Here is a 110,517-nt window from a genome sequence, read left to right as displayed (position 1 = left end):
TTTTCCTAGGCCATGTGGAGCGTTGCGCGGTGTTGTTGCACCTGATCGACGGTACATCCGAGACTGTTGCCGAAGATTATCATACGATCATCGGCGAGCTGGAGGCCTATGGCGGCGATTTGGCAGAGAAACCGCGGGTCACAGTGCTTAACAAGGTTGATGCATTGGATGAAGATGAGCGTGCAACACGTTTGAAAGAATTGCAAAAAGCCTGCGGTGGCGATGTTATGATGATGTCAGGCGTGGCCGGTGAGGGCGTCATTGAGGTGCTTCGCACCCTGCGCCAGAATATCGACGATGACCGCCTGCGTTTCCGCATCTCCGAGGAAGAAGAGACTTGGCAACCCTAAGCTCCGCCCGCCGTGTCGTGATCAAGATCGGTTCCGCCCTTTTGGTGGACCGCGACAGCGGCGCATTGCGTCGCGATTGGCTTGTCGGACTGGCGCAAGATGTATTGTGGCTCAAGGGCTTGGGCTGCGATGTTGTGCTGGTGTCGTCAGGCTCCATTGCGCTTGGCCGCGGCGTTCTGGGGTTGCCGCCGACCGTCTTGGCATTGGAACAGGCTCAAGCAGCCGCTGCAGTTGGACAAATTCGACTTGCCCGCGCGTACGAAGAGGTGCTGGCCCCGCATGAGATTACGACTGCGCAGGTCTTGGTCACCTTGGAAGACAGCGCTAACCGCCGCCGCTATCTAAACAGCCGCGCAACACTGGAGCAGTTGCTTTCGTTTGGGGTGGTGCCGATCGTGAACGAGAATGACACAGTCGCGACCGACGAAATTCGCTTTGGTGACAACGACCGGCTCGCCGCTCAGATCGCTGTGACGGTGGGGGCGGATCAGTTGATCCTTCTGTCTGATGTAGACGGTTTTTACAGCGCGAATCCAACGCAAAATCCAAGCGCGAAACGCTATGACGTCATCGACAGCATCACGCCTGAGATTGAGGCGATGGCAGGAGATGCCGGGTCGGGCCTGTCTAAAGGGGGCATGAAGACCAAGGTGATGGCAGCCCGGACCGCAACTGCGGCAGGTTGTGCGATGGCGATCACCGATGGTTTTGTCCTCCGCCCGCTTACCGCATTGGAAACGGGCGGGAATGCCACGTGGTTCACTGCCCAAAGCGATCCGCAGGCCGCACGCAAGCGCTGGATTGCTGCGATGAAACCTCGCGGCGGTGTAACGCTCGACGCCGGTGCGGTTGCTGCCTTGGCGCGGGGGACGTCGTTGTTGCCCGCAGGGGTGACGGCAGTCAAAGGGCGCTTTGAGCGCGGTGACAGTATTACAATGTATGACCTTGCGGGGCATGCGGTAGGCTGTGGTCTGAGCCGATATTCCGCAGCAGAGATTGAACAGATCAAAGGCCATAAGAGCGCGGAAATAGAAGCGGTTTTGGGCTATCCGGGACGCGCGGCACTAATCCACAGGGATGATATGGCGCTATAGGCGCGAACAAGATCAAGGCAGGGGCATAAGGCCATGAAAAAGATAGATAATATTTCTGAATTGATGGCCGATATCGGAGCGCGTGCCCGGGCGGCTGCGGCGCAATTGGCGACCGCCAGTGCGGAGCGCAAGCACGCAGCATTGATCGGTGCCGCCGAAGCCGTTTGGAAAGAGCGCGCTGATATTATCGCTGCCAACGCAAAAGATCTCGACTTTGGGCGCGAGAAGGGTCTGACCGACGCGATGATTGACCGTTTGATGCTGGACGAAGGCCGCATCCGCGGCATGGTCGATGGGCTGCGTTCAGTCGCAGAGCAAACTGACCCGGTGGGCGAGGTGATCGCGGAATGGGACCAGCCGACTGGCTTGAACATTCAGCGCATCCGCACGCCCTTGGGGGTGATCGGTGTTATCTATGAATCGCGTCCGAATGTGACGGCCGATGCGGGCGCACTTTGCCTCAAGGCCGGGAACGCGGTGATCTTGCGCGGCGGATCCGAGAGTTTTCATTCCTCCCGTGCCATCCATCGCTGTTTGCAGCAGGGGCTGCGGGATGCGGGGATGCCGGAAGATGCGGTGCAACTGGTGCCGACGCGCGACCGTGCAGCTGTGCGTGAGATGCTCACCATGACCGAAACCATTGATGTGATCGTGCCGCGTGGCGGCAAGCGGCTGGTCGGCTTGGTGCAGCGCGAAGCGCGGGTGCCGGTCTTTGCGCATCTCGAGGGGATTGTGCACATCTACATCGACGCTGAGGCCGATCCGGAAAGAGCGCTTAAGGTTGTGTTGAACGCCAAGACGCGGCGCACTGGGATCTGTGGCGCGGCGGAATGCCTGCTGATCCATCAAGATATTGCAAAATCTATTGGCAATGGTGTGATCCGCGCCCTGATCGACGCAGGTGTCGAAGTGCGCGCAGATGCTGGGCTACAGAGTATTGCTGGCACTGTTCCGGCGACCGATGCGGACTGGGGCCAAGAATATCTTGATATGATTGTCGCCGCGCGGACGGTGCCAGACGCACAGGCTGCCATGGATCATATTCGCCAATATGGGTCGGGGCATACCGATTGCATTTTGACCGAGAATGCTAAAACCGCTGCGGAGTTCTTTAATGGGTTGGATTCCGCGATCTTGATGCACAATGCCTCTACCCAGTTCGCCGATGGCGGAGAGTTTGGCATGGGTGCTGAGATCGGCATCGCGACAGGTAAGTTGCACGCCCGTGGCCCGGTTGGCGCGGCGCAGTTGACCAGCTTTAAGTATCTTGTGCGTGGTGACGGTACGGTCCGCAGCTGAAACCTAGAAAGACAGGCTCAAAACGGTATTCGCGCTGTGTAGGCGGACCTCTTTTCCCTGCGCCTGCGCGAGGATCGGCAGTAACGCAAACTGTACCTGCGCGGGCTGAAGCTGCTTGTCTTGATCTGCTCGCGATAGAAGTGACCAAAGATCATCCTCAAGTGCGATCTTGTCAGCCTCAGCCTGCAGCCGCCATTCGCCCTCCCGCTGGGTGACGGTGATGCGCCCGCCATGGTGCAAAGCCGTCTCAATACACAGCAGTGCAAGGAATGCCATTCGCACATCGTTGCGTGACTGAGATACTGTAATTTGCCAATCAACCTCGATACGTGTGGCAGTGTATAGGTCACGTAGGATCGACGTCACCTCACCCTGACCCATGGTCTGATCACCGGCGACCCCAAAGGCGATGCGGAAAAATCGTATCCGCGCAGAGGCGCTTTCGACGCTTTGGCCGATCAACTCTAGCTCTGGCCCCGAGGCGGCCCCGGTGCCCGCCATATTTAACAATTCAAGTCCGTTGTTGATAGCGCCAATTGGCGATATCAAGTCGTGGCAAATACGGCTGCCGATAAGCGCAGGCAGGTCGAGGTTATACTGGCCCATCATGGCCTCCCTGAATGATTGGAAACATCATGGATGATCTGAATGCGCTGCTTAGCCCGGGCATGTTGGTCATGCATCCGCAACACCCCGACTGGGGTATAGGCCAAGTGCAAAGCAACATCGGGGGCAAGGTAACGGTCAACTTTCGCGACCAAGGTAAGGTGGTCATAGACAGCTCTCGCTTAGAACTAATGCCAGTCTTTGATGAGTGATCACCCTTTCCAAATCCTTAAGAGTGGAAAAAATATTGCATCTTGCAACTTAAAATAGAGTAACGGCTGATGGTTGATCTGGCAAGTGTTGCGCCTTTGGGGCTGATTGCCTATCAGGCGGAGAACTTGTTTTCAGGCACAGGATTGGCCGATGCCGCGGGGCGTTGCAGCAGAATTTCAGGTCAGACTGGCGCAAACGGACGCCGATGTGCAGGCCGCGCAACGGCTGCGCTATGAGGTCTTTGTCCAAGAGTTGGGCGGCGGTGGCGCAATGGTCGACCACGCGGCACGGCTTGAGCGGGACCGGTTTGATCCGTTCTTTGATCATCTTCTGTTGACGGATCTGCGAAACGGCAAGCTAGCTGGCGTCTACCGCGTGATGCGTGGCGATATGGCGGAGCGGGCAGGCGGGTTCTATTCGGAGGCGGAATACGACCTGTCGCCGCTGAAACAATCGGGGCGTAAGCTGTTGGAATTGGGGCGGTCCTGTCTTGATCCGGCTTACCGCGGTGGTGCTGCGATGCATCATCTCTGGGGGGCTTTGGCACGCTATGTGGCAGAGCATGAGATTGAGGTCCTGTTCGGTGTTGCGAGCTTTCATGGCACGGATACGGCGGCTTTGGCAGAGCCTCTCTCACTCTTGCATCATCGGCATCTCGCACCTTCGGAGTTGCGCGTCTGCGCCCGAGAATTTGCGCCGATGGATTTGATCTCAGAGGCCGATCTCGACCGTCGCAAAGCCATGCTCGCGGTGCCGAGCCTGATCAAAGCCTACCTACGTCTTGGCGGTTGTGTGGGGCAGGGCGCTTATATCGACCGCGCATTTAACACCACGGATGTCTGCCTGATCCTTGATACGAACCAGATGAATGCGCGCCAGTCTCGGATTTATAACGGCGGCGCTGTATGACCACGACGTGGGACAGCGATCAGCCGCCGCCAAAGTTGCGCCTGACCCTCACAGGGATGCTGTGTGTGGCTCTGCGCGGGACAACCTTGGCGCTACTGGTCTTTGGCGGTTTGGTTGTTCTACTGACGTTTCGACTGATCGAGCGGCCAATCTTTGGGCTGCACCGGCCCATTACGCCTTATATAACCCAGACCGTGTGCCGCGCGGCGTTCTGGATATTGGGTATGCGGTTTATCAGGCAAGGCACGCCGATGGAGCGGCGCGGTGCGGTGGTGGCCAATCATACGTCTTGGCTGGATATCTTTGCGCTGAACGCGGCCAAGCGGATCTATTTCGTCTCCAAATCCGAGGTCGCAGGCTGGCCCGGCATCGGCTGGTTGGCGCGGGCAACTGGGACAGTCTTCATCCGTCGCGACCGGGCCGAGGCGCGCAGCCAGACAGAGGTCTTCCGGACGCGCTTGTTGGCAGGGCATAAGCTGTTGTTCTTCCCCGAGGGTACCAGCACCGATGGTCTGCAAGTGCTGCCCTTCAAGACAACGCTCTTTGAAGCCTTCTTCGATCCCGAACTGCGGAACGAGATTGCGGTCCAGCCGGTGAGCGTTGTCTACCACGCGCCACAGGGCGAAGATGCGCGGTTCTATGGATGGTGGGGGGATATGTCCTTCGGGGTGCATTTGCTGACGACGCTGGCCGCGCGGCAGCAGGGTGCGGTCGAAGTGGTGTATCATTCGCCGCTGCCCGTGGCGGATTTCACCGGACGCAAGACGCTCGCGCAGTGCTGCGAAGCGATCGTGCGGGCAGGGCACGCAGACCCCCGGTCGGGCCCGCAATAAGCCCCTTGCGCTGCGACGCATGCTGGCATATACGCGCCCCACTTGAACCCGCAGTCGGGGTTGGGCCTTTTGGGGAGAAATCCCAGAACGTCCGCCGGTTGGCAGCATATCGCTGTCATACCCCCGATGAGGCTAAACCGGAAAGGTATAAAGACATGGCTCTTCCTGAGTTCTCCATGCGCCAATTGCTTGAAGCAGGCGTACACTTTGGTCACCAGACACAGCGCTGGAACCCCCGCATGGGCCCGTACATCTACGGCGCACGCAACGGCATCCACATCATGGACCTCACGCAAACCGTTCCCATGCTGGACGATGCGCTGAAAGTGATCCGTGACACCGTCGCCAAAGGCGGCAGCGTTCTCTTCGTCGGCACCAAGCGTCAGGCTGCCCAGCCGATCGCCGAAGCCGCAGAGAAATGCGCACAGTATTACATGAACCACCGTTGGCTCGGCGGTACGCTGACCAACTGGCAGACCGTTTCGCAGTCGATCAACCGTCTGAAGAGCATCGACGAGCAGTCCGAGCGTGGCTTTGAAGGCCTGACCAAGAAAGAGCGTCTTGGCATGGAACGCGACCAGTTCAAACTGGAAGCATCGCTGGGCGGTATCCGCGAAATGGGCGGTCGTCCTGACCTTCTGTTCGTCATCGACGTGAAAAAAGAAGCATTGGCGATTGCCGAAGCCAACAAACTGGGCATCCCAGTTGTGGCCGTGGTTGACACCAACTGCTCGCCCGACGGCATCGACTACATCATTCCCGGCAACGACGACGCGGCCCGCGCCATCTCGCTTTACTGCGATCTGGCAGCCCGTGCGGCACTTGACGGCATGTCCGCTCAGCTGGGTGCGGCAGGCGTTGACCTTGGCGCCATGGAAGAAGCACCCGAAGAAGAAGCCATGACCGCAGGCGAAAGCACCGGCGTCGAAATCGGCAACGCTTCGGAAGAAACTCTGCATGACGATGCCATGGGCAAAGACGCGCCGCTGGACATCGAATCCAAGAAAGAGACCGTCGCAAAAGCCGAAGGCTAAGCGTCACGGACCTGAAACACGGGGCAGGGTAACCTGCCCCGATTTCCACCAGATGCGGGCCTTGGGCCTGCCCCCGATTTCCAAAGGAGAACCAAGAGATGGCAATCACAGCATCCATGGTCAAGGAACTGCGCGACAGCACCGGCGCAGGCATGATGGACGCCAAGAAGGCGTTGACCGAAAGCAATGGCGACATGGAAGCCGCCGTTGACTGGCTGCGCACCAAAGGTCTGGCCAAAGCGGCCAAAAAATCCGGCCGTACAGCAGCCGAAGGTCTTGTGGCCGTTAAAGTTGAAGGCGGTCACGGTGTCGCGGTTGAAGTGAACTCCGAAACCGATTTCGTCGGCAAAAACGCCGAGTTCCAGTCCATGGTCAGCAACATCGCCGATGCAGCGCTGAAAGTTGATGATGTTGAAGCGCTGAAAGCGGCTGAGATCAATGGCAAGACCGTTGAAACCACGCTGACCGACGCGATCGCCAAAATCGGTGAGAACATGTCCCTGCGCCGTATGCAGAGCATTGATGGCGAGACCGTTGTCTCCTACGTGCACAACGCAGCTGCGCCCGGCATGGGCAAGATCGGCGTTCTGGTCGCCATGAACGGTGGTAACGAAGAGTTCGGCAAGCAGGTCGCGATGCACATCGCCGCTGTGAACCCGGCGTCGCTGTCCGAAGCTGACCTTGACCCGGCCGTTGTCGAGAAAGAAAAGCAAGTTCAGATCGACATCGCCCGTGAAAGCGGCAAGCCCGAAGCCGTGATCGAAAAGATGATCGTGGGCCGGATGCAGAAGTATATGTCCGAAGTGACATTGCTGAACCAATCCTTCGTCGTGAATCCTGACCTCTCCGTAGGCAAGGCCGCTGAAGAAGTTGGTGCAACCATCACTGGTTTTGTGCGTCTTGAAGTTGGCGAAGGCATCGAAGTCGTCAAAGAAGACTTCGCCGCCGAGGTGGCCAAAGCAGCAAAAGGCTAAGCCTTTCTGTCATAATGATAAAAAGGCGGCGCATTTCGATGCGCCGCCTTTTTTGTTTTACGACCAATGAAACAACACCAGCCGAACTGGCACGCGATATCGCGGCGCAGGGCAGGGAGCGTTCACGAGGAAAGAGTAAAGAACCCGGCCAGCCAGGTGAAATATACCTGACTGAGACCGGCGGCCCGAAAAGAGCCTTGGTATTACAAGGATTAACGGCCCGTCATACCTCAGGTGCGAACACCCGCGATACTGGCGGACCATGGCGATCTACGACTCTGGGTTCCAGTAAGGTATTCCATACCCTAATATATTAGGGATCCATGACAAACATCTGGTTCGCGAATGCAGCCTTCAAAACCGCCTGTGCTGTTGTCTCCACGGAAAGCGCTTCCCGCGCGAGGCGAAGGTGCTTTTCCACTGTGGCTGAGGTGAGACCCATCAAAAGGGCGATGTCCTGCGTTGTCTTGCCGTCGCCGACCCACTCAAGCACTTCCAACTGACGTCGTGTGAGGCTTCGATTTGGGCTGCTATAGGGCAGGGACAGGATTTTCAGATGTGCGATCTCGTTCATCAGTTGAATATCCGCACCATGCTCCGACCAGATCGCGTCAACATCCCGCTGGGTCATCCCACTTTTGGCCGTAAGGGCAATGGCCCCCTTAGACCGAGCCGAGATAGATCGAAAACTGATTGTATAGCCCGCGATGACATCCATATTGCGGTTGAATTCGATCACGCGGTTTTCTGCGTCCGTCCGGCCATCTCGCACCGAAGTGGTCAATGAATCCCAGCTACAGGCACCTTCGTTGTTAAGCGCCCAACGCACCATCGGGGCATGCAGATAGAGCCCGCTGTGCAGGTAGCCGTTAAGATACTTGGAGCTATGATTGCTGAGGATTACAAAATCCGCCGGATCGCCCAGCGACGTCGGGGTTCGGTAGCGCGTAAAGCCGTAGATAAGCCGATCAAACCCGTAGTCAGCCATCTGCCGCGCATGGGCATCCCAGAGTTCCTCGATCGTCGGGCTATGCGCGACCTGGTGGAGATAGTCGCGCAAATTCATCAGCTTACAACGCGTTGTTGAAGGGCTTGGAGGGCCAGAACATAGCCATGCGCGCCAAAGCCGCAGATTTGTCCCAAGGCAACAGCTGCGATGTAAGACGTATGGCGATAGCTTTCGCGGGCGTGAATATTGCTCAGATGCACTTCTACCACCGGCAGCTCGACCGAGGCGATGGCGTCCATCAGGGCGATTGACGTATGGGTATACGCGCCAGCGTTTAGGACAATGCCATCATGCTTACTGCGCGCCTGATGGATCAGATCGATCAGCGCACCTTCATGATTGGATTGCGCAAAGTGCATTTCCAAACCAAGCCGCGCAGCTTCCGCTGCACAAAGGGCTTCGACATCCGCCAAAGTCGTTCTTCCGTATACCTCGGGCTGCCTTGTGCCTAAAAGGTTCAGGTTCGGGCCGTTCAAAATAAGTACAGAGGCCATAATCACTCGCTAAATACCGTCTAAACAGTGTTAACGGAGCGAAACTGGCGCTGTCCAGCGTCAGCTAGCAATGAGGTGCTACTGTGGCGAGAAGATCGCAACACGGGGCCATATAAAATATGGGATGATACTTATAATCAGTATTATGTAAATAATACCCATAAGCCAATACGCCAAATCGCTTAACCTAAGGCGTATCCCGCGCCACGTACGGTTCTGATCGGATCGCCACCGCCTTCGCGGGTCAATGCTTTGCGTAGCCGTGCGATATGGACATCGACCGTGCGCGTATCAACATAGATATCGCGGCCCCAAACATGATCGAGCAATTGATCGCGGCTGAACACCCGACCGGGTTTTTCCAGCAACGTTGTCAGCAATCGGTACTCAGTCGGTCCCAACTTTAACTCGCTGCCCGCACGGCTCACACGGTGACGTTCTGGATCGAGCTGTATGTCATCAAAGCTGAGAAGCGCGCCTGCGGCCGCTGGCCGGGTTCGGCGTAGTTGCGTCCGTACACGCGCCATGAGTTCACGCAGATTGTATGGCTTGATCACATAATCGTCCGCACCGGTTTCGAGGCCTCGAACGGTGTCCACTTCTTCGGATCGCGCCGAGAGCATGATGACCGGGATATGCCGCGTGCTTTCCCGCGACTTCAACTGGCGGCAGACTTCGATGCCGCTCATCAAGGGCATCATCCAATCGAGGATCACCAGATCGGGCGCGGCTTCTGAAACCAAAAGCATCGCTTCTTCGCCATCTTCGGCTCGGCGCACCTCAAAGCCTTCGGCTTCGAGGTTATAGGCCAAAACTTCACGTTGCGCGGGCTCGTCTTCTACCAGCAAAACCTGTGGCCGTGTTACGTCCATCTTCTCAGTCCTTCGTGGTGATCGAGGTGCGGTCGGCTTTGGGGCGATCTTCCTCGGGCGTTTCACCGGTCACCAGATAGACGACCTGTTCGGCAATGGACGTCACATGATCGCCCATACGCTCAACGTTCTTGGCGATGAAATGCAAGTGCATACAGGCGGTGATGCTGCGCGGGTCTTCCATCATGAAGGTAAGGAATTCGCGGAACAGCGCGTTGTACATCTGGTCGACATCTTCGTCGCGGGTGATCACATCGCGCGCGAGTTCAGCGTCGCGCTGGATATAAGCATCAAGCGCGTCTTTCAGCATCGCCTCAACTGCGCCAGCCATGCGGCGGATTGCGCCGGTGCTGTCGCTGACGGGTTCCATTTGGTTCAAAACGCTAGTGCGCTTGGCCATGTTTTTTGCATAGTCGCCAATACGTTCTAGGTTGGCGCTAATCTTGATAACGCTCAGTGTCAGGCGCAGGTCAATCGCCGTTGGCGCGCGCAAAGCGATGACGCGGGCGGCGCTTTCGTTGATCTGCTCTTCCAGGCCATCGATGGCCTTGTCCCCTGCCCGCACCTCATTGGCGAGCTCTTCGTCGCGGGTTTCAAGCGATTGCGCGCCGCGGCGAATGGCGTCTTCGACCAGCCCGCCCATTTTGAGGATCTGTGCCTGAACGGCTTCCAGATCGCGGTCGAATGCTGATGCAATGTGTTGATCTGACATGATATTATCCAATACGGCCGGTGATGTAGCTTTCGGTGCGCGGGTCTTGGGGGCGCGTGAAGATGTCGTCGGTGTCGCCAAATTCCACAAGGTTGCCGAGGTGGAAGAAGGCAGTCTTCTGGCTCACCCGTGCGGCTTGTTGCATGGAGTGTGTGACGATCACGACGGAGTAGTTTTGGCGCAATTCGTCAATCAATTCCTCAACTTGCGCGGTGGCGATCGGATCAAGGGCTGAGCAAGGTTCGTCCATCAACAGCACTTCCGGCTCCGTCGCCACGGCGCGGGCAATGCACAGACGCTGCTGTTGTCCCCCAGACAGGCCAGTACCCGGTGCGTGCAGACGGTCCTTCACCTCGTTCCAGATCGCCCCACGGCGCAGCGCCTGTTCAACGATGTCGTCAAGATCGGCCTTGTTGCGGGCCAGACCGTGAATGCGCGGGCCGTAAGCCACGTTGTCGTAGATCGATTTGGGGAATGGGTTTGGCTTTTGAAACACCATGCCGACCTTGGCGCGGAGCTGCACCGGATCGACACGTTTGTCATAGATGTCTTCGCCGTCGATACGGATATCTCCGGTCACACGGGCCGCATCAATAGTGTCGTTCATTCTATTGATACAGCGAAGAAAAGTCGACTTGCCGCAGCCTGATGGGCCGATAAAGGCCGTCACGGTTTTGTCGGCGATATCGATGTCCACGTCACGAATGGCGTGGCTGTCACCATAGTAGACCTGCACATTGCGGGCCGCGATCTTGACGGGTTGGATTGTCACGTCACTCTCCGAATATCTGTTGTCTTTCATGGTCCCGTCCCTTGTTTACCAGCGTCGCTCAAAGCGGCGGCGGAGCAGTACGGCGATGGCGTTCATAGAGATCAGGAACACCAGTAGGATGATGATACCGCCCCAGGCACGTTCATAGAAAGCTGGGTCGGCGCGTTTGGCCCATTCGTAAATTTGGGCCGGCATGGCTGAGTTCGGCGACATCAGCCCTTCGGCGATGCTCTCTGGCGGGTTGGAGGCGATGAAGCCGACCATCCCAATCAGCAGCAAGGGTGCCGTTTCCCCAAGCGCTTGGGCCAGCCCGATGATGGTGCCGGTCAGAATGCCGGGCGCGGCGAGGGGCAGCACGTGGTGGAAGACCGATTGCATTTTCGAGGCCCCTACCCCGAGCGCCGCATCACGGATCGACGGCGGCACGGATTTCAGCGAGGCGCGGGTCGAGATGATGATGGTGGGCAGCGTCATGAGCGTCAGCACCAGACCCCCGACCAAGGGTGCGGAGTTTGGCAGGTGCATGTAGTTGATAAAGACCGCAAGGCCCAAGATGCCAAAGACGATCGACGGGACCGCTGCGAGGTTGCTGATGTTAACCTCAATAATGTCGGTGATCCAGTTTTTCGGGGCGAACTCCTCAAGATAGATCGAGGCCGCGACTCCGATGGGCAGCGCCAGCACCAGCACCACCAGCATCATTGCGAATGAACCGATCATTGCCACACCCATGCCCGCCGCTTCGGGCCGTGCGTCAGAGGCGTCGGCGCCAGTGATGAAGTCGAGGTTGAAGCGTTTTTCAATGCTGCCATCTGCGATCAGCGCATCAACCAGATCAAGCTGTTCGGCGCTGATGTTCTTGTCGTTGGCGATGCTGTCACGGCTGACACGGCCCTTGAGATAGCCATCGACGCGGCTGTTGGTGAGAAATTCAAACTCCGCATCGGAACCGATCAACTCAGGGTTGGCAAGCACATGATCACGCAATTGGGCGGCGGCATCTTTTGACAGGATGCCAGCCATAGCCTTGGCTTTCAGGTCACTATCGATGCCTGCAGTTTCGATCTTATTCTCAAAGGCCGCGTTTAGCAGAGGGGAGTAACCGAACGTCGAGACCTTTTTGATGTCTTCCAGGTTACGGTTACCGTTCTTGTCGAGCTTGTCCTCCAGAAGTGGCACTGAGAGCGTCACATAGGTCTGTTGGAACGCGCCAGTGCCGCGCGAGATGATGGTAAAGAGCAGCGTCAGCAGCATCAGCAAGCCGATGGTGATGGCCACGATACCATAGAGTTTGAAACGTCCCTCAGCGGCGTTGCGGCGTTTGGTGCGCCCGTCTTGCTTCAGCAAGGACGCACCGCGCGGGTCTGCAAAAGGGGCTGCGGGGTTGGGGATATCGCTCATTCGTACTGCTCCCGGTATTTGCGCACGATGTAGAGGGCCAGCACGTTCAGGCCCAAGGTCAGGACGAAGAGGGTCAGGCCAAGCGCAAAGGCGACCAACGTCTCAGGGCTGGCGAAATCGCTGTCCCCGGTGAGCTGGCTGACGATGCGGGTGGTGATGGTTGTCATGGCTTCCAGCGGATTGCCCGAGATGCGGGCGATGGCCCCTGCCCCCAGCACGACGATCATCGTCTCACCGATGGCGCGGCTCGCGGCCAGCAAAACGGCCCCGACGATACCCGGCAAAGCGGCGGGGATCACGACTTGACGGATTGTCTCGGACTGTGTGGCACCCAAGCCGAAGGAGCCGTCGCGTAGCGACTGTGGCACCGCGTTGATGATGTCGTCAGACAGGGAGGAGACGAAGGGGATTAGCATGATCCCCATCACCAGGCCTGCGGTCAAAACCGACGTCGCCCCCGACATCCAGTCGACGCCAAGAAGCCCAGCGTCGCCGCGACCGAAGACGTTCACAAGGAACGGCCCTACGGTCAGCAACGCGAACAGACCATAGACGATGGTGGGGATACCGGCCAGGATTTCCAAAAGCGGCTTGGCCGTGGCGCGTACCTTGGGGCCTGCATATTCACTCAGGTAAATCGCGGCGAAAAGCCCGATTGGCACGGCGACCAGCAGCGCGATGAAAGAGATATAGAGCGTCCCCCAGAGCAGCGGCAGGATCGACAGGTCACTGTCACCGCGAAAGTTCGGAGCCCAAGAGGAGCCGAAGAAGAAGTCAGTCCATGGATGCAGGTTGAAGAAGTTGATCGTCTCAAACAGCATCGACAGCACGATGCCTACGGTGGTGAGGATCGCGAGGGAGGCCGCAAGGATCAGCAGCGCCTTGATGCCACCTTCGACCCGGTTGCGGGCGCGGAAGTCTTTATTGGTTTCGCGAAGCACCAACATCAGCGCAACTAGCGCGATCAAGGCCACAAGGATATTGCGCCAGAAATTGCCCGTCGCTGTCATTTCACGGTAAGCCTGTGCGGCCTCAAGCACTTCGGGGCTCACGTCTGCGCCGAGGGCGACCCCGCGTTCAGCAAGCCAAGCGCGTAGGTCGTCCGCAGCGGATAGGCCCGTAGCGTCATCCGCGCTGATCACCCCGGTAGAAACCGCCGCATCCAGCCCATCGGCCAGACGGCGCACATCACTCATGATCAGGTTAACAGAAGACCCTTCTGGCACCGCGCTGGCGGGGATCATGTCGACCACCGAAGATTGCACCAGCATCGGCTGCACCAGCAGCCAAATGCCCAGAACCAAAAGCGCAGGCACGGCCACGCTCATCAGCGCGTTATAACCGTAATAGCTGGGCAGCGAATGCAGATTGCGGCTGTCACCTTTGGCCGATGCCAATGCGCGCTTGCGGGCAAGGAAATAGCCACCCAAGGCCAGCGCTGCGATCAGCACCACCAGCGGCAGTACCGCGCCTGTTGTTAGAATTTGTCCCACATGTCCCCCGGTGGATCAAAAGGCATAAAAACCGGGGGCAGCAGCCCGCCCCCGGTGTCGTCAGATTTGAGTTCAGGAACCGCCGCCCATCACGGTCTCATCGGACACTACGGCTTGAGTCTCGGCCAGCTCGGGATCGGAGACCAGACCGTACTCGGCCAGTGGGCCGTCGGGGCCAGCAACTTCGTCCGCGACGAAGAACTCAGCGTATTCCTTCAGGCCGGGGATCACGCCGATGTGGGCTTTCTTGACGTAGAAGAACAGCGGGCGCGACACGGGGTAGTCACCGGATGCAATGCTTTCGGTGGTTGGCTCGACGTCGCCCATGGTGGCAACCTGAAGCTTGTCTGTGTTGTTTTCATAGAAGGCCAGACCGAAGACGCCGATGCCGTCTTTGTTGCTTTCGATGCGCGCCAGCGTCTCGGTGTAGTCGCCGTCGATGTCGACCGACTTGCCGTCGGTGCGCAGGCTGATGCACTCTTTCTCAGCCGCTTTCTCGTCGCCGCCCGCAGCTTCGGCGAAAACTTCAAGATCACCGGTTTCTTCACAGCCCGCGAGGATCACTTTTTCCTCGAACACTTCGCGCGTGCCGTGTTTGGTGCCAGGGATGAAGGCTTGGATCGGCTGTGCGGGGAAGTCGGGGTTGACCTGATCCCATGTGGTATAGGGGTTCTCGGTCACTTCGCCGTCGACGACAACTTTGGCGCTCAGAGCCTTGTACCAATCGCTCGGGGTGAAGGCGAAAGTCTCACCGTTGATGTCGGAGGCGAAGACGATGCCGTCATAGCCGATGCGCACTTCGATGATGTCGGTCACGCCGTTCTCGGCACAGGCCGCCACTTCGGCGTCTTTGATCTGGCGCGAGGCATTGGCCACGTCGATGGTGTTCTCGCCCACGCCTTCGCAGAAGCGCTTGAGGCCAGCCGAGGAGCCGCCCGATTCCACGACCGGTGTCGGGAAGTCAAAGTTTTCGCCAAAGGCTTCGGCGACGATGGAGGCATAGGGCAGCACGGTCGAAGAACCGGCAACCTGCACTTGGTCACGCGCGGCAGCGGCAGTTGCGGATACGGCGGCAATCGCCAGGGCGGAAGTGGTGAGTTTTGCGAGTGACATGATATCTCCTGTCAGATGCGAATTGGTGACCACCCCATGGTGATCTGCGCCCCGTTTATGAAGGCGATGCTGTGCTTTTGTGACAGCAACGTTACAGTTTCATGACAGTCGGCCTGAATCACCAAATTTCTAAAAAAATCAGGCGGAATTCGTTTTTATCGGCAATATCACGCGGAATTCAGCGCCCTGACCGGGGGTGCTGGTAACTTTGAGCCGCCCGCGGTGGCGATTCATGATGTGCTTTACGATGGCCAGCCCCAGCCCTGTGCCGCCAAGTGCGCGGCTGCGATGGCTATCGATACGGTAGAACCGTTCGGTGAGCCGCGGCAGGTGAATCGCGTCAATGCCGGGGCCGTGGTCCCTGACGCTGATATGTACCGCCGGGCCGCGCATGGCGGGGTCATAAGAGGCGATCTCGGTCGAGATATCGACAGAACTATCGCGACCCCCATATTTGATCGCGTTTTCGATCAGGTTGGTAAAGACCTGCATCAACTGGTCTGCATCACCCAAGACCTGCGCCGGTTCATCGCCGAGCGCGGGGACCAACGTCACATTGCTATCGACAGCAAGCGGCGCGAGGTTGCGCAGGGTGCCGCGCAGCACGTCGCGCACATCCAGCGGCGCTTCGGGGCGTACGCGTTCCTCAGCCTCGACCCGGCTGAGAGACAGCAACTCTCCCACCAGTCGGTTCATCCGTTCGGCCTCTTGCGCCATGATCCCCAGAAACCGCTCGCGCGCCGCCGTGTCGTCGCGTGCCGGGCCTTGCAGTGTTTCGATAAAGCCGATGAGCGCGGTCAGCGGGGTGCGCAGTTCATGGCTTACGTTGGCCACGAAATCGCGGCGCATCTGACCTGCCTGCGCCATCTCCGTCACATCATTGAAACTGAGCAGGACAATCCCGTGATCGCCCAAAGGGCGCAGGCTGACATCATAGGTGGTGCCATGTTCGCCGCCGACGCTGGTGAAACGCGCTTGGCTTGGGCCGTCTCCGGCAAGGCACCGCTCCACCGCTTCAACCAGCCCCGGTTGACGCAGCGCGGTCACGAAATGGCGGTTGACAAGCCCTTTGCCCAGCAGGTCTTCGGCAGGGACATTCAGAACGGTAATCCGCTCCTCGGCGTTGATTGCGACGCTTGGCAGTGGCAAGGCCGCCACGACATCTGTCAAGGTAACGGCAGTGGTCGCCATGTCAGAGCGGTTCAAGATCGCGGCGAAAGCGCGCGGCGTTTTCGGCGTAGTGTTTGGCGCTCGCGGTTAGCCGCTGGATCGCCTGCGCATCGAGCTCCCGTACCACTTTGCCCGGCACACCCATAACGAGCGACCCATCGGGGATCACCTTGTTTTCGGTAATCAACGCCTCTGCCCCAATCAGGCAGTTCTTGCCGATCTTGGCCCCATTGAGCACCGTGGCACCCATGCCGATCAAGGAGTTGTCGCCAATGGTGCAGCCGTGCAGCATGACCTTATGACCGATGGTGCAATCTTCGCCCACGGTCAGTGGATAGCCCATATCGGTGTGAAAGACGCAGTTCTCCTGCACATTGCTGCCGCGCCCCACGGTGATCATCTCATTGTCGCCACGCAGGGTGCTGCCGAACCAGACAGAGGCTTCGGGGCCAAGCGTCACCTTGCCGATGACATTGGCGTCAGGCGCGACCCATGCATCGGGAGAGACATCGGGGCGGGCGTCGGCAAGGGCGTAAAGGGTCATTTCAAATCCTCAAATTCAGATTGCAGACGGCGGACGTGATCCTTGATGGCGGGCTGTTGGCTCAGCCGCAGCCGCGCGGCGGTGATGATGGATTTCAGCCGCGCCTCGGTCTGGTCGAGATCGTCGTTGACCAGCACGAAGTCATAGCCATCCCAGTGGCTGATCTCATCCCAGCTTTTGCCCATGCGCTTGGCAATGGTCTCGGCATCGTCCTGCCCCCGGCTTTCCAAACGGCGCTTCAACTCGGTGATCGAGGGCGGCAGAAGGAAAATCGACAGCGTGTGCGTGTTCAGGTCAGAGTTACGGATCTGCTGGGCGCCCTGCCAGTCGATGTCGAAAAGGATGTCCTGCCCCTGATCAATCGCCGCCTGCACGGGGGCTTTGGGGGAGCCATAGAAGTTGCCGAAGACATGGGCGTGTTCCAGCATTTCGCCCTCAGCCACGGCCTGACGGAAATCCTCTTCGCCGACAAAGCGGTAATCCGTGCCGTCCTCTTCGCCCGGGCGGGGCGCGCGGGTGGTGGCAGAGACCGAGAAGTTGATCGTCGGATCCCATGCGCGCAGGGCGTGGGCCATGGTCGATTTGCCCGCCCCGGAGGGGGAACTGAGGATGATCAGAAGGCCGCGTCGGTTTGGCTTTGTCACGTCTTACTCCACATTTTGCACTTGTTCGCGCATTTGGTCGATCACCGCCTTCAGGGCCAGACCGACAGTCGTTAGTTCCGTGCTCTGCGCCTTCGCACAGAGCGTGTTGGCTTCGCGGTTGAACTCCTGCATCAGGAAATCCAGCTTGCGCCCCACCGGCCCGCCCTGCCCGATCAACGCGCGCGCGGCGGCGACATGGGCAGCAAGGCGGTCGATCTCTTCGGTGACATCGGCTTTGACCGCGATCAAGGCCAGCTCTTGGGCCACCCGGTCGGCATCCGCGCCTTCGCTGTTGTCCATCACCCGCGCGAGGTTGCGGCGCAGGTTGGCGGCGGCGTCTTCTTTTCGCGCATCGGCCAATGCTGCGGCTTTGGCGGCAAGGGTCTCTACTTCGTTCAACTGGTCCTGCATCACGTCCGCCAAGGCAGCACCTTCTTGGCGGCGCATGGCGTTGAAGTCTTCCAAGACCGCAGGGAATTCTGCCAACAAGACCTCGCGCAGCGCATCAATGTCCTGCGCCTGATCGGACTGTTCCAACACGCCGCGCATGGTCAAAATGTCACTGGCCCGCGAGGGTGCGAGCGAGACACCGGCATCCATCGCGCGGGCTTCGATTTCTTGCAGCGCCGCAAGCAACGTGTCGACCTGTGCAGTGTTGACCTGTAGCGTACCGTCATTCTCGGCTGAAGCTATGCGCAGGTTACAGGTGATATTGCCCCGCGCCACTTCTGCCGTCACCTGCTTGCGCAGGGCGACTTCCAGCCCCTCCACCCAATCGGGCACGCGCAGGCGCAGGTCGAGCCCTTTGCCATTGACCGCGCGCAACTCCCACGACCAGCTCCAGCCCTCCAAAGCGCCGGAGGCAGAGGCGAAACCTGTCATGGACCTGATCATCGGTGCGTTCCTTGCAAGGGCGGTCATGTCCTGCCTTACGGCGAAACCCCCGCGCGGGGCAAGCCCCCGGACCGACAGGATGCCCGATCTGCGCCCGATCTGCCTCCCGCGCCGTTAACCATTCCAGCGAAAGCCTGACGCGCTTCCTTTCTGCCTGCAGTATTAATGATTTGGTAATGTCTCTGGCTACATGATGCGCTGTCGTTTCAAGAAAGCGGCAGCTGTACTGGCCAAGTCCTTTAGGTAGAGTTTTATGGGCCATACAGACCACACCGCGCAGAATGTTGTCGCCATGTCAGATCATCGGACGCATGTTGGCTATGGCCCGCTGGCGCAGGTCGAAGCCTATTGGGAATCCTTGCGTGGCAGCAGATTGATGCCGCGACGGTCTGATATTGATCCGCGAGGGATCGAATCCGCGTTGGAGTATGCCTTTATCCTCGAACGCGTTGCGGTTGGCGTGGCGCGATTGCGCATTGCGGGGGGGCATCTACGCGACCTTATGGGGATGGAGGTGCGCGGCATGCCAATCACCGCCTTCTTTGCCACGCAATCGCGCCCCCGGGTCTCCGAGGTGTTAGAGGAAGTCTTTCAGATGCCCGGTCAGACAAACCTGCATCTAATCGCCCCTGCTGCCCATGGCCGCCCCGCCTTGGCCGGGCGGATGTTGCTGCTGCCTTTGGAAAGCGATCTGGGTGATGTAAGCCGCGTGCTTGGCTGTTTGGTGGTGCAAGGTGATATCGGCCAATCGCCACGCCGGTTTGATTTGACTCAAGAGAAGCGGCACAGCGTCTTGGGCGGAGCGACCCGACCTTTGCGATACGCCGCCCCATTTCAACAGCCGTCTTTGCCAAGAGTGACTGGATTTGCTGAGGGGAAAGCTAATTTCACCCCTGCCACGACGGGAGATATTCCGCCCTATCTGCGATTGGTGAAGTCCAAGCAGGAATAGCGCGACAGTCGTCCGGGCGTAAAAACGCCGCCCAACATCAAGCGGGGCGGCGTTTACCATGATATAGTCAGGCTAAGACCGCGTCTGTTATCCAGCCGCGCGCGTCGCCTGCGCCGAGCGGCGGTTCGACAGTTCTTCGGCCACCAAAAACGCCAATTCCAGCGACTGGCTGGCGTTAAGGCGCGGGTCGCAGGCGGTGTGGTAGCGGTCCGACAGGTCTTCGTCGCTGACCGCGCGCACGCCGCCGGTGCATTCAGTCACATCTTGGCCTGTCATCTCGAAATGCACACCACCGGGGACAGAGCCTTCGGCGTTATGCACGGCAAAGAACTCATGCACTTCGCGCAGCACGGAATCGAAGGGCCGTGTCTTGTAGCCGGTCGAGGATTTGATCGTGTTACCGTGCATCGCGTCACAGGTCCAAACGACATTCGCGCCCTCTTCCTGCACGGTTTTGATGAGACGCGGCAGGTGATCGCCCACCTGCCCCGCACCAAAGCGCGAGATCAGCGTCAGACGGCCCTCTTCGTTGTCGGGGTTCAGCTTGGCCATCAATTGCTTGAGGTCATCGCTGGTCATGGAGGGGCCGCATTTCAGGCCGATGGGGTTTTGCACACCGCTGGCGAATTCCACATGCGCGCCGTCCGGCTGCCGCGTGCGGTCACCGATCCAGATCATATGGCCCGAGCCCGCCAGCCATTTGCCGGTCTGGCTGTCCCGACGGCAAAGCGCTTCTTCATACTCCAGCAGCAGGGATTCGTGGCTTGTGTAGAACTCCACCGACTGCAGCGTATGCGCGGTTTCGGCGGTTACGCCAGCGGCGGCCATGAAGTCCAGCGTGTCAGAGATACGATTGGCGATCTCACGGTATTTCTCGGCCTTTTCGTCGTCGGTGAAGCCCAGCGTCCAGCCGTGGACCTGATGCACATCGGCATAGCCCCCGGTCGAGAAGGCGCGCAAAAGGTTCAGCGTGGCGGCGGCCTGTGTGTAGGCGCGCAGCATCTTTTGCGGGTCGGGGATGCGCGACTCGGCGGTGAAGGCCAGATCGTTGATGATGTCGCCGCGGTAGCTGGGCAGTTCCACGCCATCAACCGTCTCGGTCGGGGCCGAACGCGGTTTGGCGAATTGCCCCGCCATACGGCCCAGTTTGATCACCGGCACTTTGGCGCCATGGGTCAACACGATGGCCATCTGCAACATCACTTTGAATGTGTCGCGAATGGCGTCCGAACTGAACTGCTCAAAGCTCTCGGCACAGTCGCCGCCCTGCAAGAGGAAGGCTTCGCCACGGCCAGCGGCGGCCAGATGTTTCTTCAACCGGCGTGCTTCGCCCGCAAAAACGAGGACCGGATAGCGTGCCAGCTGTGCCTCAACCGCTTGCAATGCGGCTTGGTCAGGGTAATCGGGCATCTGGACGCGCGGTTTGCTGCGCCAGCTTGAGGTGCTCCAGTCTGTCATCTTCTTACTCCGCTCCACAGCGCCGAGTGTCGGCGCTTCGTGATCTTTCTCTATACAAAGGCGCGGGGAAAGTGACCAGAACCGAAATGCGCCCTATTGACGTTGCGACAGGGCCGTGGGCAATGTTTTCGGCAAGTTCTGGCGGCCATGGCACATACCGCCCGAGACGACCTGAGTAGAAAGACGCCGAGATGTCCCAATCGCGCCCGGCCACCCGCATGCCCCCCCAGACCGACAAGCCGCGGCGTTTCGTCTTTGTGCTTTTGGAGAATTTTACGTTGCTGAGCTTCGCCTCGGCTGTGGAATGTCTGCGCATCGCGAACCGTATGCTCGACCAAAAGGCCTATGAATGGCAGGTTGTGGGCGAGACGGGTGAAACATGCGTGAGTTCTTCTGGTGCGGTCTTTGCGCTCGATGGCGGGTTAGAGGAATTGGGCCGCGACGACACGATTGTTATTTGTGGTGGCCTCGATGTGCAGGCGGCGACCACGAAGAAGCTGTTAGCGTGGTTGCGCCGTGAGGCCCGCAAAGGGCTGGTTGTTGGCGGGCTATGCACGGCGGCGCATACGCTGGCCAAGGCCGGGCTGCTGGACGGCAAACGCGCCACGATCCACTGGGAAAACCAAGACAGCTTTGGCGAGGAGTTCGAAGAGGTTGTGCTGACGAAATCGGTCTTTGTGGTGGACGGCAACCGGCTGACCACAGCGGGCGGCACCTCTTCGCTGGACTTGATGCTGAAACTCATCGCCGATGATCACGGCGAAGAAACCGCCAATGCGGTGGCGGATCAGCTGATTTATTCCTCGATCCGCACCGACCAAGATACGCAGCGCCTGTCGGTGCCCACCCGAATCGGTGTGCGCCATCCCAAGCTCAGCCAAGTCATTCAACAGATGGAGCGTAATATTGAAGAGCCGATCAGCCCTTCGATCCTTGCGCGGGATGTTGGGATGTCGACCCGCCAGTTGGAGCGGCTGTTCCGCCGTTACCTGAACCGCAGCCCCAAACGCTACTATATGGAACTGCGGCTGCAAAAGGCGCGTAACCTGTTGATGCAGACGGATATGAGCGTGATCAATGTGGCGCTGGCCTGTGGGTTCGCCTCGCCCTCGCATTTCTCCAAATGCTACCGCGCACATTATCAGACCACCCCTTACCGGGAACGGGGCAGCCAATCGTCGCGGCAGCCGGCGTAAGGCCTAGGGCGTGATCCGGTTAACGGTGCCGTTGGTTTCAGAGATGAACCAGATGCCCCCCTCTGGGCCTTCAACCACGTCGCGCACGCGGGCGGTTTCCTCGGTTTTGATCTGCTGCACCTCTTCCAGCGGGTCACCACTCAGCCGGGCGATATAGTCGAACTTGAGCGAGCCTACGAAGATATCACCTTTCCATTCGGGGAATTGCGCGCCGGAGTAGACCATAAGACCCGCGGGCGCGATGGAGGGATCCCAGTAGAATTCGGGCTGCTCCATGCCCTCTTTTTCAGATCCTTCACCGATCTTCGCGCCTGAGTAATGCTCCCCGTAGGAAATCACCGGCCAGCCATAGTTCGCGCCTTTGGTGATGCGGTTCACTTCGTCACCGCCCTTGGCCCCGTGTTCAGACACCCAAAGCCGCCCTTTCAGATCAAGCCCCGCGCCTTGCGGGTTGCGGTGGCCGTAGGACCAGATTTCGGGCAGTACATCGGGCATGTCCAGAAAGGGGTTGTCGTCGGGGATCGAGCCGTCGCGGTTTACCCGGATGATGCTGCCGTTATGGGTGCTGCGGTCTTGTGCGGCGGGTCGGTCGCCGCGCTCGCCAATGGTCACCAGAAGCGTGCCATCCGGTGCCTCAACCACGCGAGAGCCGAAATGCTGCCCGCCGTTGCTGCCGGGTTTCATGGCAAAAAGCTCGGTCAGATCCTCAAGTGTGCTGGCATCTTCCGACAAGCGCGCAGAGGCCAATGCCGTGCCCGCGCCACCGCCTTCTTGAGGTTTGGCATAGGTCAGGAACAAGACCCGACTTTGGTCGAAGTCCTGCGCCAATGTGATGTCGAGCAAACCGCCCTGCCCGACCACCGCAACCTCCGGCAGGCCAGATATTTCATGCCGCGCGCCGTCTTTTTCATGGATCAGCCGCCCGGCCTTTTCGGTAACCAAAAGGCCACCTCCGGGCAACGGTGCGACGCCCCAGGGGGCCTCCAGACCTTCGGCCACCGGCGTGATGGTCAGGCTGTCTTGCGCGTTCACTGCCGCTGCGGCGTGGATACTGCCGAAGCCGATCAAGGTGGCGGTCGTGATATGTATGGCGGATGTCATGGGAAGGCTCCTTTGGGAATGGGGGCTTGAGGTAGGATGTAGACAGCCTGCCACCCATTTCCACTGCTCTGCCCCCCGCACGCGAAAAGCCGCCCGCCAAAAACACTCGATAAATCACCTTTTCTTTTTTGAAACCACAACCTAACGTTCGATCAGAACGAGAGTTCAACTAAGGGAGAGTACCAAATGAAAAAAATATTGATGGCCACAACGGCTGTTGCTTTGCTCGCCACAGGCGCGCAGGCAGAAGACACAAAAATCGGCATTCTGCTGGGCTTCACCGGCCCGCTGGAATCGCTGGCAAATGACATGGCAGCCGGTGCTGAACTGGCGATTGCCGAAGTCAACGAGAGCGGCATGTTCCTCGATGGGGCGACCGTATCGTCCGAGCGTGGCGACACCGGCTGCATCGACGCGGGCCTTGCCGTGGCATCCGCAGAGCGTCTGATCACCTCTGACCGCGTCAGCGGCATCGTTGGCGGCATGTGCTCGGGCGAGACCACCGCTTCGCTGCAAAACGTTGCCATTCCGAACGGCATCGTGATGATCTCGCCTTCCGCGACATCTCCGGCCCTGTCGACTGTCGAAGACAACGGCCTGTTCTTCCGCACCTCGCCATCTGACGCCCGTCAGGGTCAGGTCATGGCCGACATCCTGAACGACCGTGGCATCACCGAAGTCGCAGTGACCTATACCAACAACGACTATGGTAAAGGTTTAGCCGACAGCTTTGAATCCGCTTTCAAAGAATCCGGCGGTACGGTCACAATCAACACCTCGCATGAAGACGGCAAAGCGGATTATTCCGCCGAAGTCGGCGCGCTGGCCTCTGCCGGTGGTGAAGTGCTGATCGTTGCGGGCTACGTCGACCAAGGCGGTGCGGGCATCGTGAACGGTGCGCTTGACGCAGGCGCGTTCGACACATTCATGTTCCCCGACGGCATGGTTTCCGACACGCTGGAAGAGAAATTCGCCGAAAGCGCGGATGGCTCCTTTGGCCAGAACCCAAGTGCCGCTGGCGAAGGCCCGGACAACTACAAAAAGATGGGCGAAGAGGCCGGTTTCGAGCCAACAAACGCCTTCTCTCCTGAATCCTATGACGCTGCGGCTTTGATGTTGCTGGCGATGCAGGCCGCGGGCTCCAACGATCCTGCTGCCTACAAAGAAAAGGTGATGGAAGTCGCCAACGCACCAGGTGAGAAAATTCTGCCGGGTGAGCTTGGCAAAGCTTTGCAGATCATCAAAGACGGCGGCGATGTCGACTATGTCGGTGCCTCTGCTGTTGAGCTGATCGGACCGGGCGAAAGCGCGGGCAGCTACCGCGAGATCGAGATGAAAGACGGCAAGATGGTTACAATTGGCTACCGCTGATTTACCTCTTGTTTGAAACGTCCAAAGGGGCCCGGTCGCATCGCGATCGGGCCTTTTGCATAGTAAATCGCCTTTTCTTCCGCGAAGGCAGGCTCTACAAATCCAATAGCGAGAACGTGGGAAACATGTTCCGACTGGGAGGACAGGATGAATAAGCATTTGATGGCCGTGCCGGTCAGGGCTTCGCGCATGGGAGATGCCGAGGCTAAATTCGGCAGCGGCGCACAAGCTGCCTTTATTGAGGCACAGGGCCGTTTTCTTCGTAGAATGGCCGCACCGGTCCCTTTCAAGAATCGCAGCAGACTGTAAACAAGTAAGGTGGCCCGTCTTTTTGGGGCGGCCAGCCGCGTTACGACCAATAAAAACCAGCCACAAAGGTGGCGGACACGGGGATGGACATATGATCGTCGTAGACGACTTACACAAACATTTCGGCGGATTTCACGCCGTTGACGGGGCCAGCCTGTCGATTGAGAAGGGATCGATCACCGGGTTGATCGGCCCCAATGGCGCGGGCAAGACCACGCTGTTCAACGTCATCGCAGGCGTGCTTCAGCCCACTTCGGGCCGGGTCACCATGGACGGGGAGGACATCACCGGTCTGCCGCCGCATGAGCTTTTCCACAAAGGGCTTTTGCGCACCTTCCAAATCGCGCATGAGTTTTCGTCGATGTCGTGCCGCGAGAATTTGATGATGGTCCCGGGCGACCAATCGGGTGAGACGCTGTGGAACACATGGTTCGGCACCAAACGCATCGCCAATGAAGAACGTGCGCTGCGCGCGAAGGCCGATGAGGTGCTGGAATTCCTGACCATCGAACATCTGGCCGAGCAGAAAGCGGGCCAAATCTCGGGCGGTCAGAAAAAGCTGCTGGAACTGGGCCGCACCATGATGGTGGATGCCAAGATCGTCTTTCTGGATGAGGTCGGCGCGGGCGTGAACCGCACGCTGCTTAACACCATTGGCGACGCCATCATCCGGCTGAATAAAGAACGCAATTACACATTCGTCGTCATTGAGCATGACATGGATTTCATTGGCCGCCTTTGCGATCCGGTGATCTGCATGGCCGAGGGTCACGTGCTGGCCGAAGGCACGCTCGATGAGATCAAGGCGAACGAGCAGGTTATCGAGGCCTATCTCGGCACCGGCCTGAAAAACAAGGACAAGGTAGGCGCATGAGCAATGATCCCTACGGCGACCGCGGCAACAAAGACTGGTCGGTCGGCAACGCAAAAGGCCAAGGCAGCATCATGCCAAAGGCCAGCGGCAAAACACACCCCGCCCCCGGCGGCCCCTTTCTGATCGGCGACAGCATGACCGCTGGATACGGCGCGGGCCCCGACATTCTGCATGACTGCACCATCGCGGTGGACCGCGGCGAGATTGCCGTGATCGTCGGCCCCAATGGTGCGGGCAAATCCACGGGCATGAAGGCGGTCTTTGGCATGCTCGACATGCGCAAGGGCCATGTGCGGCTAGATGGGGAGGATATTACCAACCTCAGCCCGCAAGACCGGGTGGCCAAGGGCATGGGTTTCGTACCGCAGACCTCCAATATCTTCACCTCCATGACGGTCGAAGAGAACCTTGAGATGGGCGCCTTCATCCGCCGCGATGATTTCCGCGATACGATGGCGCAGGTCTATGACCTGTTTCCGATCCTCAAGGAAAAGCGCAATCAGGCGGCGGGCGAGTTGTCGGGCGGTCAACGTCAGCAGGTCGCCGTGGGCCGGGCGCTGATGACCCAGCCTAAAGTCCTGATGCTCGACGAGCCGACCGCAGGCGTGAGCCCGATCGTCATGGACGAATTGTTCGACCGGATCATCGAGGTTGCCCGCACCGGCATCCCGATCCTGATGGTCGAACAAAACGCCCGTCAGGCGCTTGAGATCGCGGACAAAGGCTATGTGCTTGTGCAGGGGGCAAACGCCTTTACCGGCACCGGCAAAGAGCTTCTGGCCGATCCTGAAGTCCGCAAATCGTTTCTGGGGGGCTGAACATGGATCTGCTCAACGCATTTATTGCACTTTCGAACTATGTCCTCATTCCGGGCATTGCTTATGGCTCGCAGCTGGCACTCGGCGCGCTTGGCGTGACTTTGGTCTACGGCATCCTGCGTTTCTCAAACTTCGCACATGGCGACACCATGGCCATGGGGACGATGGCGACGATCCTTGTCACATGGCTGTTCCAGTCCATGGGGCTGAGCCTTGGCTTCTTGCCCACCGCACTGCTCGCCCTGCCCTTCGGCATCGGCTTTGCCATTCTGCTGCTGTTGGGGACCGATAGGGTCGTCTATAAATTCTACCGCGAGCAAAAGGCCAAGCCGGTGATTTTGGTGATCGTCTCCCTCGGCGTGACTTTCATCTACAACGGCATCACGCGGTTCATTATTGGCGCGGACGATCAGAACTTCCTTGATGGGGAGCGGTTCATCATGTCGGCGCGGGACTTTAAGGCGCTGACGGGTTTGAAAGAAGGTCTGGCCTTCAAAACCACCCAAGGCATCACCATCGTCACCGCGATCATCGTTGTCGCGTTGCTGTTTTGGTTCCTCAACAAGACCCGCGCGGGCAAATCCATGCGTGCCTATTCGGACAACGAAGATCTGGCGCTGCTGTCGGGTATCAATCCTGAGCGTGTAGTGATGATCACTTGGATAATCGTCGCCGCGCTGGCGACCATCGCAGGCACGCTTTACGGGCTGGATAAGTCTTTCAAACCATTCACGTACTTCCAGCTTTTGCTGCCGATCTTTGCTGCGGCGATTGTGGGCGGCCTTGGCAGCCCGGTGGGGGCCATTGCGGGTGGTTTCGTCATCGCCTTCAGCGAGGTGACGATTACCTACGCGTGGAAAAAGGTGCTGGGCTACGTCATGCCCGAGGGGCTGGAGCCTGACGGCTTGGTCCAGCTTATGAGCACGGATTACAAATTTGCGGTCAGCTTCGTCATCCTTCTGATCGTTCTGCTGATCAAGCCCACCGGCCTGTTCAAGGGGAAATCGGTATGAACCAGACTGTGAAAAACACCATCCTTTTCGCGATCATCGCTCTGATGATCATCTACACGGGCTTTGCACAAAGCTGGAACTCGGCGCTTTTGATCGTCGCTATGGGTCTGATCTCGTCGATCATGGCGCTTGGGGTGAACCTCCAATGGGGCTTTGCGGGGCTCTTTAACGTCGGCATCATGGGCTTTGTGGCGCTCGGCGGTCTGGCGGCGGTGCTGGTTTCAATGCCCCCGACCGAGGGCGCATGGACCACGGGCGGCTTTGCTATAATCGGTGCGCTTTTGTTAGGAGCGGGCACGGTCGTTGCTGCGGTCATGCTGATGAAGCGTATGGCACCGGGTATCGCCCGTACCCTCGCGGTTATCGCGGTGCTTGTTGTCGGTTTTTTCGTTTTCCGGGCACTGCTTGACCCCGCGGTCCAAGCAGTCGAGGCAATCAACCCTGCGCAAAGCGGCTACCTCGGTGGTTTGGGACTGCCGGTCCTGATTTCTTGGCCCGTGGGTGGCCTATTTGCCGCTGGCGCCGCATGGCTTATCGGCAAGACAGCTCTGGGCTTGCGCTCGGATTATCTGGCGATTGCCACGTTGGGCATTGCCGAGATCATCATCGCGGTACTGAAAAATGAAGATTGGATGAGCCGGGGCGTCAAGAACGTCATTGGCCTGCCGCGCCCGGTGCCCTATGAGATCGACCTCCAAAACAGCGCCTCGTTTGTCGAGCGCGCTGCCGGTTTCGGGTTCGACCCGGTAGAGGCGTCGACGCTTTGGGTGAAACTGCTCTATATCGCTCTTTTTGCCGTGGTTTTGCTAATTCTCCTGTGGATGAGCCAACGTGCGCTCCATTCGCCTTGGGGGCGCATGCTCCGCGCGATCCGTGATAACGAAGTCGCCGCCGAAGCGATGGGCAAAGATGTCACCGCGCGGCATTTGCAGGTCTTCATCCTTGGCTCTGCCATCTGCGGTATTGCTGGTGCGATGATGACAACGATGGACAGCCAGCTCACGCCCGGCACCTACCAGCCGCTGCGCTTTACCTTCCTGATCTGGGTCATGGTGATCGTCGGCGGATCGGGCAACAACTTTGGCGCGATTTTGGGCGGGTTCCTGATTTGGTTCCTTTGGGTGCAGGTTGAACCGATGGGCCTGTGGCTGATGAACCTCATCACGGCTGGCATGTCCGAAGGTTCTGCTCTCAAGGCCCATCTGATTGAGAGTGCTGCTCATATGCGTCTACTGACGATGGGAATTGTGCTGCTGTTGGTGCTGCGCTTCAGCCCGCGTGGGTTGATCCCCGAGCGGTAAACGCGGTGGTTTTTCCAAGCCACAAAAAAGGGGCGCGGTCGCAATACCGCGCCCCATTTATTTTGTCTTCCCTTGCCTTAGCGACCCTTAAACAGCCCGCCCAAAATGCCGCGCACTATCCGGCGGCCTGTGGTGCCCTTTAACTCCTTGATTACGGCGCTGGCGATGGCATCACCGAAACCATCCGATGATTTTCGAGCCGACCTGCTGCTGCTACGCGCGCCGCCATAGCGCCGAGCCTTCTGGAATTCTCGCGCAGCCTCGTCCTCGGCTTCTGCGGCGGCCTCAATCTTTTCCGCTTCCTTGGCGGCCGCCTCGGCACGGGCTTTGAGCATCTCATAGGCCGACTCGCGGTCTTTCAAAGTTTCGTATTTCCCGGCAAGATCAGAGCCCGCCATGACCGCCGCACGCTGAGCCACAGAAATAGGGCCAAGTTGCGATGACGGCGGGCGGATCAGCGTTTGTTCGACCACACCGGGCACGCCTTTGCGTTGCAGCATCGAGGTTATCGCTTCGCCCACGCCAACCTCGCGGATCGCCTCTTCGGTGTCGAAACGCGGGTTCTCGCGGTAGGTCTCGGCGGCTTGACGAAGCTCCTTGCGGTCCCGTGCGGTAAAGGCGCGCAGCGCGTGTTGGATACGGTTGCCAAGCTGGCCCAGAATATCATCAGGCACGTCTGCGGGGTTCTGGGTCACGAAGTAGACGCCGACCCCCTTGGAGCGGATCAGCCGCGCCACCTGTTCCACCTTATCCACCAACGCCTTGGGCGCATCATCAAACAGCAGGTGGGCCTCGTCAAAGAAGAATACCAGCTTGGGTTTGTCGGGGTCGCCCAATTCGGGCAGTTCCTCAAAAAGTTCGGACATCAGCCATAGCAGGAACGTCGCATAGAGCTTCGGCGAGGCCATGAGCTTGTCTGCGGCTAGGATGTTGATCCGTCCGCGCCCATCCGCATCGCAGCGCATCAAATCAGACAGCGCCAATGCCGGTTCGCCGAACAACTGTGCGCCGCCTTGATTTTCCAAGACCAGCAAGCGTCGCTGGATCGTGCCGACCGAAGCGGTTGAGACATTGCCATAGCGCAACGCCAAGTCTTTCGCATTCTCCCCAACCCACACCAGCAGCGCTTGCAGGTCTTTGAGGTCCAAAAGCGGCATGCCCTCTTCATCTGCGACGCGGAAGGCGATGTTCAAAATACCCTCCTGCGCCTCGCTGAGGCTTAGAAGCTGCGCGATCAGCAGCGGTCCCATCTCGGAAACGGTGGTGCGGACTGGGTGGCCCTGCTCTCCGAAGAGATCCCAAAAGGTCACTGGAAACGACTGGTAGATATAATCGTCAAAACCGATCTTGGCGGCGCGTTCGGTGAAGGGTACGTGCAGTTTCGCAGCGTCACTGCCCGCCATGGCAAGGCCCGAGAGGTCACCTTTCACATCCGATAGGAACACCGGCACGCCTGCATTCGCGAACCCTTCAGCAAGGATTTGCAGCGTTACCGTCTTGCCCGTCCCGGTGGCCCCGGCAATCAGTCCGTGGCGGTTTGCATAGCCGAGGTCGAGAAATTGCTTGGTCGCATAGTCGGGACCGCCGCCGCCGATAAAGATGTCACTGCTCACGCTGGGGCCTTTCTGTCAATTTTAGCCATTCGTCCGTTCCACTAGAGCATACAAACTTAACCTTTGCGCGCCATAGTGAAGGCACCCCGCCCGCATGTCCTTCTTTCGGGTGGGTGTACTTCCTCCCTGTTAGACTTGGCCGCGCCCTCGGGTGCGGCCCTTTTTCTACCATAGGCTGTTGCTTCCTCCATGACAGATTGTCGCATTTTTACTGTTGACCGGCATCACGCGCTTGCCTAACGTGGCATTAATAAGTCGGCCCAGTCCGACGGGGAGAAAGTACACGGAAGGGGGCGCGTTGCGTCCCCTTTTGCGTTTACAGCGGCTAAGTCTCTGACATTGCGGAAAATTCGCGGGACATTAGGTCGGCATGAAATTGCCCGATCCATGATTGAAATGCGGCTATGACCACTGACAATCGCGGGGCGGCATGGTAAGGGGCGGTAACGCAACTAATGTGGATATGACATGAGCAAGTTTATGACCGCCCTGCCGCTATGTGCAGCGCTTGCACTGACGGCCCCAATGACCGCTTTCGCCCAGACCGCAACGCCGGACACGGCCGCGGAAGAAAATAGCGCACCGAGCGAAGAGCAGGCACCGCAGGCCGGCACCAGCGGCAATGCCTCTCAGATCGAAGAGCAGCTGAGCCTTGGTGAAGACGCGGACAGAGACCCCGAATTGGGCAAGCCCTACACCAAGAAAGAGATTGGCTCCTGGGAGATGCGCTGCATCAAGACCGAAGAAGAGGTCGACCCTTGTCAGATGTACCAACTGCTTGCCGATGGTGAAGGCGCGCCAGTTGCCGAAGTCTCGCTTTTCCGTCTGCCCGATGGTGGTCAAGCCAAAGCCGGTGCCACGATTGTTGTCCCGCTTGAGACCGCCCTGCCCGCACAGCTGACCCTGTCGGTCGACGGTGGCAAAGCCCGCCGCTATCCCTATGCTTTCTGCAACCCGGTGGGCTGCTATGTGCGGATGGGTCTGACAGATGCCGATATCGGCGCCTTCAAGCGCGGCAAAGAAGCGGTCTTGACCATCGTGCCCGCATTGGCCCCCGATCAAGAGGTCAAGCTGACACTCTCGCTCGACGGTTTCACCGCTGGCTACGACGAAGTGTCGGTGATCGAGCAGTAAGACTTGCCTAGATTTACGAATTTTGATGCCGCTCCCTGCCGGGGCGGCATTTTTCGTTCGGCGTTAGGATCGTTCAGGCTCGACGCAGGGCCAGAACGGCGTTCATCCCACCAAAGGCAAAGGCATTGCTCAGCGCCACATCGACCTGCGCCTCCCGTGCCTCATTCGGCACCACGTCGAGGGCGCACTCCGGGTCGGGTTCCTCATAGCCGATGGTGGGCGCGATCACCCCGTCCCGCAGCGCCATGATGCAGGCCAAAAGCTCAACCGCGCCGGTGCCGCCGATCACATGGCCGTGCATCGATTTGGTGGATGAGATCATTAACTGATCCGCGTGAGTGCCAAACACATCCGCGACCGCCGCACATTCGGTCTTGTCGTTCGCCGCCGTCCCGGTGCCATGAGCGTTGATATAGCCGACCTCTTCGCGATTGATCCCCGCATCGGCCAGCGCCCCCTGCATGGCCCGTGCGGCCCCGGCCTTAGAAGGCATGACGATGTCGCTGGCATCCGAAGTCATGGCGAAACCTGCAACCTCGCAAAGGATTTCGGCCCCCCGTGCCCGCGCGTGGTCATAGTCTTCAAAGACAAAAACCCCCGCGCCCTCGCCCTGCACCATCCCGTTGCGGTTGGCCGAAAACGGGCGGCAGGCGTCGCGGCTCATTACGCGCAGCCCTTCCCACGCTTTCACGCCGCCGAAGCATAGCATCGACTCCGATCCGCCCGTCACCATAACCGGGCTCATGCCAGAGCGGACCATGGCGAAGGCCTGCGCCATGGCGTGATTGGACGACGCGCAGGCGGTAGATACGGTGAAGGACGGGCCGCGTAGGTTCCATTCCATGCTGACATGGCTGGCGGCGGCATTGTTCATCAGCTTGGGCACCACGAAGGGATGCACCCGGTTTTTGCCCTCTTCATAGACGGCGCGGTAGTTGTCGTCCCACGTGGACACACCACCGCCCGCCGTGCCCAGCACCACCCCGGCGCGGGCGGCCAACTCATCGGTAAAGGTCAGCCCCGACTGCTCAATCGCTTCGCGGGCTGCGGCGAGGGTGAATTGGGTAAAACGGTCGTAAAGCGCGATCTGCTGGCGGTTGTAGCGCCCTTCGGCCTCGAACCCGCGCACCTGCCCGCCAATGCGAATAGCCAGCCGCCCCACATCGCGGAACTCAAGCGGGCCGATCCCGCATTTACCTTCACGCATCGCGGCGAGCGTCTCTGGCACCGACAGGCCCAGAGCGTTGATCGTGCCGGCGCCGGTGATGACAACTCTTTTCATGTGCTTAGCTCTGTTCGGCCTTCAGCCGTTCCACCCCGGCGACAACGCTGCGTACTGTCGAGATGTCGAAATCGCTTTCGCTGGGGCTGTTGGCATTGAAGGGCACGTTGATGTCGAATGTTTCTTCTATGGCGAAGATGCATTCGACGACCCCCATGCTATCGATGCCCAGATCTTCCAGCGTGTTGTCGAGCGTGACATCCTCCGGCTCAATCATGGCCTGTTCGGCAAGGATGGTAATGACCTGATCTTGAGTGCTCATGGCTGCGTCCCTCAACAATGTCCGCGGCAGGTTTAGTCAGCCTTGTCGGTTTTGGAAACCACCTTTTGCAAAGCCGCGACATCACGCAGCAGCTTGGGCAAGCGACGCAGTGCCTTGTAGATTTCGGTTTGCTTGCTCATCTGCGTGGCGGGGTAGCCCAGCATGGTGCGCCCCTCGGGCACGTTGGACAACACGATCGTCCCGCCGCCCGCGATCACCCGGTCGCCAATCGTGATGTTATCGGCCAAACCGACCTGCCCGCCCAGCACGACATTGTCGCCCACGCGGGTCGAACCACCGACTCCGGCTTGCCCGCAAAGCAGACAGTTTTTGCCGATCACCGCGTTATGGCCGATGTGGACAAGGTTATCAATTTTCGTGCCATCGCCCACGCGGGTGTCGCGGATGGTGCCGTTGTCGATGGTGGAGCCCATGCCCATCTCAACATCCGCGCCGATCATCACAGCGCCGAGCGAATGAATACGCGTCCAAGGTTGCGGTGCCGCGTCGCCCTGATCGCCCAAGGTTTGCCGCGCGCTTTCCACGGTAGAAAGCTCAGCCGTCACGAAAGAGAAACCGTCGCCGCCCAAGCGCACGCCCGATTGTGCGATGAAGCGTGGACCGATGGTGACGCGCGCGCCGATGCTGACGTGTTCACGAAGGAAAGAGCCCTCGCCCAGTGATGCATCAACGCCGACAAAACACAGCGGTCCGATCACGCTGCCCGCGCCAACCGTAGCCCCGGCAGAGATCACCGCCAGCGGGCCGACCGACACGTTCTCACCCAAAGTGGCATCGGGATCGATCACGGCGGTGGGGTGAATGCCCGGTTTGAACCCCTGCCCCTTGTCGAGCATGCGCGTCACACCGGAAAGTGCATAGCGGGGACGGTTGGGCAAGATCGCGGCCTTCAAGCCCAAGGCCCGCCAATCCGCGCCTTCCCATAGCATCGCCACCTCGGCAGCACCCTCAGAAAGGCTGCTGGCATAGCGCGGGTCCATCGCCAGCGCCATCTCGCCGCGTTGGGCGCTGGCCGGTTCGGCGACGCCGCTGACCTTGAGTTCAATGTCGCCCTCGGCGCTGGCGCCGACGGCTTTGGCGATTTGCTGAACACTATAGGTCATTTCGGGCGGCCCTTACTTGTTGCGCGCCCGAGAGTTACCCCTGAACGCCGCGCAAGGCCACCCCCGCCTTGGCAAGTGCCTTCCAGATCAGCGCATCCCGGCCATAAACGTCATCGCGGTATTCGGTGTGGCCACGGGCGTTGGTTACGGCGGTGCGGTAGATCAGATGCACGGGAACCTGCTCCTCCAGCACGATGCGGGTCTCGCGGCCACTGCGCAGAATGGCTTGGAACTCGCCTTCGGGATCCGCAGACTGCGGAGCCATCAACGCATAGGCAAATTCAAACGGTTCGGCCAAACGGACACAGCCATGGCTGAAGGCGCGAACGTCGCGGTCAAACAGGCTCTTGGCTGGGGTGTCATGCAGGTAGATGTTGTACTTATTCGGGAACATAAATTTCACCAGACCCAAAGCGTTGGTATTGCTGGGCGGCTGGCGCATGGCAAAGGGGAAGGTCCGCGCGGTGTATCTGTTAAAGTTGACCGCGCCTCGGTTTACTTTGCGGCCCCGGCTGTCTGTGATTTCGATATGGCCCACTGCGTAGGGGTTGCGCTTGAGCTGTGGCAGGTATTCCCCAACAATGATTGAGCGCGGCACATACCAACTTGGGTTCACGACCATATGCTCCATCACGTCTGAGAATTCGGGCGTCGGGCGGTCCTCGCGCGCGGCGCCGACGACAGAGCGGGTCTGGAACGTGGTTTTCCCATCGTCGATGATCTTTGCCGAAAAGTCAGGGATGTTGACAAGGACGTGACGTTTGCCTCGATCGGTGTTGAACCAACGTTCCCGTTCCAGCGCGACCATAACCGACTGGAGCCTTTGTTCTACGCCGATGTTGATCTGCTTCATCGTCGCAGCACCGGCCACACCATCGGTGTTCAGCCCATGTGCTTCTTGGAATTGGCGGACGGCATCGGTGAGGCTGGCGTCATAGCCCACGGCATTGGAACGTTTCAGGTAGCCCATCGCGATCAAACGATTGCGCAGTGCAATGACATCGTTGCCTGTATCGCCCGGCTCAAGCTTTCCTGCGGGCACGGCTGGCCCCCAACCACCCTGCGACAACAATTTTTCCATCACAATTTTTTCTTTGAGCAACGCGTTATACTCAAGACTGCGGGGGGGCAGCGCGCGGAAGAAAGCGGCAGGAGAAGCTTTCGGCAGATCTTGCAGATAGGTCTTGCGGTCACGATAGGGAATTTCGCGCACGATCTGGCTGATAATGCGCTTGGGGATCAATACGCCGGTTTGCACGTCCCGGGCATAGCGCAGAAACACACGGCTCAGCTCTACCTCGGCGAAACCACGGTCGCGCGGGGATTGTGCATTGCGCAGCATTTCCAAGATGGCGTCGGGGTTATAGCGGGTGACGGGCAGCCCGTGGTTATCTGCGAGAGAGATCGCGCGCAGCAATTCGGAACGCCGGGCGCGATGTTCGTCGGCCGAACCTGTCCAGATCGCGGTATAATCATTCTCACGGTAAAAGGCTGCGATGTCATCGTCTTGGGCTGCGGCTTCGGCGACCGCTTGTTTAAATGCGGTAACCTGTGCCCCCACGGGTGCCGCCAAAACCAGCGCCGCGATCATTAGGGCCAGCCCCGCAATTAGATTGGGCAATTGCCGTGAAAAGGTCGCGCTGAATGCCATGTTGTTCCCCGTTAGTATACCGCTGCCGCCGAGCGACTTTAATCTCAGTTTGGTTTGCCAATATTAACGCGCGCAAGTCCATTCAAATTTCCGTTCATCGGAAAATCAGGTTCCCGAATGTGCGTATCGCGCATCGCTTTTCCCCGCAAACCTTGGGGATTTTAATCGCTTTGCGCAAAAAGTTGCCTAAATTTGATGCGCTCGGGAACCATTCCGATTCAGGCCTTGGTCAGATTTTCCCGCTATGCAATAACAATGTTGCATCTGGGGATGAGATGAATGGCCCATGTAACATCTTGGGTAACTTAGGCAGACAACGGGACAGAGACACATGACAGGCAAAAGCTCCTCGGGGATGACCCGACGCGCCCTCTTGGGTGCATTCGCAGCAACCACTGTTGCAGCAGCCCCCACCTTCTCCAACGCGGCAGGTTTTTTGCGTGGCGCCGGCGATATCCGACGCATCCGTATGTACTCTGGCCGCACGGGTGAGCGACTGGACATGATCTATTGGATCGAAGGTCACTATATCAAAGACGCTTTTGCCGAGATCAACCACTTCATGCGCGATTGGCGAACAGATGACGTCATGAACATGGACCTGCGCACCGTGGACATCATGGCCGCGTCGCATAACCTGTTGGACGTGAACGAGCCCTATATGCTTTTGTCCGGCTACCGCAGCCCCAAAACGAACGCTATGCTGCGCTCCCGCTCAAGCGGTGTGGCCAAGAATTCGCTGCACCTCAAAGGTCAGGCCGCTGATCTGCGTCTCGCATCGCGTTCTGTGCATCAGGTCGCCCGTGCCGCGATTGCCTGCAGCGGTGGCGGTGTTGGGCGCTACTCCGGTTCCAACTTTACCCATATGGATTGCGGCGCGGTCCGGAGCTGGGGCGGCTGATCGCAGCACCGGCTGCCAGACGACTGATTTAATTAGGGCGCCTTCGGGTGCCTTTTTTGTTGCTCCAGTGGCCTTTCCCCGCCACTGGCCTGTGTTTACGGTCGCGCGGGAATAGAGTGGAAACAGACATGCGTGCAGATGCGACTGCAAGGATTGCCATAATAGGCTTCGGCCCACGCGGACTTGGTGCGTTGGAGGCCCTCTCTCAGCGGTTAGAGGGAACCACTCACCGCATCCAGATCGATATTTATGAGCCCGGCCCCTTCCCCGGCGCAGGACCAAATTTCGCGCCGTCCGAACCAGAGTATTGCCTGCTCAACATACCCTACCGCGACATCGCCATTCGACCGCCGCAGGGATCGCTTGTTGGCAGTTTTGCTGACTGGCAAGGGCATCCGGTCAACCCTGACGAATTTCCGTCCCGGGCCGATATGGGCCGCTATCTGGATGCGCGGCGTGTTGATCTTTTTAGGCAAGGTTTCACAAAAACTGATGCAAAGCTCACGTTGGTCCGCGCCCATGTTAAGCGGCTGACGCAAGAGGAACGCGGCTGGCGCCTTCATGCAGAGAACTGCGCGCCTGCGCTATATGATGAGGTGCTTCTTACCCTCGGCCAACCTTCGGTAGAGCCGGATGACCAATGGGCGAAGTGGCAATGTCATGCCGCAAAGGCGGAGGGCGAACTCGCGCAGGCCTATCCTGCGGCAGAACTGTATAAGCGCGCAGGGGAGTGGTCGGACAAACGGGTGGCCATTCGCGGGCTGGGGCTATCGACCTTTGACGTTTTGCACGGCCTCACCGTTGCGCAAGGCGGTCACTTCGACACGGTGGGGTATCATGCATCGGCCCGGGAGCCTGCCTGCATTCTGCCCTTCTCGTTAAACGGCCAGCCCCCCTTTCCCAAACCGAAAGATGAAACACTCGACGCGCTTTTTGAGCCACTGGGGGGCGAGACCGAAGATTTTGCGCAAGCTGTCTCCGCAGCGGTCACGGCTACCCCGGAGACAGCATCGTCTCTCATCTCCGCCGCCTTGGCACCCGTGGTGACACGAATCCTTGAGGCCCAAGATGTGACCAAAGCTGAGGTTTTGAAATGGCTCGCAACCGAATGGTCGGCCCCTGGCTCTCAGGACCGTCAAACCCCGATGGAGGCTCTCCGCCACGGGATTGAACTGGCCTCTGGTCAAACCGTGCCAACCATCGGTTATGCGCTAGGCCAAGTCTGGCGTAAGTGGCAGGACGAATGGCGCTCCGGGTTCAATCCACGGCAAGTAGCACCCGAGACGGCCAGGGTTCTGGTTGCGTTCGACGAGGGGCTAAAGCGGTATTCCTACGGCCCGCCCCTGTCTTCGGCCCGTGAACTCTTGGCCCTGATCGACGCGGGCCGGGTGGACCTGTCTTTTGCCGCAAACCCAGAGATTGCCGAAACAGCGCGGGGCTGGACCTTGAAAGTGGAGGACGAGGACAGTGAGGTTTCTGTGATCATAGACGCGGTGCTGCCTTCGCCAGATCTGCACAGCATCAACGTGCCACCCCTGCCCGATCTCATGGCGAAGGGTTTGGTCGCTCCGATTTCTGACTATCTGGCTGCGGCGATCGGGGCTGACGGCACTGTGTGCGACCAGAACGGAAGCCCCGTTCCCGGCCTGTGCTTGCTCGGGCGCTTGGCGCTTGGGAGTGTAACGGCGGTGGATTCGCTTCACGATTGCTTTGGTCAATCCGCTGATCGGTGGGCCGAGGGCGTCGTTCAACGGATAATGGAATGACGCGCTGATTGGCGGCAGAAAAGTTACAACAGTTCGTGATCCTTCGCTCTTCTTGGAACGACGCCGCCCGAAGGGGGTTTGTTTCTCAACACGAAATTGAAGAATAGGGGAACGACACAATGAGAAGACGACATTTCATTACCAGCGTGGCCGCAAGCGGCGCAGCGCTTGGCGCAGGCCTTGCGACACCGGCGCTTGCGCAGCCGCCCCAAGAAATGCCGACCTATGATGTGCCGCCAGACATGATGCCGCGCATGGTGCCGATTGCCGCGGGCGCGCCGCCCTATGAAATCCACGTCGATCCTGACAGTTTCGCCCTCTACTGGACGCTTCCTGATAAGATGGCGTGGCGCTATACCGTGGGTATTGGCCGTCCGGGTCTGTACGAGTCCGGTGAGTTTTACGTGGGGGCCAAAAAGGAATGGCCAAGCTGGACACCAACCCCAGACATGATTGACCGCGAGCCCGACAAATACGCGAAGTATTCCGATGGAATGGAAGGCGGCGTGGACAACCCGCTTGGCTCGCGCGGGCTGTATCTCTTTACGGAAGAACGCGGGGATACGTTCCTGCGCATCCACGGCACCAACGACCCCAGCACGCTAGGCAAGCGCGTTTCGAACGGCTGTGCGCGTTTGGTAAACGATCAAATGGCGGAGCTTTATGACCGTGTGCCGATGAATACCCGCGTGGTGCTTTACGAACCACTGGCCTGACGGAGCATCAGGTGAAAACCGAAGCCCGGGATGGAGATTATCCGTCTCGGGCTTTTTCGGCCGAGATCATAGGCTCAGGTTGAAACAATTTACACGCCGAGAAGCGCGGTGTGTGCGGCCAGTTGGGTCACGATGCTGAGACAGAGTTGTAACAAAGGTTGGCGCGCTGGTTCGACGGGATTTTGAGAAGTTCTGTCGGCGCGCGGAGCTTGGTTAATTCTAGTGATATCAATCGACTAACATATCTCCCCGCTTTGTTACGATCCAATCGCGCCCCGTCTCGCTGCGACACAGACCGGTGATCTGAGTTGCTTTGTAACCGGCCATCGCAACGCTTTAATATCATTGTATCGAACGGGCCTCCCGACCTCCCCGCTTCCTCCCAGAGCGCGAAAGCCGATGCCCCTTTCCACAACCTTGAAAGGACCCAAAAATGAAACTCTTTATTGCAACAGCCGCCGCCACCTTGGTTGCAACAGCAAGCTTTGCTGGCCAGTCAACGCGTTACGAAGATCTGCGGCTGGATACCTCTGTGACAGCGGATGTCATCTATGCCGAAGGCGCAGGCGACACCCGCCCCAACAACCGCGCCGCTGACCTGCGGCTCGACACCTTTGGTAACGACAACCACCCGATCGCCACGTTCTCAACCAGCGGCCCTCAGAGCAGCCTGGGCGAAGGCTTTGCTTATGGCGGCTACGGCCTCGGCAACGACTCGCGCTGATAGTTTGGCGTAATACAGGAAAAGCCCGGACCGAAAGGTACCGGGCTTTTTCATGATCTCGACGGCTTGCCGAACTGGGCAGCGTCGTATCTCACCTTAAAAAGGTAAATGGCGGAGCGACAGGGATTCGAACCCTGGAGACGGTCTCCCGCCTACACACTTTCCAGGCGTGCGCCTTCGACCACTCGGCCACCGCTCCGTTGATGCGCGGTTTAGCTTGGGGGGACAGTGAGTTGCAAGAGCGAAATCCCCCCGAAGCCGATAAATTTAATCAGCCACCAAGATGAAGGTAGACGCGGCGGTTCAAACGGCCCTTTTTCTCAATCTTTCCAAGGCGAAGCGCACCGATTTCGCCGGTCCGCGCGACATGGGTGCCGCCACAGGGCTGCAAATCAATGGGCTCTTGCGGCTCACCTATACGGATCAGCCGAATATCCCCGCGCCCCCGGGGCGGCGCGACGGACATTGTTTTGACCAGTTCCGGTGACGCATCAAGTTCGTCTTCGGTAATCCAGTCTTCACTGACCCGTGCATCGAGTGAAACGAAGTGGTTCAACGCCCCTTCCAATTCATCACGGTCTTGCGGTGCGTCGGGCATGTTAAAATCTAATCTTCCATGACTGGCCGAAATCTGCCCACCTGTCACGGCATGTGGGATCACCGCGGACAGCAGATGCAGCGCTGTATGGACGCGCATGTGTTTGTGCCTGCGGTCCCAGTCGAGTTCTTGCGTGACATAGGCCCCCACCGGGGGCAGCGCGCGGGGTTCCGCGGGGACCAACGCGATGCCGCCGCTGTCGCGGTCGCGCACGGTGGTTGCGATTGAAAGCACCTGCTTGTCCCATGTCAGCCAACCGCTGTCGCCAGGCTGACCGCCCCCCGTAGGATAGAAGAGGGATTTATCCAGAATGACTCCGCCTTCCGGTGTATGGGCAGCTATACGGGCTGGCGCATCGCGCAGATAAGCATCCTCGCGGAACAGCTCACCGGTCATTTCATAGACTCCGGTTTCTCGTTGCTCCCATCCGCTTGCGGATCTTCAGCAGCCTCGGGTCTGAACGCCTCGGGGTTGCGCAGCCAAAGATCACGTTGCGCAAAGGGAATTTCGATTCCTTCTTTTTTGAATCGGGCGGCGATGGCGTGATTGATGTCGTTCTTGACTTTCATCATCCAGTTGACGTCACGCAGGTAGCAACGCACCTCGAACTCCAGAGCATCGGCACCGAAGTTCAGGAAAAGCACCGCAGGCGGAGGATTGGTCAGCACGATGGGCTGGGACCTCGCGATTTCCTCTAGGATGCTTTCGATACGCTTGGTGTCGGTGCCGTAGGCGACGCCCACAGGGACGATCAGGCGACCCACGGTGTTGCCCCGCGTGTAGTTGGTGACCGTGCCGCTGATTAGGTCCGCATTTGGAACAATCACATCGGTGCGGTCAAAGGTTTCGATCCGTGTTGAGCGCACAGAGATGTCGCGCACATAGCCCATCTGGCCACCAACCTCGATCCAATCGCCTTCGGAGATCGGGCGTTCGATCAACAAAATGATGCCGGAAACAAAGTTCGACACTACGTTTTGCAGACCGAAACCGATACCAACTGACAATGCACCAGCTACGTAGGCAAGCGCCGAAAGGTCGATCCCTGCGCCGGTGATCGCCAGCAGCGCAGCAAGGAAGATACCGACATAGCCGATGCCCGAAACGATAGCATTCTGTCCGCCAATATCCATCCGGGTTTTGGGTAGAACGTTGCTGCGCAACGCGCCTTGGATCAACCGGGTCGCGCCATAGCCGATGGCGAAAATCACCGCGAAAGACAGGAAATCAGTCGGGCGGACGCGGGTTTCGCCAAAGGCAAACCCGCGGCTGAAAAGCGCCCAAAGCTCGGTCAGGTCGGTAACCCGTGCGCCCCAAGCCAGCGCCATGAAGGGCAAGGACAGCAGCAGCAGGATCAGGCCGAAGAAAACCGGCATCAGCGCATCGCGTGCCTGCACCCCCTGCCCGGTCATCGCGCCGTACACATCCGCCAAGAACCGTTGCAGGGTCATCACCAACCCCAGCAGAACCAACGTGATGACATAGGGCGGCAATAGCGACACGGCAGCGTTGTAGTAGCCGCTGATCAACAACAGCGGCGAAACGATGGCCACAATCATCGCCCCCAAGCCCAATCCGCGCACCACGCGGCTAAGCGTTGAAACGCGAGGTTCCTCAGAGGCTGGCGTTTCGTCGGGCGTCGGGTCGCTGTGACCATGCAGAATTCGGCCAATGCGGAACAGCGCAAAGGCACTGATCAGCAAGAGAGGCAGGCGCAGCACGGCCTCGGTTGTTTCTGCCGGTTGGACCCCGTCAAAGATAGCATCCAAGAGGGCGCCAAAAAGTACAGTGACGGTGATGATACTGACGTAAAAGCGAACGGCCTTACGCTCGGGCCGCGGCAGCAGGATGAGCGCCTCATCTTCGTCGCGGGAAAACACACGTTCGGCCACCCAGCGTACGCCTAACATCGCGCCGCCAATCACGGGGAGCAGTTGCAGTAGCGCCGACCCACGCGGCCCAAGCAAACCAGTCGTCAGTATACCCATGACCAGCAAGACCATACCCACCGTGGGCAGGATAATCCGCAGAAGCGAAACGACAAAGCGCCAAATTCCAAAGCCACGCGCACCAAAGCGCTGCAAACGTCCGACAATCGCTGTCGACCAATGATGGCCACGGAAAATCAGCACCAAACCCAGAACGGTAAGGGCCAGCACGGCGGGCAGCGATGACCGAATGCTACGGCGTGCGGTTTCCGCCTCGTCGGGGGCTTCGGCCGCGATCCCGCCCGCCGCGACGGCCAGATCATTGATTGCCGTTTGCCAATGCATCGGATTCAACGGGGTTGGGACAACCTCCATCAACTGCTCGGTCTGGCGCTCGCGGAGCGCCACGTCGATCTGGCCAATCAGGGCGTCGGCGCGCAGATACGCCGCTTCGGCCCGTTGAACCGGGGTCAGTAGGGTATTGAGCTGACGGTTCAATTCCTCGCGGTTGGCGGCGACTTCGGGGGATTCCGGCTCGGCCCCCTCGCCCTCCGGCGGGGTGCCAAGCGCGGCCAATTGTTCCCGCAGCGCATTGATCCGCGCCGCGTTCAAGTTGCGCGCCGCGTCAAATTCCGTGCGATACTCAACCAGCCGGGCGCGCTGCACCTCTAGCATGGCTTCGGTGGTATCCGTCGCGTCAATCGCTTCTTCAGCGGTTGACGCGACGGTCTCCCATTCGTTGAAATCCGGCAAAGCCGGTTCTTGCGCGACTGCAGCGCCGGTCAGCCAGACCAGCAACGCGGTAAGGCCAAGGGCGAAGCGGAGCATTTGGGTCATGTATCCTCGAAAACACCTGGGATGGATTGCGGCGCGGCATCAAGCCAGCCGGGCGTCGGCAGCCCCTTCTCGCGCAGGAACTCTGGATTGAAGAGCTTGGACTGATAGCGCGTGCCAAAGTCACAAAGCACGGTGACGATCGTATGCCCCGGCCCCATTTCTTTTGCCATGCGCATGGCGCCTGCGACGTTCACGCCAGAAGAAGCGCCAAGGCAGAGCCCTTCGTTTTCCAGCAGATCAAAGACCACCGGCAAGGCTTCTTCGTCAGAGATGTTGTAGGAGTAGTCCGGTTTGAACCCTTCGAGGTTCGCGGTGATCCGCCCCTGCCCGATGCCTTCGGCAATGGAACTGCCCTCGGCTTTCAACTCGCCGTCGGTATAAAAACTGTGCAGCGCCGCGCCATCGGGATCGGCCAGCGCGATCTTCACGCCCTTAGGCTGAAGCGCCATGGCAACGCCGACCAGCGTGCCACCCGAGCCTACGGCGCAGCAGAAACCATCTACCTTGCCGCCGGTCTGTTCCCAGATCTCGGGGCCTGTCGTCTCAATATGCGCCTGACGGTTAGCGGTATTGTCGAACTGGTTGGCCCAGATCACCCCTTCGGGCGTGGTCTTAGCCAGTTCCTTGGCCAAACGCTCGGAATAGCGGACAAAGTTGTTGGGGTTTTTATAAGGGGCTGCGGGCACCTGCACCAATTCGGCACCGGCAAGCCGCAGCATGTCTTTCTTTTCCTGCGACTGTGTCTCAGGAATAACGATAACGGTTTTGAACCCCATCGACGCGCCAACCAGCGCCAGCCCGATGCCGGTGTTGCCTGCCGTGCCCTCGACGATGGTGCCGCCGGGCTTCAACTCGCCCCGTGCGATGGCGTCGCGAATGATAAACAGCGCCGCGCGGTCTTTGACCGACTGACCGGGGTTCATGAATTCTGCTTTGCCCAGAATTTCGCAGCCGGTCTCTTCGCTCGCGCCGCGCAGCCGGATCAGCGGTGTGTTTCCAATGGCCTCGGCCAGATCTTTTGCAACCTGCATGTTTGCCCCCAGTTCATGTTTCGTCCGGTTTAGCTGTCGCGCCCTCGGACCTCAAGCGTTCGCGGTGTCGGGCCAGCCAATAGGCGCTTGCCACCAATGGCGCATTGGCGAGCGCCTGCGCATCAGCCAAGGCCATCAGATCATCGAATGACATGAGATGCGACCGGATATCCTCGCCCTCGGCGGCCAAACCGCCCGTGCCGATGATATGATCCGGCAAATCCGCCAATCCCACGAAAATGTAAAAGAATTCCGTCGCATTGCCGGGAGAGGCATAGACGTTGCCCACCGGTTCCAAGACGCTCAGCGTGATCCCGGCCTCTTCCTGCGCCTCACGCCGCGCGGCGGCCTGCGGTGTCTCACCGGGATCGATATGGCCCGCGATGGGCTCCAACTGCCAGCAGGTGTGATCGCCTCGGGCCAGCGGCCCCATGCGAATTTGTTCGACCAGCAGCACGCGGTCACGCACCGGATCATAGGGCAGTACCAGCGCCGCATCTGCGCTGACAAAAACCGCGCGGTCGATCTGGTCAGACATGCCGCCGTCAAAGGTCTCATGGCGGAGCGAGATTTCATCAAGGGCGAAGAATTTCGCGTAAACGCGGTTGCGATCAGTCACCTCAATATTGCCGGTCAGGGTCAACGGATCATGGGCACCCTGCTCGGCCAGCACCTGCTGATGGGCGCGGCGGCGGATCATCGGGAACATCGCGTCAATCTCGGCCCGGGGACGCTTGCCGATATAGCTCATGACTTCGCGCGCGGCGTGGCACGAGAGCGCGGCCCAATCGGCCTCCCACTGTGCGAGCGACCACGGCCCCTGCGCCGTCCAGCGCCCCGGCTGGGGCAGATAGACTTCAGCCGCCTGCCCCTCTGCCAACGTCACCGGCACCAGATCGTAATCGAACGCGCCTTCATAGAAATCGAGCCGCGCGAAATCATCCGCGCTGAGCCCTTGCACCAGCAAGCCTTCGGCCTGCGCGCCTTCGCAAACTTCTATCGTGGGGAACGGCCCCTCCGCTGCGGCAGAGACGCGGTAGCCGGGCAAACTCGCCTCGCTAAGATCAATCGCCCTAGCGGGGCGGCCCAGTACAAGCTCCAGCAGCGGCAGATGCCGCAAAGTTCCGTAGATAAACAAATGTCGCATGGGGGTTAGGACCACCGATTATAGGCAAATTCGGTCAACAGACCAGAGATCACGGCACCCACTACAAGCGCCACGCCCATGGGTACAGTGGCAATCATCACGCCGAACTCAGCCCCAATCTGGAAAACGGCAACGATGGCCTCAAAGGGATCGTCATAACGGTTGCGCAAGGCCAGACGGACCATCTCATTCGCCGCCTGCAGGAAAATCGCCCAGAGCATCAGGACGAAGACTCCGGCCAGACCGTTGTTGATCGCCGCCGTAGTTCCCCGCCCGGCCCGCCTGCCCATCACACGCCAGCCGACGAGAAGGCCCAGCACCATGTTGAGCGGCAGGAAGTACCCGAAATCTGTGCTTTCCGGCATCAAGGGCACGACCATTCCAGACAGGATAAAGGCCAGCACCGCGAGTGAGATCGCTGCCATAAGTCGTGCACCAGTCGGCATTTTCGGCTCCTAGCGGGGTCGGACCGCAGAGGCGGTCACACAGGTCGCCGTACCGTAATCTGCGTCACGTCGCAATTTCCACTATCAAATGTCGCAGCGCAGGAAGTGAGGTAAAAATTCCACATCCGGCGAAAGCGTTCGTCAAAGCCTAGCGCGGTGATCTGATCCCATTTCGCGTTAAAGGTCTCATGCCAGCGGCGCAGCGTGATGTCATAGCTTTTGCCGAATTCGACCGAGCGGTCGACCACCAGACCGGCGCGTTCGACCTGCTCGCGCAGCACCTTGGGGCTGGGCAACATGCCGCCCGGAAAGATGTATTTCTGAATGAAATCCACGCCGCGCTTGTAAACGTCCCAGCGGGCGTGATCGACGGTGATGATCTGTAGCGTGGCTGCGCGTCCGGGCTTCAGCCGCTGGCGGACGGTGTCGAAATAGATCGGCCAATATTGCTCGCCCACCGCCTCGAACATCTCGATACTGGCGATGCCGTCATAGAGCCCGCGCTCATCGCGGTAGTCCTGCAACTTAAAGGTCACACGGTCTGACAGCCCGGCTTTTTTGATCCGGTCCACAGCGTACTTATATTGCTCGGAGCTGATCGTCAGCGCGGTGACGTGCAAGCCCCGTTCGGCAGCGGCATATTCGGCGAAACCGCCCCAGCCGCAGCCGATCTCCAGCACGTGGTCGCCCGGTTGGACACCCATCTGGTCAACCATGGATTTGTATTTGGCGGTCTGCGCGGCCTCTAGTGACATCTGCGCGCCGTCCTCGAACATGGCCGAGGAATAGGTCATCGTCTCATCCAGCCAAAGCCCGTAGAACTCATTGCCCAGATCATAGTGCTTGCTGATGTTGCGTTTGGCCTGCTTGCGGTTGTTGCGTTGCAGCCAAAAGCGGAACTTCTCAAACCGGCGCAGCAGCCCTTGGCCGGGGAAGCCGTCGTACACCGTCTCATTCCCCGCATGAACCAGATCCATGAAGGCTTGCAGATCCGGCGTCGACCACCATTCGTCCAAATAGGCGTCGCAAAAACCCAGATCGCCCTCGCGGATCAACCGGGCAAAAAGGTCATCGTTGTGGATATGCACTTCTGCCACCGGGCCGGGTTTGGCCCCTTCGGCCCGGAACGCGCGGCCATCGGGCAAGACGAAGTCGACTCGCCCATGCTGCATCGCCTGCGCCATGGCAAAGACCTGTGGGAAATAGCGCGGCAGACCCTTCTGCCCCTCTGTTGTCGTCAGCTTCATACCTCGGTTCCGTTCTTATTCTTGGCGCCTACTGTAACCGCAGGCTGCTGTTTCGCAAAAATTTAAAAATCACGATTGCGGTAGGCGTCCAGTGCCCGTTCGCGCCCTTCCGAAAGATCGACGATCGGTTCAGGGTAGTCATCATTGGGGCTACGGCCCCAGCGGCGCGGAATTGCATCGAAATAGGCCAGCGCATCCTTGCTCGGGCTTGCGCGGCCCTCGGCGATCCACCGGCGGGTATAGTCTCGCCCCTTGTCAAACCGATCAAGCTGGGTTTCAGGATTGAAAATACGGAAGAACGGCGTCGCATCGGGGCCAGAGCCTGCGGCCCATTGCCAGCCCATCGCGTTATTGGCCGGATCCCAATCGATTAGGTGCTCTTCGAACCACTTTTGCCCGATCCGCCAGTGACACATGAGGTGTTTGGTCAGATAGCTCGCCACGATCATGCGGCCCCGGTTGTGCATCCGTCCGGTGACCTGCAATTCGCGCATGGCGGCATCGACGAATGGCACGCCGGTGCGCCCTTGTTTCCACGCCAGCACCTCGGCGCGGCGCTCATCCTCGTTCCACGGGAAGGCCTGCCATTCCTCGCGCCAGTTTTGGTCAAGGATGCGTGGCGTGTGGTACATCAGATGATAAGCAAACTCGCGCCACGCGAGTTCTTTCAGGAAGGTCTCGGCTCCGCGCTTGCCTTCTTGCATCGCCCGCTGACCGGCATGCCAGCACTGCGCCGGGCTGATTTCGCCTAAAGAGAGGTTTTCGGACAGGGCGGAGGTGCCGTCTTCTCCCGGCATGTCGCGGCTTTCATCGTAGCCTTCGACGATATGCGCGATGAAGGAACCCAGCCGCGCCTGCGCTGCGGCCTCGCCCAGACGGACAAAGGGGCGCACGATATCACGCCCGCGCTGCATCGCGGCATCCATCTGCCAATCGTCCAAGGCGTCACTCTCGGGCCAATTTTCGGGCACCGCAATATCGCTCGGGGTCGCCACGGGTGCCGCCACATCGCGGCCTCGGACGGATTTCCAATAAGGGGTGAACACCTTGTAAAAGCCGCCGGTCTTGGTTTCGACCGTCCAAGGCTCAAACATCAGGTGTCCGGCAAAGCTTTGGGCGTCGATGCCATCGTCTTTCAATGTCTCCTTGATGCGGCTGTCGCGGTCTATGGCATCTGGATCGTAAAGACGGCTCCAATTAACCGCGCCTGCCCCGGTGCCTTTGATCACGTCGCGCAGCACCTCCAGTGCATCGCCGCGACGGAGGATCAGGCGACTGCCCTTTTCCTTCAGCGTCTCAGCAAGACAGCCCAAGGCCAACCCCAGCCGGAATTTCGGCGCGGCACCCAAGGCTTCCGACTGATCATCGTGAATGAAAAGCGGGATCACCGGGCGGCCCGTCTTGCAGGCCGCCGCCAATGCAGAATGGTCGCTCAGCCGTAGATCGCGGCGGAACCACATGATAATCGGGGTATTTTCACTCACGTTTGGGGTCTTGCTCCTCGGTTGACCTCGAAACATAGCGCCCCCGCGCCGGGGTCAAGGCTCAGAGCAGATCATCCAGCGCATTCAGCAGTTTATCCATCTCTGCCTTGGTGGTGTAATGGGTAAAGCTAAGGCGCAGAACGCCTTGTTCCTGATCCACACCCATCGCCGAAAGCGCCCGGCCTGCATAAAACGTGCCGCCCCCTGCCATGATGCCGCGTTCTGCCAATGCTTGGGCCATCTCGACACCGCTTCGGTCAAGTGCCAGCGCCACCGTCGGGGCGCGTTCATCCGCGTTTGTGGGGCCGATTACCCGTACCGAGTTACGCGCCGACATCGCGTCAAGTAGCGGTTGCAACAGCGCTGTCTCATGGGCGCGCATGGCGTCATGTACGGCGATCCTGCGCGCCGTGGCCTCCGCCGCACCGCCGATATGATGCGCATGGAATGCATCGATGTAATCCGCCATCCCCGCGCTCGCTGCGATTTGCGCATGATCGGGCCCTGCTGGGGTAAAGCGCTTGTATAGAACATCGCCGTTGAAGCTATGCGCTTGGTTCGGCAGCAATTCCGCCAGCGCGCGGCGGATGACCATGATACCTTGATGTGGCCCATAGGTTTTATAGGCCGAGAAGAGATAGATATCTGGCCCCAGGTCACCGACATTGGCAAACCCGTGCGGTGCATAAGACACGCCATCGACGCAAACGAACGCTCCTGCCGCATGGGCAAGTGCTGTGATCTCCGTCACCGGATTGATCTCTCCCACCACGTTGGAGCAATGCGGGAAGCAGACCAGCCGCACCTTTTCATCAAGCAATTTTTCGAGCGCTCCCGGATCAAGATGCCCAGTCTCTGGATCAACCTGCCACTCACGAATTTCGATGCCCCGTTCGGCCAAGCGCCGCCATGGGCCGGTGTTGGCTTCGTGGTCTTGATTGGTCACGATGATCGCCTCACCGGGCTGCATCATTTGACCAAAAGCCTGCGCCAAGACGTAGGTATTTTGCGTGGTCGAGGGGCCAAAGCTCAGCTCCTCCGGCATAACCCCAAGGATCGCCGCCATGCGGTTACGGGCTTCGTCCATCTCTTCACCGCCCATGCGGCTGGCCGCATAGGCGCCGTAGGGCTGAACCTTCCGCTGGGTGTAGAAACGGTGCAGACGGTCGATAACCTGCTGGCAGGTGTATGACCCTCCGGCGTTCTCGAAAAAAGCCTGACCCTGAAGGCTCGGCTCGGCGAAGGCGGGAAATTGGGCGCGGACCCATTCGGAATCAATATGCATGGCGCGAAGGTCCACCGGAGCGCGGCTAAGGTCAAGCGCTCAAAGAAAAAACGGCGACCCCGAAAGGCCGCCGTTCAAATTTTTCGTCGAGTCGCTAACGGTTAGCGAATTTTGCGCTCATCTTGCAGACCGCGGAAGATGCAGTAGCACATGAACAGCAACAGCAGCGTGAACAGCAATCCAGTGGAGATCACCATGGATTGCAGGGCCGCAAGTCCGCCACCGATCAGCAGCGCGATCGCAACGGCACCTTCAAAGATGCACCAGAACACCCGCTGTGGCACCGGCGCATCGACCTTGCCGCCAGCAGTGATCGTATCGATCACCAGCGAGCCGGAGTCAGACGACGTGACAAAGAACACCACCACCAGCACGATCCCGATGAACGAGGTGATCGAGGCCAGCGGAAGCGCGTCCAGCATCTTGAAGAGCTGCAGCGGCAGCCCCGCATCTTGAGCAGCGGTGTAGCCGTCGTTCAGCACCTGATGGATCGCGGTGCCGCCAAAGATCGACATCCACAGCACGCAGACCAGCGAGGGGATCAACAGCACGCAAACGATGAATTCGCGCACGGTGCGGCCCCGGCTGACGCGAGCGATGAACATGCCGACGAAGGGTGACCAGCTGATCCACCACGCCCAATAGAACGCGGTCCAGCCTTGGGAGAAGTTCACGTCTTCACGGCCAAAAGGATTGGCCAGCGCAGGCAGATACTCAATGTAGGCCACCAGCGAGTCCCAGAAGAACGTCAGAAGGAAGACAGTCGGACCAACGATCAGCGTGAAGAGCGCCAGCAATGCCGCCAGCCCCATGTTGATCTCACTCAGCACTTTGACGCCGCCATCAAGACCGCGCAGCACCGAAATCAGCGCCACGGCGGTGATCAGCGAAATCAGCACGATCTCAGAGGTGGTACCAATCGGGATCCCGAACAGCTCGTTCAAGCCCGCGTTCGCCTGTGTCGCACCCAGACCCAGCGAGGTGGCCAGACCAAAGAGCGTGGCAAAGACCGCAATGATGTCGATGATATGTCCGGGCCAGCCCCAGACACGCTCGCCCAACACCGGATAAAAGGCCGAACGGATCGTCAGCGGCAGGCCTTTGTTATAGGTGAAAAGCGCCAGCGCCAGCGCGACGATGGCGTAGATCGCCCAAGGGTGCAGACCCCAGTGATAGATCGTCGCCGCCATGCCAAGGCGCAGCGACCCGGCTTCGTCGCCCGTTGCGGCTCCCAAAGGCGCCCAGTCGGTGCGAAGGCCGTTTTCAATCGTGGTCTCGCCCATTGATGTTGAGAAATGGGTCAGCGGCTCCGACACACCGTAGAACATCAGCCCGATGCCCATGCCCGCGGCGAACAGCATCGCGAACCAGCCCAGATAGGTGTAGTCAGCCACCGCTTCGTTGCCGCCAAGGCGAACATTGCCAAAGGGCGTCACAATCAGCAGCAGCGCAAAGATCACCACCAAATCGGCCGCGCCGATCAAGAACCAGTCAAAGTTCTTGGTGGTGAAGTTGAACATCGCCGAGAAAACGCCGGCGGCCTGCTCTGGCAAAGCAATCGTGTAGAAGACGAAGATCACGACAGCGATCCCCGAAATTAGAAAAACCGGGTTGTGAATGTCCAATCCGAACGGCCCGATCTGCCGTTCAATATTGTCTTGACCGATCTCATAATCGGTATCGATCACATCCGCCTTGCCCTCAGGCTCGGGGATGCCGTGCGAACTCGTATCGCTCATTATCTGTTCCCTCTTTGATGACAGATCACCATGCGAAAACATGGCCTCTGTTTTTTTCATCCGTGCGCAACAGGATAGAGGCTTGCGACCATTGGGCAAGCTCTTGAGGCCAAGTCCCCTTAGGAACTTAGCTAAAACGACCTAATCGTGGCCTGCTGCGACGTAAGTTTGAGGGGGTTAACCTGCCCCGAGCGCGGCTGCAATGGCATCGGCCTGTTCGCGGATCCGATTCATGTCTCCTTGGACGCCCGGCGGGCGCAGCTTGTCACCCTCGTGGCGCGGCAGAATATGGTAATGCAGGTGGAACACCTCCTGCCCGCCCGCCGCTTCGTTAAATTGCTGCACGGTGATACCATCAGCACCAAAGGCTCGCAAACAGGCACGGCTGACTTTTTGCACAGTTGCCAGACAAACGGCCAACTGCGCAGGACTCGCGTCTAGCATGTTGCGGCAAGGTGATTTGGGGATCACCAAACAATGCCCCTCAGCCCGCGGCATGATGTCCATGAAACAATAGGTCTTGTCGTCCTCATAGACCTTAAAGCTGGGGATTTCTTTGCGCAGGATTTTGGCAAAGATATTGTCGTCTTCATAGTCAGCCATCATGCTCTCCTTTTGGCAGCCGGGCAGCGCAGTTCATTAACCACACCGCCCCGCGCCTAGGCAATATCAGGCGTTTACGTCAACGACCACACGACCTTTGACCTGACCTTTCAGGATGTCCGCGCCGAGTTTGGGCAGATCGCTGAGGGTCGCGGGGTGGATCATCGCGTCAAGCTTCTCCATCGGCAAGTCTTTGGCCACCCGCTCCCATGCACGCAGACGGTTGTCATAGGGCTGCATTACGCTGTCGATGCCCAAAAGGTTCACGCCACGCAGCAGGAATGGGATCACTGTGGCAGGCAACGCCGCACCACCGGCAAGGCCCACGGCTGCGACGCTCGCGCCATATTCCATCTGCCCCAGCACACGGGCCAGCATCGCGCCGCCCACGGCATCAACGCAACCGCCCCAAGTTCCGCCTTCCAGCGGGCGTTTCACCGTCTCATTGATCTCATCCCGGGCAACGATCTTGGTGGCCCCGAGGCTTTTGAGGTAGTCCTCGGTCTCGGGCCGTCCGGTCACTGCGGCGACGTCATAGCCGAGATTGGCAAGGATCGCCGTGGCGACCGACCCCACGCCGCCAGCCGCGCCTGTGACCAGAACCGGCCCCTTTTTGATGCCGTGGTCTTCAAGCGCCATCACAGCCAGCATTGCGGTAAAGCCCGCCGTGCCCACTGCCATCGCTTTGCGTGTGTCCAGCCCTTCGGGAAGCGGTACCAGCCAATCGGCCTTGACCCGCGCCTTTTGGGAATAACCGCCCCAATGCGCCTCGCCCACGCGCCAGCCGGTCAGCACGACCTTGTCACCGGGCTTGTAGCGGTCATCATCAGAGCTTTCTACGGTACCGGCAAAATCGATCCCCGGCACATGCGGATAGTTCCGGACCAAACCGCCGCCCGGCCCGATGCAAAGACCGTCTTTGTAGTTCACGGTGGAGTATTCTACGGCAACCGTTACCTCACCAGCCGGCAACTGATCTTCGGTGATCTGTGCTACCTCGGCGTGGGTTTTGCCATTGTCATCTTTGTTCACGATCAATGCATTAAAGCTCATTCTTCATCCCTTTCTCAGGTTTCAGCTCACCGGACCCTAGGCCCAGAATTTCTCTCGTACGGTCACGTCCTGCACGCCTTTTAGGGTCCGCACCTGCAACTGCGTGCCCGGATCCCAATGGGTCATGCGCACCATTCCAATGGCCACATTCACCCCAAAATCGGGCGACCACACGGTTGAAGTCACCTGACCCACACGGGTTTCACCCGCCATCAGCGGCCAAGCGCGATCGCAGAGTGGCACCGGATCACCGGCGATCTCTAAGGGGCGTATCTGTTGCACGGGCCCCTCTTTGGCCACCCGCAAGAGCGCATCCCTGCCGATACAGCCCATCGCGGACTGTGTATCGCACAGCTTCCCAAGACCACATTCATGCGGGGTATTATCGTCGGTCATGTCGTTGCCATAAGTCAACAATCCGCTCTCAATCCGCTCAATCAGGTTTGGGCAACCCGCCCGCACATCCAGATCACGGCCCGCTTCAAACAGTGCGTCCCAAAGCGGCATGGCAATATCTTCGCCTTCGGTGTAGATCTCAAACCCGCCCTGTTTTGAGTAGCCGGACCGCGCGATATTCATCGCCCGCTCTTGAAAATAGAACTCACCAAAACGAAAGAACTTCACCTCTCGTACTACATTCCCAAAGACCCGTGCCATTAGGTCTTCGGCCTTTGGCCCTTGAACCGCCAGCAGGTTCACATCTGGCTCATCCACCAGCACATCTAGGCGATAACCGTTGCATATCCCCTTGGCCCAGAGCAACAAATCGCTGTCGGCAATGGAAATCCACCAGCGGTCTTCGGCCAGTTTCACGGCGACCGGATCATTCAGCATGCCCCCCGTCTCATCAACGATCGGCACATAGACACAGCGCCCCGACGTCACGTCGCGCAGATCGCGCGGTGTGAGCATTTGCATCAACCGCGATGCATCAGGACCACGCAGTTCAACCTGTCTTTCACAAGCGACATCCCAGACTTGCACGGATTTCTTCAAGTGATGATAGTCGGCTTCGATACTGTCAAAGACGGTCGGTAGCAGCATCCGGTTATAGACAGTATAGGCCTTGGCACCTGCTGCCTCGACACCCGGCGTGAAGGGCGTCCGGCGAATACGGCGCGAGGGAGAAAGTTCAGCCACTAAGCATCCTCTGGCATGAAAATCAGATCGGTCACCGGCGCGTCTTGGCTGGCGGCGGTCAACATGGCATGCACCTGCCCCCGGTGATGGGTTTGATGGTTGAAGAAATGCATTACACATTGCGCCATTGGTTTGGAAACTTCACACTGCAAGATACCGGAAAACCACAATAGTTCGGTGTCCAAACTGCGTTGGTCCAGCCCTTGGGCCCAATTGACGATGGCCCTGTCGCAACCTTGCCGCTCTTGTATCCAAGCTGCTCCGGACCGGCAAAGGTGAGTGTCCTGCCCGCTGGGGCTGGGCAACCCAGTATCAAACCGCGACAGCCAAAGCTGATCACACCAAAGCAAATGATTAAGGGTGCCGAGGATCGAGCCAAAGAATGCTCCGCGATCCGCAGTCAACGCGTCCTCATCCATCACTTGAATAACGCTGAACAACTGACTGTTTTGCCAAGCGTTATAGCGGCTCATCTCTTTGGCGTAACAGGACGTGATCACTTTGCACCTTGCCAGTCGATCGCACAAACCTCAGCCGATTTTCCGCCGAAATTCCAAACGCGTCCATAATCGCGCACTTTGGATTTCACCCCACGCGCGGCAACGATATTGGGTCCCATCCAGTATTTTGAATTGGTGATCGTTACCGGCTGATCGGGTTCGGCCCCTGCGAGGAGTTCAATCTCACCATTGATCTTGCGGCCAATGTTAATGACACGGCGATTGCCGTCGCGGATAATCTCGACCGGGGCACGCTCGGCACCGATGATCTCGCTCACCAGCATGGTAAACAGCCCCGTCGTGCCGCCCGCCGCGCCGCTGAAGATTTTCAACAGCCCATCATAAGCCGCCTCGTTCGCGCGGTCGTCCACATAGGCGGCGACCTTCCAGTTCCCCTCGCCCATGCGACCCGGGATATCGACCAGCAAGCCAACGTTCAGCCCCGCTAAATCCTCCCCTTCGAAATGCCCTTCGTCTATCACAATGCCCATCCATGCATGGCAGTGGCCTTCGGTCGGCAAATGCGCGCCAAGGCTGACCACGCAGGGGCAGAAAACGTCGCAGGAGCAGTTGAGGAAAAGCTCTCCTTTTACGGCCCAATCGGCAGGTGTCATCTCTCTGTTTGGCATATTATCCTCCTGTTATCATGGGCCAACCCGCCACGACGCCTGCGCCGAGGATCAGGGCGAAACCCATTGGTTTTGTTACGTAATGTCCGATTTGGGGTAGCTTTTCGATGACCATGAAAAACGTGGCTAATCCCATCCAAGCAAGGTTCATCACCCCGCCTGCGAAGCCCAGCACCATAAAACCCCAGCAGCAGCCTGCGCAAAAGGCGCCAAGGCCCAGTCCCATCCGGAAGCCGCCCGCGGCACCGGGTCGCCAATGTCCCATGAAGTACATCATTGGAGAGTGGCACACGCCGTGGCAGACCTCCTTGGCGCGGGTGAATTGAAACAGGCCCACGGCAAGCAGCAGCGCCGCTGCTGTCCAGCGGGATTTAGCGATTCCCAGCATGTCGATGACCCCGCCATGTAAAAGCAACAGTTGCAGCCCCGCGATCCCTGCCGCAAAGGCGAGCCAGACGGCAAAGTAGCCCGCGAGCACGGCGACCCAACCGATGCGGCTGCCATTGGCCGAGGTCATGAGGTCTTCGTAAGCGCGCAGCGTGGGCACCATGGTCGGCACCATCATCGCCGCCATCATCGCGCCCCACATCACAAACAGCGGAAAGAACCGCGCCATGGGCATATACATATCCATGCCCGGGTCCATCTGCCGCATCCGTTCGCCCACTTCACCGGGGCGTCCCAGCAGGTCGACGTCCATCTGCATCGCCATGGCATACATCATCCACCAAGCGGCCAATATCAGGGCGAAAAACCCCAGCCACATTGTAGACCGTACCCTTGCAGACATCGCGCCCCCCTCCCCGTGGATGCTCTTGTGAATTTAATGTCAGACAATTAAAGTCCCCGCAAACAATAATTGTAAGACATATGAAAATCGACCCAAGAAATCCTGCGGACCTGTCGGCCCAGATCGCTTCTGCCATCCGTGATGCCATTGTGGGCGGGCGGTTGATCGTCGACCAGCGACTACCGTCAGAGGCCGAATTGGCCGAGCAATTTGAGGTCTCTCGCCCCACGGTGCGGGAGGCTTTGAAGCGTCTCGCAGCGCAATCGTTAATCCGGACCCAACGCGGGGCGACGGGCGGTGCATTTGTTAATCGGCTCAGCTTTCCAGAGGCTTACTACCAACAGATCACCACCTCTACGCTGCTTTTGTCGATGAATGCCGTGAGTTTTGAGACCGCCTGTGAAGCGCGCTATGCCCTTGAGCGGGCCTGTGCGCCTCTCTCGGCGGAGCGGCGCACGGCCGATCATCTTGCCACCATGCGCGCAGAAATACACCGTCAGGCGCAGCCGGGGCTGACCGATGAAGCATTTTGCGCCTCGGATGTCGCTTTTCACCGGGCGTTGGTTGATGGGGCGGGCAACCCTGTTCTGAGCTATCAACTTGCCGGTGCGGTCGAGGCCATGCAGCCGTTGATGAATATGATCACCTTCACTGCGCGGGATCGTGCCCGTATCGTCGCACTGCATCAAGAAATCGCCGATGCGGCAGAGGCGCAGGACGGTGCAGCGGTTACCGCAGGTTTGAGCGCACTTGAGGTTGAGACCCAAGAATTAGCGCAAAGTGTCTTCGCCGCCCGCGCTGCACGGCTTGATGCGAAGGCCAGATTGGGAAGTTGATGTCTGACGAAAAGTATACTTTTCAATGCTTTGCCTGCTTAAGCTCGCCTGAAAATTTCCCAGAACTGCACCCCTTGCAATTCATCCCCCCCAGCCCTACTTTAGTCATGTCCTTCGGGACTATAGACATAAACGCGCTCGTAATAAGCGGTTCGGACCCGGGGGCGGTACCCGGCGGCTCCACCAAACATCCTTCATTTGGGGATCATGGGGCCGAAATAGGATCGACGAACGTCTAAAGGGGTTGCTTTGTCTCGGTGAGTTACCACCGTTATCGGTACAAACTGTACAATTGCAAATGACAATCGTGCTCCAGTTGCGATGGCCGCGTAAGCGGTTTCAGCGACTGAAATCTAAGTCCTTAGGCTTTGCAGCTTAAGGCGGGGTTCGCAGGTACCTGGCAACAGAAACCTGCACTTTCATTCCCGATATCTGTTTGTTTATGTCAGCTTACGTGGCGAACTTGACCGCGCTCTTTGACCTGCCTATCCGTTATGAGAAAACGCCGTTAAGGCCTCTCAGATAGCAGGACACGCCGATGACCCCGCCCAATTGGTCCGAGATGTTTCGCGTGTTCGGGCGCGTCGGCCTGATGTCATTCGGTGGCCCGGCGGCCCAAATTGCAGTGATGCACCGTGAATTGGTCGAAGATCGCCCTTGGCTGAGCGACCAGACCTTCCTGCGCGCCCTATCGCTCTGCATGTTGTTGCCCGGGCCGGAGGCGATGCAACTTGCCACCTACGCCGGGTGGCGACTGCGCGGCGTGGCCGGGGGGCTTTTGGGCGGTATGCTGTTCGTTGTGCCCGGTGCGATTTTTATTTCCGTTCTAGCGCTGCTTTATGCGTGGTACGGGCAATTTCTGCTGGTTCAAACCGCATTTCTGGGAATAAAGGCGGCTGTTATTATCGTCGTATTCCAAGCGCTTATCAAGGTTTCTTCAAAAGCGCTTCAGGGCAGATTGGGCTGGGCCTTGGCGCTTGGGTCTTTCATCGCGCTTTTTGTTTTCGGGCTACCTTTCCCTCTGATCATTTTGGGGGCCGCTGCCGTCGGAATGATCGTAAATGAACCCGCTCCCGCGCCTGAAAATGTGCAGCTGCCCCGTGCCCACAGCGTTCGAACCATGCTAATCTGGGGCACTCTCTGGGCGGCACCCCTCATTATCTTGGCGCTTCTGGGGAATGAATTCCTGCTGCAATTAGGGCTGTTCTTTTCGAAGCTCGCCGTCGTCACCTTTGGCGGCGCTTATGCAGTTCTGGCCTATATGACGCAGACGGTTGTGCAGGATTTCGGCTGGATCGACACGGATCAGATGATCGATGCGCTCGGTCTGGCAGAAACCACCCCCGGACCGCTGATCCTTGTGACGCAGTTTGTGGGAATGCTGGCGGGTTTTGCGCAAAGCGGGCCGTGGGGCGCGCTAGCCGCCGGGATGCTGGCGCTTTGGGTGACATTTACGCCGTGTTTTTTGTGGATATTCCTTGCCGGTCCCTACCTCGAAGCGCTTTCGGCGCAGCCGCGTATCGCGGGTGCGCTGCGGGCGATTACTGCAGCGGTGGTCGGCGTGATTGCCAATCTTTCTGTCTGGTTTTCCTTGCATGTGTTGTTTGATCGTGTCGATCCGGCGACCCTCCTCGCCCTGCCCACCCCGGTCTGGGGGAGCTTTAACCTATTGGCGGCAGTGCTGACATTCTTCGCCGCTGTTTTGATGCTGGGGCTCAGGCGCGGTTTCGTCACCTCTATGGTCCTGCTCGCGGCCCTTGCCTTGCTGTTAAGCGCGATTTAGCGCCGCGACCCCTTTTACTCGCCCGTGAATGGGGTATGCTGACCCCTGCCCATCGCCCGGACCGGAGAGAAGAATGAGCCGCAGCATTGATTACGGCAACCTAATGCACGAAGCCATGCGGGGTCTTATCCGCAAGGTTTTGCAGGATATTTCTGACAATGGCCTGCCGGGGAATCACCATTTCTTTATCACCTTCGATACCTCCCATCCGGATGCGGAGCTGGCCGATTGGCTGTCTGACCGCTACCCCGATGAGATGACGGTGGTCATGCAGCATTGGTATGATGGGCTGGACGTGACGCCAGATGGTTTTGCTATCACGCTGAACTTTGGCGATGCGCCAGAGCCGCTGTATATCCCTTACGATGCCATCCGCACATTTGTGGACCCGTCGGTTGAATTCGGTCTGCGGTTTGAACAGCAAGAAACCGAAGAAGACGACGAGACCGATGACAATGCGCTCGACCAGACCGACGAAGATGAGTTGGAAGTCGCGGAAGAGCCGTCCAAAGACGCCGAGATCGTGTCGCTGGATTCGTTCAGGAAGTAAGCGCAACAGCACCGTTAGCGCCATCCCTGCATTGCGCAGACCGCAAGGCACAGGTACACCGCTGGACAACGATAAGTCACAGCAGGAGCCGCAGAATGGCCGATACTCGCACCGAAACCGACAGCTTTGGTCCGCTCGAAGTCCCCTCCGATAAATACTGGGGCGCGCAGACGCAGCGCTCGATCATCAACTTCCCGATTGGCTGGGAAAAGCAACCCATCGCCATCGTGCGCGCGCTTGGCGTGATCAAGAAAGCCTGCGCGCAGGCGAATGTGGCCCAAGGCTCGCTGGATGAAGAACGCGGCAAAGCAATCGTTCAGGCCGCTGGTGAAGTCTTTGAAGGCAAGTTCGACGACAACTTCCCGCTGGTGGTCTGGCAGACCGGCTCTGGCACCCAGTCGAACATGAACGCCAATGAGGTCATTGCCAATCGCGCGATTGAGCTTATGGGCGGCACCATCGGGTCCAAAGACCCGGTGCACCCGAACGATCATTGCAACATGGGCCAGTCGTCAAACGACACTTTCCCCACCGCCATGCATATCGCCACGGCGATGACCGCGCGTGACGTGCTGCTGCCGGGGCTGGAGAAGCTGCACGGTGCGCTGCAAAAGAAGGTCGAAGAATTCGACGGCATCATCAAGATCGGCCGGACCCACACGCAGGACGCGACGCCGCTGACGCTGAGCCAAGAGTTCTCGGGCTACACCCATCAGGTCGCTATGAGCATCGCCCGCGTGCGTGACGCTCTGGGCCGCATTTATGAGTTGGCGCAAGGCGGCACCGCCGTTGGCACCGGGCTGAACACCAAACAGGGCTGGGCCGAGACCGTGGCGCATAACATGGCCGAGATCACCGGCCTGCCCTTCGTCACCGCGCCTAACAAATTTGAAGCGTTGGCTGCCCATGACGCGATGGTGGAAATCTCTGGCGCGCTGAAAACCGTGTCTGCCTCGCTGTTCAAAATCGCCAATGACATCCGCCTTCTGGGTTCCGGCCCGCGTTGCGGGTTGGGCGAGTTGATCCTGCCGGAAAACGAGCCGGGTTCATCTATCATGCCGGGCAAGGTAAACCCGACCCAATGCGAAGCGCTTACGCAGGTCTGCATCCACGTGATGGGCAATGATGCCGCTGTGGGTTTCGCAGGCAGCCAAGGGCATTTCGAATTGAACGTCTACAAGCCAATGATGGCCTATAACGTTCTGCAATCTATGCAGCTTTTGGGTGACGCCGCCTCTGCCTTCACCGACAATCTGGTGGTGGACCTCAAGGCCGATGCAGACCGGATCGAGAAGCTGATGCGGGAGTCGCTTATGCTGGTGACGGCGCTGGCCCCTGAAATCGGCTATGACAATGCCACCAAGGTCGCCAAGACCGCGCATAAGAACGGCACCACATTGAAAGAAGAAGCCATCGCACTGGGCTTTGTGGATGCCGAAACCTTTGAACGGGTCGTGCGGCCCGAAAATATGATCGGACCAAAATGAGTGCGCCCATCAACCTTAACAAGGTGAAGAAAGAGCGGGATCGGTCCTCCCGCAAGGCCCGCGCGAATGAAAACGCCGTGGGCTTTGGCCAGACCAAAGCGCAGAAAGACGCGCTGAAAGCCCGCGCCGAGCAGATCGCCCGCAATCTGGAAGCGCATAAGCGCGAGACATGAGCGCGCGGCCCCGCAAACATTCGGTGACCCTTCGGGGTCACCGGACATCGATCTCTCTCGAAGATGAATTCTGGGATGAGTTCCGCGCCATTGCTGCCGCGCGGGGGCTGCCGATCAATGCGCTGGTGACTGAAATCGACGCGGCGCGTGGTCTGGACATCGGGCTTGCCGGGGCAATCCGGTTGTTCGTGTTGCGCGCGTTAAAGGAACGTTTACCAAAAGCAGATTAGCGTCGGGCCATGGCCCTCGCATCCCCTCTCTCACCCGGCGCTTGGCTGGATGATATATTCGCCTCTAAGGCGGCAATCCGCGGTCAGGTTATTCGACGTAAAGCGCGCGATATCGAAAAGTTCGTCGGTCGCCGCGAATTCGAACGCGAGTTGAAACGTCGGGGTTTTTAAGCTGTGGAAAACGCCGGACAGGTCATTATATTTTGCAATAGAGAACCCATCCGGCGGATTGCGTAGCCGTTTTCTTTTAAAGAAAACGGGCCCGGAATCTTCAAAGAATTCCGATTTAGCAGATCGACGCTTGGTAAATCTTCTCGATGTTCTGGCCAAGCGCCTCGTTGAACTCCGCATCTGTCATCTTGACGTTCAGCCCTTCAGTCAGGGCGCGCGAGAAGCTGGCGATCATGGTGCGGTTCTTGCCCAGCCGTTCGCAGGCATCTGCCGTGGAATACCCACCCGACAGCGCCACAACGCGGAGAACGTTAGCGTGACCCGCCAGCTCGTCGTAAAGGCCGGCTTTCTCAGGGATTGTCAGTTTCAGCATCACCATCTCGCCCTCGGGCAGCGCGCTCAGGCGCTTCTCGATCTCTCCGCGCAGGATCTCTTCGGCCTCTGCCTTCGTGTCGGAGTTGATGTTCACCTCAGGCTCGATGATCGGTACCAGGCCCGCCGCACAGACCTGTTTGGCCAGTTCGAACTGCTGTGCAACCACGGCGGCGATGCCGTTTTCATTGGCCTCGTGAATGACTGAGCGTTCCTTTGTGCCGAAGATGCCATGTTTCACCGCGCGGGCCAGCAGGTCGTCGATCTCCATAATCGGCTTCATCATCTGCACGCCGTTGTTGGTTTCCTCCAGACCCTTGTCGATCTTCAGGAAAGGCACCACGCCCCGGTCTTCCCACAGGAGCTGGGCGACGGGTTTGCCGTTGATCGTGTCATCCATCGTGCGCTCAAAAAGGATCGCGCCGATCACTTTGTCAGAGGTGAAATCCTCGGCCAGAATAATCCGCGCGCGCATGTCGTGGACGGCTTTGAACATTTCTGCGTCGCCGTTGTAATCCGACGGTTCCACGCCATAGAGGCTCAGCGCCTTGGGGGTGGAGCCGCCCGATTGATCGAGCGCCGCGATGAAGCCCTTGCCGCTGTTCATTTGCTCAAGTTGCGCCTTGTCGTAGCCCATGTCACCCACGTCCTATTGTTGATTCCGTTTGCAGCGTTTCTAATCGAAACGCAAAGCCGATGATAGAAGGCTAGCGCTTTGATAGCGCTAACCAAATACCCTTATCTGAACGGACGGTCAAATGTGCGACGGGCACAGGCACACGGTTGGGCTGCGCCGTCACGCGGAAGTCGCGCAGGATGCGCGACAAGATCAGTGGCCCTTCGACCATCGCGAACCCGGCCCCTGTACAGACCCGCGGCCCGGCGGAGAATGGGATGAAGGCCTCGCGCTGGCATTGCTTGCCGTTCTCGGTTTGCCAGCGGGTCGGGTCAAAACCGTCGGGATTGTCCCAGAGCCGCTCGTGCCGATGCAGATGCCACGGGCTGAGCACCAGTTGCGCCCCCTTCTTCACATCCCGATCCCGAAAGCGTTCAGGGCAGCTGTTCTCGCGCACCATCATCGGCACAGGCGGATAAAGGCGCAGCGTCTCGCGAAAGACATCGCGGCTGAGTTTGAGCTGGGACATCACCGAGAAATCGCAAGTCTCCAGCGCCTGTGCCTCCTCGGCCAGCCGCTCTTGCCATTCGGGGTGCGTGGCCATCAGATAAAGCGCCCAAGCCAATGCAGAGGCGCTTGTCTCATGGCCCGCGAGGAAGAAGATCGCGACCTGATCGACCATCTCCTCGGTGTCAAACCGCGCCCCCGTTTCGGGATCGGCCTGTGTCATGATTTTGGTGGCAAGATCGTCAGGCGCGGTGCCCGCCTTGATTTGCTGCATCCGTTCTTGGGTCAACTCGGTAATCAGCGCCCTGATCCGCGCGGCGCTGGCGCGGGTGTCTTTGCGAAACAGGCGCGGCATCCAACGTGGCAGTGGCAAGAGCGCGCCAAGGTTCAGGATCGGCTGACTGCGTTGGTAGTTGCGAAACTCGTCAAAGACCGCTCGGGCGACTTCGTGTTCGATAGGAAGTGAAAACAGCGTGCGAAAGATCACATCGGCGGCGGCGTGACTGGTCTCGGCCTCGATCTCGATCACCTGCCCCGCTTGCCCGTCGAGCCGCGCGGCGGCGGCTTCTGCCGCGTCCCACATGGCAGGGAAGGTTTCGCGCAGGCGGCCCCCTTCGAACGCCGGGTCGATAATCCGGCGCTGGCGTTTCCATGTCTCGCCATTCGTCAGAAAGACCGAGTTGCCCAAAAGCGGGCGCAGCCCTTCGCCAACCCGGTCAGATTTGGGGAAATCATCGGGCCGGTCTTTCAGCACCGTTTTCACCAGTTCGGGCTGGTTCATCAAGTAACTGCGAAAGAAGGGCGTTTTAAACTCCGCCATCCACGCTCGGTAAAGCCGCGCGGGCTGGGCCGAGAGGATGTCGGCGCGAAACAGCTTGGCATAGCGCCAGAGGGACACGCGATCAGGGCGCGCGGGGGGCTTGGGGGGCAGGTTCATGCAGCGACAGAAGTGTATTTGCTGACCGCGCGGTCAATGCGAGATTTGGAGGCCGGGCGCCCATCATACCGCGCGGCCAAGGTCTGCGGCCCGGCAGTGATCTGAAAATAGTCATAGTCGCGCGGCCGATCAAAGGCGCAGAGATACTGAAAATGCAGCCGGAAGAACCGCCAACGCAGCGCCTTCCAGCGCGCGGGGCTGAGCGTTTGAGTGAAGGCGGCAGAGAAGACCAGCGGCCAGCGTTTGCCGTCGGGAGCCACGCCCGACACCGACACCGGGTCACAAAGCGCAAAGGCGCAGCCATCGCCGGGCGCGGTGACATCGACCCACGCCAGTTCATCGCGGGTTGAGAGATAGCGCAGGTCGGCGCGCAATCGGTCGGCGCGGGGCAAGAAAGACACCATCGGCACCACTTGACCCAGCGAGAGAAACCCCAAGGCAGGCCGCTTCTCGGGCACCCTGCCCGCGCGGATCAGATCGGCCAGTACCGAGACGCCCAGATGCGCCCCGGATGAGTGGCCGACAACCAGCACCTCGTCGACATCCTCGGTCAGAGCAGCGGCGATGTCATTGCCAAACTGCGCCATGCGGGCTTCCAACTCCGGCGGGTTCGCGCCCCGCGTGGCGGCGGAATAGGCGTAGTCATGCATAAGGTAATAGGCGAAGAACTTGCCGTCTTTCTTCTTAAACCAGCGGAGCAGCGCGATGCCCAAACCCACGCCGACAGCCGCAAAAGCCAGCCGCGCCGCCCAATGGTCGCTCATCATTCCGAGTGCGCGATAAGTCAGCAGACCAAGCGCCACAGCCAGCAGCGCCTGCAAAATCAACATCCCCACCGGATAAAGCGCCGCAATCACTGGACCTTTGCGCAGCCGCATCAGCCGCCAAAGCGCGCCGGAGCCAATGTAGACCCAAGCGGTGCGCAGCAATTGCCAATAGGTGGCGGGGATCGAGTTGCTCATGCTTTCGCGCACGATGTCGGACCAGACCAGCACTTCGACCTGCGAGGTCACCTGATGACCGTCGATCCCAGCGTTGACGCGCCAGCCGTAATTGCCCTTGCCCGCTTTTGGTTTCAGCGCAATCTCGTAGCCCGAGATCGCGGCCTGCGCCGCGCCTTCCTTGCGGTAAAGCTCCCGGTAACGGCGCGGGTGAATCGGATCGTAGCCGGGGATGTAGAACACCCGCCGCGTTTTCACCGTCTCTGCCTGCCCTGTGCTCACCATGCCCGCCCTCTTCTTCGGCATAGTCTAGCCGCAATTCGGGGCAAGATTAAGGCTTAACCTACGGTTGCGAGTATCGGGAAGGTCTCAAGCAGCCAGAAAGAGAAGGTCGTGAACGCCCCGGTCACCAGCGCCAGACCCACCAGAACCAGCAGCCCGCCCATGATCCGCTCAATGAGCTTCATATGCGGTTTAATCCGGTTCATCAGCGTCATGGCGCGGGTGATAAACATAGCCGCCAGCAGGAAAGGAATGCCCAGCCCCGCCGCATAGACGCCCAACAAAAGCGTGCCGCGTGATACGGAAGCCTCGCTCGCCGCCAGCGACAGGATCGCGCCGAGCTGCGGGCCAATACAGGGCGTCCAGCCAAAGGCGAAGGCCAGCCCCAGAACATAGGCACCGAAACTGGACCCACCCTTGTCGCCCGCGTCCAAACGCGCCTCTTGATCGAGGAACGGGATGCGGAACAGACCCACAAAATGCAGGCCAAAGACGATGATGACCACGCCTGAGATTTTGGCAAAGAGCGCCTGATTCTGCAGAAAGAACATTCCGAACGCCGAGGCGGTGAAGCCCAGAAGGATGAACACCGTGCTCAGCCCCAGCACAAAGAACAACGCCGCCACGACCGCGCGCCGCCTGGCGCTGGATTTGCTGGACATTTCGTTGATCGACACGCCCCCCATATAGGCCAGATAGGGCGGCACAATGGGCAGAACGCAGGGTGATAGGAAACTGAAAATCCCGGCGATCAGGGCGATTGTCATGGCGGGCACAAGCCCGGCGTCGAGGAGGCTGATTTCAAACATGACTGACTCCTAGACCGAGAGCGCCCCGGCGTCACCTGTCATATTGTCACAAGATCGTGGACCTTGAGAAACTCTTGGATTAACTGATCCTATGAAGATCGAAAAACTAGATGCCACGGGGCTTCTTTGCCCCCTGCCCGTGTTGAAAGCACGCAAGCGACTGGCCGCTTTGGCGCCGGGCGATCAACTCCATATGCATGCCGATGATCCGGCCGCTGTGATCGACGTGCCGCATTTTTGCATTGAGGCCGGGCATGAGTTGACCGAAACCCGGACCGAAGGTGCGGCGGAGCTTTACGTCATTACCAAAGGCGGCTGAGACCGCACCTGCGCAAGCGCTGTCGTTACCTTTCACATGATCAAAACGAAAACGGCGGGCCCTGAGACCCGCCGTTTCTGTTCAAGTGCCGTGGTTTAGCTGCCCAGCGACCACCAGCCCTTACGTTTCGGCTTGGGTTTTTCGACAGGTTGCTCCTCGACCTGTTCCACAACAGGTTCAGGCGCGGCCTCCGCTGCCGGAACCTCAGCAGCTACGGGCTGCGGTGCAGGCTCGGGTTGAGGTGCAGGCTGCGGTTCTTCAGCGACAGGCGTTGCCGTTTCCGGCGACGGTGCCGTGATTGGCGCGTCACTTGGCAAAGCTTCAGCCAATGCATCAGGCGTGGCTTCGGCTACCGGTTCGACCGGTTTCGCCTTGGCACGGCTGCGGCGCTTGGGTTTCGGCGCGGGTGCGGTCTCTTCCTCTGTCGCCACAGCGTCTGTTGTCACCGTCTCTTCTGCCGCTTCCGCCACGGGTTTCTTGGTCCGGCGGCTGCGCTTGGCCTTGGGCTTGGGTGTCTCTTCTCCTTCGGCCTCGGCACTGACCTGTGGCGTTTCGCCTTCTGCGGCGGCAAGCGCCTCGGGCGCGGGTTCCGCTTCGGGGGCCAGTTCGGCCTTGGGCTTGCGCGACCGGCTGCGGCTTTTGGGCTTGGGCTTTTCCTCGGCGGCGGGCGCGGCGTCGGTGTCGGCCTGCGCTGCCTCCGCTTCTACCGGTTGGGATTTGTCGCCTTCGTCCGGCTTCGCCTCTTCCTGCTGCTGATCACCGTTCTGATCCTCTGCACCATTCTGCTGCTCGCCATTGCCATTGCGGCCACGGCCACCGCGGCTGCGACGACGGCGACGACGGCGCTTGGATTTGCCTTCACCCTCTTCACCATTGCCGTTTCCATTCCCGTTTCCGTTCTCGGATTGTGGGGCCTCCTGTGCGGCAGGTGCCTCTTCCACTTCGGCCTCTGCGGCGCTCTCGTCTTCGTCAATCTGATCCATCAGCGATGTATCGACCGACACAACGTGATCTGACACGGGCGGCACGGTGCGGGTGGCGGTCTTGAACTTCTCGATGTGGAAATCGGGGCTCACCAAGGACGGGTCGCCTTCGATCCGCACCGACATGCCGTAGCGCATTTCGATATTGGCGATATGCTCACGCTTTTGGTTCATCAGGAAGTTGGCGATGCCCACGGGGGCGCGCACCAGCACTTCGCGCGAACGGCGGCGGGTGCCCTCTTCTTCGATCTGGCGGATGATCGACAGCGCGAGGTTGTCGTCCGAGCGCACCAGACCGGTGCCGTGGCAGGCGTGACAAGGCTGGGTCGTCGCCTCGATCATGCCGGGACGCAGGCGCTGGCGGCTCATCTCCATCAGGCCAAAGCCCGAGATGCGGCCTACCTGAATGCGGGCGCGGTCGGTCTTCAGCTTGTCTTTCATCATCTTTTCGACGGCGGCGTTGTTCTTGCGCTCGTCCATGTCAATGAAATCAATCACGATGAGGCCCGCGAGGTCACGTAGACGCAACTGACGCGCCACTTCGGCGGCGGCCTCAAGGTTGGTCTTGGTCGCCGTCTGCTCGATCGAGCCTTCTTTGGTTGCCCGGCCAGAGTTCACGTCGATGGCCACCAGCGCTTCGGTCACGCCGATCACGATGTAGCCGCCCGAGGGCAATTGAACCGTGGGGTTAAACATGCCCGAGAGATAGCTTTCGACCTGATAACGCGCGAAGAGCGGCAGGCTCTCGTTGTAGAGCTTCACGTTCTTGGCGTGGGACGGCATGATCATTTTCATGAAGTCTTTGGCGATGCGGTAGCCGCGCTCGCCCTCGACGTGAATCTCATCAATCTCGCGGTTGTAGAGGTCGCGGATCGAACGTTTGATCAGGTCGCCTTCCTCATAGATTTTCGCGGGCGCGATTGATTTTAAGGTCAGCTCGCGGATCTGCTCCCACAGGCGCTGGAGGTATTCATAGTCGCGCTTAATCTCAGCCTTGGTGCGTTTCGCGCCTGCGGTGCGCACGATGAGGCCGGCACCTTTCGGCACCTCGATCTCGGTCGCGATTTCCTTAAGTTTCTTGCGGTCCGCAGCATTGGTGATCTTGCGGGAGATGCCACCACCACGGGCGGTGTTGGGCATCAAGACGCAGTAACGGCCAGCAAGGCTGAGGTATGTGGTCAGCGCCGCGCCTTTGTTGCCACGCTCTTCTTTAACCACCTGCACTAGAAGGATCTGGCGAACCTTGATCACTTCTTGGATTTTGTACCGACGCGGGCGCGGCTTGCGGACTGGGCGGATGTCTTCGCTGTCGTCCTCGTCGGCGACGGATTCGATGGAATCGTCCTTCGCCGTGGCATCGCTGCCCTTGTCGTCGTCGCCATTGGCTTCGTCAGCATGAGAGTCGTCCGCGTCACTTTCCGCAGGCTCCGTTGCCAGCGATGTATCGCCTTCGTCGCCGTTAGCCTCCGGCTCTTCTACCGGTGTCTCGGCGACCCGCTCCATGGGCGAGCTGCCCTCTTCGCTGTCGAGGTCGACCGTCTCCATCCCGGCGATCTGGTCGCTGCTGTCGTCAGAAACCTCGACCGTAGCGACGGCGTCGTCGCTGTTGGTCTCAGCCGCTTGGGTTTTGGACCGGCTACGCGAGCGAGAGCGCGTGCGCTTGGGCTTGTCGTTCTCGTCATCCTTGGCCGCCTGCGCTTCGGCAAAGGCACGCTCTTCTTCCAGCAGCGCCTGACGGTCGGCCACGGGAATCTGGTAATAATCGGGGTGAATTTCCGAAAAAGCGAGGAAGCCATGGCGGTTGCCGCCATAGTCCACAAAGGCCGCCTGAAGCGACGGCTCAACGCGCGTAACCTTAGCTAGATAGATATTGCCGGCAAGCTGGCGTTTGTTTTCTGATTCAAAATCGAATTCTTCGACCTTGTTTCCGTCCACGACCACAACGCGAGTTTCCTCGGCGTGGGTGGCATCGATAAGCATTTTCTTAGACATAGATCCATTATGCACAGCACCCGCGCGCAAAAAGCCCCTGGTGGGGCATCGGGCTGGGAGGTGTGACTTGTCAGGGCGATGGAGGACGCGGCAACAGCAGGGCCACGAATGGCCCCGGTCTGTCTGCTCTGAGCATCTGCGCGCGTCATCGCGGTTCTTCTCCGATGTGAGGGCCTTTGCGCCTCTCCCATCCATTAATTAGCTGTGCTTCGTCTGGGCTAACCCTCGCGAATATCAGCGGTTCTTCGGCCGTTTCCGGCCCAATCGGTCTGCCTGCCCCCCGGTCTCGGAGTGACGCAGCAGCGAAACTGTCAAAAGTCTTCATACGCCTGTCGGGCGTTACGGGACTTATCGGACTAGTTAAGAGCTTTAAGGGGTGAAAGACAATGGGCAATCGAATGAGCAACAGTCAAATGCGGTTTATCTCCGCTCGGTTGACAAGCCGCATGCGCTTGGAAACATTCAGACTGTCGGCGCGGTTACCCTGCGCGACGCAAAAGTACTGCCCGGTCCTAGGCTGCGGCACCCAGCCTTGAAGGACCGCATTCTATGCAAAAATTACTCAGCCCGGCAATTTGCCTTACGCTTTTTGGCCTCGCCGCCTGTGACGAAATCGCCGTGGCCGATGATCCGGCGGCGTTGGCCGACCTGCGCGGTCAGAAAAGCTGTTTGGCAGCAGTAGGCCAGCAAACGGGCGCGGCGGGCGTGGCAATCAACACCACGCGTCCTGTGGTCGAACTTTACCGCTATGTGGTGAATGTGCCCGGTGGCGCAAGCTGGTCGTGCATTACCGATCCAAGCGGCAAAGCCATTGAGATTGCGGAGCAGCGCAGCGGTTAAGCCGCGCTGTCCCAATCGCGGTCAGAGGTAGTCTGACCGCTGCAATCCGTATTTTGCCATCTTCTCATTCAATGTCCGGCGCGGCAGGCAAAGTTCGTCCATCACGCTGGCGATAGAGCCTTTGTGACGGCGCATCGTATTGTCGATCAACATGCGCTCAAAGGCTTCAACGTATTCCTTTAGCGGTTTGCCCTCGGTGGTCATCACCGGCTGCATCTCATCATGATCGCTCATCAACAAGGACGCGATGGTGCCCGATCCGCGGCGAGATTGCAGCACCGCGCGTTCAGCCACATTGATCAACTGACGCACATTTCCGGGCCACGGAGCTTGCAACAGCTGTGCAGCCTCTTGCGCCGAAACCTGCGGTGCGTCGCAGCCGTATTCATCGGCGAATTGGTCGCTTAGACGAGTGAAAAGCGTCAGGATGTCTTCGCCCCGCTGGCGCAGCGGTGGCACCGTGATGCGCAACGCGGCCAACCGGTAGAACAAATCAGAGCGCAGCGCGTCCTCTGATGTGCGGCCCGCTTCTTGTAGGTTCGAGATCGCGACGATCCGCGTCTCTGCTGGAGTGCCTTGTTCATTGATCGCGCTCAACAGCCGGGCCTGAAGGCTTTCTGTGAGTGCCTCGATGTCTTCCAGCACCAATGTCCCACCACGCGCCTCTTCGATGGCGGGCAATTGGGCGTCTTCAGGCTGCATCGGGCCGAAAAGGCGCTTTGCCAGCGCGTCTTCTTCCAGCGCACCACAGGAGACAAGCACGAATTTCTTACCTGCGCGGCTGCCAACAGCGTGAAGCGCGTGTGCCACAAGCGTCTTCCCCGTGCCGGTTTCACCATCGATCAGCACATGCCCGTCGGCCTGCCCCAGATCGAGGATATCCTCGCGCAGCCGTTCCATCACGGGGGACTGGCCGATCAACTTCTTCATCAGTTGGCCGCCGTCCGACAGCTCGCGCCGCAGGGCGCGGTTGTCCATCACCAGACGGCGCGCATTCGTGGCCTTCTTGGCCAGTTCGCTCATCCGGTCGGGGTTGAAGGGTTTTTCAAGGAAGTCGAACGCACCCACGCGCATCGCCTCTACCGCCATCGGCACATCGCCGTGGCCAGTAATCATGATAACCGGCAGGGCCGAGTCGCTGCCCATCAGTTTTTTCAGGAACTGCATCCCATCCATGCCCGGCATTTTGATGTCCGAGATTACGATGCCCGGATAATCCGGGCCGAGCGCCTTTAGCGCATCTTCGGCACTGCCGAAGGTTTCAGTGTCATAACCCGATAGGGCCAACCACTGGCTAATGGACTGCCGCATGTCCTGTTCGTCGTCTACAATCGCGATTTTCATTGCCTGAGCCATGCGTTCACTCCGCCGCTTCTATCTTCGTTTCGTCTGCCAATATAGGCAGTTGCATTTCAAATACAGCACCGCCGTTCTGTCCGTTGCGCGCTGTCAGCCGTCCTCCGAGGTCGTTTACGATCCCCGAGGAAATAGCAAGACCCAGCCCAACACCATCGCCGGGCTGCTTGGTCGTGTAGAAAGGTTCGAACAGCGCGTCTAGGTCCTCAATCCCCGGGCCATTATCGCGCACGGTCAATGTCGCCGTCTCCCCCGCTGATAGTATAATGTCTACCTGCGGGTTTCGTTCCGATTTTGTTGCGTCTAATGCGTTTCTTAGCAAGTTTACCATAACTTGCTCGATCCGCATACGGTCTCCCATTACAAGTACCGGGTTATCGGGAAGAATACGGCTGATCTGGACCTGCCGCTGGCGCAGCTGGGGCTCCATCATCGACAACGATGATGCCAGCGCCGCCCCCATATCGACAGGAGAGAACGCCTCCTGCCCCTTACGGGCATAGGATTTCAGCTGCCGGGTGATCGCGCCCATCCGCTCGATCAGGTCATCAATGCGGCCGAACGAAGACAGCGCCTCTTCCTGCCGGTTCCGATTAAGCAGCAGACGTGCGCCTGCCAGATAGGTCTTCATCGCGGCTAGGGGTTGGTTCAACTCATGGCTCACGGCAGCCGACATTTCGCCTAAGGCGGCCAGTTTTGACGACTGTTCAAGTGTTTGCTCAGCCACGGCGAGGGTCTGTTGCACGCGCTTCCGCTCGGCGATTTCACGCTGTAACGCCAAGTTCAGCGCCCGAAGCTTGGCCGATTCCCGCTGAAAGATCGCCAAACGGCCCGCCGTCCGGCGACTAAGGAAATAGAATGCTAAGGCCAGAAGTATCGCAAAACCCATGACCTCTAGCGCCAAGACGCCATTCACCTTTTCGCGGACAGACGCATAGGTGGTGTAACTGCTCATCCGCCAACCGCGAAAGGGAATCCGGTTTTCCAGCCGCATCACCGCTTCGCCTTGCAGATAGGCATCGGGGGGTAATGCTGTCCAATCCGTCGTGGCCTGAATGGCACGCTCAATCGCGCTTTGCGGCGTGTGGTTGGCCAGCGCTTCGGGTTCGGTCAGCCCGCGCCAGCGCGGTTCAGTGGCGAGGATGATCTGGCCAGTGCTGTCCATGACGATCACCGCATCGGAAATCCCGGCCCAAGCACGCTCGAACTTTTGCAGATCAACCTCAACCGCGATCACGCCCAGCGTTTCGCCGCCCGATTGCATCCGGCGCGAGTAAAGAAAGCGATACCCACCTTGCTCACGCGCGATGGTTGAGAAGATCGTCGCGTTGGAACGGATGGCATCAACGAAATAGGGCTCTGACTTATGCGCCGATCCAAGCCGGTTGCGGTCGGTCGCGGCCACCGTACGCCCGTCAATGTCATACAACATCAAAGACGCCGCGCCGATTTCCTCAACAAAAGAGATGAGCCGCTGCGTGGAAAGCGAATAATCTGCCGTTTGCAGCGCGCCGATTAACGTGGGATCGCGCGCCAGAAGCTGTGGTACAATCGCGTTCTGGCGCAGTTCGGCCAGTAAGTTGCCACTGTAGAGCGCGATACGCAGTTCCGCGCGGTTGCGGGTGCTCTCGGTAAAGCGATCAGTCAGCAGCTTGTTGGTGATCGAAATCGTCACCACGGCCAAAACCAGCAACGCTGCAATAGCAAACCGCACCCGCCAAGATACGGCTATACTGCTGCGCTCAGGTCGGGATGCATCGCTCATCATGGCAACTTACGCCTTACGCGCGATGCACTCAAGTCAAGCAGTCTGCAATGCGCCAGTCAATGCGCGGAAGAGCGCCGCCCCATCCGTATTTCCATGGGCTGCTTCCGCCGCCCGCTCAGGATGCGGCATCATGCCCAGCACACGGCGGTTTTCCGACAGGATTCCGGCAATATCATCGCGTGCACCATTCGGGTTCTCGGCATAGCTGAACGCCACACGATCTTCGCCGCGCAGTTTCGCAATCGTCTCATCATCGGCAAAGTAGTTGCCGTCATGGTGCGCGATCGGAATGTTGATGACCTGACCGGCGTCGTAGCCAGAGGTATAATCGCTCGCCGTTGTCTCAACCTTGAGGCCGACAGTCTTGCAGATGTACTTCAGCCCCGCATTGCGCAGCAGTGCACCCGGCAGCAGACCGGTTTCGGTCAGCACCTGAAAGCCGTTGCAGATGCCCAGCACATAACCGCCGCGATTGGCATGAGCCGCCACAGAGCGGCAGATCGGCGAATTCGCGGCAATGGCCCCACAGCGCAGGTAATCCCCATAGGAGAACCCGCCGGGGATACCCACGATATCAACGCCTTGCGGCAGTTCGCTGTCCTTGTGCCAGACCATGGAAACCTTGGCGCCCGCGGCTTTGAAGGCCACGGCAAGGTCGCGGTCGCAATTGGACCCGGGAAAGACAACTACCGCTGCGTGCATCAGGCCAACTCCACCGAATAGGATTCGATCACCGTATTAGCCAAGAGCTTTTCGCACATTGCGGTCACATCAGCCTCGGTCGTGCCCTCGGCAAGGTCCAATTCGATCACCTTGCCCTGACGCACACCGTTCACCCCGTCAAAGCCCAAGGCTCCGAGCGCGTGGCGGACAGCTTCGCCCTGAGGGTCGAGAACCCCGTTCTTCAGCATCACATGCACCCGTGCTTTCATGGCGCGACACCCCTTTGTAACATCTGCAAATTGAACGGCGAAGCCGCGTTAGTTGATCAACGTCGGCTTGGACACCGGCGCATTGTTCTTGGGCATGACGCCGAGACGTTTGGCCACTTCGGTATAGGCATCGGTGAGCGAGCCCAGATCGCGGCGGAACACATCTTTGTCGAGCTTCTGGCCCGTCTCGATGTCCCACAGGCGGCAGCTGTCGGGGCTGATCTCATCGGCGACGATCAGACGCTGGAAGTCACCATCGTAAACGCGGCCAATCTCGATCTTGAAGTCCACCAGCTTGATACCGACGGCCATCATCACGCCCGACATGAAGTCATTGACCCGCAGCGCAAGGCTTAGGATATCGTCCATGTCTTGCTGGGTTGCCCAGCCAAAGGCTGCGATATGCTCTTCGGTGACCAGCGGATCACCAAGCGCGTCGTCTTTGTAGCAATATTCGACAATCGGGCGCGGCAGTTGCGTGCCTTCTTCGATGCCAAGACGCTTGGACATGGAGCCCGCCGCATAGTTGCGCACGATCACTTCCAGCGGAATGATCTCAACCTGCCGCACGAGTTGCTCGCGCATGTTCAGGCGTTTGATGAAATGCGTCGGCACGCCGATGTTGTTCAGCCCGGTCATAAAGAACTCGGACAGGCGGTTGTTCAACACGCCCTTGCCCTCAATCGTGGCTTTCTTCTCGGCGTTAAAGGCCGTCGCATCGTCTTTGAAATATTGCACGATGGTGCCGGGCTCGGGACCTTCATAGAGGATCTTTGCCTTGCCTTCGTAGATCTTGTTGCGCCGGGCCATGGGCATCCTTTCCAACAGGGGGCCGGGAACATCCCCGCCGCTTGCGCTTCTCTTAGTGCAACCACCCCGCTGCTGCAAGCATGGCCCGTCACCTTTGACGCGCCACTTGTGGGAAGGCGGGGGCGACCGCATATGAATAGGGTAACACCAGCAATCGGAGACCCGCTATGAGCAAGTTCGACGACCGTGCAAATGCCTTTGAAAGCAAGTTCGCCCACGATGCAGAGATGCAATTCCGCGCCGAGGCGCGCCGAAACAAACTGTTGGGCCTCTGGGCTGCTGAACTTTTAGGCAAATCGGGTAGCGACGCCGACGATTATGCCAAAGAGGTCGTGAAATCCGACTTCGAAGAGGCGGGCGAGGAGGATGTTTACCGCAAAGTCTCTGGCGACTTGGGCGACCGCGCTGATGAAGCGACGATCCGCGGCAAGATGCAGACGCTCATGGCCGAGGCCAAAGCGCAGCTTCTGAGCGAATCCAGCTAACTCCCTCTCACCCCGGCCCCGCGCCGGGGTGCACTCTACCCGCTTACCCTCATAATGAAGATGAATATTATGAGATTGCCCCCATGAAGGCATCATGACATCAGGCGAAATTCCCAGACCCTACAGGAGCCCCCATGAGCAACGCATTCACCGATCTTCTCGCTGAAAAGGGCACATTGCTCGCTGATGGGGCCACGGGCACCAATCTGTTCAACATGGGGCTGATGTCGGGCGACGCGCCCGAGATGTGGAACACTGACGAGCCGACGAAGATCATCAAGCTTTACCGGTTTGCAGTGGATTCGGGCAGCGATCTGTTCCTGACCAACTCTTTTGGGGCCAATGCCTCACGGCTTAAACTGCATGGTGCCGAAAAGCGCGTTCATGAGCTAAGCCGCGTTTCTGCCGAACTGGCGCGCGAGGTGGCCGATACCGCTGAGCGGAAAGTCATCGTCGCAGGCTCTGTCGGCCCCACGGGTGAGATCATGGAGCCGGTCGGCACCCTGACCCACTCCCTCGCCGTTGAGATGTTCCATGAGACCGCCGATGGCCTCAAGGCTGGCGGTGCCGACATCGGCTGGCTGGAAACGATCAGCGCCCCCGAAGAATACCGCGCCGCTGCCGAAGGATTCGCGCTGGCGGGCCTGCCGTGGTGCGGCACGATGAGCTTTGACACCGCGGGCCGCACGATGATGGGCCTGACCTCCGAAGGGATGGTCGATATGGTGCATGGGCTGGACAACACGCCGCTGGCTTATGGTGCCAACTGCGGCACAGGTGCGTCTGACTTGCTACGCACCGTGCTCGGCTTCGCCGCAAAGAACGGCACGCTGCCGATCATCTCCAAGGGCAACGCGGGCATCCCGAAATACGTCGAAGGCCACATCCATTACGACGGCACGCCTGAGTTGATGGCGCGTTATGCGACCATGGCGCGCGACGCCGGGGCCAGCATCATCGGCGGTTGCTGCGGTACCCTGCCCGAGCATTTGGTGGCAATGCGCGAAGCGCTCGACAGCACGGAAAAAGGCCCGGCCCCGACGCTTGAGCAGATCCGCGAAGAGATCGGTGATTTCTCGTCCGAAAGCGACGGCACCGACGGGCAAGGCCCGGTGCGCGCACCGCGCCGCGGCCGCCGTCGGGGCTGAGCCTCAGAACAAGCTCAATTGATCGCCCCTTTCGGGGGGCGGTTGAAACAGATCGCAGCGCAGTGGCACGCCCGCGCGGGTCAGCCCCAGACGTTTGGCTGCCAGATCAAAGCGCTGCGCCACCATCTGCGCATAGGGCCCCTCGCCCCGCATGCGTTTGTGCCAGCCTGCGTCATATTCTTTGCCGCCATGCATATCGCGCAAGCGCGCCATGATCCGCTTGGCCCGGTCGGGATAATGGGTGGCGAGCCATTCTTGCACCAGCGGCGATACCTCACGCGGCAGACGCAGCATGATCCAACTGGCGTGCCGCGCCCCGGCATCGCGCCCTGCGGTCAGGATCGCCTCTAACTCAGGGTCGGTCAGCGCCGGAACCATTGGGGACGCCATGATCCGTACCGGGATGCCAGCCTCCGACAGCTTCCGGATCACCTGCAGCCGCCGCTGCGGCGCTGGCGCGCGCGGTTCCATCAATCGGCTGAGCTTTGCGTCCAGCGTGGTCACCGAAATGCCAACCGCCGCCAATCCGCGCTCGGCCATATCGCCCAGAATGTCGATGTCGCGTTCGATCAGGCTGCCCTTAGTGACAATCGCCACCGGGTGATTGAACTCGGACAGCACCTCAAGACACTCCCGCATGATGCCATGGGTCTTTTCGATGGGCTGGTACGGATCGGTGTTGGTGCCAATGGCGATGGGCGCGACCTGATAACGCTTCGACCGCAGTTCCCGCGCCAGAACGTCCGGCGCTTCGGGCCGGGCGATCAGCTGGGTTTCGAAATCCAAGCCCGGAGACAGGCCGAGGTAGGCATGGCTGGGCCGCGCGAAACAGTAAACGCAGCCATGTTCGCAGCCGCGATAAGGGTTGATCGACCGATCAAAAGGCAAATCCGGCGAGCGGTTGTAGGTAATCACCCGGCGCGGCACTTCGATGCTTGTGCTGGTTCGCAGCACCGGAAGCACCTCTTCCCGCGCCCAACAGTCATCTTCGGCCACGCGGGTATTACGCTCAAACCGGCTCGCATCATTGCTGGCTGCCGCGCGGCCAAGCACGCGGAATCGCTGGTCTTCCCTATCCATGAAAGAAGGTTAGAACATTGCGCGAACATCGACAAGTAACCTTGTGCAAACCCTTGTCCTTACACCGCAAAAAGCAGTAGTTTGCCCTCAAGGCGTCGCGCAAGGCGCGGCCGATGTCGCAAACCGCGACCCCGGCGCTAACATTCCATGAGACAAGGGCCCAAGTGTCATGCACCTGCACGCCCAGCAGAAGGAAACACCATGTCAGAAGAAGACGATATCATCCTGGCCGAGTTGGACGACGAAGAACTGGTCCAGCAGATGTTCGATGACCTCTATGACGGTCTCAAGGAAGAGATCGAAGAAGGGGTGCAAATCCTGCTCGACCGCGGTTGGGAACCCTATGAGGTTCTGACCAAAGCGCTGGTCGGCGGCATGACCATCGTGGGCGCGGATTTCCGCGACGGGATCCTCTTTGTGCCCGAAGTGCTGCTGGCCGCCAATGCGATGAAGGGCGGCATGGCGATCCTCAAGCCGCTGCTTGCTGAAACCGGCGCGCCGCGTGTGGGCAAGATGGTGATCGGCACAGTCAAAGGCGACATTCACGACATCGGCAAAAACCTCGTCGGGATGATGATGGAAGGCGCGGGTTTCGAAGTCGTAGACCTTGGGATCAACAACGCGGTCGAAGCCTATCTCGAAGCATTAGAAGCGGAAAAAGCCGACATCTTGGGCATGTCTGCCCTGCTCACCACGACCATGCCCTATATGAAGGTCGTGATCGACACATTGATCGAACAGGGCAAGCGCGATGACTATATCGTGCTGGTCGGTGGCGCGCCGCTGAACGAAGAGTTCGGCAAGGCCATCGGGGCTGACGCCTATTGCCGCGATGCTGCCGTGGCAGTGGAAACGGCCAAAGACTGGATGGGCCGGAAACACAACTCCGCCAACGCCTGAGCGGCCGTCCCTGCTTTGCGTTGGTGTCGATGACATGCGATGATGACGCTATGAGCGACAGCAATCTGCCAGATGATCGGACCCTCACCCAAGAGGGGCTCGCGCCCACCCGCGCGGGCCGCATTCTGCTTATCGCCTGTGGCGCGCTGGCCCGTGAGATTTTGGATTTGAAGGCTGCGAACGGCTGGACACATCTGGATCTCACCTGCCTGCCCGCGAAATATCACCTCTACCCGGAAAAGATCACCCAAGCGGTGTGCGACACGGTCGCCAAACACCGTGCGGACTATGACGATTTCTTTGTCGTCTACGCCGATTGCGGCACGGGCGGCGGGCTGGAGCGGGCTTGTGAAGAGATGGGCGTGCAGATGGTCGCGGGGCCACATTGCTACAGTTTTTTTCAGGGCAACGAGAGCTTCGCCAAAACCACGGAAGATGAGATCACCACCTTCTACCTCACCGATTTTCTGGTGCGGCAGTTTGAGGCGTTCATCGTCAAGCCCATGGGCCTCGACCGGCATCCAGAGTTACGCGATATGTATTTCGGTAATTACGAAAAACTCGTCTATCAGGCGCAGACCGATGACCCGGCGCTGACCCAAAAGGCTCGAGATTGCGCCGCGCGGCTCGGCCTTACGTTCGAGCGGCGATTTACGGGCTATGGAGATCTACAGACCGCTCTGCGCGACCTGTAAACCTTCACGCTTCTTGTGCAGCCGTTTCGCGGATGCGCTCAATCATCGCCCGCAGCCCGTTGGAGCGTTGCGCCGAAAGGTGGTCGTTCAACCCCAGCCGCCCCAACTCCGCTTTTGCGTCGACTTTGCCAACTTCAGCAGGCGCCAAGCCGTTGAACAGCATACGCAATACCGCGATCAGCCCGGACACGATCATCGCGTCGCTCGCACCGTCAAAATGCAACTTACCGCCCTCGAACTGCGCATGGAGCCAGACCTGAGAGGCGCAGCCATCGACCTTGGTCGCGGGCACGCGCAGTGGTTCGGGCAGCGGGTCCATCGCTTTGCCAAGGTCGATCACATGACGATAACGATCTTCCCAGTCTTCCAAAAACTCGAAATCTTCGACCAGTTCTTCAAAGGCGGGCGTGGCCATCTGTGCACTCTCTTTGGGTGAATTTCACTGTTTGACAGGTAGGATGCCGATGCGCAAAGGTCCACCCCCTTCCCAAGACCTGCGTGATGGGTTAGCACAAGACAAGTTAACTTAACGGCGGATCTTATGCGCAAGACAACCCTCGCTCTTTTGGCCTCGACCCTCTTGGTATCTGCCTGCGGCACGGTGCGTGACAGCCGTATCAACCCGATGAACTGGTTCGGCCCTGCCCGCTCGGTTGAGGCTGCACCGGCGGAGAGCACGAACCCACTGATCCCGCAACGCCGTGGTCTTTTTGCCAGACGCGCAGTTGAGGCCGACACTTATGAGGGGCGTCCCTTTGAGCAGATCACCGACCTGACGATTGAGCCTGTGCCGGGTGGTGCGATTCTGCGCGCCACGGGGCTGGCTGCGCGGCAGGGTATCTATGCGGTACGTCTGACCCCCGCAACGGTTGATGAATTGCCCGTCGACGGTGTTTTGACTTATCGATTGGAAGGGATCCGCCCCGACAAAGCGACACGCCAAGGCAGCCAACCCACTCGCGAAGTTATCGCCGGGCGGCGGCTGACTGACGAAGATCTGATCGGTGTGCGTGAAATTCGCGTTCAAGGGCAGCTGAACACATTGGTGTCGCGCCGCTGAGATTCCATCGCGCCTTGCCGAGTTGAGCCGCCCCTGATCGGGCGGCTCTTTGCGTTTCAGACCTTTACGGTTTTCACGTCATTGCCGTCTGCCGCCAAGGCGATTTTGCCCTCGCAAAGCAGCAATGCATCGGCGCCGAAGACTTCGTGTCGCCAGCCGCGCAGCGCTTGCACATCGCGCTCCCCGGCCGAAAGCATGTCTAAATCACTGGCCGAAGCGATCAGCTTGGCCGCGACGCCCGCGCTTTCGGTCTTGGCCTTAAGCAGCACACGCAAAAGATCGGCCAGCGCCGGGTTCACCTGCAGCTTCTCGCGCTTTCGGTCAGGCTGAGGCATGTCGCCCGGTTTGCAGGTTACGCCCGCGGCCACGGCTTTCAAGATGCCCTCGGCGATTTCACCCTTGCGGGCCTCGCGGAGCAGCAGGCGGGCGCGGTTCAACTCTTCTCCGTTCGAAGGCTTGAGGCTGGCCAATTCGACCAGTGCGTCATCCTTAAACACCCGGTTGCGCGGAATGTTACGGGTGCGGGCATAGTCCTCACGGAATGCAGCCAGTTCCCGTACGATCGCCAAGAACTTCGGCGAATTGGTCCGGGTTTTGACACGTTTCCACGCATCCTGCGGTTGGGTCACATAGGTATCGGGGCTGAGCAATGTTTCGAGCTCTTCAGCAACCCAACGTGCGCGGCCTGTCTGCTCAAGCTTACCGGCCAGAAACTCGTAAATCTGGCGCAGGTGGGTGACGTCGGCCAGCGCATAGGTTTTCTGTGCATCGGTCAGCGGGCGGCGCGACCAATCGGTAAAGCGCGACGTTTTATCGAGCGCCTGATGCGCGATCTTGCGGACCAGCGTCTCATAGCCCACCTGTTCGCCAAAGCCGCAGACCATCGCGGCCACTTGGGTGTCGAACAGCGGCTCAGGGAAAACTTCGGCATCGACAAAGAAAATCTCAAGGTCTTGCCGCGCGGCGTGGAAAACCTTCACCACCGACGTGTCGCGAAAGAGCGTGTAGAGCGGTTCAAGCGAAATGCCTTCGGCCAGCGGATCGACCAGTACCGCGTTGCTGTCGTCGGTGCCGGGCATGGCCAGCTGAACGAGACACAGCTTGGAATAGTAGGTGCGTTCGCGCAGGAATTCGGTATCGACGGTCACATATTCATGGCGGGCCGCCTCTTCACAGAATTGCGCGAGATCGGCTGTCGTGGTGATGGTTTTCATAAATGCTCTTTGACAAGTTGCATGCCCGGTCATCGGGCTTTCTGCCAAGAGGTACATCACGTGCGCAGGTTTGACCAGCGTCAGCCCTTGAGCATCACCGGTTGCCGCTCACCTGCCGCGAAACGGCGCAAAACTGCTGGATAAAGCAGATGTTCCTGAACCAGCACCCGATCGGCCAGTGTCTCGGCCGTGTCACCTGGCAGCACCGAAATACACGCTTGGCCAAGGATTGGGCCATCGTCCAATGCGGCGGTCACCTCATGCACGGTGCAGCCATGTTCGGTATCGCCTGCCTCCAACGCGCGGGCGTGGGTGTGCAGACCGCGGTATTTCGGCAGTAGCGAGGGGTGGATGTTGATCATCCGCCCGGCCCAAGCATCGGTGAATCCTTCGGTCAGTTTGCGCATGAATCCGGCAAGGCAGATGATGTCGGGCGCATGGGCTTCAAGCGCGGCAGTGAGCGCCGCCTCAAACGCCGGACGATCCTTGTCGAAGGGGCGGTGATCGACCACTTCGGTCGCGATCCCCTGCTCCTGCGCCCAAGCGATTCCGCCCGCATCCGCGTTGTTGGACAGCACCAGACAGGGACGGCCTGCATGGTCGCCAGTCATATCCTCGACCAGCGCCCGCATGTTGGAGCCGCCGCCCGAGACGAAAATCGCAACCCGCTTGGTCAAAGCAGCGCGCCGGAATAGGTGACGCCATTGCCGGTTGTGATACGTCCGATCTCAATGGCGGCGTGGCCATCCTGGGCAAAGGCGGCCTTCGCTGCCTCGATCTTATCGGCAGAGACGACGGCAACCATGCCAATGCCAGCGTTGAAGGTCTTGAGCATCTCGGCCTCGGCCATGCCCCCTTCGGCGGCCAGCCATTTGAAGACCGGCGGCAAGTCCCATGCGTTGAGGTCGATCTCAGCCGCCAACCCAACGGGCAGCACACGCGGCAGGTTTTCAGTGAGGCCCCCGCCCGTGATATGCGCCAGCGCCGACACCGCATCGGCACGCAGGGCCGCAACGGCGCCTTTGACGTAGAGCTTCGTGGGCGTCAGCAGCGCGCTGCCCAGATCACCTTCGCCCCATGGGCAATCGTCACCCCAGCCCAGACCGCTGCGCTCAACGATCTTGCGCACGAGGCTGTAGCCGTTGGAATGCACCCCGTCGCTGGGCAGGCCCAAGAGCACGTCGCCCTCTTTCACATCGCGCGGCAGCTCGGTCCCGCGCTCCATCGCGCCGACGGAAAAACCGGCGAGGTCAAAATCGCCCGCGTGGTACATGCCCGGCATTTCAGCGGTCTCGCCCCCGATCAAGGCACAACCGGAATCGGCGCAGCCCTTGGCGATGCCTTCGATGATCCGCGCGGCGCTGTCGAGCTCCAGTTTACCGGTCGCGAAGTAATCGAGGAAGAAAAGCGGCTCGGCCCCCTGACAGACCAGATCGTTGACGCACATGGCGACCAGATCAATGCCGATGCTGTCAACATTGCCGGTGTCGATGGCAATGCGCAGCTTGGTGCCTACGCCGTCCGTCGCGGCAACCAGCACCGGATCGGTGAAACCTGCGCCTTTCAGATCGAACAGCGCGCCAAAGCCGCCAAGGCCGGACATCACACCGGGCCGGGCGGTGGATTTCGCCGCCGGTTTGATCCGCTCTACAAGCGCGTTGCCTGCGTCAATATCCACGCCTGCTTCGGCATAGGTGATTCCGTTGTCGGATTTTGTCATGGTCATGGCCCCCGGCGCGCATTTTCCCTTGCGCGCGGAGTTAGAGTATTGCGCCGCCCACTGCAATCATTTGGTGCAGCTAATGTCTTGACGCTCGGCCTGTGGCGTCATACCCAAACGCCCATGGCGGGCCTGTAGCTCAATTGGTTAGAGCAGAGCGCTCATAACGCTTTGGTTGCGGGTTCAAGTCCTGCCGGGCCTACCATACTTCCGCCCCCCGCCTTTCACGCAGACCTCAGCGTTTGGCGCTGACATGCCAGTTCACCTGCATCTCGACCACCGTTTCGCCTGCCTCATTCTGAATGTCGACCGCCACGTCAAAGGCGACTTTTCCGTCTTCCTGCAGCGCGGTCAGCAATTCGCCACCGGGGCGCGAGGTTTCGGCGTGGGCCGTCAGCGTGCCTTCGGCGATCTTTTTGAATGTGATCTGCCCCATGGCCGCCACGGGGCGCATGTCCATAATCACCGGCGCAATCGCCCCGGCCATCGCCGCGCCCGAGGCCGCCTCTCCTAGCGTGAACATCGCCCCTGCGTGCTGCGTGCCGATGTGGTTCGAGGTCTCATGCCGCTGCACCAGTTCGGCGCTGGCGGTGCCATCGCCGATCTTGAGCAATCTCACTCCAACATGGGCCGCGAAGGGCACTGCCGAATCGAGATGGGATTTGATCATGTCATAGGGGGTCATGGCTGCGCTCCGCTTTAAAAGTTGGTTCACTCTGGCAAAGGCGCGCGCATGGCACAATCATGCCGCCGGGTCACCGCGCAATGACGATATCCGCGCGCAGCCCGCCCAACCGTTCTGATTCTCCTAGCCGAAGCACCCCGCCATGGGCGCGGGCGATGTCAGTGGCGATGGCAAGACCAAGGCCCACGCCGCCGCCCTTGTCCTGATTGCGCGCAGGATCAAGCCGCGAGAACGGGCGCGTCGCCTCGTCGCGGCGTTCTTCAGGGATGCCGGGGCCATCGTCTTCGACGCGGATGCGCAGGGTACGGTCGCTCAACATGACCGCGACTTCGGCCTGCGTGCCATAACGCACGGCGTTGGAAATCAGGTTGTCCACCGCCCGACGCATCGCCACCTTGCGCAGCTTTACCATGCCCTCGCCAGTGCCTTCGGGCGGTAGAAGCGTGACTTGACGCCCCCCGCGCTGCGCATCTTCGACGATTGCGCGTACAAATCCATGCGGCTCCACCTTCTCCGGCTCGCCCTCGGCGGCACCCTTGGCGAAGTTTAGGAACTCATCCAGCATCCGCTGCATGTCATCCACATCGGCCAAAAGCGGCGCGGCATCCTCTTCATCAATCATCGATAAACCAAGCCGCATTCGCGTCAACGGGGTGCGCAGGTCGTGGCTGACGCCTGAGAGCATCAAGGTTCGCTGTTCAATCTGCCGCTCAATCCGGGCGCGCATGTCGACAAAGGCGTTACCCGCCGCGCGGACTTCGACGGCACCGGTAGGCGTGTAGGGTTCATGCCGCCCCCGGCCAAAAGCCTCCGCCGCGCGGGCCAAGCGCTTGATCGGGCGCAGCTGGTTGCGCAGGTAGATCGAGGCGATGAGGCTTAAGAGCACCCCAAAGAACACCGTATAGACGAAAAGTTGATGCGGGTTCGAGGCCGAGATCCGCCGCCGTTCAAACTGAATGCGCAGGGGACCATGCACGCTTTCGACATAGAGCACGACAAAATCATCATCGCTGAGGTCGAATGCCTTGATCCCCTCCATGCGGTTTCTCATACGCGGCATCAGCACCCGGCCTGAATAATCGTACCACAGCAGGCTATCCGTTTCGGGCAGCGGGCGATTAGCGGGGGTTACCACAAAATCTAGCGGGCCCGCGCGTGCCTCTACTGCCATCGGGACCGACTGCGCATCGGGCGCGGTACCAACGGCGAGCATCACCAGTTCCAACTCCCGAAGGACCGTGTCGGTCATCTGGCCGGTGACGCCTTCGAAATGCCGCTGAGCAAAAATCACCACGACGACCAATTGCAAAAACACCACTGGTAACAGCAGGATCAACGCGGCGCGTCCGTAGATGCCACGCGGCACATATCGTTTGAGCCAAGCAAAATTCATGGCTAGACCTTAGCCAGCCCCCTGCCCCAGCGAAAGGTGAATCCATGCTGCCGCCCGACAACTTCGACCCCGAGATTGGCCATGCCGAAACCTTGGAACCCGGGCTGCGCCGTATCGTGGCGCCCAACTCTTCGCCAATGACCTATCGCGGCACGAATACCTATTTGTTGGGCGAGAACGATGTGACGGTGATCGACCCCGGCCCCGACAGCCCCGCGCATCTTGAAGCGATCCTCGCTGCGATAGAGCCGGGGCAGCGGATCAGCCATATCATCGTGACCCATACGCATCTGGATCACTCCCCCCTCGCGCGTCCCTTGGCCGCACGGACCGGGGCCGAGATCTGGGCTTTTGGCGACGCTACGGCGGGCCGTTCGGCGGTGATGCAGGGGCTGGCCGAGGCGGGGCTGATGGGCGGCGGTGAAGGTGTGGACCACGGGTTTCGGCCCGATCATACCTTGGCCGACGGCGATGTGCTGGAGGGGGACGGCTTGGCGCTGGAGGTGCTGCACACGCCGGGTCATATCGGCAATCACCTCTGCCTCGCTTGGGGGGATGCCTGTCTCACAGCGGATCACGTCATGGGCTGGGCCACCTCTCTGGTCTCTCCACCCGATGGGGATCTGACCGATTTCATGGCCTCCTGCGAAAAGCTGGCAGCCCGTCAGTGGCGGGTGTTCTACCCCGGTCACGGCGCGCCGGTCAGCGACCCCAACGCGCGGCTCGATTGGTTGGTCGCGCACCGTCGCGCGCGGGAGGCGTCGATCCTCGAAGCACTGGTTGCCGGGCCTGCCACGGCTGAGGACCTCGCCCGCGTAATCTATACCGAGACCCCCGCCGCGCTTTTGGGGGCTGCCACGCGAAACGTGCTGGCGCATCTGGTCGATTTGACAGGTCGGGGCCGCGTGGCGCCGCTGGGTGCTTTGCAGGCGGAAGCGCAATTCGCCCTCAACTTATAAGAGAAAACATCGGATTCCGTCGTATAATCGCAACAAATGCCCCATTCTGGGCGCAATCTGGCCCCTTTATGGACCTGAACCGCGCCCAAGCTGGTTGCGAGGGTGGGAGACATCAAACCCCAGCGAGCAGCAAAGGAGCTACCCGATGGCCCGACTAGACAGAACGCCGCAACCGCAAAAACCCAAGCCTGCGCCAAAGCCGAGCGGTACCTCGGCCCAGCCACCGCAGCGTCCCACACCATTGATTACCGATTACGCCAGCCTTTGAGCAGGCCCCGCGACGCGCCGGATGGGGCCGGTGCTTTGGGGAACTTTGCAGCCTGATCGCGCGTTTGCAGCCTAGAGCAACACGCAAGGACAGATATGGAACCCCACGTCCCCTCTCACGAAGCCGACCTCGCCCGTCTGCGCCGTCTGGCGGTTAGCATGGACAGCGCTTTTAAATTGCCGATCGTCGGCGTCCGTATGGGGTGGGATTCGATATTGGGCTTTGTGCCCGTGGTGGGCGATACCCTCGCGCTGCTCCCCTCGGCTTATATTCTGAAAGAATCGCACCGAATGGGCGCGCCAAAGGGCGTGTTGGCCAAAATGCTGGTCAACACCGGGATCGACTATGTAATCGGTTCGGTGCCTCTGGTCGGTGATCTGTTCGACATCGGCTGGAAATCGAAGCTGCGCAACGTGGATCTGCTCGAACGTCACCTTACAGACCAAGCCGCCAAGGCACCGCCTATGGGAGACATCGAAGGGCGTATGTCCTCCCATCATCCTACCCCCAACAATTGATTCCAAACGCAAAAGGGCCGCCCGAAGGCGACCCTTTCATTCTTTGTCCGAAGAACGGTGGCTTAGCCGACCAGTTCCAGACCGGAGAAGAAGTAGGCGATCTCAACCGCTGCGGTTTCCGGCGCGTCGGAACCGTGAACGGAGTTTTCGCCAACGCTTTCAGCGAATTCTGCGCGGATAGTGCCTGCTTCTGCGTCCGCAGGGTTGGTTGCGCCCATGACTTCGCGGTTTTTCGCGATGGCGTTTTCACCTTCGAGAACTTGAGCAACGATCGGCGCGGAGGCCATGAACTCGCACAGTTCGTCATAGAAGGGACGCTCAGCGTGTACCTTGTAGAACTCACCCGCCTGCGCCTTTGTCAGGTGGATACGCTTTTGTGCGACAACGCGCAGACCAGCGTCTTCGAATTTCTTGACGATGGCGCCGGTCAGGTTGCGGCGGGTTGCGTCGGGCTTGATGATTGAGAAAGTGCGTTCGAGGGCCATTGGCTGTACTCCATAGCGGGTGTTGATTTGCGCGCTCCCTAGCATGGGGTCTTGCACATGAAAAGCCGCGATTGACCTTCTGCCCGCGTTGCTCCAAACGGCATCCATGTTACGCATTTCAGAAATCAACTACTCCGTCGAAGGCCGCCCTCTGTTCGAGGAAGCCTCCGCCGTGATCCCCGAGGGCCACAAAGTGGGCATCGTCGGGCGCAATGGCGCGGGCAAGACCACGCTGTTCAAGCTCATCCGTGGTGAACTCACGCTGGATAGCGGCGAGTTGTCCCTGCCCTCACGCGCCAAGATCGGCGGCGTGGCGCAGGAAGTGCCGTCCTCCGAGACCTCGTTGATCGATACGGTGCTGGAAGCCGATGTCGAACGCGCGCGTCTGATGCTGGAGGCCGAAACCGCCGAGGAACCGACTCGCATCGCCGACATCCAGACCCGTCTGGCCGACATCGACGCTTGGTCCGCCGAAGGGCGCGCGGCCTCGATCCTCAAGGGTCTTGGCTTTGACGACGAAGAGCAACAGATGCCCTGCTCTGCCTTTTCGGGTGGCTGGCGAATGCGTGTGGCGCTGGCTGCGGTGCTCTTTGCACAGCCCGATCTGCTGCTGCTCGACGAGCCGACCAACTATCTTGACCTTGAAGGCGCGTTGTGGCTGGAAAGCTATCTGGCGAAATACCCGCATACGGTGCTTATCATCAGCCACGACCGCGGCCTTCTAAACCGTGCCGTCGGCGGAATCTTGCACCTCGAAGACCGCAAGCTGACCTACTACCAAGGCCCCTATGACCAATTCGCCCGCCAGCGTGCCGAAAAACGCGCGTTGCAGGCGGCGATGGCCAAGAAACAACAGGCCCGCCGCGATCACATGCAAAGCTTCGTGGATCGCTTCAAGGCCAAAGCCTCCAAAGCGAAACAGGCGCAATCGCGCCTGAAGATGATCGAGAAGATGGACATGATCACCGCGCCTGAGGATGTGGCGCGCAAGGTCTTCACCTTCCCCGAGCCCGAGGAACTCTCGCCGCCGATTATCAACATCGAGAACGGCTCCGTCGGCTATAGCGACGACAACCCGGTGCTGACGCGGTTGAACCTGCGCATCGACCAAGACGACCGCATTGCCCTGCTGGGTAAGAACGGTCAGGGCAAGTCGACGCTGGCAAAACTGCTATCAGACCGGCTGCCGCTGATGGCCGGGCGGCAGGTAAACTCCTCGAAACTGCGGGTGGGTTTCTTTGCCCAGCACCAGGTGGATGAGCTGATCGTCGAAGAGACACCGCTGCAACATATGATTGCCGCCCGTCCGGGCGTCTTGCAATCCAAGCTGCGCGCGCAACTGGCGGGCTTTGGCCTTGGCCCCGAACAGGCCGAAACCGAGGTGGGCCGCCTGTCGGGCGGACAAAAGGCACGTCTGTCGTTGCTGCTGGCCACGCTGCACGCGCCGCATCTGCTGATCCTTGATGAGCCGACCAACCACCTTGATATCGAATCCCGCGAGGCGCTGGTTGAGGCGCTGACGCGCTACTCGGGCGCGGTGATCCTTGTCAGCCACGACATGCACCTGCTGTCTCTGGTGGCCGACCGGCTTTGGCTCGTATCCAACGGCACGGTCAAACCCTATGAGGAAGACCTCGAAGCCTATCGCAAGATGCTGCTGACACCCGAAAAACCAGTCAGCAAGAACCCGTCGAAGCAGCCCAAAGAAGCCCCCAAGCCCAAACGCGCCAGCCGCGATGAGGTGCTGGCCCTGCGCAGCGAGGTCCGCAAGGCCGAAGCGCGCATGGAAAAGATCAATGAGATGCGCGACAAACTGGCCAAAAAACTGGCCGATCCGGCGCTCTATGAAGATGCCAAAACCGGTGAGCTTGAGGTCTGGAACAAGAAATACGCCGAAGTGATGGAGGCGCTCCACCGCGCCGAAACTCTTTGGATGGGCGCGCAGGAAAAGCTGGAGAAGGCCACCGCCTGATCCTGAATCTCTCATATCAATACAACGCGGGGGTCGCCTAAAGGGCGGCCCTCGTGCATTCTGACAAGGCTGCACCGCGCCAAGGAATACCGATGACCTTCGATACCGCCTATATGATTACCGCCCTCGTCACGATGTTTGTTGTGATCGACCCCATCGCCATTGCGCCTGTCTTTCTGGCGCTGACCCGTGGGATGAGCAATGCGCAGAGGCGCAAAATCGCTTGGCGCGCGGTGGGCGTAGCCGGGTTGATTTTGCTGATCTTCGCGGCCTTCGGCGAAGCGGTGCTTGGTTTCATCGGGATTTCAATGCCCGCTTTTCGTGTCGCGGGGGGCATTTTGCTATTCATAACCGCTCTCGACATGCTTTTTGACCGTCGGACCAAACGGCGCGAGGACCGCGCGGATGAGGATGACCACGACGATCCATCGGTCTTTCCCATGGCGATCCCACTGATCGCGGGTCCCGGCTCTATCGCCTCTGTCATCCTGCTGACGGGTGAGAAACCGGGCGGCGAAGGGTTGCTGACCATTATCGTGATCACCGCACTTACGTTGGTGGTTATGGCGCTGACCATGCAAGTAAGCGGCGCACTTGAGCGCGCGATGGGCAAGACCGGCATCAATATCATCACCCGTTTGCTGGGCATGCTGCTGGCGGCCCTTTCGGTTCAATTCGTGCTCGATGGCCTTGCGGCCTTTGGTTTCGGCCCCGGCCCGACACCCGGCTGACATTTGCCCTCTGCGTTCCTATATCTGGATTAAGGGGGCGAACTTATGGCCGAAATCGACACTGCACAGCTGATCTACCTAATTGTCCTGCTCACCATGTTGGCGGGCTGGTTTTTCCTCCAAAATCGTCCCAGCATGAACAAGACGCTGCAACAGGCCGCAGTCTGGGGCCTGATCTTTGTCGGTGCTGCCGCTGGTGTTGGCCTGTGGCAAGACATCACCCGGGACACCGCGCGCCAGCAACTCAGCATCAGCGAAGCGGGCGAGATTGTCCTGCCGCGCGGGCGCGATGGTCATTATTACCTGACTGCTGAAGTCAACGGAGCCCCGGTGCGTTTTGTCGTCGACACGGGCGCGTCAGATATTGTGTTGAGCAAGGCCGATGCCGGGCGGATTGGCATCGACCCCGAAGAACTTAACTACCTCGGGCGTGCCGCTACAGCGAATGGTGAAACCCGCACCGCTTTTGTAAAGCTTGACGAAATCGTCGTGGGCAACGCGGTAGATCACAATGTCTCTGCTGTGGTGAATGAAGGCGCAATGTCACAGTCACTTTTGGGTATGGGCTATCTACAACGCTGGGGACGGATTGAGATTAGCGGTGGCGAGTTTCGGCTAAGTCGCTGATCCTGCTTCTAATTTCCTATCCTCCCGGCATTGAACAATCAAATTCGCCGCAAAATGACGCCGCATTCGCCGCAAATTGGACAGGTTACCGCCGTTTTGCGCGAATATCTGCAAGGCACAACTGTACCCAAATTTGGAGAACTTGCTGTCATGCTATCGAACATTTTATGGGGGTCTTCCTCCTACCAACAGAGTAACAAGCCCCCCAAAGCCGAGAAGGCCGAAAAGACCGAGAAATCGGAAAAGAACCAAAATAGCGCCCCCAAGGCTGAGGCAAAACCAGCCAGCGAACCACAGGCGACGCAAAATAGCGCCGCCGCACAGGAAGCGACCAAATCTCAATCCGTGCAAGCGCCCGCAAAGACCCAAGCGGTGCAGGCTGTCGCGCAGACAAAATCGGTGGAAACAGCCCCGAAGGCGTCAGACGCTGACAGCGAAGCTTTCGCCCGCGCTGCGGCACAGCGTAACGTTGAGAGTGTTCGCACCCGCGCTCTGCTCGATACAATTGCGCCGGTGAATAACAGCGCTGTTGAGGCCGCGAAATCCTACGTCACCAAGGTCGAGCCGCAATCGCAAGACGGCACGGCCAACAACGCTGCATCCGCTGCAAAATCCGCAGTCGACAAAGCGGCCTGATCCGAGATTACGCATTCGAGGGGCGGGAGGCATTTGCCACCTGCCCCTTTTTCAGGTCTCAGCCTTCTTTTCCCAGCGGCCACTCTCTTCTGACCAATATTGTGCCGATGCACCGTCGGACTTCAGCCGCTTCCATAGACCTCGCGCGTGATCCAGTGCCATGGGGTCATGTCCGTCAAACAACACGCAAACCCGTTGCAACGCTGCGGTTTCTTGCGCCGTGACATTGGCACCATGTACCGCCATCAGGCAATCCGCCCGGTTGGGAGTGCTGTCTTCCATCGTCAACAGCACCGGCTGATCTGCATCTTGTGGACCACCAACCATGCCATGTGGCAGAAAGCTGTCTTCGGAAAATGTCCAAAGCGCCCGATCCAGCGCTTCTAGCCCCTCGTGATCCGTCCCGCGCAGGGCCACGCGCCACCCATTGGCGAGCGACTTTTCCAGCAGCATCGTCAGCGTCTCGACCAGAGGTCGCTGGGTCAGGTGGTAGAAGTAAGCCGCTCCCATTTCCGGTTCAGCCGTTCTCGAAGCGGTCGGCGACCAGACGGTTCAGCGCCGCCACGCCCCAGCCGGTCGCGCCTGCGGGGGCCAGCGTGCTCTCGGACTTCAGCGAGGCAACCCCGGCGATGTCGAGGTGGATCCAAGGTGTTTCATCCTTGACGAAACGCTTGAGGAATTGCGCTGCAGTGATAGACCCCGCCGGACGCCCGCCGATGTTTTTCATATCGGCAATCCGGCTTTTCAACTGATCGTCATAGCCTTGCCCCAGCGGCAGACGCCATGCGCCCTCGCCTTCACTTTCGGCGGCTTTCAGGAAATCGTTGCACAGCCCGTCGTCGTTCGAGAAGACGCCAGCGTTTTCATGACCCAGCCCGATAATGACCGCACCGGTCAGCGTGGCCAGATCGATCATCGCCGCAGGTTTGAAGCGGTCCTGCGCGTACCACATGACATCGCAGAGGACCAAGCGCCCTTCGGCGTCGGTGTTGATGACCTCCACAGTGTCGCCCTTCATAGTGGTAATCACGTCGCCCGGACGGGTCGCGTTGCCCGATGGCATGTTTTCCACGATCCCAACAAGCCCGACGACATTCGCCTTGGCCTTGCGCAGCGCCAGCGTGCGCATCACGCCCGACACCACACCTGCGCCGCCCATATCCATGGTCATGTCTTCCATGCCCGCGCCGGGTTTGAGGCTGATGCCGCCGGTGTCAAAGACGACACCCTTGCCGACCAGCGCCAGCGGGGCCGCCCCTTCAGCGCCACCTTCCCACCGCATGACCACGACCTTGGAGGGGCTATCAGAGCCCTGCCCGACCGACAAAAGTGTTCTCATTCCGAGCGTTGCAAGCTCTTCTTCATCCAAAACTTCAACTTTAAGGCCCAAGCTCTCCATCTCGGCCAAACGTTCGGCAAAGTTGGTCGTCGTCAGGATGTTGGCCGGGGCATTGGTCAGATCGCGGGTCATGAATGCGCCCTCCGCCACGGCCATCAATGGCGCTGCAGCTTCGCGTGCATCCTCAGGCTTGGAACACATCACCTCAACACTGCCCTTACGGGGTTTGGGGGATGATTTATGATCCTCAAACCCATAGTCCCGCATTGCCAAACCAAAGGCCACATCCGTCACCCGGCGCGTGCCTGCGGCGAGCATCAGAAGGTCACTGTCGCCCCGGCGTTTGGCGAGTGCAGCCCCGGCCTTGCGCGCGGTTTTGACATCGGCGCGGCGCGGCAGGTGGATTACATCCACCGCCTCTGCTGCCATTCCGGCGGGAAAGCCCATGCTAAGCACATCACCTGGGTTGAGGCTGGTAAAACGATCGCTCTCCACCAGCCGTTGTAATGCGCCCTTGGTCAGCCGGTTCACCCGCCGCGCCCCGGCATCAAGCCGACCCTCAGGTTCAAGAAAGACCGCGACCCGCCCTGAATGCCCTGCGATTCGGTCAATGTCGGTCTCAGCAAAGGTGATGGGGATCAGATCGGTCATGGTATGCCTCGTGTTTGATTTGGCCCAGACCTAGCGCGCCGCGCCGCCCATGGCCAGATAGCAGTTTTCCCGCCCCAAGATTTGCTTTAAGATCCTGTTAAACGCCGTCAGAGCATCTCGGGGGATCAGAGTGGCACGAATTGACCGCTACATGCTGTCGCAACTTCTGGTTATGTTCGGCTTTTTCGCGCTGGTGCTGGTGGCGTTGTTTTGGATCAACCGCGCGGTGGTATTATTCGACCGTTTGATCGGAGACGGCCAATCTGCATTGGTGTTTCTGGAGTTTACGGCCCTTGGCCTGCCCAAGTTGATTGTCACCGTCCTGCCAATCGCAACCTTTGCCGCGTCGGTCTATGTGACCAACCGCATGTCGAGCGAATCTGAACTGTCTGTCCTTCAGGCCGCAGGGTCCGGTCCTTGGCGTCTGGCGCGGCCTGTCTTTGTCTTTGGCCTTTGCGTGGCGCTGATGATGACAGTGCTGAGCAATTTTCTTGTGCCCATGGCGCAGGGTCAACTGAAACAGCGTGAGGCCGAGATCTCGCGTAATCTCACCGCGCGGCTGTTGACGGAAGGGACGTTTTTGCATCCGTCGGATGAGGTGACCTTCTATACCCGCGCGATCGATAACGATGGCGTCCTGCGCGATGTGTTTCTGTCGGATCGTCGCAAGGCCGATGAGGGGGTGATCTATACTGCCGCCGAAGCCTACTTGGCCCGCAATGGTGAGAATACGACCTTAATCATGCTCAACGGCATGGCGCAGCGCCTTGATACGGTCCAGAACCGGCTGGCCACCGCCAAATTTCGTGATTTTTCCTTCGATATCTCCCCCTTGGTCGGCAGTGACGAGGCTATTGGCCAGTCGGTGTCTTCAATGGTGACGCCTGCGTTGTTATGGGACTGGGCCGGGGTTGCCGCGCAGGCTGACACAACACAAGGCATCGTTGCCGAAGAATTACATGGCCGCCTTGCGCAGCCCTTGTTCTGTATCGTCGCCGCAATGATTGGTTTTGCCACTTTGATCCTTGGTGGTTTCTCGCGTTTTGGTGTCTGGCGCGAAGCGGTAATCGCCTTTGGCCTGTTGATCGCCATTGACGGGCTGCGGGGTACCTTGGTGGTGCAAATTCGCGAGACTGCCGCCGCTTGGCCGCTTGCCTATCTACCGTCGCTTATCGGGGCGTCGCTGACACTTGCGATGCTGTGGCAATCGGCGCATCCGCGCTGGATTCGGCGGCGGCTACGTGGCAAAGGGGCGGCCGCATGATCCTCCATCTTTACTTCGCCCGCCGCTTTTTCATGAGCTTTCTCGTCATCACCGGGGTGCTGGCCGCCTTGGTGATGCTGGTCGATGGTGTGGATCAGGCCCGGCGCTTTGCCGATGATGATGTGGGCTGGGATCAGGTCTTGGGGATGACGCTGCTGCACATGCCGCAGACGATCAATATGATCCTTCCACTGATCATGATTCTTGCCACCGTTGCGTTATTCATCGGTCTGGCGCGGTCTTCTGAGTTGGTCGTGACCCGCGCGGCAGGCCGCTCTGCCTTGCGCGCCTTGATCGCACCGATGGTGGTGGCGCTGATCATCGGCACGCTGGCCGTGGCCATGCTTAACCCCATCGTGGCAGCAACCAGCGAACGGGCGGAGTACCTGACCCAGAAATACCGCTCAAACGGAAGCTCGGCCCTGTCGGTGAGCGACGAAGGGCTCTGGCTCCGGCAGGGCACGGAGGAAGGCCAATCGGTCATCCGCGCATGGCGTACCAACAGTGATGCCTCTGTCCTCTATAATGTGACAATCATCAGCTATGACGCCGAAAAAGGCCCGATCCGCCGGATCGAGGCCGAAAGCGCGCAGCTTAGCGGTGGCGATTGGCAGTTGACCGGGGCCAAGATTTGGCCGCTTGCGGCCGGGGTGAATGCCGAAGGCGAAGCCGAGGTACATGAGACGTTGTCGATTCCCGCGTCTCTCACGGTTGAGCGTATTCGGGAAAGCATTGGCCGTGTCGCCGCCGTCTCGATCTATGAGCTGCCTGAATTCATTCGTCAGTTGGAGCAGGCGGGCTTTAGCACGCGACAACATGAGGTTTGGTTGCAGGCCGAATTAGCGCGACCCTTCTTTCTGGTGGCCATGGTTCTGGTTGCGAGCGCATTCACCATGCGCCATACCCGTTTTGGGGGGACCGGCGTTGCTGTGCTGGCCTCGATTTTGCTGGGGTTCGGTTTGTATTTTATTCGCAGTTTCGCGCAAATCCTTGGCGAGAATGGCCAAATCCCAGTGACCCTTGCCGCTTGGGCACCACCCGTGGCCGCCATCTTTTTGGCGCTTGGTCTGCTCTTGCATGCGGAGGACGGCTGACATGCGCGCGGCTCTGGTTGGACTTGCCCTTACTTTTGCGCCCCTGACGGTCAGCGCGCAGACCGCCCCGGCCACCGACCGACCCGCCGTTCTGGTGGCCGATCAGGTGTTCATTACCCGTGATAAGGTCTTGGTCGCGCAGGGGAATGTCGAAGCCTTTAGGGGCGAGACAAGGCTGCGCGCCACCGCGATCCGCTATGATCAAGCCACCGGAGCCTTGAGTATTGAAGGTCCGATTGTGCTATCAGAGGGTGAGAGTACCACAATTCTTGCTGATGCCGCCTCTCTCGATGCGGGGTTACAATCGGGGTTGTTGCGCGGCGCGCGCATGATCCTTGAGCAGCAGTTGCAGCTTGCCGCTGTGCAGATCAATCAGGTCGAAGGGCGATATAGCCAGCTTTACAAAGCGGCTGTAACCTCTTGTAAAGTATGCGAAGATGGTGAAGCCCCGCTTTGGCAAATCCGCGCGAAACGCGTGGTCCATGACCAACTGGCCCAGCAGCTTTATTTCGACGAGGCGCAGTTTCGCATCAAGAATGTGCCGATCTTCTATTTGCCCCGCCTGCGCCTGCCTGACCCGACGTTGGACCGTGCCACCGGCTTTCTAGCGCCTTCCATCCGGTCCACTTCGCAACTGGGTGTGGGGCTGAAACTGCCCTATTTCATCAAGCTGGGCGATCACCGCGACCTTACGCTGACGCCCTATCTTTCCGCCGAAACCCGGACGATGGAATTCCGCTATCGGCAAGCCTTCGTGTCTGGGCGGATCGATTTCGAGGGGGCGATCACCGATGATGAGTTGGACCCCGGCAAGACCCGTGGCTACCTCTTTGGCACCGGGAGTTTCGATCTGCGGCGCGACTACAAACTGTATTTCGATATCGAAACGACGAGCGACAGGTCCTATCTCAGCGACTATGGCTATTCGGGTAAGGACCGTCTGACCAGCGAATTGACCGTCAGCCGCGCGCGGCGCGACGAATATATGCGGGCGAGCCTACTGAACTACCAATCTCTGCGCGATGGCGAGGACAACGACCTGCTGCCCAATCTGGTCTTGGATGGCGAGTTCGAGCGGCGTTATTTCCCGACCTCCCTGGGCGGCGAGGTCCGCCTGACGCTTGAGGCCCATAGCCACCGGCGTGCGTCGGACCTCAGTTCTGATGGGGAGGGGGATGGCGAAGCCGATGGGCGTGATGTGTCGCGGCTCAATGGGGAGGCCGCTTGGATGCGGCGCTTCACCTTCGGCAATGGTCTGGTCACCGACGTCGAAGCCGGGGCGAGCTTTGGCCTGTTCAACATCGCGCAGGATGCCGTTTATGACGGGCGCTACTCCGACCTCGTGCCCCAGGCCGCCGTGACCATGCGCTACCCCATGCAGCGCCGCGAAGCCGCAGGCGTGGTGCAACAGCTTGAACCGCTGGTGCAATTGGGCTGGACTGGCGGTGATCGGCTCGACATTCCGAATGAGGAAAGCACGCTGGTGGAATATGACGAGGGCAACCTCTTGGCGCTCAGCCGCTTCCCCCGGCCCGACCGGCGCGAACGAGGTGCTGTGGCGGCCATCGGGGTAAATTGGGCACGGCTTGATCCCAACGGCATGGATGCCAGCCTGTCTTTCGGCCAGGTGATCCGCGCCGATGCGGATGACGCCTTTAGCTTTAGCTCAGGCCTGCAAGGCACCCATTCCGATTTCCTGCTGGCTGGGCAATTGCGCAGCGACAATGGTCTCGCGCTCATCGGGCGTGGCTTGGTCGATGATGACTTCGAGGTCGCCAAGGCCGAGTTGCGCGGCGTTTGGAATTTCAAACGCGGCCAAATCGCGAGCAGCTATGTCTGGCTCCAAGAAGATGCCGCCGAAGACCGCGATGAAGATGTGTCAGAAATCACCTTTGACGGCAGCTTTTCGATTAACAGCCAATGGCAGGCCTCTGCTGACTGGCGTTTTGACTTGGCCGACGAACGCGCAGCGACGGCGGGTCTTGGCCTGAGCTATAACAATGAATGCGTACAGGTCGACCTTTCCGTCAGCCGGAGCTATTCATCCTCAACAAGTGTTGAGCCCTCAACGGATTTCGGTTTTAACATCGGCCTCAGGGGCTTTGCCGCCAACACCGGAACAGAAAGATACGTACGCTCATGTGGGAAGTAACGAAACAGACAGTCCGTGCCGGGATCCGTGGCACCGCGGTCCTCGCCCTCGCTTTGGTCGTGGGGCAATCCGCGGCAGCACAAAACCTCTTTGCCCCCGTCGCTCGTGTTAACGACGAGGCCATCACAGGCTATGAGGTGCAGCAGCGTCAGCGCTTTATGCAGTTGATCGGTGCGCCGGGGGCGGACACCGACAACGTCATCGACAGTCTGATCAACGACCGGCTGCGGGGGCAGATCCTTGATCAAGCTGGGCTGCAAGTCAGCCCAGACGGGATACAGTCAGGCATGGCCGAATTCGCCAGCCGTGCTGATCTGTCGACCGAAGAATTCCTTGAGGTGCTCGGCCAAGCGCAGATCTCAGAAGAGACATTCCGCGATTTCATCGTCATCAGCGCTGCATGGCGCGATCTGATCCGCGCGCGCTATAATGGCCGGGTCAACATCACCGACGAAGAGGTAGAGCGCGCACTTGGCAGCAGCCGGGGCAACAACGGCCTGCGCGTGCTTTTGTCAGAGATCATCATTCCCGCCCCACCGCAAAATGCCGATCAAGTAAACGCGCTGGCCGAACGGATTGCGCAAAGCAGTTCCGAGGCTGAGTTTTCCTCTTATGCGAGCCAGTATTCCGCCACTGCTTCTCGGGGCCGCGGCGGTAAAATGCCTTGGACGCCGCTCGAAAACCTCCCCGCCAGCCTGCGGCCGATCCTTCTGGCCCTCGCGCCGGGTGAGGTGACAGCGCCGCTGCCGATCCCGAATGCCGTGGCCCTGTTCCAGTTGCGCGGCATCGAAGAGACCGGCAAGCCAAGCGTCGAATACTCCGAGATTGACTATGCGGCCTATTACATCCCCGGTGGCCGTTCCGAGGCCGCCCTGTCGCGCGCCGCACAATTGCGCGGTCAGGTGGATCAGTGCGATGACCTCTATGGCGTTGCCAAGGGCCAGCCCGCGAATGTGCTCGACCGTGGCACCAAGGCTCCGGGTGAGATCCCACAGGATGTGGCCATTGAACTGGCGAAGCTCGATCCCGGCGAAGTCTCGACCACGCTGACCCGTGCCGATGGGCAAACGCTGGTCTTCCTGATGCTCTGCAACCGCACCACGGCGGCCAATGCGGAGGTGAACCGCGACGCGGTCATCAGCTCGATCCGGCAGCGCAAGCTTGAGGGCTATGCCACGCAACTGTTGGAACAGGCCCGCGCCGAAGCCCGCATCACCCGCCAATGAGCCGCCCGTCTCGGCCTGTGGCCATCACCTGCGGTGAACCCGCCGGGATTGGCCCTGAAATCGCCGCCTATGCTTGGGCGGCGATTTCGTCTGACATCCCGATGTTCTGGATTGGCGACCCGCGCCACCTGCCTGAAGATGTGCCGCACCGTTTGATCGATAGCCCCGAAGATGTAGGCGAACCGAGCACCGATGCGCTGCCTGTGCTGTCTCATGTTTTCGAAAGCAACGCCCTCGCCGGTGTGCCGCAGCCCGGCCATGCGCAGGGGGTGATTGACGTGATCGCCCGCGCGGTCGATCTGGTGCAGACCGGGGCCGCTTGCGCCATCTGCACCGCACCGATCCACAAGAAGGCCCTGCAGGATGGCGCGAATTTCGCCTATCCCGGCCATACTGAATACCTCGCCGCACTGGCAGGGGTTGAGGATGTGGTGATGATGCTGGCCTCCGACCAGTTGCGCGTCGTGCCCGCCACCATCCATATCGCGCTCGATCAGGTGCCGTTGGCGCTGACCCCTGCGGGGCTACGCCGCACGATTGAGATCACCGCGCAGGAATTGCAAAACCGCTTTGGCATCGCCCGCCCCCGCATTGCCGTCGCCGGGCTGAACCCCCACGCGGGCGAAGGCGGCAGCATGGGGCAGCAAGAGATCGACTGGATCGCGCCGCTGATTGTCGAGATGCAGGGCGAAGGCTACGCACTGACCGGGCCGCTGCCCGCCGATACGATGTTCCACGCCCGCGCCCGCGCAGGCTATGACGCGGCGGTAGCGATGTATCACGACCAAGCGCTGATCCCGATCAAGACGCTGGATTTTGACCGAGGCGTGAACGTGACGTTGGGCTTGCCCTTCGTGCGTACCTCCCCCGATCACGGAACAGCTTTTGACATCGCGGGCCAAGGGCGCGCCAATCCGACCAGCATGATCGAAGCGATCAAACTGGCATGGCAGATGGGCCAGAAAACATGAGTGCAATCGACAACCTTCCGCCGCTGCGCGAGGTGATCAACACACACGAACTAGCCGCGCGGAAATCGCTGGGCCAGAACTTCCTGCTGGATCTGAACCTCACGGCCAAGCTCGCACGGCAAGCCGGGGATATGGCCGATTGCGACGTGCTTGAAATCGGCCCCGGCCCCGGTGGCCTCACCCGTGGACTGCTGGCCGAAGGCGCACGTCATGTGCTGGCGATCGAGAAGGACCGCCGCTGCCTGCCCGCGCTGGCTGAAGTGGCGGAACACTACCCCGGTCGCCTGACGGTCATCGAAGGCGACGCGCTGGAGATCGACCCGCTGAGCCACCTGACCCCGCCGATCCGCGTGGCTGCCAACCTGCCCTATAACGTCGGGACCGAATTGCTGGTGCGCTGGCTCACCCCGCCCGAGTGGCCCCCCTTCTGGCAGAGCCTGACGCTGATGTTCCAACGCGAAGTGGCCGAGCGGATCGTGGCGACGCCCGGCTCCAAAGCCTACGGGCGGCTGGCCGTGCTGGCACAGTGGCGCAGCGATGCGCGGATCGTCATGCAATTGCCGCCCGGGGCTTTCACGCCGCCGCCAAAGGTCTCGTCGAGCGTGGTGCATCTGACCGCCCTGCCCGAGCCGCGCTATCCGGCTGATCCCGCCGTGCTCAGCCGCGTGGTCGCGATGGCGTTCAATCAACGCCGCAAAATGCTGCGTTCGGCGCTTAAAGGGGCGGCACCCGACATTGAGGATCGCCTGCAGGCCGCTGGGCTGAAACCCACCGACCGAGCCGAGCAAATCCCGCTGGAGGGTTTCTGCGCCCTTGCCCGCGAAATCGCCAAGGGGTGATCATGTTCCATCGTCTACTGCTGCTTTGCGCGCTGATACTGAGCCTGTCCGCCTGCGCCATGCCCCGCAACGGCCCGCCGCCCGTCGGCACAGACGCCGAGATTGCGGAATTGAAGCGGGCCATCGAACGGCTTTCGCCCGCCATTGACCCGGCAGAGGCCGCGCGCGCAGCGCAGATTGCCTATCGCCACACGCATGAACTGGCGATTGCCTATCAGATCACCGATGCGCCGCTTATTCACAATGCCAAGGTCAACAGCGGCCGCCGGCCGCGCGGGCTTTGCTGGCATTGGGCTGAGGATCTGGAGAAACGTTTGCAGGCCGAAGGTTTCGCCACGCTCGACATGCACCGGGCCATTGCCAACGGTGACACCCGGCTGCTGATAGACCACTCCACCGCCATCATCTCGGCGGCAGGCGCGCCGATGCAAGCGGGGATTGTCCTTGATCCGTGGCGCAAGGGGGGCGTGCTGTTCTGGTCGCCGGTCACAAGCGATCCGCGCTATGATTGGGAGCCGCGTGAAGAGGTTCTGCGCCGCAATGGGCGGATCAGATACGTGCAAGCGGGAATGGAAGGGTAGGCCACCCTGCCCTGGACCGATACGAAAAAGCCCCGCAAATTGCGGGGCTTTTCTTTATTCTGCGGCCTTGGCCGGATCGTTGCTACCGTCACCGCCAGCATCCTGCGGCTGTGCCTCTGCCACTTTCGGCTTGGGCTTGCGGCGCGGAGCACGTTTTGGCTTGGGCTTGCTCTCGGGCGTTTCAACCAGCGTGCTCTCTTCGCCGTTGGTTTCGGCCTCAGCCTGCTGCTGTGGCTGCTGTTGCTCGGGCGCGCTGTCCTGCGCAGGCTGCTGTTCCGCTTGCGGCTGATCGCCCTGTTGCTGGCCACCTTGCTGTGCTTCGCGCTCCTGACGTTCAGCACGCTCGCGATCCCGCTCGGCTTGACGCTCACGGTTCTGACGTTCTTGCTCTTCGCGGCGCTGGTCAATCTCGCGCTGTGCTTCGCTCAGCAGGCGTAGGTAATGTTCAGCGTGCTGTTGAAAATTCTCAGCCGCTACACGGTCATTGCTAAGCTGCGCGTCGCGGGCCAGCTGGTTGTATTTCTCGATAACCTGCTGCGGCGTGCCGCGCACCTTACCCTCAGGACCGGAGCTGTCGAACACCCGATTAACGACATTGCCGCCGCCACCACCATGTGGGGAGCGTTTACGATTGTTCTTCGACCGGGAGCGTGATCTGGGAGAGTTCATGGAATGATGTCAGCCTTGTGTGCTGTGTGTCGTTTACCGGGGGTGCAAAGCACGTCATCGTCCCGGCCTAAGCGATATGTTGGGCATAGTGCCGCGCGGGACCGCCTATGGCATCCACCGCTGCAACACCTCTGACTAACCATGCCAGAAAGCCTTGAGCAAGAAGAAATTGCGATCCAGCCTGCTAAAGACCCGAATTTTCGCGATTTCATGCCGGTTGATCTGCACAAACCACCCTAGAGCGGCCGTCCAGATCATGCGCCAACGTCACCCGGCCCCAGCCCGCAGCGGTAAAGATATCTTGTACCGCCTCACCCTGTTGCCAGCCGATTTCCACCATGACGCGGCCTTCGGATGTCAGATAGCCCTGCGCCTCAGTGGCGATGATGCGGTAGATGCTCAGCCCGTCCTGACCATCGGTCAGCGCCATTTCCGGCTCGTGCCGGCGCAATTCGGGCGAGACATCGGCCATCTCTTCGGCGGCAAGATAGGGCGGGTTCGACAGGATCAGGTCAAACCGCCCCTCGACCGCGCTGAACCAATCTGACTGGCGGATGTCGGCACGCTCGGCCACGCCGTGCTGTACCGCATTGGCACTGGCCTGAAGGCAAGCGGCTTCCGAGAGGTCTACACCCAGCCCCGTGGCCTGTGGGCGTTCGGCGAGCAGCGTGACAAGGATACAGCCCGATCCGGTGCCAAGGTCCAGGATGCGGGTAAAATCGGTGGTTATGGCCAGATCAATCAACGATTCCGTCTCTGGCCGCGGGTCCAGCACATCGCGGCTGATGCTGAAATCGCGGCCATAGAACGCGCGCTTCCCGATCAGTTGTGAGACCGGTACACGCACGGCGCGCAGGGCGATGAGTTGATCAAAGCGTTCGGCCACGTCGGGGGCAATTTCCTCGGGCGCGATCAGTGTCACGCGGGCGGCATCCACGGCTGCGGCATGGGCCAACAAAAGCCGCGCGTCTCGTGCCGGATCGGGCACGCCCGCGGCACGCAGCCGTCCGGCAGCGGCGGCCATGGCTTGGGCGGCGGTCTGGGGGCTCACCCCTCCATCTCCGACAATTGACGTGCTTGGGCGTCGGCGGTCAGGGCATCGACGATCTCATCCAGATCGCCCTGCATCACGGCCTCAAGACGGTAGAGCGTCAGGTTGATCCGGTGGTCGGTCATCCGCCCTTGGGGGAAGTTATAGGTTCGGATTCGCTCGGACCGGTCGCCCGTGCCCACCTGCGCCGCGCGGTCGGCGGAACGTGCGCTGTCGATCCGGCTGCGCTCCATGTCATAGAGCCGCGCTTTGAGCACCTGCATCGCCTTGTCGCGGTTTCGGTGCTGCGATTTTTCCGACGATGTAACCACAATCCCGGTCGGAATATGGGTGATGCGCACGGCAGAATCGGTGGTATTAACGTGCTGGCCGCCCGCACCCGAGGAGCGCATTGTATCGATCCGCAGGTCATTGGCGTTGATCTCGATATCCACGTCTTCAGCCTCGGGCAGCACCGCCACGGTTGCCGCTGAGGTATGAATGCGCCCGCCGCTTTCGGTCGAGGGCACGCGCTGGACACGGTGCACGCCGCTTTCGAACTTCAGCCGGGCAAAAACGTTCTGCCCGGTGATATGGGCCACGACTTCCTTGACGCCGCCCAACTCGGTCATCTGGCTTTCAATCAGGTCGAACCCCCAGCCCCGCGCTTCGGCGTAGCGTTGGTACATGCGCAGCAGGTCGCCCGCGAACAGCGCCGCCTCATCTCCGCCCGTGCCGGGGCGGATCTCCAGCATCGCGGGCTTCGCATCGGCGGAATCGCGCGGCAGAAGCGCTAGCTGCAATCCCTGTTCGACCTCCGGCAGACGCGCCTTTAGACGAGGCAGTTCTTCGCGGGCAAGCTCTGCCATCTCGGGGTCTTTCAGCATCAACTCGGCTTCTTCAAGGTCGCGCTGAAGCTGCTGGTAGAGATCAATTTGATCCACCACGGGCTTGAGATCGCTGTATTCCTTGGCGAGGGCTGAAAAATCGGCCCCATCGGAGCCCGCAGACATGCTGGCCTCCAGAAACTGGAAGCGTTGCGAGATTTGCGCGAGGCGGTGCATCGGGATCATGGGGTTCCTGTCGCTTATGCAAATGCTTTGGTCAAGAGGCGGCTTATGCTATCATGGGCTATGAAACGCATCATGCCGCTCACTTGCCTTGTGGCCCTGACGGCCCTGCACCCCGCCTTTGCGGATGTCAAAGCGCCGGGCGGCAAGACGATTGATTGCTATTGCACCAACAGCACCGGCGACCGTGTGGAACTGGGTGAAACCATCTGCCTACAGGTCGGTGGCCGCATGTTCATGGCCCAGTGCCAGATGTCGCTCAATGTGCCGATGTGGCGCGAGGTGCAGCAAGGCTGCCTGTCATCGCGCCTCGATCTGATCGAGCCATCCGTTCACCCGCTTGGCGTTGACCCCCAGATCTGACCGGCCAAAGCGCGAACGGCCATAGACTTCGACATAGCGCGGGTTGTCACCGTAGACGCCGATGGTGGTAAAATCGGGGTAGCCCATCAATTTGGTGCGGGTAACATAGGTGACCTGCCCCTCAGCCAGAGATCCGGCGACGACTTCGGTGCGTGGGGTTTGCAGGATCACCCGGTCAAGCTGGGCCAAAGTATCTTCCCCGTTGCCTTCGACCGGCGCGCGCCAGATATAGCTGTTGGTGCCTTGTGTCTTGCCCATCTTCTGCCCTTCGGCCTGAACATGCCAACGCGCGGTGTCGATGGGCGCAAGGCGGACATAGGCCACCAAGGCGACGAGGGCGATCACGATGATCCAGAACAACATTTTAAACACCTTTCAAAACTCGGCGATTTGAGGCGACGCAGGTGGTCGCGGTGAGGTGGGCGGACCCCAAGCCTGAGGGCCGCCCGATGATGTTGTGGCCTTCGCTCACGCGGTTCTCATGCGGTGACCCAGCAGAGACAGGATCTCGGTCGCGACATGTGCGCCCGCGACCGCCGTCGCGCCTGTGGTGTCGAAGGGCGGAGAGACCTCAACCACGTCGCCACCCATGATATTGATCCCGGCCAGATCCCGCAGCATGATCGACACCTGCGCCGAGGTCAGACCGCCCCAAACCGGGGTGCCGGTGCCGGGGGCAAAGGCCGGATCAAGCGCGTCAATGTCGAAGGTCAGATAACAAGGCCGATCGCCAAGAATCTCTTTGATCTTGGCCACGGTCGCCTGCGGCCCCTTCTCATGCACCTCACGCGCGTCGATGATGTTGACGCCCATCGTGTCCTCATTGGTGGTGCGGATGCCCACCTGCACGCTGGTCGTGGGGTCGACGATGCCGGACTTCACGGCCTTGTAGAACATCGTCCCGTGGTCGATCCGATCCATGTCGTCATCTTGCCACGTATCGGTGTGCGCATCGAACTGTAACAGGCTGATCGGACCGTATTTTTCGGCATAGGCTTTGAGGATCGGGAAGGAGATGTAGTGATCCCCGCCCAGCACGACCGAGGCCGCACCGGCATCCAGAATGGTCTTGATATGCGCGGTCAGAGCGGCGGGAAACTGGCTGACATGGCCATAATCAAACGCCAGATCGCCATAATCCGCGATTGCAAATTCGCTCAGCACATCAAAGTCCCAGCCATAGGGCGCGTCGGGCGCTTGCAGCGCGCTCGCCTCGCGAATGGCGCGGGGGCCAAGGCGGGTGCCGGGGCGGTTGGTAACGGCCTGATCAAAGGGCACGCCGGTCACGGCGATGTCCACGCCGGTCAGATCCTTGGTGTATTTACGTCGCAGGAAAGAGGTCGCCCCGCCAAAGGTCAACTCATAGCTCGGCCCTTTGAGGTCCTCGCGGGTAAAGGCCATATCCATCTGTTTGGCCGCGTCTTCCAGTGCCATTACTTGCCTCCTGCTGGCTGTGCCCGCTCAACGATACGGGCGAAAAAGGATGCGCCGAGCGGCGCGATCTCGTCGTTGAAGTCGTATTCTGGATGGTGCAGCCCTGCGCCTTCACCGGCACCGAGGAACAGATATGCACCGGGGCGTTTTTCGAGCATATAGCTGAAATCTTCCGCGCCCATCTCGCGCCCATAATCGCCGTGCACTTGGGCCGCGCCCACCACTTCGCTCGCCGCCGCGACGGCGGTTTCGGTCTTTGCAGGGTCGTTGATCGTGGCCGGATAGCCGACCTCATAGACCAGTTCGGCGGCGACGTCATAGCTTGCCGCCTGCCCGTCCACGATCTGCTGCATCCGGCGCATGACCATGGCCTGAACCTCGCGGTCAAAGGTCCGCACGGTGCCGTTGATATAGGCAGTCTCAGGGATCACGTTATCGGCAGAGCCGGTGTGGATCTGTGTGACTGAGACCACCAAGTCCTGCGTGGCGACATGATTGCGGCTGACGATGGTCTGGATCGCCGTGGCGATGCCACAGGCTGCCACAACCGGATCGCGGGTGTCGTGGGGCATTGCGCCATGGCCACCTTTGCCTTTGATATGGATATGAAATTCATCCACCGCCGCCATGATCGGCCCCGGCGTGGTATAGAACGCGCCTTCGTCGAAGCCCGGCGCGTTGTGGATGCCGTAAACCTGCGCGATGTCGAACCGCTCCATAATGCCCTCTTCGACCATGACGCCCGCGCCGCCGCCCGTCTCTTCGGCGGGTTGAAAGATCAGCGCCACCCGGCCCGCGAAATTGCGTGTCTCGGCCAGATACCGCGCGGCACCCAAAAGCATGGTGGTATGCCCGTCATGGCCGCAGGCGTGCATTTTGCCCTCCCGCGTGCTGGCATAGTCCTTGCCCGTCGCCTCATGGATCGGCAGCGCGTCCATATCGGCGCGCAGGCCAATGGTCGGGCCTTCGCCCTGCCCCTCGATGATCGCCACGATGCCCGTCGTCGCGATGCCCTCGTGCAGCTCATCCACACCAAACGCGCGCAGCCGCTCGGCCACGAAAGCCGCCGTCTCATGGCATTCCAACCCCAGCTCGGGGATCGTATGCAAATGGCGCCGCCACGCTGTCATATCCTCCGCAAAGGCATTGATGCGGTTTACCACGGGCATGGGCTGGACTCCTTGGGGTTGGTTTGGTCAGGGTGCATCTGACACCAGACACATGGGGCCTGCAATGCCGGACAACACAAAAGCCGATCTCATTCACGATTCAGATGCGGGCATTGAACGGCTGCTTGAAATCATGCGCCGCCTGCGCGATCCCGACACCGGCTGCCCCTGGGATATCGAGCAGGATTTCGACAGCATCGTCCCCTATACCATTGAAGAGGCGTATGAAGTCGCCGACGCCATCGCTCGGCGTGATTGGGCGGAACTGGAGGGCGAGCTGGGCGATCTTCTGCTCCAATCGGTCTATCACACGGCCATGGGCGAAGAGGCCGGGCATTTCACCTTCCAATCCGTGGTGCGCAACATTAGCGATAAGATGGTGGCGCGCCACCCGCATGTCTTTGGCGACGAATCCCGCGACAAGAGCGCCGAACAGCAGACCGCCGACTGGGAAAAGATCAAAGCCGCCGAGCGCGCTGGCAAAGCACAGGGCGGCACGCTGGATGGGGTGGCGATTGGCCTGCCGGCGCTTTTGCGCGCGATGAAGCTGCAAAAACGTGCAGCGCGGGTCGGCTTTGACTGGCCCGAGACGACACAGGTGCTGGACAAGATCACCGAAGAGGCCGCTGAATTGGTCGAGGCGAAAGACACGCTTTCGCAGGCCGAGGTTGAGGAGGAATACGGCGATCTGCTGTTTGTGATGGCCAATCTGGGCCGCCACCTTGGGCTTGATCCCGAAGCCGCCCTGCGCGCTGCAAACGCCAAGTTCACCCGCCGGTTCGAGGGGATCGAAATGCGGCTCGCCGCCATGGGCAAAACCCCGCAGGACAGTGATCTGGCCGAGATGGATGCCCTTTGGGATGCGGTGAAACTGGCGGAACGCGGCTAATCGTCGGGCCTGCGGCTGGACAAAGACATGAGCCTCCGGCAAGGCTCTGCCCCAAGCAATTTGACGAAAGTAAGCCCATGACCCCGCGCAAAATCATTATCGACACCGACCCCGGACAGGACGACGCCGTCGCGATCCTCCTTGCGCTGGCCAGCCCCGAAGAGATCGATGTGCTGGGCATCACCTGTGTCGCGGGCAACGTGCCGCTGGATCTCACCTCGAAAAACGCGCGGATCGTGTGTGAATTGGCGGGTCGGCGGGATGTGAAGGTCTTTGCCGGTTGCGACCGCCCGCTGGGCCGTGACTTGGTGACGGCAGAACATGTGCACGGCAAGACCGGCCTTGATGGTCCCGACCTGCCCGACCCCACCATGCCGCTGGCCGAGGGGCATGGGGTCGATTTCATCATCGAGCTGGTCCGCGCCCATCCCGCAGGCAGCGTGACCCTCTGCCCCTTGGGCCCGCTCACCAATATCGCGACCGCCCTGCAAAAGGCGCCCGATATCGCCGAGAAGGTGCAAGAGATTGTGCTGATGGGCGGCGGTTATTTCGAGGGGGGCAACATCACCCCCACGGCAGAGTTCAACATTTACGTCGACCCGCATGCTGCTGATATCGTGTTTAAATCCGGCATACCCATCGTCGTGATGCCGCTTGACGTGACGCACAAGGCGCTGGTCACCAAACCGCGCAATGACGCCTTCCGCGCGATTGGCACGCCGGTGGGCGTCGCCGTGGCCGAGATGACCGATTTCTTCGAGCGGTTCGACAAAGAGAAATACGGCTCCGAAGGCGCGCCGCTACATGACCCTTGCGTCACCGCCTATCTGATAAATCCAGACCTGTTCAAAGGCCGCCACATCAACGTCGAGATTGAGACCCAGTCAGAGCTGACCATGGGCATGACCGTGGCCGACTGGTGGGGCGTGACCGACCGCGCGCCCAACGCGCTGTTCGTCGGTGACCTTGACGCCGATGGGTTCTTTGCTCTGCTCACCGAAAGGCTGGCCCGCCTATGAGCGCACATCTCACCCTCGGCGCGCCTGAACATCTCGACAAACTGGTCGGGCTGGTCACTGCCTTTCACGCCGAAGCGGGCATTGAGATGACTGATGAGCAGCGCCGCAACGGGCTTGCGCCGCTGCTGGAGGGGATCCCCCATGGCGCCGCCTATCTGATCGGCCCGCCCCGTGCGCCGATTGGCTATGTGTTGATTTGTTTCGGCTGGTCTGTTGAATTCGGCGGGCTGGACGCCATTATCGATGAAATCTACGTCCGTCCCGGCGTGCGGGGACGCGGGATCGCTTCAGAGACGCTGATCGCTCTGCCGCGCGCGCTGGCTGCGGGCGGGTTGAAGGCCATACATCTCGAAGTTGACCGCACCAATAAGGCGGCGCTCAAAGTCTACACCCGCGCGGGCTTCCGCCCCCGCGAGGATTACATGCTTATGTCTCGGAAACTGTGATGCGTATTCCCTTTGATAACAGCTATGCCACCCTGCCTGAGGGGTTCTTTACCCGGCTGGACCCCACGCCGGTAAAAGAACCCAAGCTCTTGGCATGGAACGCTGATCTGGCGGCGTCACTGGGAATCGAAGGCGGCGATGCAAAGACCCGCGCGCAGGTTTTCGGCGGCAATGCGGTGCCCGAAGGGGCGGCACCTTTGGCGCAACTTTACGCCGGTCATCAGTTCGGCAATTTCAACCCGCAGCTTGGCGATGGCCGTGCGATCCTGCTGGGTGAGGTCATCGACAGCGAAGGCGAGCGCCGTGACATTCAGCTCAAAGGTTCCGGCCCGACGCCCTATTCGCGTATGGGCGATGGCCGCGCATGGGTTGGGCCGGTGCTGCGCGAATACCTGATCAGCGAGGCGATGCATGCGCTCGGCGTGCCGACCACCCGTGCCCTCGCCGCCGTTGCCACCGGGGAGCCGATCCTGCGCGAAAGCGGCCCCCTGCCCGGCGCCATCGTCACCCGCGTCGCCGCAAGCCATCTGCGCGTCGGCACCTTTCAGGTCTTCGCCCATCGCGGTGAGACGGAGGCGCTCAAAGCCC

Annotated in this window: 113 protein-coding genes, 2 tRNA genes and 1 other RNA gene (2 of these 116 only partly in view); 53 read left to right on the top strand and 63 right to left on the bottom strand. The window is 59.8% G+C overall.

Going from position 1 to position 110,517, the window contains the following annotated elements; genetic code table 11:
- The 3 genes in view from obgE to BM229_RS03045 are tightly spaced (at most 33 nt apart) and all read left to right on the top strand, a layout consistent with a single transcriptional unit that may run on beyond the window.
- Positions 1-350 carry the 3' portion of a GTPase ObgE gene (gene obgE / locus BM229_RS03055; protein WP_093926209.1) on the top strand. It extends 685 nt beyond the left edge of the window, so only the last 350 of its 1,035 coding nucleotides appear in the window; the start codon falls outside the window, past its left edge; the stop codon is at positions 348-350.
- Positions 338-1,444 carry a glutamate 5-kinase gene (proB, locus tag BM229_RS03050; RefSeq protein ID WP_093926208.1) on the top strand — a complete coding sequence of 369 codons (1,107 nt, stop codon included), beginning with the start codon at positions 338-340 and terminating at the stop codon, positions 1,442-1,444. Before obgE ends, proB begins: the two co-directional genes overlap by 13 nt.
- Before the next feature lie 33 nt (positions 1,445-1,477).
- Positions 1,478-2,743, top strand: coding sequence for a glutamate-5-semialdehyde dehydrogenase (locus BM229_RS03045; protein ID WP_093926207.1), 1,266 nt, complete (start codon positions 1,478-1,480; stop codon positions 2,741-2,743).
- A 3-nt stretch (positions 2,744-2,746) separates the two neighbouring features.
- On the opposite strand, the gene BM229_RS03040 is transcribed toward BM229_RS03045, so the two are convergent.
- Positions 2,747-3,349 (bottom strand): histidine phosphotransferase family protein, encoded by a 603-nt coding sequence (locus tag BM229_RS03040; protein ID WP_093927191.1) that lies wholly within the window; start codon positions 3,347-3,349, stop codon positions 2,747-2,749.
- A gap of 29 nt (positions 3,350-3,378) precedes the next feature.
- Here BM229_RS03040 and BM229_RS03035 point away from each other — a divergent pair, with 29 nt between their 5' ends.
- The 5 genes from BM229_RS03035 (at position 3,379) to tsf (ending at position 7,312) form a co-directional block, all read left to right on the top strand.
- Positions 3,379-3,561: a DUF3553 domain-containing protein gene (locus BM229_RS03035; RefSeq protein WP_093926206.1), complete on the top strand. Its 183-nt coding sequence runs from the start codon at positions 3,379-3,381 to the stop codon at positions 3,559-3,561.
- 151 nt (positions 3,562-3,712) lie between these two features.
- A complete protein-coding gene (gene olsB, locus BM229_RS03030; protein WP_093926205.1) occupies positions 3,713-4,471 on the top strand; it encodes an L-ornithine N(alpha)-acyltransferase in 759 nt (252 codons plus the stop codon).
- A complete protein-coding gene (olsA, locus tag BM229_RS03025; protein ID WP_093926204.1) occupies positions 4,468-5,304 on the top strand; it encodes a lyso-ornithine lipid O-acyltransferase in 837 nt (278 codons plus the stop codon). Before olsB ends, olsA begins: the two co-directional genes overlap by 4 nt.
- A 155-nt stretch (positions 5,305-5,459) precedes the next feature.
- Positions 5,460-6,338, top strand: coding sequence for a 30S ribosomal protein S2 (gene rpsB / locus BM229_RS03020; protein WP_093926203.1), 879 nt, complete (start codon positions 5,460-5,462; stop codon positions 6,336-6,338).
- A 98-nt stretch (positions 6,339-6,436) separates the two neighbouring features.
- On the top strand, positions 6,437-7,312 hold the full coding sequence (tsf, locus tag BM229_RS03015; RefSeq protein ID WP_093926202.1) for a translation elongation factor Ts: 876 nt from the start codon (positions 6,437-6,439) through the stop codon (positions 7,310-7,312).
- Positions 7,313-7,625: 313 nt separating this feature from the next.
- On the opposite strand, the gene BM229_RS03010 is transcribed toward tsf, so the two are convergent.
- From BM229_RS03010 to BM229_RS02955, 12 genes are all read right to left on the bottom strand, one after another.
- Positions 7,626-8,378 carry a LuxR family transcriptional regulator gene (locus tag BM229_RS03010; RefSeq protein WP_093926201.1) on the bottom strand — a complete coding sequence of 251 codons (753 nt, stop codon included), beginning with the start codon at positions 8,376-8,378 and terminating at the stop codon, positions 7,626-7,628.
- The gene (aroQ, locus tag BM229_RS03005) at positions 8,378-8,815 is read right to left on the bottom strand and encodes a type II 3-dehydroquinate dehydratase (RefSeq protein ID WP_093926200.1); all 438 of its coding nucleotides are present in this window, start codon (positions 8,813-8,815) and stop codon (positions 8,378-8,380) included. Before aroQ ends, BM229_RS03010 begins: the two co-directional genes overlap by 1 nt.
- Before the next feature lie 182 nt (positions 8,816-8,997).
- Positions 8,998-9,687, bottom strand: coding sequence for a phosphate regulon transcriptional regulator PhoB (gene phoB, locus BM229_RS03000; protein ID WP_093926199.1), 690 nt, complete (start codon positions 9,685-9,687; stop codon positions 8,998-9,000).
- A 4-nt stretch (positions 9,688-9,691) separates the two neighbouring features.
- On the bottom strand, positions 9,692-10,399 hold the full coding sequence (phoU, locus tag BM229_RS02995; protein ID WP_093926198.1) for a phosphate signaling complex protein PhoU: 708 nt from the start codon (positions 10,397-10,399) through the stop codon (positions 9,692-9,694).
- A gap of 4 nt (positions 10,400-10,403) precedes the next feature.
- The gene (gene pstB / locus BM229_RS02990; RefSeq protein ID WP_093926197.1) at positions 10,404-11,201 is read right to left on the bottom strand and encodes a phosphate ABC transporter ATP-binding protein PstB; all 798 of its coding nucleotides are present in this window, start codon (positions 11,199-11,201) and stop codon (positions 10,404-10,406) included.
- Between the two features lie 15 nt (positions 11,202-11,216).
- Positions 11,217-12,572: a phosphate ABC transporter permease PstA gene (pstA, locus tag BM229_RS02985; protein ID WP_093926196.1), complete on the bottom strand. Its 1,356-nt coding sequence runs from the start codon at positions 12,570-12,572 to the stop codon at positions 11,217-11,219.
- Positions 12,569-14,065: a phosphate ABC transporter permease subunit PstC gene (gene pstC / locus BM229_RS02980; protein ID WP_243260496.1), complete on the bottom strand. Its 1,497-nt coding sequence runs from the start codon at positions 14,063-14,065 to the stop codon at positions 12,569-12,571. The genes pstA and pstC overlap by 4 nt, the downstream gene beginning before the upstream one ends.
- Positions 14,066-14,137: 72 nt before the next feature.
- The gene (locus BM229_RS02975) at positions 14,138-15,178 is read right to left on the bottom strand and encodes a substrate-binding domain-containing protein (protein ID WP_093926195.1); all 1,041 of its coding nucleotides are present in this window, start codon (positions 15,176-15,178) and stop codon (positions 14,138-14,140) included.
- A 138-nt stretch (positions 15,179-15,316) separates the two neighbouring features.
- Entirely contained in the window at positions 15,317-16,369 is a 1,053-nt protein-coding gene (locus BM229_RS02970; protein WP_093926194.1) for a sensor histidine kinase, read from the bottom strand.
- A gap of 1 nt (position 16,370) precedes the next feature.
- The gene (locus BM229_RS02965; protein WP_093926193.1) at positions 16,371-16,892 is read right to left on the bottom strand and encodes a gamma carbonic anhydrase family protein; all 522 of its coding nucleotides are present in this window, start codon (positions 16,890-16,892) and stop codon (positions 16,371-16,373) included.
- Positions 16,889-17,536: a guanylate kinase gene (gene gmk, locus BM229_RS02960; RefSeq protein WP_093926192.1), complete on the bottom strand. Its 648-nt coding sequence runs from the start codon at positions 17,534-17,536 to the stop codon at positions 16,889-16,891. The genes BM229_RS02965 and gmk overlap by 4 nt, the downstream gene beginning before the upstream one ends.
- A 3-nt stretch (positions 17,537-17,539) precedes the next feature.
- On the bottom strand, positions 17,540-18,418 hold the full coding sequence (locus BM229_RS02955) for a YicC/YloC family endoribonuclease (RefSeq protein WP_244152094.1): 879 nt from the start codon (positions 18,416-18,418) through the stop codon (positions 17,540-17,542).
- Between the two features lie 265 nt (positions 18,419-18,683).
- Here BM229_RS02955 and BM229_RS02950 point away from each other — a divergent pair, with 265 nt between their 5' ends.
- Positions 18,684-19,382 carry a PAS domain-containing protein gene (locus tag BM229_RS02950; RefSeq protein ID WP_093926190.1) on the top strand — a complete coding sequence of 233 codons (699 nt, stop codon included), beginning with the start codon at positions 18,684-18,686 and terminating at the stop codon, positions 19,380-19,382.
- Between the two features lie 87 nt (positions 19,383-19,469).
- Here the strand turns inward: BM229_RS02950 and BM229_RS02945 are convergent, their stop codons facing one another.
- Positions 19,470-20,840, bottom strand: a complete 1,371-nt coding sequence (locus BM229_RS02945; RefSeq protein WP_093926189.1) for a class II 3-deoxy-7-phosphoheptulonate synthase — start codon at positions 20,838-20,840, stop codon at positions 19,470-19,472.
- 191 nt (positions 20,841-21,031) lie between these two features.
- On the opposite strand from BM229_RS02945, the gene BM229_RS02940 reads away from it, so the two are divergent.
- Positions 21,032-22,036, top strand: coding sequence for a GlxA family transcriptional regulator (locus BM229_RS02940; protein WP_093926188.1), 1,005 nt, complete (start codon positions 21,032-21,034; stop codon positions 22,034-22,036).
- A gap of 3 nt (positions 22,037-22,039) precedes the next feature.
- Here the strand turns inward: BM229_RS02940 and BM229_RS02935 are convergent, their stop codons facing one another.
- Positions 22,040-23,137, bottom strand: a complete 1,098-nt coding sequence (locus tag BM229_RS02935) for a PQQ-dependent sugar dehydrogenase (protein ID WP_093926187.1) — start codon at positions 23,135-23,137, stop codon at positions 22,040-22,042.
- Positions 23,138-23,323: 186 nt separating this feature from the next.
- Here BM229_RS02935 and BM229_RS02930 point away from each other — a divergent pair, with 186 nt between their 5' ends.
- Complete coding sequence (locus BM229_RS02930; protein ID WP_093926186.1) at positions 23,324-24,508, top strand: ABC transporter substrate-binding protein; 1,185 nt, start codon at positions 23,324-23,326, stop codon at positions 24,506-24,508.
- On the opposite strand, the gene BM229_RS18175 is transcribed toward BM229_RS02930, so the two are convergent.
- The gene (locus tag BM229_RS18175; protein WP_093926185.1) at positions 24,499-24,699 is read right to left on the bottom strand and encodes a hypothetical protein; all 201 of its coding nucleotides are present in this window, start codon (positions 24,697-24,699) and stop codon (positions 24,499-24,501) included. The genes BM229_RS02930 and BM229_RS18175 overlap by 10 nt on opposite strands.
- Before the next feature lie 209 nt (positions 24,700-24,908).
- Between BM229_RS18175 and BM229_RS02920 the strand changes: the two genes are divergently transcribed.
- The 4 genes from BM229_RS02920 to BM229_RS02905 are packed head-to-tail and all read left to right on the top strand — an operon-like array spanning position 24,909 to position 28,823.
- A complete protein-coding gene (locus BM229_RS02920) occupies positions 24,909-25,691 on the top strand; it encodes an ABC transporter ATP-binding protein (RefSeq protein WP_093926184.1) in 783 nt (260 codons plus the stop codon).
- A complete protein-coding gene (locus BM229_RS02915; RefSeq protein ID WP_093926183.1) occupies positions 25,688-26,509 on the top strand; it encodes an ABC transporter ATP-binding protein in 822 nt (273 codons plus the stop codon). Before BM229_RS02920 ends, BM229_RS02915 begins: the two co-directional genes overlap by 4 nt.
- A gap of 2 nt (positions 26,510-26,511) precedes the next feature.
- A complete protein-coding gene (locus BM229_RS02910; RefSeq protein ID WP_093926182.1) occupies positions 26,512-27,522 on the top strand; it encodes a branched-chain amino acid ABC transporter permease in 1,011 nt (336 codons plus the stop codon).
- On the top strand, positions 27,519-28,823 hold the full coding sequence (locus tag BM229_RS02905) for a branched-chain amino acid ABC transporter permease (RefSeq protein ID WP_093926181.1): 1,305 nt from the start codon (positions 27,519-27,521) through the stop codon (positions 28,821-28,823). Before BM229_RS02910 ends, BM229_RS02905 begins: the two co-directional genes overlap by 4 nt.
- 77 nt (positions 28,824-28,900) lie before the next feature.
- On the opposite strand, the gene BM229_RS02900 is transcribed toward BM229_RS02905, so the two are convergent.
- Positions 28,901-30,436, bottom strand: a complete 1,536-nt coding sequence (locus BM229_RS02900; RefSeq protein ID WP_093926180.1) for a helicase HerA-like domain-containing protein — start codon at positions 30,434-30,436, stop codon at positions 28,901-28,903.
- Positions 30,437-30,904: 468 nt separating this feature from the next.
- Here BM229_RS02900 and BM229_RS02895 point away from each other — a divergent pair, with 468 nt between their 5' ends.
- Complete coding sequence (locus tag BM229_RS02895; protein WP_093926179.1) at positions 30,905-31,570, top strand: invasion associated locus B family protein; 666 nt, start codon at positions 30,905-30,907, stop codon at positions 31,568-31,570.
- Positions 31,571-31,643: 73 nt separating this feature from the next.
- On the opposite strand, the gene BM229_RS02890 is transcribed toward BM229_RS02895, so the two are convergent.
- Genes BM229_RS02890 through BM229_RS02875 form a run of 4 tightly spaced genes read right to left on the bottom strand, consistent with a single transcriptional unit; the run spans position 31,644 to position 35,889 of the window.
- The gene (locus BM229_RS02890) at positions 31,644-32,852 is read right to left on the bottom strand and encodes a beta-ketoacyl-[acyl-carrier-protein] synthase family protein (RefSeq protein WP_093926178.1); all 1,209 of its coding nucleotides are present in this window, start codon (positions 32,850-32,852) and stop codon (positions 31,644-31,646) included.
- Positions 32,853-32,856: 4 nt separating this feature from the next.
- Complete coding sequence (locus BM229_RS02885; RefSeq protein ID WP_093926177.1) at positions 32,857-33,114, bottom strand: acyl carrier protein; 258 nt, start codon at positions 33,112-33,114, stop codon at positions 32,857-32,859.
- Positions 33,115-33,146: 32 nt separating this feature from the next.
- The gene (gene lpxD / locus BM229_RS02880) at positions 33,147-34,238 is read right to left on the bottom strand and encodes a UDP-3-O-(3-hydroxymyristoyl)glucosamine N-acyltransferase (RefSeq protein WP_093926176.1); all 1,092 of its coding nucleotides are present in this window, start codon (positions 34,236-34,238) and stop codon (positions 33,147-33,149) included.
- A 34-nt stretch (positions 34,239-34,272) separates the two neighbouring features.
- Positions 34,273-35,889 carry a L,D-transpeptidase family protein gene (locus BM229_RS02875; protein ID WP_208604013.1) on the bottom strand — a complete coding sequence of 539 codons (1,617 nt, stop codon included), beginning with the start codon at positions 35,887-35,889 and terminating at the stop codon, positions 34,273-34,275.
- A 331-nt stretch (positions 35,890-36,220) separates the two neighbouring features.
- Here BM229_RS02875 and mepK point away from each other — a divergent pair, with 331 nt between their 5' ends.
- The 4 genes from mepK (at position 36,221) to BM229_RS02855 (ending at position 39,996) form a co-directional block, all read left to right on the top strand.
- On the top strand, positions 36,221-36,790 hold the full coding sequence (gene mepK, locus BM229_RS02870) for a peptidoglycan L,D-endopeptidase MepK (RefSeq protein WP_093926175.1): 570 nt from the start codon (positions 36,221-36,223) through the stop codon (positions 36,788-36,790).
- 128 nt (positions 36,791-36,918) lie between these two features.
- On the top strand, positions 36,919-38,556 hold the full coding sequence (locus BM229_RS02865; RefSeq protein WP_093926174.1) for an FAD/NAD(P)-binding protein: 1,638 nt from the start codon (positions 36,919-36,921) through the stop codon (positions 38,554-38,556).
- 119 nt (positions 38,557-38,675) lie between these two features.
- Positions 38,676-39,272 carry a L,D-transpeptidase gene (locus tag BM229_RS02860; protein WP_167360178.1) on the top strand — a complete coding sequence of 199 codons (597 nt, stop codon included), beginning with the start codon at positions 38,676-38,678 and terminating at the stop codon, positions 39,270-39,272.
- Positions 39,273-39,705: 433 nt separating this feature from the next.
- A complete protein-coding gene (locus BM229_RS02855; protein ID WP_093926173.1) occupies positions 39,706-39,996 on the top strand; it encodes a hypothetical protein in 291 nt (96 codons plus the stop codon).
- Positions 39,997-40,105: 109 nt separating this feature from the next.
- Here BM229_RS02855 and BM229_RS02850 read toward each other — a convergent pair.
- The 16 genes from BM229_RS02850 to BM229_RS02775 all read right to left on the bottom strand — a co-directional run bounded on the left by BM229_RS02850 (position 40,106) and on the right by BM229_RS02775 (position 56,453).
- Positions 40,106-40,195, bottom strand: a tRNA-Ser gene (locus BM229_RS02850).
- Between the two features lie 72 nt (positions 40,196-40,267).
- Complete coding sequence (locus tag BM229_RS02845) at positions 40,268-40,990, bottom strand: alanyl-tRNA editing protein (protein WP_093926172.1); 723 nt, start codon at positions 40,988-40,990, stop codon at positions 40,268-40,270.
- Entirely contained in the window at positions 40,987-43,359 is a 2,373-nt protein-coding gene (locus BM229_RS02840) for a DUF3772 domain-containing protein (RefSeq protein WP_244152093.1), read from the bottom strand. The genes BM229_RS02845 and BM229_RS02840 overlap by 4 nt, the downstream gene beginning before the upstream one ends.
- Positions 43,356-44,390: a cysteine synthase A gene (locus tag BM229_RS02835; protein WP_093926171.1), complete on the bottom strand. Its 1,035-nt coding sequence runs from the start codon at positions 44,388-44,390 to the stop codon at positions 43,356-43,358. The genes BM229_RS02840 and BM229_RS02835 overlap by 4 nt, the downstream gene beginning before the upstream one ends.
- 13 nt (positions 44,391-44,403) lie before the next feature.
- Entirely contained in the window at positions 44,404-45,537 is a 1,134-nt protein-coding gene (locus tag BM229_RS02830; RefSeq protein ID WP_093926170.1) for an NUDIX domain-containing protein, read from the bottom strand.
- A gap of 5 nt (positions 45,538-45,542) precedes the next feature.
- On the bottom strand, positions 45,543-45,983 hold the full coding sequence (locus tag BM229_RS02825) for a TrgA family protein (protein WP_093926169.1): 441 nt from the start codon (positions 45,981-45,983) through the stop codon (positions 45,543-45,545).
- A 35-nt stretch (positions 45,984-46,018) separates the two neighbouring features.
- Positions 46,019-47,230: an SAM-dependent methyltransferase gene (locus BM229_RS02820; protein WP_093926168.1), complete on the bottom strand. Its 1,212-nt coding sequence runs from the start codon at positions 47,228-47,230 to the stop codon at positions 46,019-46,021.
- 62 nt (positions 47,231-47,292) lie between these two features.
- The gene (locus tag BM229_RS02815; protein ID WP_208604012.1) at positions 47,293-48,714 is read right to left on the bottom strand and encodes a cryptochrome/photolyase family protein; all 1,422 of its coding nucleotides are present in this window, start codon (positions 48,712-48,714) and stop codon (positions 47,293-47,295) included.
- 61 nt (positions 48,715-48,775) lie between these two features.
- Entirely contained in the window at positions 48,776-49,999 is a 1,224-nt protein-coding gene (locus BM229_RS02810; protein WP_093926166.1) for an aminotransferase class V-fold PLP-dependent enzyme, read from the bottom strand.
- Positions 50,000-50,100: 101 nt separating this feature from the next.
- On the bottom strand, positions 50,101-51,738 hold the full coding sequence (locus BM229_RS02805; protein ID WP_208604011.1) for a BCCT family transporter: 1,638 nt from the start codon (positions 51,736-51,738) through the stop codon (positions 50,101-50,103).
- A 177-nt stretch (positions 51,739-51,915) separates the two neighbouring features.
- Positions 51,916-52,341, bottom strand: coding sequence for an HIT family protein (locus tag BM229_RS02800; protein ID WP_093926165.1), 426 nt, complete (start codon positions 52,339-52,341; stop codon positions 51,916-51,918).
- A gap of 66 nt (positions 52,342-52,407) precedes the next feature.
- Positions 52,408-53,394, bottom strand: coding sequence for an acryloyl-CoA reductase (acuI, locus tag BM229_RS02795; RefSeq protein WP_093926164.1), 987 nt, complete (start codon positions 53,392-53,394; stop codon positions 52,408-52,410).
- A 36-nt stretch (positions 53,395-53,430) separates the two neighbouring features.
- A complete protein-coding gene (locus BM229_RS02790; protein ID WP_093926163.1) occupies positions 53,431-54,534 on the bottom strand; it encodes a dimethylsulfoniopropionate demethylase in 1,104 nt (367 codons plus the stop codon).
- Complete coding sequence (locus tag BM229_RS02785; protein WP_093926162.1) at positions 54,534-55,007, bottom strand: DinB family protein; 474 nt, start codon at positions 55,005-55,007, stop codon at positions 54,534-54,536. Before BM229_RS02785 ends, BM229_RS02790 begins: the two co-directional genes overlap by 1 nt.
- Before the next feature lie 23 nt (positions 55,008-55,030).
- The gene (locus BM229_RS02780) at positions 55,031-55,663 is read right to left on the bottom strand and encodes a DUF1326 domain-containing protein (RefSeq protein WP_093926161.1); all 633 of its coding nucleotides are present in this window, start codon (positions 55,661-55,663) and stop codon (positions 55,031-55,033) included.
- Between the two features lies 1 nt (position 55,664).
- Positions 55,665-56,453 (bottom strand): DUF2182 domain-containing protein, encoded by a 789-nt coding sequence (locus BM229_RS02775; protein ID WP_093926160.1) that lies wholly within the window; start codon positions 56,451-56,453, stop codon positions 55,665-55,667.
- Positions 56,454-56,533: 80 nt separating this feature from the next.
- On the opposite strand from BM229_RS02775, the gene BM229_RS02770 reads away from it, so the two are divergent.
- The 7 genes from BM229_RS02770 to BM229_RS02740 all read left to right on the top strand — a co-directional run bounded on the left by BM229_RS02770 (position 56,534) and on the right by BM229_RS02740 (position 61,512).
- Positions 56,534-57,289, top strand: a complete 756-nt coding sequence (locus BM229_RS02770) for a FadR/GntR family transcriptional regulator (RefSeq protein WP_093926159.1) — start codon at positions 56,534-56,536, stop codon at positions 57,287-57,289.
- A gap of 70 nt (positions 57,290-57,359) precedes the next feature.
- Positions 57,360-57,707: a transfer-messenger RNA gene (gene ssrA / locus BM229_RS02765) on the top strand.
- Between the two features lie 120 nt (positions 57,708-57,827).
- Complete coding sequence (gene chrA / locus BM229_RS02760; protein WP_093926158.1) at positions 57,828-59,072, top strand: chromate efflux transporter; 1,245 nt, start codon at positions 57,828-57,830, stop codon at positions 59,070-59,072.
- Between the two features lie 73 nt (positions 59,073-59,145).
- The gene (locus tag BM229_RS02755) at positions 59,146-59,622 is read left to right on the top strand and encodes an SspB family protein (protein WP_093926157.1); all 477 of its coding nucleotides are present in this window, start codon (positions 59,146-59,148) and stop codon (positions 59,620-59,622) included.
- Between the two features lie 95 nt (positions 59,623-59,717).
- Entirely contained in the window at positions 59,718-61,109 is a 1,392-nt protein-coding gene (gene fumC, locus BM229_RS02750; protein ID WP_093926156.1) for a class II fumarate hydratase, read from the top strand.
- Positions 61,106-61,282, top strand: coding sequence for a DUF4169 family protein (locus BM229_RS02745; RefSeq protein ID WP_067936542.1), 177 nt, complete (start codon positions 61,106-61,108; stop codon positions 61,280-61,282). The genes fumC and BM229_RS02745 overlap by 4 nt, the downstream gene beginning before the upstream one ends.
- Positions 61,279-61,512 (top strand): ribbon-helix-helix domain-containing protein, encoded by a 234-nt coding sequence (locus tag BM229_RS02740; RefSeq protein ID WP_093926155.1) that lies wholly within the window; start codon positions 61,279-61,281, stop codon positions 61,510-61,512. The genes BM229_RS02745 and BM229_RS02740 overlap by 4 nt, the downstream gene beginning before the upstream one ends.
- A gap of 286 nt (positions 61,513-61,798) precedes the next feature.
- Here BM229_RS02740 and BM229_RS02730 read toward each other — a convergent pair whose 3' ends face one another.
- From BM229_RS02730 to BM229_RS02715, 4 genes are all read right to left on the bottom strand, one after another.
- Complete coding sequence (locus tag BM229_RS02730) at positions 61,799-62,692, bottom strand: fructose bisphosphate aldolase (protein ID WP_093926154.1); 894 nt, start codon at positions 62,690-62,692, stop codon at positions 61,799-61,801.
- 70 nt (positions 62,693-62,762) lie between these two features.
- Complete coding sequence (locus tag BM229_RS02725) at positions 62,763-64,115, bottom strand: cytochrome P450 (protein WP_093926153.1); 1,353 nt, start codon at positions 64,113-64,115, stop codon at positions 62,763-62,765.
- Positions 64,112-65,341, bottom strand: coding sequence for a hypothetical protein (locus BM229_RS02720; protein WP_093926152.1), 1,230 nt, complete (start codon positions 65,339-65,341; stop codon positions 64,112-64,114). Before BM229_RS02720 ends, BM229_RS02725 begins: the two co-directional genes overlap by 4 nt.
- A gap of 53 nt (positions 65,342-65,394) precedes the next feature.
- Entirely contained in the window at positions 65,395-66,147 is a 753-nt protein-coding gene (locus tag BM229_RS02715) for a cytochrome c biogenesis CcdA family protein (protein WP_093926151.1), read from the bottom strand.
- A 91-nt stretch (positions 66,148-66,238) separates the two neighbouring features.
- Here BM229_RS02715 and BM229_RS02710 point away from each other — a divergent pair, with 91 nt between their 5' ends.
- Complete coding sequence (locus BM229_RS02710; RefSeq protein WP_093926150.1) at positions 66,239-66,466, top strand: sulfurtransferase TusA family protein; 228 nt, start codon at positions 66,239-66,241, stop codon at positions 66,464-66,466.
- 95 nt (positions 66,467-66,561) lie between these two features.
- Here the strand turns inward: BM229_RS02710 and BM229_RS02705 are convergent, their stop codons facing one another.
- The gene (locus tag BM229_RS02705; protein WP_093926149.1) at positions 66,562-69,441 is read right to left on the bottom strand and encodes an Rne/Rng family ribonuclease; all 2,880 of its coding nucleotides are present in this window, start codon (positions 69,439-69,441) and stop codon (positions 66,562-66,564) included.
- 549 nt (positions 69,442-69,990) lie between these two features.
- Between BM229_RS02705 and BM229_RS02700 the strand changes: the two genes are divergently transcribed.
- Entirely contained in the window at positions 69,991-70,281 is a 291-nt protein-coding gene (locus tag BM229_RS02700; protein WP_093926148.1) for a hypothetical protein, read from the top strand.
- Between the two features lie 21 nt (positions 70,282-70,302).
- On the opposite strand, the gene BM229_RS02695 is transcribed toward BM229_RS02700, so the two are convergent.
- From BM229_RS02695 to purC, 5 genes are read right to left on the bottom strand one after another with little or no spacing between them, the layout of a single operon-like run.
- Entirely contained in the window at positions 70,303-71,637 is a 1,335-nt protein-coding gene (locus BM229_RS02695) for a sigma-54-dependent transcriptional regulator (protein ID WP_093926147.1), read from the bottom strand.
- A gap of 4 nt (positions 71,638-71,641) precedes the next feature.
- Positions 71,642-73,402 carry a sensor histidine kinase gene (locus tag BM229_RS02690; protein ID WP_093927186.1) on the bottom strand — a complete coding sequence of 587 codons (1,761 nt, stop codon included), beginning with the start codon at positions 73,400-73,402 and terminating at the stop codon, positions 71,642-71,644.
- Between the two features lie 36 nt (positions 73,403-73,438).
- On the bottom strand, positions 73,439-74,107 hold the full coding sequence (gene purQ / locus BM229_RS02685) for a phosphoribosylformylglycinamidine synthase subunit PurQ (RefSeq protein ID WP_093926146.1): 669 nt from the start codon (positions 74,105-74,107) through the stop codon (positions 73,439-73,441).
- Positions 74,107-74,337, bottom strand: coding sequence for a phosphoribosylformylglycinamidine synthase subunit PurS (purS, locus tag BM229_RS02680; protein WP_067629083.1), 231 nt, complete (start codon positions 74,335-74,337; stop codon positions 74,107-74,109). Before purS ends, purQ begins: the two co-directional genes overlap by 1 nt.
- A gap of 48 nt (positions 74,338-74,385) precedes the next feature.
- Positions 74,386-75,147 (bottom strand): phosphoribosylaminoimidazolesuccinocarboxamide synthase, encoded by a 762-nt coding sequence (gene purC, locus BM229_RS02675; RefSeq protein WP_067629081.1) that lies wholly within the window; start codon positions 75,145-75,147, stop codon positions 74,386-74,388.
- A 167-nt stretch (positions 75,148-75,314) separates the two neighbouring features.
- Between purC and BM229_RS02670 the strand changes: the two genes are divergently transcribed.
- Positions 75,315-75,632, top strand: a complete 318-nt coding sequence (locus BM229_RS02670) for a DUF1476 domain-containing protein (RefSeq protein WP_093926145.1) — start codon at positions 75,315-75,317, stop codon at positions 75,630-75,632.
- Between the two features lie 134 nt (positions 75,633-75,766).
- Positions 75,767-76,780, top strand: coding sequence for a betaine--homocysteine S-methyltransferase (gene bmt / locus BM229_RS02665; RefSeq protein WP_093926144.1), 1,014 nt, complete (start codon positions 75,767-75,769; stop codon positions 76,778-76,780).
- 3 nt (positions 76,781-76,783) lie between these two features.
- On the opposite strand, the gene BM229_RS02660 is transcribed toward bmt, so the two are convergent.
- Positions 76,784-77,860, bottom strand: coding sequence for a PA0069 family radical SAM protein (locus BM229_RS02660; protein WP_093926143.1), 1,077 nt, complete (start codon positions 77,858-77,860; stop codon positions 76,784-76,786).
- Between the two features lie 201 nt (positions 77,861-78,061).
- On the opposite strand from BM229_RS02660, the gene BM229_RS02655 reads away from it, so the two are divergent.
- Together BM229_RS02655 and BM229_RS02650 are read left to right on the top strand one after the other, a co-directional pair.
- Positions 78,062-78,760: a corrinoid protein gene (locus BM229_RS02655; protein WP_093926142.1), complete on the top strand. Its 699-nt coding sequence runs from the start codon at positions 78,062-78,064 to the stop codon at positions 78,758-78,760.
- Between the two features lie 50 nt (positions 78,761-78,810).
- Positions 78,811-79,455 (top strand): DUF1638 domain-containing protein, encoded by a 645-nt coding sequence (locus BM229_RS02650; RefSeq protein ID WP_093926141.1) that lies wholly within the window; start codon positions 78,811-78,813, stop codon positions 79,453-79,455.
- Between the two features lie 4 nt (positions 79,456-79,459).
- On the opposite strand, the gene BM229_RS02645 is transcribed toward BM229_RS02650, so the two are convergent.
- Entirely contained in the window at positions 79,460-79,870 is a 411-nt protein-coding gene (locus BM229_RS02645; RefSeq protein WP_093926140.1) for a SufE family protein, read from the bottom strand.
- 126 nt (positions 79,871-79,996) lie between these two features.
- Here BM229_RS02645 and BM229_RS02640 point away from each other — a divergent pair, with 126 nt between their 5' ends.
- Entirely contained in the window at positions 79,997-80,515 is a 519-nt protein-coding gene (locus BM229_RS02640; protein ID WP_093926139.1) for a hypothetical protein, read from the top strand.
- Positions 80,516-80,571: 56 nt separating this feature from the next.
- Here the strand turns inward: BM229_RS02640 and rnd are convergent, their stop codons facing one another.
- From rnd to purM, 3 genes are all read right to left on the bottom strand, one after another.
- Positions 80,572-81,729 (bottom strand): ribonuclease D, encoded by a 1,158-nt coding sequence (rnd, locus tag BM229_RS02635; RefSeq protein WP_093926138.1) that lies wholly within the window; start codon positions 81,727-81,729, stop codon positions 80,572-80,574.
- Positions 81,730-81,809: 80 nt separating this feature from the next.
- The gene (gene purN, locus BM229_RS02630; protein WP_093926137.1) at positions 81,810-82,406 is read right to left on the bottom strand and encodes a phosphoribosylglycinamide formyltransferase; all 597 of its coding nucleotides are present in this window, start codon (positions 82,404-82,406) and stop codon (positions 81,810-81,812) included.
- Complete coding sequence (gene purM, locus BM229_RS02625; protein ID WP_093927185.1) at positions 82,403-83,449, bottom strand: phosphoribosylformylglycinamidine cyclo-ligase; 1,047 nt, start codon at positions 83,447-83,449, stop codon at positions 82,403-82,405. The genes purN and purM overlap by 4 nt, the downstream gene beginning before the upstream one ends.
- Before the next feature lie 128 nt (positions 83,450-83,577).
- On the opposite strand from purM, the gene BM229_RS02620 reads away from it, so the two are divergent.
- Positions 83,578-83,654 (top strand) — tRNA-Ile (locus tag BM229_RS02620).
- Positions 83,655-83,684: 30 nt separating this feature from the next.
- Here BM229_RS02620 and BM229_RS02615 read toward each other — a convergent pair.
- Together BM229_RS02615 and BM229_RS02610 are read right to left on the bottom strand one after the other, a co-directional pair.
- On the bottom strand, positions 83,685-84,134 hold the full coding sequence (locus BM229_RS02615) for a DUF4442 domain-containing protein (RefSeq protein WP_093926136.1): 450 nt from the start codon (positions 84,132-84,134) through the stop codon (positions 83,685-83,687).
- 70 nt (positions 84,135-84,204) lie between these two features.
- Positions 84,205-85,527: an ATP-binding protein gene (locus BM229_RS02610; protein WP_093926135.1), complete on the bottom strand. Its 1,323-nt coding sequence runs from the start codon at positions 85,525-85,527 to the stop codon at positions 84,205-84,207.
- A gap of 44 nt (positions 85,528-85,571) precedes the next feature.
- Between BM229_RS02610 and BM229_RS02605 the strand changes: the two genes are divergently transcribed.
- Together BM229_RS02605 and BM229_RS02600 are read left to right on the top strand one after the other, a co-directional pair.
- Entirely contained in the window at positions 85,572-86,486 is a 915-nt protein-coding gene (locus tag BM229_RS02605) for an MBL fold metallo-hydrolase (RefSeq protein WP_093926134.1), read from the top strand.
- 363 nt (positions 86,487-86,849) lie between these two features.
- Complete coding sequence (locus BM229_RS02600) at positions 86,850-87,272, top strand: DUF4112 domain-containing protein (protein ID WP_093926133.1); 423 nt, start codon at positions 86,850-86,852, stop codon at positions 87,270-87,272.
- Positions 87,273-87,334: 62 nt separating this feature from the next.
- Here BM229_RS02600 and ndk read toward each other — a convergent pair whose 3' ends face one another.
- Complete coding sequence (gene ndk / locus BM229_RS02595; RefSeq protein ID WP_007119733.1) at positions 87,335-87,757, bottom strand: nucleoside-diphosphate kinase; 423 nt, start codon at positions 87,755-87,757, stop codon at positions 87,335-87,337.
- Positions 87,758-87,863: 106 nt separating this feature from the next.
- Here ndk and BM229_RS02590 point away from each other — a divergent pair, with 106 nt between their 5' ends.
- From BM229_RS02590 to BM229_RS02575, 4 genes are all read left to right on the top strand, one after another.
- Positions 87,864-89,729 carry an ABC-F family ATP-binding cassette domain-containing protein gene (locus BM229_RS02590; RefSeq protein WP_093926132.1) on the top strand — a complete coding sequence of 622 codons (1,866 nt, stop codon included), beginning with the start codon at positions 87,864-87,866 and terminating at the stop codon, positions 89,727-89,729.
- Between the two features lie 92 nt (positions 89,730-89,821).
- On the top strand, positions 89,822-90,460 hold the full coding sequence (locus BM229_RS02585; protein ID WP_093926131.1) for a MarC family protein: 639 nt from the start codon (positions 89,822-89,824) through the stop codon (positions 90,458-90,460).
- A 45-nt stretch (positions 90,461-90,505) separates the two neighbouring features.
- Positions 90,506-91,087: a retropepsin-like aspartic protease family protein gene (locus BM229_RS02580; protein ID WP_093926130.1), complete on the top strand. Its 582-nt coding sequence runs from the start codon at positions 90,506-90,508 to the stop codon at positions 91,085-91,087.
- Positions 91,088-91,237: 150 nt separating this feature from the next.
- The gene (locus tag BM229_RS02575; RefSeq protein WP_139226255.1) at positions 91,238-91,723 is read left to right on the top strand and encodes a hypothetical protein; all 486 of its coding nucleotides are present in this window, start codon (positions 91,238-91,240) and stop codon (positions 91,721-91,723) included.
- 51 nt (positions 91,724-91,774) lie between these two features.
- Here BM229_RS02575 and BM229_RS02570 read toward each other — a convergent pair whose 3' ends face one another.
- Entirely contained in the window at positions 91,775-92,233 is a 459-nt protein-coding gene (locus BM229_RS02570) for a DNA polymerase III subunit chi (RefSeq protein ID WP_093926128.1), read from the bottom strand.
- Between the two features lie 7 nt (positions 92,234-92,240).
- Positions 92,241-93,713: a leucyl aminopeptidase gene (locus tag BM229_RS02565; protein WP_093926127.1), complete on the bottom strand. Its 1,473-nt coding sequence runs from the start codon at positions 93,711-93,713 to the stop codon at positions 92,241-92,243.
- A 130-nt stretch (positions 93,714-93,843) separates the two neighbouring features.
- On the opposite strand from BM229_RS02565, the gene lptF reads away from it, so the two are divergent.
- The 7 genes from lptF to BM229_RS02530 are packed head-to-tail and all read left to right on the top strand — an operon-like array spanning position 93,844 to position 101,840.
- Entirely contained in the window at positions 93,844-94,977 is a 1,134-nt protein-coding gene (gene lptF / locus BM229_RS02560) for an LPS export ABC transporter permease LptF (RefSeq protein ID WP_093926126.1), read from the top strand.
- Positions 94,974-96,071 carry an LPS export ABC transporter permease LptG gene (gene lptG, locus BM229_RS02555; RefSeq protein WP_093926125.1) on the top strand — a complete coding sequence of 366 codons (1,098 nt, stop codon included), beginning with the start codon at positions 94,974-94,976 and terminating at the stop codon, positions 96,069-96,071. Before lptF ends, lptG begins: the two co-directional genes overlap by 4 nt.
- Before the next feature lies 1 nt (position 96,072).
- The gene (locus tag BM229_RS02550) at positions 96,073-98,223 is read left to right on the top strand and encodes an LPS-assembly protein LptD (protein ID WP_093926124.1); all 2,151 of its coding nucleotides are present in this window, start codon (positions 96,073-96,075) and stop codon (positions 98,221-98,223) included.
- Entirely contained in the window at positions 98,211-99,449 is a 1,239-nt protein-coding gene (locus BM229_RS02545) for a peptidylprolyl isomerase (RefSeq protein ID WP_093926123.1), read from the top strand. Before BM229_RS02550 ends, BM229_RS02545 begins: the two co-directional genes overlap by 13 nt.
- The gene (gene pdxA, locus BM229_RS02540; protein WP_093926122.1) at positions 99,446-100,420 is read left to right on the top strand and encodes a 4-hydroxythreonine-4-phosphate dehydrogenase PdxA; all 975 of its coding nucleotides are present in this window, start codon (positions 99,446-99,448) and stop codon (positions 100,418-100,420) included. Before BM229_RS02545 ends, pdxA begins: the two co-directional genes overlap by 4 nt.
- Positions 100,417-101,259: a 16S rRNA (adenine(1518)-N(6)/adenine(1519)-N(6))-dimethyltransferase RsmA gene (rsmA, locus tag BM229_RS02535; RefSeq protein WP_093926121.1), complete on the top strand. Its 843-nt coding sequence runs from the start codon at positions 100,417-100,419 to the stop codon at positions 101,257-101,259. The genes pdxA and rsmA overlap by 4 nt, the downstream gene beginning before the upstream one ends.
- Before the next feature lie 2 nt (positions 101,260-101,261).
- Positions 101,262-101,840: a hypothetical protein gene (locus BM229_RS02530; RefSeq protein WP_093926120.1), complete on the top strand. Its 579-nt coding sequence runs from the start codon at positions 101,262-101,264 to the stop codon at positions 101,838-101,840.
- A 54-nt stretch (positions 101,841-101,894) separates the two neighbouring features.
- Here BM229_RS02530 and BM229_RS02525 read toward each other — a convergent pair whose 3' ends face one another.
- From BM229_RS02525 to prfA, 3 genes are all read right to left on the bottom strand, one after another.
- Positions 101,895-102,509 carry a DUF4167 domain-containing protein gene (locus BM229_RS02525; protein ID WP_093926119.1) on the bottom strand — a complete coding sequence of 205 codons (615 nt, stop codon included), beginning with the start codon at positions 102,507-102,509 and terminating at the stop codon, positions 101,895-101,897.
- Positions 102,510-102,717: 208 nt separating this feature from the next.
- Positions 102,718-103,560, bottom strand: a complete 843-nt coding sequence (gene prmC, locus BM229_RS02520) for a peptide chain release factor N(5)-glutamine methyltransferase (RefSeq protein WP_093926118.1) — start codon at positions 103,558-103,560, stop codon at positions 102,718-102,720.
- Positions 103,557-104,612 carry a peptide chain release factor 1 gene (gene prfA / locus BM229_RS02515; protein ID WP_093926117.1) on the bottom strand — a complete coding sequence of 352 codons (1,056 nt, stop codon included), beginning with the start codon at positions 104,610-104,612 and terminating at the stop codon, positions 103,557-103,559. The genes prmC and prfA overlap by 4 nt, the downstream gene beginning before the upstream one ends.
- 60 nt (positions 104,613-104,672) lie before the next feature.
- On the opposite strand from prfA, the gene BM229_RS02510 reads away from it, so the two are divergent.
- Positions 104,673-104,972: a hypothetical protein gene (locus BM229_RS02510; protein WP_093926116.1), complete on the top strand. Its 300-nt coding sequence runs from the start codon at positions 104,673-104,675 to the stop codon at positions 104,970-104,972.
- On the opposite strand, the gene BM229_RS02505 is transcribed toward BM229_RS02510, so the two are convergent.
- The 3 genes from BM229_RS02505 to BM229_RS02495 all read right to left on the bottom strand — a co-directional run bounded on the left by BM229_RS02505 (position 104,910) and on the right by BM229_RS02495 (position 107,575).
- Positions 104,910-105,335, bottom strand: a complete 426-nt coding sequence (locus tag BM229_RS02505) for a DUF1499 domain-containing protein (protein WP_093926115.1) — start codon at positions 105,333-105,335, stop codon at positions 104,910-104,912. The genes BM229_RS02510 and BM229_RS02505 overlap by 63 nt on opposite strands.
- A gap of 105 nt (positions 105,336-105,440) precedes the next feature.
- Positions 105,441-106,406, bottom strand: a complete 966-nt coding sequence (speB, locus tag BM229_RS02500; RefSeq protein ID WP_093926114.1) for an agmatinase — start codon at positions 106,404-106,406, stop codon at positions 105,441-105,443.
- Positions 106,406-107,575, bottom strand: coding sequence for a M20 aminoacylase family protein (locus tag BM229_RS02495; protein WP_093926113.1), 1,170 nt, complete (start codon positions 107,573-107,575; stop codon positions 106,406-106,408). Before BM229_RS02495 ends, speB begins: the two co-directional genes overlap by 1 nt.
- A gap of 64 nt (positions 107,576-107,639) precedes the next feature.
- Between BM229_RS02495 and mazG the strand changes: the two genes are divergently transcribed.
- From mazG to BM229_RS02475, 4 genes are all read left to right on the top strand, one after another.
- Complete coding sequence (gene mazG, locus BM229_RS02490) at positions 107,640-108,464, top strand: nucleoside triphosphate pyrophosphohydrolase (RefSeq protein ID WP_093926112.1); 825 nt, start codon at positions 107,640-107,642, stop codon at positions 108,462-108,464.
- Between the two features lie 77 nt (positions 108,465-108,541).
- Positions 108,542-109,483: a nucleoside hydrolase gene (locus BM229_RS02485; protein ID WP_093926111.1), complete on the top strand. Its 942-nt coding sequence runs from the start codon at positions 108,542-108,544 to the stop codon at positions 109,481-109,483.
- The gene (locus BM229_RS02480; protein ID WP_093926110.1) at positions 109,480-109,929 is read left to right on the top strand and encodes a GNAT family N-acetyltransferase; all 450 of its coding nucleotides are present in this window, start codon (positions 109,480-109,482) and stop codon (positions 109,927-109,929) included. Before BM229_RS02485 ends, BM229_RS02480 begins: the two co-directional genes overlap by 4 nt.
- Positions 109,929-110,517 carry the 5' portion of a protein adenylyltransferase SelO gene (locus BM229_RS02475; protein ID WP_093926109.1) on the top strand. The gene runs 821 nt beyond the window's last position, so 589 of the gene's 1,410 nt are visible here — the first part of the coding sequence; its start codon is at positions 109,929-109,931; its stop codon lies off the right edge, out of view. Before BM229_RS02480 ends, BM229_RS02475 begins: the two co-directional genes overlap by 1 nt.

Source organism: Sulfitobacter dubius (assembly GCF_900113435.1).
Classification (GTDB): Bacteria; Pseudomonadota; Alphaproteobacteria; order Rhodobacterales; family Rhodobacteraceae; genus Sulfitobacter; species Sulfitobacter dubius.
The sequence above is the reverse complement of the archived record's forward strand: the minus strand, read 5'-3'. Positions and strand labels throughout refer to the sequence as shown.

Excerpts from the sequence above, each read along its gene's own strand:
- lptG (WP_093926125.1), top strand. The coding sequence starts at position 94,974 with ATGATCCTCCATCTTTACTTCGCCCGCCGCTTTTTCATGAGCTTTCTC.
- chrA (WP_093926158.1), top strand. The coding sequence starts at position 57,828 with ATGACCCCGCCCAATTGGTCCGAGATGTTTCGCGTGTTCGGGCGCGTC.
- BM229_RS02720 (WP_093926152.1), bottom strand. The coding sequence starts at position 65,341 with ATGGTGAGCACAGGGCAGGCAGAGACGGTGAAAACGCGGCGGGTGTTC.
- BM229_RS02860 (WP_167360178.1), top strand. The coding sequence starts at position 38,676 with ATGAGAAGACGACATTTCATTACCAGCGTGGCCGCAAGCGGCGCAGCG.
- BM229_RS02660 (WP_093926143.1), bottom strand. The coding sequence starts at position 77,860 with ATGGATAGGGAAGACCAGCGATTCCGCGTGCTTGGCCGCGCGGCAGCC.
- BM229_RS02930 (WP_093926186.1), top strand. The coding sequence starts at position 23,324 with ATGAAAAAAATATTGATGGCCACAACGGCTGTTGCTTTGCTCGCCACA.
- BM229_RS02495 (WP_093926113.1), bottom strand. The coding sequence starts at position 107,575 with ATGCCCGTGGTAAACCGCATCAATGCCTTTGCGGAGGATATGACAGCG.
- phoB (WP_093926199.1), bottom strand. The coding sequence starts at position 9,687 with ATGGACGTAACACGGCCACAGGTTTTGCTGGTAGAAGACGAGCCCGCG.
- BM229_RS02780 (WP_093926161.1), bottom strand. The coding sequence starts at position 55,663 with ATGCCAAACAGAGAGATGACACCTGCCGATTGGGCCGTAAAAGGAGAG.
- BM229_RS02640 (WP_093926139.1), top strand. The coding sequence starts at position 79,997 with ATGCGCAAGACAACCCTCGCTCTTTTGGCCTCGACCCTCTTGGTATCT.
- BM229_RS02725 (WP_093926153.1), bottom strand. The coding sequence starts at position 64,115 with ATGAACCTGCCCCCCAAGCCCCCCGCGCGCCCTGATCGCGTGTCCCTC.
- purQ (WP_093926146.1), bottom strand. The coding sequence starts at position 74,107 with ATGCACGCAGCGGTAGTTGTCTTTCCCGGGTCCAATTGCGACCGCGAC.
- BM229_RS02875 (WP_208604013.1), bottom strand. The coding sequence starts at position 35,889 with ATGGCATTCAGCGCGACCTTTTCACGGCAATTGCCCAATCTAATTGCG.
- BM229_RS02965 (WP_093926193.1), bottom strand. The coding sequence starts at position 16,892 with ATGACCCTTTACGCCCTTGCCGACGCCCGCCCCGATGTCTCTCCCGAT.
- mepK (WP_093926175.1), top strand. The coding sequence starts at position 36,221 with ATGACAGGCAAAAGCTCCTCGGGGATGACCCGACGCGCCCTCTTGGGT.
- BM229_RS03045 (WP_093926207.1), top strand. The coding sequence starts at position 1,478 with ATGAAAAAGATAGATAATATTTCTGAATTGATGGCCGATATCGGAGCG.
- BM229_RS02830 (WP_093926170.1), bottom strand. The coding sequence starts at position 45,537 with ATGCGACATTTGTTTATCTACGGAACTTTGCGGCATCTGCCGCTGCTG.
- BM229_RS02605 (WP_093926134.1), top strand. The coding sequence starts at position 85,572 with ATGCTGCCGCCCGACAACTTCGACCCCGAGATTGGCCATGCCGAAACC.
- olsB (WP_093926205.1), top strand. The coding sequence starts at position 3,713 with ATGCCGCGGGGCGTTGCAGCAGAATTTCAGGTCAGACTGGCGCAAACG.
- BM229_RS02740 (WP_093926155.1), top strand. The coding sequence starts at position 61,279 with ATGAGCGCGCGGCCCCGCAAACATTCGGTGACCCTTCGGGGTCACCGG.
- BM229_RS02615 (WP_093926136.1), bottom strand. The coding sequence starts at position 84,134 with ATGACCCCCTATGACATGATCAAATCCCATCTCGATTCGGCAGTGCCC.
- acuI (WP_093926164.1), bottom strand. The coding sequence starts at position 53,394 with ATGAGCTTTAATGCATTGATCGTGAACAAAGATGACAATGGCAAAACC.
- BM229_RS02670 (WP_093926145.1), top strand. The coding sequence starts at position 75,315 with ATGAGCAAGTTCGACGACCGTGCAAATGCCTTTGAAAGCAAGTTCGCC.
- BM229_RS02770 (WP_093926159.1), top strand. The coding sequence starts at position 56,534 with ATGAAAATCGACCCAAGAAATCCTGCGGACCTGTCGGCCCAGATCGCT.
- BM229_RS02905 (WP_093926181.1), top strand. The coding sequence starts at position 27,519 with ATGAACCAGACTGTGAAAAACACCATCCTTTTCGCGATCATCGCTCTG.
- BM229_RS02505 (WP_093926115.1), bottom strand. The coding sequence starts at position 105,335 with ATGTTGTTCTGGATCATCGTGATCGCCCTCGTCGCCTTGGTGGCCTAT.
- BM229_RS02970 (WP_093926194.1), bottom strand. The coding sequence starts at position 16,369 with ATGGCGACCACTGCCGTTACCTTGACAGATGTCGTGGCGGCCTTGCCA.
- BM229_RS02575 (WP_139226255.1), top strand. The coding sequence starts at position 91,238 with ATGCTATCGAACATTTTATGGGGGTCTTCCTCCTACCAACAGAGTAAC.
- BM229_RS02650 (WP_093926141.1), top strand. The coding sequence starts at position 78,811 with ATGAGCGACAGCAATCTGCCAGATGATCGGACCCTCACCCAAGAGGGG.
- BM229_RS02565 (WP_093926127.1), bottom strand. The coding sequence starts at position 93,713 with ATGACCGATCTGATCCCCATCACCTTTGCTGAGACCGACATTGACCGA.
- BM229_RS02820 (WP_093926168.1), bottom strand. The coding sequence starts at position 47,230 with ATGAAGCTGACGACAACAGAGGGGCAGAAGGGTCTGCCGCGCTATTTC.
- BM229_RS02745 (WP_067936542.1), top strand. The coding sequence starts at position 61,106 with ATGAGTGCGCCCATCAACCTTAACAAGGTGAAGAAAGAGCGGGATCGG.
- BM229_RS02690 (WP_093927186.1), bottom strand. The coding sequence starts at position 73,402 with ATGAGCGATGCATCCCGACCTGAGCGCAGCAGTATAGCCGTATCTTGG.
- BM229_RS02890 (WP_093926178.1), bottom strand. The coding sequence starts at position 32,852 with ATGAAAAGAGTTGTCATCACCGGCGCCGGCACGATCAACGCTCTGGGC.
- mazG (WP_093926112.1), top strand. The coding sequence starts at position 107,640 with ATGCCGGACAACACAAAAGCCGATCTCATTCACGATTCAGATGCGGGC.
- BM229_RS02940 (WP_093926188.1), top strand. The coding sequence starts at position 21,032 with ATGTCCCAATCGCGCCCGGCCACCCGCATGCCCCCCCAGACCGACAAG.
- BM229_RS02600 (WP_093926133.1), top strand. The coding sequence starts at position 86,850 with ATGGAACCCCACGTCCCCTCTCACGAAGCCGACCTCGCCCGTCTGCGC.
- ndk (WP_007119733.1), bottom strand. The coding sequence starts at position 87,757 with ATGGCCCTCGAACGCACTTTCTCAATCATCAAGCCCGACGCAACCCGC.
- BM229_RS02920 (WP_093926184.1), top strand. The coding sequence starts at position 24,909 with ATGATCGTCGTAGACGACTTACACAAACATTTCGGCGGATTTCACGCC.
- BM229_RS02550 (WP_093926124.1), top strand. The coding sequence starts at position 96,073 with ATGCGCGCGGCTCTGGTTGGACTTGCCCTTACTTTTGCGCCCCTGACG.
- BM229_RS03035 (WP_093926206.1), top strand. The coding sequence starts at position 3,379 with ATGGATGATCTGAATGCGCTGCTTAGCCCGGGCATGTTGGTCATGCAT.
- purC (WP_067629081.1), bottom strand. The coding sequence starts at position 75,147 with ATGGCCCGGCGCAACAAGATCTACGAAGGCAAGGCAAAGATCCTCTAT.
- BM229_RS02910 (WP_093926182.1), top strand. The coding sequence starts at position 26,512 with ATGGATCTGCTCAACGCATTTATTGCACTTTCGAACTATGTCCTCATT.
- BM229_RS03040 (WP_093927191.1), bottom strand. The coding sequence starts at position 3,349 with ATGGGCCAGTATAACCTCGACCTGCCTGCGCTTATCGGCAGCCGTATT.
- BM229_RS02530 (WP_093926120.1), top strand. The coding sequence starts at position 101,262 with ATGTTCCATCGTCTACTGCTGCTTTGCGCGCTGATACTGAGCCTGTCC.
- BM229_RS02935 (WP_093926187.1), bottom strand. The coding sequence starts at position 23,137 with ATGACATCCGCCATACATATCACGACCGCCACCTTGATCGGCTTCGGC.
- rsmA (WP_093926121.1), top strand. The coding sequence starts at position 100,417 with ATGAGTGCAATCGACAACCTTCCGCCGCTGCGCGAGGTGATCAACACA.
- BM229_RS02915 (WP_093926183.1), top strand. The coding sequence starts at position 25,688 with ATGAGCAATGATCCCTACGGCGACCGCGGCAACAAAGACTGGTCGGTC.
- BM229_RS02955 (WP_244152094.1), bottom strand. The coding sequence starts at position 18,418 with ATGACAGGTTTCGCCTCTGCCTCCGGCGCTTTGGAGGGCTGGAGCTGG.
- aroQ (WP_093926200.1), bottom strand. The coding sequence starts at position 8,815 with ATGGCCTCTGTACTTATTTTGAACGGCCCGAACCTGAACCTTTTAGGC.
- BM229_RS03010 (WP_093926201.1), bottom strand. The coding sequence starts at position 8,378 with ATGAATTTGCGCGACTATCTCCACCAGGTCGCGCATAGCCCGACGATC.
- BM229_RS02510 (WP_093926116.1), top strand. The coding sequence starts at position 104,673 with ATGAAACGCATCATGCCGCTCACTTGCCTTGTGGCCCTGACGGCCCTG.
- BM229_RS02775 (WP_093926160.1), bottom strand. The coding sequence starts at position 56,453 with ATGTCTGCAAGGGTACGGTCTACAATGTGGCTGGGGTTTTTCGCCCTG.
- purM (WP_093927185.1), bottom strand. The coding sequence starts at position 83,449 with ATGACAAAATCCGACAACGGAATCACCTATGCCGAAGCAGGCGTGGAT.
- rnd (WP_093926138.1), bottom strand. The coding sequence starts at position 81,729 with ATGAAAACCATCACCACGACAGCCGATCTCGCGCAATTCTGTGAAGAG.
- BM229_RS02545 (WP_093926123.1), top strand. The coding sequence starts at position 98,211 with ATGTGGGAAGTAACGAAACAGACAGTCCGTGCCGGGATCCGTGGCACC.
- BM229_RS02590 (WP_093926132.1), top strand. The coding sequence starts at position 87,864 with ATGTTACGCATTTCAGAAATCAACTACTCCGTCGAAGGCCGCCCTCTG.
- pstA (WP_093926196.1), bottom strand. The coding sequence starts at position 12,572 with ATGAGCGATATCCCCAACCCCGCAGCCCCTTTTGCAGACCCGCGCGGT.
- pstB (WP_093926197.1), bottom strand. The coding sequence starts at position 11,201 with ATGAAAGACAACAGATATTCGGAGAGTGACGTGACAATCCAACCCGTC.
- BM229_RS02840 (WP_244152093.1), bottom strand. The coding sequence starts at position 43,359 with ATGACCCAAATGCTCCGCTTCGCCCTTGGCCTTACCGCGTTGCTGGTC.
- BM229_RS02755 (WP_093926157.1), top strand. The coding sequence starts at position 59,146 with ATGAGCCGCAGCATTGATTACGGCAACCTAATGCACGAAGCCATGCGG.
- BM229_RS02610 (WP_093926135.1), bottom strand. The coding sequence starts at position 85,527 with ATGAATTTTGCTTGGCTCAAACGATATGTGCCGCGTGGCATCTACGGA.
- tsf (WP_093926202.1), top strand. The coding sequence starts at position 6,437 with ATGGCAATCACAGCATCCATGGTCAAGGAACTGCGCGACAGCACCGGC.
- pdxA (WP_093926122.1), top strand. The coding sequence starts at position 99,446 with ATGAGCCGCCCGTCTCGGCCTGTGGCCATCACCTGCGGTGAACCCGCC.
- olsA (WP_093926204.1), top strand. The coding sequence starts at position 4,468 with ATGACCACGACGTGGGACAGCGATCAGCCGCCGCCAAAGTTGCGCCTG.
- BM229_RS02800 (WP_093926165.1), bottom strand. The coding sequence starts at position 52,341 with ATGGCTGACTATGAAGACGACAATATCTTTGCCAAAATCCTGCGCAAA.
- BM229_RS02845 (WP_093926172.1), bottom strand. The coding sequence starts at position 40,990 with ATGACCGGTGAGCTGTTCCGCGAGGATGCTTATCTGCGCGATGCGCCA.
- BM229_RS02525 (WP_093926119.1), bottom strand. The coding sequence starts at position 102,509 with ATGAACTCTCCCAGATCACGCTCCCGGTCGAAGAACAATCGTAAACGC.
- BM229_RS02655 (WP_093926142.1), top strand. The coding sequence starts at position 78,062 with ATGTCAGAAGAAGACGATATCATCCTGGCCGAGTTGGACGACGAAGAA.
- BM229_RS02855 (WP_093926173.1), top strand. The coding sequence starts at position 39,706 with ATGAAACTCTTTATTGCAACAGCCGCCGCCACCTTGGTTGCAACAGCA.
- BM229_RS02710 (WP_093926150.1), top strand. The coding sequence starts at position 66,239 with ATGAAGATCGAAAAACTAGATGCCACGGGGCTTCTTTGCCCCCTGCCC.
- BM229_RS02885 (WP_093926177.1), bottom strand. The coding sequence starts at position 33,114 with ATGAGCACTCAAGATCAGGTCATTACCATCCTTGCCGAACAGGCCATG.
- bmt (WP_093926144.1), top strand. The coding sequence starts at position 75,767 with ATGAGCAACGCATTCACCGATCTTCTCGCTGAAAAGGGCACATTGCTC.
- lpxD (WP_093926176.1), bottom strand. The coding sequence starts at position 34,238 with ATGACCTATAGTGTTCAGCAAATCGCCAAAGCCGTCGGCGCCAGCGCC.
- BM229_RS02945 (WP_093926189.1), bottom strand. The coding sequence starts at position 20,840 with ATGACAGACTGGAGCACCTCAAGCTGGCGCAGCAAACCGCGCGTCCAG.
- prfA (WP_093926117.1), bottom strand. The coding sequence starts at position 104,612 with ATGATCCCGATGCACCGCCTCGCGCAAATCTCGCAACGCTTCCAGTTT.
- BM229_RS02810 (WP_093926166.1), bottom strand. The coding sequence starts at position 49,999 with ATGCATATTGATTCCGAATGGGTCCGCGCCCAATTTCCCGCCTTCGCC.
- BM229_RS02485 (WP_093926111.1), top strand. The coding sequence starts at position 108,542 with ATGACCCCGCGCAAAATCATTATCGACACCGACCCCGGACAGGACGAC.
- BM229_RS02715 (WP_093926151.1), bottom strand. The coding sequence starts at position 66,147 with ATGTTTGAAATCAGCCTCCTCGACGCCGGGCTTGTGCCCGCCATGACA.
- BM229_RS02645 (WP_093926140.1), bottom strand. The coding sequence starts at position 79,870 with ATGGCCACGCCCGCCTTTGAAGAACTGGTCGAAGATTTCGAGTTTTTG.
- BM229_RS02700 (WP_093926148.1), top strand. The coding sequence starts at position 69,991 with ATGCAAAAATTACTCAGCCCGGCAATTTGCCTTACGCTTTTTGGCCTC.
- BM229_RS02580 (WP_093926130.1), top strand. The coding sequence starts at position 90,506 with ATGGCCGAAATCGACACTGCACAGCTGATCTACCTAATTGTCCTGCTC.
- BM229_RS02865 (WP_093926174.1), top strand. The coding sequence starts at position 36,919 with ATGCGTGCAGATGCGACTGCAAGGATTGCCATAATAGGCTTCGGCCCA.
- BM229_RS02975 (WP_093926195.1), bottom strand. The coding sequence starts at position 15,178 with ATGTCACTCGCAAAACTCACCACTTCCGCCCTGGCGATTGCCGCCGTA.
- BM229_RS02950 (WP_093926190.1), top strand. The coding sequence starts at position 18,684 with ATGGGCCATACAGACCACACCGCGCAGAATGTTGTCGCCATGTCAGAT.
- rpsB (WP_093926203.1), top strand. The coding sequence starts at position 5,460 with ATGGCTCTTCCTGAGTTCTCCATGCGCCAATTGCTTGAAGCAGGCGTA.
- phoU (WP_093926198.1), bottom strand. The coding sequence starts at position 10,399 with ATGTCAGATCAACACATTGCATCAGCATTCGACCGCGATCTGGAAGCC.
- fumC (WP_093926156.1), top strand. The coding sequence starts at position 59,718 with ATGGCCGATACTCGCACCGAAACCGACAGCTTTGGTCCGCTCGAAGTC.
- BM229_RS02695 (WP_093926147.1), bottom strand. The coding sequence starts at position 71,637 with ATGGCTCAGGCAATGAAAATCGCGATTGTAGACGACGAACAGGACATG.
- BM229_RS02480 (WP_093926110.1), top strand. The coding sequence starts at position 109,480 with ATGAGCGCACATCTCACCCTCGGCGCGCCTGAACATCTCGACAAACTG.
- BM229_RS02835 (WP_093926171.1), bottom strand. The coding sequence starts at position 44,390 with ATGCAGGTTGCAAAAGATCTGGCCGAGGCCATTGGAAACACACCGCTG.
- speB (WP_093926114.1), bottom strand. The coding sequence starts at position 106,406 with ATGGCACTGGAAGACGCGGCCAAACAGATGGATATGGCCTTTACCCGC.
- BM229_RS02805 (WP_208604011.1), bottom strand. The coding sequence starts at position 51,738 with ATGAGCGATACGAGTTCGCACGGCATCCCCGAGCCTGAGGGCAAGGCG.
- BM229_RS02825 (WP_093926169.1), bottom strand. The coding sequence starts at position 45,983 with ATGCCGACTGGTGCACGACTTATGGCAGCGATCTCACTCGCGGTGCTG.
- BM229_RS02585 (WP_093926131.1), top strand. The coding sequence starts at position 89,822 with ATGACCTTCGATACCGCCTATATGATTACCGCCCTCGTCACGATGTTT.
- BM229_RS02895 (WP_093926179.1), top strand. The coding sequence starts at position 30,905 with ATGAGCAAGTTTATGACCGCCCTGCCGCTATGTGCAGCGCTTGCACTG.
- BM229_RS18175 (WP_093926185.1), bottom strand. The coding sequence starts at position 24,699 with ATGCGCGAAGCCCTGACCGGCACGGCCATCAAATGCTTATTCATCCTG.
- BM229_RS02785 (WP_093926162.1), bottom strand. The coding sequence starts at position 55,007 with ATGAGCCGCTATAACGCTTGGCAAAACAGTCAGTTGTTCAGCGTTATT.
- BM229_RS02570 (WP_093926128.1), bottom strand. The coding sequence starts at position 92,233 with ATGGGAGCGGCTTACTTCTACCACCTGACCCAGCGACCTCTGGTCGAG.
- BM229_RS02730 (WP_093926154.1), bottom strand. The coding sequence starts at position 62,692 with ATGGGCTACGACAAGGCGCAACTTGAGCAAATGAACAGCGGCAAGGGC.
- purS (WP_067629083.1), bottom strand. The coding sequence starts at position 74,337 with ATGAAAGCACGGGTGCATGTGATGCTGAAGAACGGGGTTCTCGACCCT.
- BM229_RS02705 (WP_093926149.1), bottom strand. The coding sequence starts at position 69,441 with ATGTCTAAGAAAATGCTTATCGATGCCACCCACGCCGAGGAAACTCGC.